111 protein-coding genes and 1 riboswitch (1 of these 112 only partly in view) are annotated in these 115343 nt (G+C 36.2%); of the genes, 97 read left to right on the top strand and 14 right to left on the bottom strand.

Translation table 11 applies throughout. The features are described 5' to 3' along the window. Positions 1-350: 350 nt before the first annotated feature. The 35 genes from dapA (at position 351) to MKX96_RS12855 (ending at position 39512) form a co-directional block, all read left to right on the top strand. Positions 351-1232, top strand: coding sequence for a 4-hydroxy-tetrahydrodipicolinate synthase (gene dapA / locus MKX96_RS13025; RefSeq protein WP_340883963.1), 882 nt, complete (start codon positions 351-353; stop codon positions 1230-1232). A 115-nt stretch (positions 1233-1347) separates the two neighbouring features. Beyond that, positions 1348-3015, top strand: a complete 1668-nt coding sequence (locus MKX96_RS13020; RefSeq protein ID WP_251552879.1) for a ribonuclease J — start codon at positions 1348-1350, stop codon at positions 3013-3015. A 124-nt stretch (positions 3016-3139) separates the two neighbouring features. Next, positions 3140-5446, top strand: coding sequence for a DNA translocase FtsK (locus MKX96_RS13015; protein WP_340883958.1), 2307 nt, complete (start codon positions 3140-3142; stop codon positions 5444-5446). Positions 5447-6153: 707 nt separating this feature from the next. Beyond that, positions 6154-6882, top strand: a complete 729-nt coding sequence (locus MKX96_RS13010) for a GntR family transcriptional regulator (RefSeq protein ID WP_169358645.1) — start codon at positions 6154-6156, stop codon at positions 6880-6882. A 48-nt stretch (positions 6883-6930) separates the two neighbouring features. After that, entirely contained in the window at positions 6931-8010 is a 1080-nt protein-coding gene (locus MKX96_RS13005) for a BMP family lipoprotein (RefSeq protein WP_340883955.1), read from the top strand. A gap of 133 nt (positions 8011-8143) precedes the next feature. Beyond that, a complete protein-coding gene (locus MKX96_RS13000; RefSeq protein ID WP_340883953.1) occupies positions 8144-9691 on the top strand; it encodes an ABC transporter ATP-binding protein in 1548 nt (515 codons plus the stop codon). Beyond that, a complete protein-coding gene (locus MKX96_RS12995; protein WP_169358648.1) occupies positions 9681-10727 on the top strand; it encodes an ABC transporter permease in 1047 nt (348 codons plus the stop codon). The genes MKX96_RS13000 and MKX96_RS12995 overlap by 11 nt, the downstream gene beginning before the upstream one ends. Continuing rightward, positions 10728-11687, top strand: coding sequence for an ABC transporter permease (locus tag MKX96_RS12990; RefSeq protein WP_340883949.1), 960 nt, complete (start codon positions 10728-10730; stop codon positions 11685-11687). 157 nt (positions 11688-11844) lie between these two features. Further along, positions 11845-13122: an EF-P 5-aminopentanol modification-associated protein YfmF gene (yfmF, locus tag MKX96_RS12985; protein ID WP_340883947.1), complete on the top strand. Its 1278-nt coding sequence runs from the start codon at positions 11845-11847 to the stop codon at positions 13120-13122. Then, complete coding sequence (yfmH, locus tag MKX96_RS12980; RefSeq protein ID WP_340883945.1) at positions 13115-14419, top strand: EF-P 5-aminopentanol modification-associated protein YfmH; 1305 nt, start codon at positions 13115-13117, stop codon at positions 14417-14419. Before yfmF ends, yfmH begins: the two co-directional genes overlap by 8 nt. Then, positions 14412-15143, top strand: a complete 732-nt coding sequence (gene ymfI, locus MKX96_RS12975; RefSeq protein WP_340883942.1) for an elongation factor P 5-aminopentanone reductase — start codon at positions 14412-14414, stop codon at positions 15141-15143. Before yfmH ends, ymfI begins: the two co-directional genes overlap by 8 nt. A gap of 119 nt (positions 15144-15262) precedes the next feature. Continuing rightward, positions 15263-16069: a DUF3388 domain-containing protein gene (locus tag MKX96_RS12970; RefSeq protein WP_169358718.1), complete on the top strand. Its 807-nt coding sequence runs from the start codon at positions 15263-15265 to the stop codon at positions 16067-16069. A gap of 17 nt (positions 16070-16086) precedes the next feature. After that, positions 16087-16941: a helix-turn-helix domain-containing protein gene (locus tag MKX96_RS12965; protein ID WP_340883939.1), complete on the top strand. Its 855-nt coding sequence runs from the start codon at positions 16087-16089 to the stop codon at positions 16939-16941. Between the two features lie 56 nt (positions 16942-16997). Next, complete coding sequence (gene pgsA / locus MKX96_RS12960) at positions 16998-17576, top strand: CDP-diacylglycerol--glycerol-3-phosphate 3-phosphatidyltransferase (RefSeq protein WP_169358719.1); 579 nt, start codon at positions 16998-17000, stop codon at positions 17574-17576. A gap of 15 nt (positions 17577-17591) precedes the next feature. After that, a complete protein-coding gene (locus MKX96_RS12955) occupies positions 17592-18848 on the top strand; it encodes a competence/damage-inducible protein A (protein WP_340883937.1) in 1257 nt (418 codons plus the stop codon). Between the two features lie 172 nt (positions 18849-19020). Further along, complete coding sequence (gene recA / locus MKX96_RS12950; RefSeq protein ID WP_340883934.1) at positions 19021-20085, top strand: recombinase RecA; 1065 nt, start codon at positions 19021-19023, stop codon at positions 20083-20085. Positions 20086-20663: 578 nt separating this feature from the next. Next, a complete protein-coding gene (gene rny, locus MKX96_RS12945; RefSeq protein WP_340883931.1) occupies positions 20664-22223 on the top strand; it encodes a ribonuclease Y in 1560 nt (519 codons plus the stop codon). Between the two features lie 78 nt (positions 22224-22301). After that, entirely contained in the window at positions 22302-23099 is a 798-nt protein-coding gene (locus MKX96_RS12940) for a TIGR00282 family metallophosphoesterase (RefSeq protein ID WP_169358656.1), read from the top strand. Positions 23100-23185: 86 nt separating this feature from the next. Then, on the top strand, positions 23186-23452 hold the full coding sequence (locus tag MKX96_RS12935; protein ID WP_169358657.1) for a stage V sporulation protein S: 267 nt from the start codon (positions 23186-23188) through the stop codon (positions 23450-23452). Positions 23453-23703: 251 nt separating this feature from the next. Then, the gene (locus tag MKX96_RS12930; protein WP_169358658.1) at positions 23704-25458 is read left to right on the top strand and encodes a 2-oxoacid:acceptor oxidoreductase subunit alpha; all 1755 of its coding nucleotides are present in this window, start codon (positions 23704-23706) and stop codon (positions 25456-25458) included. Further along, the gene (locus tag MKX96_RS12925) at positions 25445-26311 is read left to right on the top strand and encodes a 2-oxoacid:ferredoxin oxidoreductase subunit beta (protein WP_340883930.1); all 867 of its coding nucleotides are present in this window, start codon (positions 25445-25447) and stop codon (positions 26309-26311) included. The genes MKX96_RS12930 and MKX96_RS12925 overlap by 14 nt, the downstream gene beginning before the upstream one ends. Before the next feature lie 607 nt (positions 26312-26918). After that, complete coding sequence (miaB, locus tag MKX96_RS12920) at positions 26919-28466, top strand: tRNA (N6-isopentenyl adenosine(37)-C2)-methylthiotransferase MiaB (protein WP_251552869.1); 1548 nt, start codon at positions 26919-26921, stop codon at positions 28464-28466. Then, entirely contained in the window at positions 28466-28900 is a 435-nt protein-coding gene (locus tag MKX96_RS12915) for a RicAFT regulatory complex protein RicA family protein (RefSeq protein ID WP_169358661.1), read from the top strand. Before miaB ends, MKX96_RS12915 begins: the two co-directional genes overlap by 1 nt. Positions 28901-29033: 133 nt before the next feature. Continuing rightward, entirely contained in the window at positions 29034-30029 is a 996-nt protein-coding gene (locus MKX96_RS12910; protein ID WP_340883929.1) for a TAXI family TRAP transporter solute-binding subunit, read from the top strand. 72 nt (positions 30030-30101) lie between these two features. Then, positions 30102-30611, top strand: a complete 510-nt coding sequence (locus tag MKX96_RS12905; RefSeq protein ID WP_340883927.1) for a DUF1850 domain-containing protein — start codon at positions 30102-30104, stop codon at positions 30609-30611. After that, positions 30601-32604 carry a TRAP transporter permease gene (locus MKX96_RS12900; RefSeq protein ID WP_340883926.1) on the top strand — a complete coding sequence of 668 codons (2004 nt, stop codon included), beginning with the start codon at positions 30601-30603 and terminating at the stop codon, positions 32602-32604. The genes MKX96_RS12905 and MKX96_RS12900 overlap by 11 nt, the downstream gene beginning before the upstream one ends. Before the next feature lie 109 nt (positions 32605-32713). Beyond that, positions 32714-33748, top strand: coding sequence for a LytTR family transcriptional regulator DNA-binding domain-containing protein (locus MKX96_RS12895; protein ID WP_340883924.1), 1035 nt, complete (start codon positions 32714-32716; stop codon positions 33746-33748). Positions 33749-33888: 140 nt separating this feature from the next. Further along, complete coding sequence (locus MKX96_RS12890; RefSeq protein WP_340883923.1) at positions 33889-34737, top strand: ABC transporter ATP-binding protein; 849 nt, start codon at positions 33889-33891, stop codon at positions 34735-34737. Then, entirely contained in the window at positions 34734-35441 is a 708-nt protein-coding gene (locus MKX96_RS12885) for an ABC transporter permease (protein ID WP_340883922.1), read from the top strand. Before MKX96_RS12890 ends, MKX96_RS12885 begins: the two co-directional genes overlap by 4 nt. Before the next feature lie 187 nt (positions 35442-35628). Next, positions 35629-36822, top strand: a complete 1194-nt coding sequence (locus tag MKX96_RS12880; RefSeq protein ID WP_340883921.1) for an MFS transporter — start codon at positions 35629-35631, stop codon at positions 36820-36822. 97 nt (positions 36823-36919) lie between these two features. Then, complete coding sequence (locus MKX96_RS12875) at positions 36920-37375, top strand: helix-turn-helix transcriptional regulator (protein WP_340883920.1); 456 nt, start codon at positions 36920-36922, stop codon at positions 37373-37375. Between the two features lie 54 nt (positions 37376-37429). Continuing rightward, positions 37430-38218 carry a hypothetical protein gene (locus MKX96_RS12870; RefSeq protein ID WP_340883919.1) on the top strand — a complete coding sequence of 263 codons (789 nt, stop codon included), beginning with the start codon at positions 37430-37432 and terminating at the stop codon, positions 38216-38218. After that, positions 38215-38586, top strand: coding sequence for a hypothetical protein (locus MKX96_RS12865; RefSeq protein WP_340883918.1), 372 nt, complete (start codon positions 38215-38217; stop codon positions 38584-38586). Before MKX96_RS12870 ends, MKX96_RS12865 begins: the two co-directional genes overlap by 4 nt. Before the next feature lie 107 nt (positions 38587-38693). Continuing rightward, positions 38694-39275: a hypothetical protein gene (locus tag MKX96_RS12860; protein ID WP_340883917.1), complete on the top strand. Its 582-nt coding sequence runs from the start codon at positions 38694-38696 to the stop codon at positions 39273-39275. A gap of 54 nt (positions 39276-39329) precedes the next feature. After that, positions 39330-39512, top strand: a complete 183-nt coding sequence (locus MKX96_RS12855) for a hypothetical protein (protein WP_340883916.1) — start codon at positions 39330-39332, stop codon at positions 39510-39512. A gap of 81 nt (positions 39513-39593) precedes the next feature. On the opposite strand, the gene MKX96_RS12850 is transcribed toward MKX96_RS12855, so the two are convergent. Further along, complete coding sequence (locus MKX96_RS12850) at positions 39594-39920, bottom strand: NUDIX hydrolase (RefSeq protein ID WP_340883915.1); 327 nt, start codon at positions 39918-39920, stop codon at positions 39594-39596. 277 nt (positions 39921-40197) lie between these two features. Here MKX96_RS12850 and MKX96_RS12845 point away from each other — a divergent pair, with 277 nt between their 5' ends. The 8 genes from MKX96_RS12845 (at position 40198) to MKX96_RS12810 (ending at position 50193) form a co-directional block, all read left to right on the top strand. Further along, positions 40198-40530 (top strand): hypothetical protein, encoded by a 333-nt coding sequence (locus MKX96_RS12845; RefSeq protein ID WP_340883913.1) that lies wholly within the window; start codon positions 40198-40200, stop codon positions 40528-40530. Positions 40531-40544: 14 nt separating this feature from the next. After that, positions 40545-41249, top strand: a complete 705-nt coding sequence (locus MKX96_RS12840; RefSeq protein WP_340883912.1) for a class I SAM-dependent methyltransferase — start codon at positions 40545-40547, stop codon at positions 41247-41249. A 106-nt stretch (positions 41250-41355) separates the two neighbouring features. Next, positions 41356-42147, top strand: a complete 792-nt coding sequence (locus MKX96_RS12835; protein WP_340883911.1) for a class I SAM-dependent methyltransferase — start codon at positions 41356-41358, stop codon at positions 42145-42147. Between the two features lie 15 nt (positions 42148-42162). Next, a complete protein-coding gene (locus MKX96_RS12830) occupies positions 42163-42834 on the top strand; it encodes an AlkZ-related protein (protein ID WP_340883910.1) in 672 nt (223 codons plus the stop codon). A 14-nt stretch (positions 42835-42848) separates the two neighbouring features. Beyond that, positions 42849-43406 (top strand): group-specific protein, encoded by a 558-nt coding sequence (locus MKX96_RS12825; RefSeq protein WP_340883909.1) that lies wholly within the window; start codon positions 42849-42851, stop codon positions 43404-43406. A gap of 542 nt (positions 43407-43948) precedes the next feature. Next, the gene (locus MKX96_RS12820; protein ID WP_340883907.1) at positions 43949-45418 is read left to right on the top strand and encodes a protein adenylyltransferase SelO; all 1470 of its coding nucleotides are present in this window, start codon (positions 43949-43951) and stop codon (positions 45416-45418) included. A gap of 221 nt (positions 45419-45639) precedes the next feature. Further along, positions 45640-47208 carry an IS1182 family transposase gene (locus MKX96_RS12815; RefSeq protein ID WP_340886030.1) on the top strand — a complete coding sequence of 523 codons (1569 nt, stop codon included), beginning with the start codon at positions 45640-45642 and terminating at the stop codon, positions 47206-47208. 252 nt (positions 47209-47460) lie between these two features. Further along, on the top strand, positions 47461-50193 hold the full coding sequence (locus MKX96_RS12810; RefSeq protein ID WP_340883906.1) for a hypothetical protein: 2733 nt from the start codon (positions 47461-47463) through the stop codon (positions 50191-50193). A 54-nt stretch (positions 50194-50247) separates the two neighbouring features. Here MKX96_RS12810 and MKX96_RS12805 read toward each other — a convergent pair whose 3' ends face one another. Both MKX96_RS12805 and MKX96_RS12800 read right to left on the bottom strand, forming a co-directional pair. Next, a complete protein-coding gene (locus tag MKX96_RS12805; protein WP_169358684.1) occupies positions 50248-50469 on the bottom strand; it encodes a hypothetical protein in 222 nt (73 codons plus the stop codon). Positions 50470-50712: 243 nt separating this feature from the next. Continuing rightward, positions 50713-51534, bottom strand: coding sequence for an EcsC family protein (locus MKX96_RS12800; protein ID WP_340883904.1), 822 nt, complete (start codon positions 51532-51534; stop codon positions 50713-50715). Positions 51535-51834: 300 nt separating this feature from the next. On the opposite strand from MKX96_RS12800, the gene sstT reads away from it, so the two are divergent. The 4 genes from sstT to MKX96_RS12780 all read left to right on the top strand — a co-directional run bounded on the left by sstT (position 51835) and on the right by MKX96_RS12780 (position 55180). Beyond that, complete coding sequence (gene sstT, locus MKX96_RS12795; protein ID WP_340883903.1) at positions 51835-53067, top strand: serine/threonine transporter SstT; 1233 nt, start codon at positions 51835-51837, stop codon at positions 53065-53067. Positions 53068-53169: 102 nt separating this feature from the next. Beyond that, positions 53170-53415, top strand: coding sequence for a hypothetical protein (locus MKX96_RS12790; RefSeq protein WP_340883902.1), 246 nt, complete (start codon positions 53170-53172; stop codon positions 53413-53415). Positions 53416-53669: 254 nt separating this feature from the next. After that, positions 53670-54608 carry a DUF1835 domain-containing protein gene (locus MKX96_RS12785; RefSeq protein WP_340883901.1) on the top strand — a complete coding sequence of 313 codons (939 nt, stop codon included), beginning with the start codon at positions 53670-53672 and terminating at the stop codon, positions 54606-54608. Between the two features lie 71 nt (positions 54609-54679). Next, positions 54680-55180, top strand: a complete 501-nt coding sequence (locus MKX96_RS12780) for an LURP-one-related/scramblase family protein (protein ID WP_340883900.1) — start codon at positions 54680-54682, stop codon at positions 55178-55180. 94 nt (positions 55181-55274) lie between these two features. On the opposite strand, the gene MKX96_RS12775 is transcribed toward MKX96_RS12780, so the two are convergent. Then, on the bottom strand, positions 55275-55826 hold the full coding sequence (locus tag MKX96_RS12775; protein WP_340883899.1) for a glutathione peroxidase: 552 nt from the start codon (positions 55824-55826) through the stop codon (positions 55275-55277). A gap of 310 nt (positions 55827-56136) precedes the next feature. Here MKX96_RS12775 and MKX96_RS12770 point away from each other — a divergent pair, with 310 nt between their 5' ends. From MKX96_RS12770 to MKX96_RS12710, 13 genes are all read left to right on the top strand, one after another. After that, positions 56137-56445, top strand: coding sequence for a hypothetical protein (locus MKX96_RS12770; RefSeq protein ID WP_340883898.1), 309 nt, complete (start codon positions 56137-56139; stop codon positions 56443-56445). 18 nt (positions 56446-56463) lie between these two features. Then, complete coding sequence (locus MKX96_RS12765) at positions 56464-56904, top strand: VOC family protein (protein WP_340883897.1); 441 nt, start codon at positions 56464-56466, stop codon at positions 56902-56904. An 18-nt stretch (positions 56905-56922) separates the two neighbouring features. Continuing rightward, on the top strand, positions 56923-57483 hold the full coding sequence (locus MKX96_RS12760) for an AAA family ATPase (RefSeq protein WP_340883895.1): 561 nt from the start codon (positions 56923-56925) through the stop codon (positions 57481-57483). A gap of 20 nt (positions 57484-57503) precedes the next feature. Beyond that, entirely contained in the window at positions 57504-57935 is a 432-nt protein-coding gene (locus MKX96_RS12755) for a GNAT family N-acetyltransferase (RefSeq protein WP_340883894.1), read from the top strand. Between the two features lie 223 nt (positions 57936-58158). Then, on the top strand, positions 58159-58926 hold the full coding sequence (locus tag MKX96_RS12750; RefSeq protein ID WP_340883893.1) for a serine hydrolase: 768 nt from the start codon (positions 58159-58161) through the stop codon (positions 58924-58926). A gap of 30 nt (positions 58927-58956) precedes the next feature. Further along, positions 58957-59844: an alpha/beta fold hydrolase gene (locus MKX96_RS12745; protein ID WP_340883892.1), complete on the top strand. Its 888-nt coding sequence runs from the start codon at positions 58957-58959 to the stop codon at positions 59842-59844. Positions 59845-59869: 25 nt separating this feature from the next. Continuing rightward, on the top strand, positions 59870-60427 hold the full coding sequence (locus tag MKX96_RS12740; RefSeq protein WP_340883891.1) for a GNAT family N-acetyltransferase: 558 nt from the start codon (positions 59870-59872) through the stop codon (positions 60425-60427). Positions 60428-60429: 2 nt separating this feature from the next. Beyond that, positions 60430-61317: a hypothetical protein gene (locus MKX96_RS12735; protein ID WP_340883890.1), complete on the top strand. Its 888-nt coding sequence runs from the start codon at positions 60430-60432 to the stop codon at positions 61315-61317. 19 nt (positions 61318-61336) lie between these two features. Next, positions 61337-62161: a sugar nucleotide-binding protein gene (locus tag MKX96_RS12730; protein WP_340883889.1), complete on the top strand. Its 825-nt coding sequence runs from the start codon at positions 61337-61339 to the stop codon at positions 62159-62161. A 222-nt stretch (positions 62162-62383) separates the two neighbouring features. Further along, a complete protein-coding gene (gene dacB, locus MKX96_RS12725; protein ID WP_340883888.1) occupies positions 62384-63841 on the top strand; it encodes a D-alanyl-D-alanine carboxypeptidase/D-alanyl-D-alanine endopeptidase in 1458 nt (485 codons plus the stop codon). A gap of 263 nt (positions 63842-64104) precedes the next feature. Beyond that, a complete protein-coding gene (locus tag MKX96_RS12720) occupies positions 64105-65808 on the top strand; it encodes a peptide ABC transporter substrate-binding protein (RefSeq protein WP_445678194.1) in 1704 nt (567 codons plus the stop codon). A 123-nt stretch (positions 65809-65931) separates the two neighbouring features. Next, entirely contained in the window at positions 65932-66396 is a 465-nt protein-coding gene (locus MKX96_RS12715; protein WP_169358698.1) for a hypothetical protein, read from the top strand. An 83-nt stretch (positions 66397-66479) separates the two neighbouring features. After that, positions 66480-67235: an SDR family NAD(P)-dependent oxidoreductase gene (locus MKX96_RS12710; protein WP_169358699.1), complete on the top strand. Its 756-nt coding sequence runs from the start codon at positions 66480-66482 to the stop codon at positions 67233-67235. 397 nt (positions 67236-67632) lie between these two features. Here MKX96_RS12710 and MKX96_RS12705 read toward each other — a convergent pair whose 3' ends face one another. Further along, positions 67633-68526, bottom strand: coding sequence for a 3-hydroxyacyl-CoA dehydrogenase (locus MKX96_RS12705; protein ID WP_251552839.1), 894 nt, complete (start codon positions 68524-68526; stop codon positions 67633-67635). 225 nt (positions 68527-68751) lie between these two features. Between MKX96_RS12705 and MKX96_RS12700 the strand changes: the two genes are divergently transcribed. Next, on the top strand, positions 68752-69180 hold the full coding sequence (locus tag MKX96_RS12700; RefSeq protein ID WP_445678193.1) for a GNAT family N-acetyltransferase: 429 nt from the start codon (positions 68752-68754) through the stop codon (positions 69178-69180). A 19-nt stretch (positions 69181-69199) separates the two neighbouring features. Then, positions 69200-69982 (top strand): GNAT family N-acetyltransferase, encoded by a 783-nt coding sequence (locus MKX96_RS12695; protein ID WP_251552837.1) that lies wholly within the window; start codon positions 69200-69202, stop codon positions 69980-69982. Positions 69983-70294: 312 nt separating this feature from the next. Here the strand turns inward: MKX96_RS12695 and MKX96_RS12690 are convergent, their stop codons facing one another. Then, a complete protein-coding gene (locus MKX96_RS12690; protein WP_251552836.1) occupies positions 70295-70678 on the bottom strand; it encodes a hypothetical protein in 384 nt (127 codons plus the stop codon). A gap of 454 nt (positions 70679-71132) precedes the next feature. Between MKX96_RS12690 and MKX96_RS12685 the strand changes: the two genes are divergently transcribed. The 21 genes from MKX96_RS12685 (at position 71133) to MKX96_RS12585 (ending at position 90887) form a co-directional block, all read left to right on the top strand. Next, positions 71133-71909, top strand: coding sequence for an NUDIX domain-containing protein (locus MKX96_RS12685; protein WP_340883886.1), 777 nt, complete (start codon positions 71133-71135; stop codon positions 71907-71909). Positions 71910-71964: 55 nt separating this feature from the next. Then, entirely contained in the window at positions 71965-72516 is a 552-nt protein-coding gene (locus MKX96_RS12680; protein ID WP_340883885.1) for a cysteine hydrolase family protein, read from the top strand. A gap of 28 nt (positions 72517-72544) precedes the next feature. Then, entirely contained in the window at positions 72545-74017 is a 1473-nt protein-coding gene (locus MKX96_RS12675) for a nicotinate phosphoribosyltransferase (protein WP_340883883.1), read from the top strand. A gap of 18 nt (positions 74018-74035) precedes the next feature. Then, positions 74036-74650, top strand: coding sequence for a nicotinate (nicotinamide) nucleotide adenylyltransferase (nadD, locus tag MKX96_RS12670; RefSeq protein WP_340883882.1), 615 nt, complete (start codon positions 74036-74038; stop codon positions 74648-74650). Positions 74651-74735: 85 nt separating this feature from the next. Continuing rightward, positions 74736-75374, top strand: coding sequence for a hypothetical protein (locus tag MKX96_RS12665; RefSeq protein ID WP_340883880.1), 639 nt, complete (start codon positions 74736-74738; stop codon positions 75372-75374). 120 nt (positions 75375-75494) lie between these two features. Continuing rightward, on the top strand, positions 75495-76313 hold the full coding sequence (locus tag MKX96_RS12660) for a hypothetical protein (RefSeq protein WP_340883879.1): 819 nt from the start codon (positions 75495-75497) through the stop codon (positions 76311-76313). Positions 76314-76553: 240 nt separating this feature from the next. After that, positions 76554-78107, top strand: coding sequence for a histidine kinase N-terminal 7TM domain-containing diguanylate cyclase (locus MKX96_RS12655; RefSeq protein WP_340883877.1), 1554 nt, complete (start codon positions 76554-76556; stop codon positions 78105-78107). 290 nt (positions 78108-78397) lie between these two features. Continuing rightward, on the top strand, positions 78398-80077 hold the full coding sequence (locus tag MKX96_RS12650) for a ribonuclease YeeF family protein (protein WP_340883876.1): 1680 nt from the start codon (positions 78398-78400) through the stop codon (positions 80075-80077). 19 nt (positions 80078-80096) lie between these two features. Beyond that, entirely contained in the window at positions 80097-80630 is a 534-nt protein-coding gene (locus MKX96_RS12645; protein WP_169361523.1) for a hypothetical protein, read from the top strand. Between the two features lie 194 nt (positions 80631-80824). Beyond that, positions 80825-82117, top strand: coding sequence for a polymorphic toxin type 50 domain-containing protein (locus MKX96_RS12640; RefSeq protein WP_340883875.1), 1293 nt, complete (start codon positions 80825-80827; stop codon positions 82115-82117). Between the two features lie 19 nt (positions 82118-82136). Further along, on the top strand, positions 82137-82475 hold the full coding sequence (locus tag MKX96_RS12635) for a hypothetical protein (protein WP_169361525.1): 339 nt from the start codon (positions 82137-82139) through the stop codon (positions 82473-82475). Between the two features lie 152 nt (positions 82476-82627). Then, complete coding sequence (locus MKX96_RS12630; protein ID WP_340883873.1) at positions 82628-83905, top strand: T7SS effector LXG polymorphic toxin; 1278 nt, start codon at positions 82628-82630, stop codon at positions 83903-83905. Beyond that, entirely contained in the window at positions 83905-84348 is a 444-nt protein-coding gene (locus MKX96_RS12625) for a hypothetical protein (protein WP_169361521.1), read from the top strand. The genes MKX96_RS12630 and MKX96_RS12625 overlap by 1 nt, the downstream gene beginning before the upstream one ends. Positions 84349-84385: 37 nt before the next feature. After that, the gene (locus MKX96_RS12620) at positions 84386-84850 is read left to right on the top strand and encodes a hypothetical protein (protein ID WP_169361526.1); all 465 of its coding nucleotides are present in this window, start codon (positions 84386-84388) and stop codon (positions 84848-84850) included. 384 nt (positions 84851-85234) lie between these two features. Then, the gene (locus MKX96_RS12615; RefSeq protein WP_340886027.1) at positions 85235-86380 is read left to right on the top strand and encodes a T7SS effector LXG polymorphic toxin; all 1146 of its coding nucleotides are present in this window, start codon (positions 85235-85237) and stop codon (positions 86378-86380) included. A 68-nt stretch (positions 86381-86448) separates the two neighbouring features. Next, on the top strand, positions 86449-86655 hold the full coding sequence (locus tag MKX96_RS12610; RefSeq protein WP_340883872.1) for a hypothetical protein: 207 nt from the start codon (positions 86449-86451) through the stop codon (positions 86653-86655). Positions 86656-86683: 28 nt separating this feature from the next. After that, positions 86684-87904 (top strand): PoNe immunity protein domain-containing protein, encoded by a 1221-nt coding sequence (locus MKX96_RS12605; protein ID WP_340883871.1) that lies wholly within the window; start codon positions 86684-86686, stop codon positions 87902-87904. A gap of 489 nt (positions 87905-88393) precedes the next feature. Next, a complete protein-coding gene (locus MKX96_RS12600; protein ID WP_340883869.1) occupies positions 88394-89167 on the top strand; it encodes a GH-E family nuclease in 774 nt (257 codons plus the stop codon). 16 nt (positions 89168-89183) lie between these two features. Beyond that, positions 89184-89600 (top strand): tetratricopeptide repeat protein, encoded by a 417-nt coding sequence (locus MKX96_RS12595; protein WP_340883868.1) that lies wholly within the window; start codon positions 89184-89186, stop codon positions 89598-89600. 13 nt (positions 89601-89613) lie between these two features. Further along, the gene (locus tag MKX96_RS12590) at positions 89614-90033 is read left to right on the top strand and encodes a hypothetical protein (RefSeq protein WP_340883866.1); all 420 of its coding nucleotides are present in this window, start codon (positions 89614-89616) and stop codon (positions 90031-90033) included. Positions 90034-90380: 347 nt separating this feature from the next. After that, entirely contained in the window at positions 90381-90887 is a 507-nt protein-coding gene (locus tag MKX96_RS12585; RefSeq protein WP_340883865.1) for a hypothetical protein, read from the top strand. 563 nt (positions 90888-91450) lie between these two features. Here MKX96_RS12585 and MKX96_RS12580 read toward each other — a convergent pair. Next, entirely contained in the window at positions 91451-92902 is a 1452-nt protein-coding gene (locus tag MKX96_RS12580; protein ID WP_340883864.1) for a hypothetical protein, read from the bottom strand. A 1350-nt stretch (positions 92903-94252) separates the two neighbouring features. Between MKX96_RS12580 and MKX96_RS12575 the strand changes: the two genes are divergently transcribed. Beyond that, on the top strand, positions 94253-94600 hold the full coding sequence (locus MKX96_RS12575; protein WP_445678215.1) for a thioredoxin family protein: 348 nt from the start codon (positions 94253-94255) through the stop codon (positions 94598-94600). A gap of 76 nt (positions 94601-94676) precedes the next feature. On the opposite strand, the gene cyoE is transcribed toward MKX96_RS12575, so the two are convergent. Next, positions 94677-95573, bottom strand: a complete 897-nt coding sequence (gene cyoE / locus MKX96_RS12570; RefSeq protein ID WP_340883861.1) for a heme o synthase — start codon at positions 95571-95573, stop codon at positions 94677-94679. Between the two features lie 209 nt (positions 95574-95782). Beyond that, complete coding sequence (locus MKX96_RS12565) at positions 95783-96298, bottom strand: VanZ family protein (protein WP_340883858.1); 516 nt, start codon at positions 96296-96298, stop codon at positions 95783-95785. Between the two features lie 759 nt (positions 96299-97057). Here MKX96_RS12565 and MKX96_RS12560 point away from each other — a divergent pair. Together MKX96_RS12560 and MKX96_RS12555 are read left to right on the top strand one after the other, a co-directional pair. Then, positions 97058-98959 (top strand): serine hydrolase domain-containing protein, encoded by a 1902-nt coding sequence (locus tag MKX96_RS12560; RefSeq protein WP_340883856.1) that lies wholly within the window; start codon positions 97058-97060, stop codon positions 98957-98959. 35 nt (positions 98960-98994) lie between these two features. After that, positions 98995-99264, top strand: a complete 270-nt coding sequence (locus MKX96_RS12555; RefSeq protein ID WP_340883855.1) for a CPBP family glutamic-type intramembrane protease — start codon at positions 98995-98997, stop codon at positions 99262-99264. 167 nt (positions 99265-99431) lie between these two features. On the opposite strand, the gene MKX96_RS12550 is transcribed toward MKX96_RS12555, so the two are convergent. Both MKX96_RS12550 and MKX96_RS12545 read right to left on the bottom strand, forming a co-directional pair. Beyond that, positions 99432-99971 carry a GNAT family N-acetyltransferase gene (locus MKX96_RS12550; protein ID WP_340883854.1) on the bottom strand — a complete coding sequence of 180 codons (540 nt, stop codon included), beginning with the start codon at positions 99969-99971 and terminating at the stop codon, positions 99432-99434. Positions 99972-100152: 181 nt separating this feature from the next. Next, a complete protein-coding gene (locus tag MKX96_RS12545; RefSeq protein WP_169361078.1) occupies positions 100153-100536 on the bottom strand; it encodes a RidA family protein in 384 nt (127 codons plus the stop codon). Positions 100537-100640: 104 nt separating this feature from the next. Here MKX96_RS12545 and MKX96_RS12540 point away from each other — a divergent pair, with 104 nt between their 5' ends. The 8 genes from MKX96_RS12540 (at position 100641) to MKX96_RS12505 (ending at position 109080) form a co-directional block, all read left to right on the top strand. Then, the gene (locus tag MKX96_RS12540) at positions 100641-100979 is read left to right on the top strand and encodes a winged helix-turn-helix transcriptional regulator (protein ID WP_340883852.1); all 339 of its coding nucleotides are present in this window, start codon (positions 100641-100643) and stop codon (positions 100977-100979) included. Between the two features lie 60 nt (positions 100980-101039). Beyond that, on the top strand, positions 101040-101930 hold the full coding sequence (locus tag MKX96_RS12535) for a hypothetical protein (RefSeq protein ID WP_340883851.1): 891 nt from the start codon (positions 101040-101042) through the stop codon (positions 101928-101930). Positions 101931-102487: 557 nt separating this feature from the next. Continuing rightward, positions 102488-103786, top strand: coding sequence for an ABC transporter substrate-binding protein (locus MKX96_RS12530; protein WP_340883849.1), 1299 nt, complete (start codon positions 102488-102490; stop codon positions 103784-103786). An 81-nt stretch (positions 103787-103867) separates the two neighbouring features. Continuing rightward, the gene (locus MKX96_RS12525; protein WP_251556770.1) at positions 103868-104812 is read left to right on the top strand and encodes a carbohydrate ABC transporter permease; all 945 of its coding nucleotides are present in this window, start codon (positions 103868-103870) and stop codon (positions 104810-104812) included. Then, positions 104812-105654, top strand: a complete 843-nt coding sequence (locus MKX96_RS12520; protein ID WP_251556771.1) for a carbohydrate ABC transporter permease — start codon at positions 104812-104814, stop codon at positions 105652-105654. The genes MKX96_RS12525 and MKX96_RS12520 overlap by 1 nt, the downstream gene beginning before the upstream one ends. Positions 105655-105681: 27 nt before the next feature. After that, positions 105682-106710 (top strand): LacI family DNA-binding transcriptional regulator, encoded by a 1029-nt coding sequence (locus tag MKX96_RS12515; protein WP_340883846.1) that lies wholly within the window; start codon positions 105682-105684, stop codon positions 106708-106710. A gap of 4 nt (positions 106711-106714) precedes the next feature. After that, on the top strand, positions 106715-107623 hold the full coding sequence (locus tag MKX96_RS12510; RefSeq protein WP_340883844.1) for an ROK family protein: 909 nt from the start codon (positions 106715-106717) through the stop codon (positions 107621-107623). 17 nt (positions 107624-107640) lie between these two features. Further along, positions 107641-109080 carry a glycoside hydrolase family 1 protein gene (locus MKX96_RS12505; RefSeq protein WP_340883842.1) on the top strand — a complete coding sequence of 480 codons (1440 nt, stop codon included), beginning with the start codon at positions 107641-107643 and terminating at the stop codon, positions 109078-109080. 241 nt (positions 109081-109321) lie between these two features. On the opposite strand, the gene MKX96_RS12500 is transcribed toward MKX96_RS12505, so the two are convergent. Both MKX96_RS12500 and MKX96_RS12495 read right to left on the bottom strand, forming a co-directional pair. Continuing rightward, positions 109322-109999: an ABC transporter ATP-binding protein gene (locus MKX96_RS12500; protein WP_169361071.1), complete on the bottom strand. Its 678-nt coding sequence runs from the start codon at positions 109997-109999 to the stop codon at positions 109322-109324. Continuing rightward, positions 110000-111121 carry an ABC transporter permease gene (locus MKX96_RS12495; protein ID WP_340883841.1) on the bottom strand — a complete coding sequence of 374 codons (1122 nt, stop codon included), beginning with the start codon at positions 111119-111121 and terminating at the stop codon, positions 110000-110002. 490 nt (positions 111122-111611) lie between these two features. Then, positions 111612-111713: riboswitch (purine riboswitch) on the top strand. A 154-nt stretch (positions 111714-111867) separates the two neighbouring features. Between MKX96_RS12495 and MKX96_RS12490 the strand changes: the two genes are divergently transcribed. Both MKX96_RS12490 and MKX96_RS12485 read left to right on the top strand, forming a co-directional pair. Then, positions 111868-113163, top strand: coding sequence for an NCS2 family permease (locus MKX96_RS12490; protein ID WP_169361069.1), 1296 nt, complete (start codon positions 111868-111870; stop codon positions 113161-113163). 272 nt (positions 113164-113435) lie between these two features. Then, entirely contained in the window at positions 113436-114005 is a 570-nt protein-coding gene (locus tag MKX96_RS12485; protein ID WP_251556778.1) for an SF0329 family protein, read from the top strand. Positions 114006-114163: 158 nt separating this feature from the next. Here MKX96_RS12485 and MKX96_RS12480 read toward each other — a convergent pair whose 3' ends face one another. Next, a complete protein-coding gene (locus MKX96_RS12480) occupies positions 114164-114739 on the bottom strand; it encodes a DUF5067 domain-containing protein (protein ID WP_251556779.1) in 576 nt (191 codons plus the stop codon). A 230-nt stretch (positions 114740-114969) separates the two neighbouring features. Between MKX96_RS12480 and MKX96_RS12475 the strand changes: the two genes are divergently transcribed. Beyond that, positions 114970-115343: the 5' end (the start) of a DNA/RNA non-specific endonuclease gene (locus tag MKX96_RS12475; RefSeq protein ID WP_251556780.1), read on the top strand. Its footprint extends 559 nt past the window's final position; only the first 374 of its 933 coding nucleotides appear in the window; the start codon lies at positions 114970-114972; its stop codon lies off the right edge, out of view.

Here is a 115343-nt window from a genome sequence, read left to right as displayed (position 1 = left end):
AAAGCGCTAGCAGCCTAGCCCCACGGGTCAAATGGATATAAGCTGCTCCTGCGCAAGCTCGTCGCAAATAAAAGCGTTTGTGGTGGCTGAGGAACTGCCTCCTCGCTATCCCCATTTTTCCTGTCGGGGCAAACATAGGCGCCTGCGCTTTTCTTATTGTCTAGCTCCGGCGCCTTGCCCCTCGGGATCAAATGGGAAAATAGTGCTCCTGCGCAAGCTCGTCGCAAACTAAAACGTTTGCGGTGGCTGAGGAACTGCCTCCTCGCATTTCCCCATTTGCCTGTCGGGGCAAACATAGGCGCCTGCGCTTTTCTATTAAATATAGAGAATTAAATAAGAGGTGTGGTTGAATGAATATAGGAAATGTTTCTACAGCAATGGTTACACCGTTTAGTTCAGACGGTTCTATTGACTATCATAATACTGAAATACTTATAGAGCACTTGCTTTCGAATGGAACTGATTCTCTTGTAGTTAGTGGTACGACTGGGGAATCTCCGACATTATCAACAAATGAGAAATTAGAACTTATACAATTTGTAGTGGAAAAGGTTAATAAAAGAGTACCAATCATTGCTGGTACTGGAAGCAATAATACAGCTGCATCCATTGAGCTTTCGCAAAAGGCGGAAGCGCTCGGAGTAGATGCTTTGATGATAGTAACTCCTTATTACAATAAGCCCAATCAACGAGGAATGATTGCCCATTTTGAGGCTATTGCTTCAGCTACTACTCTTCCTATTGTTGTTTATAATATCCCTGGGCGATCAGTAGTCAATTTGGAGCCAGAGTCAATTATTTCCCTTAGTAAGATACCATCTATTCAAATTGTAAAAGAAGCTAGCGGCAGCCTGGATCAGATGACCAAAATCTTAGCCGAAACAAATGAGGATTTCCTTGTGTACAGCGGGGACGACGGCCTAACCTTACCTTTACTTTCAATTGGGGGGAAAGGGATTATTTCAGTCGCTTCTCACGTTATTGGTAACGAAATGCAGGAAATGATACAACTGTTTCATCAAGGAGAACATGCTAAAGCTGCTAAAATCCATCAACAAATCTTGCCAGTCATAAAAGCATTATTTCAACATCCGAATCCTGTAGTTGTAAAATATGCACTTTCTAAAATTGGCTTAGAGGTTGGCTCCTTGAGACTTCCTTTAGTTGAGATGAACGAGGAAGAGAAGCTAGATTATGATCGTGTTTGGGGTAAATTTTTGGAAACGAAATAATGATATGAGAAGCTGGAGTTCTAACTTCAGCTTTTTTTATTTGTGTGAAACGGTGACGTCCGATATAATAAAAAATAGTGGATGTTGGTCGGGTTAACAATTAGGAGGAAAAGAATTGGTAAAAGCTAAAAATGAACTTATACGTATTATACCGCTCGGCGGAGTTGGTGAAATAGGAAAAGCAATGTACGTAGTAGAAATAGACGATGAAATATTTATAGTAGATAGTGGACTTATGTTCCCAGAAAACGAAATGTTAGGAATAGATATAGTTATTCCAGATATTACGTATTTAGAAGAAAACAAGGATCGTGTTAAAGGAATATTTTTGACGCATGGACATGAAGACGCAATTGGTTCTATTGCTTACTTACTGCAAAAGATTCAGGCGCCTGTATATGGATCTAAGCTGACGATTGCTTTAGCAAAAACGCATGTAAAGGCTATGCCAGTTAAACAACAAATAAAGTACTTTGAAGTTACAAACAAAAGTCGTATGAACTTCCAAAACACACACGTAACTTTCTTTCATACCACACACAGTATTCCAGACTCTTTAGGTATCGTATTCCATACATCTGAAGGTGCAATTGTGCATACTGGTGAATTTAAATTTGATCAGTCTGCTAGAGGGAAGTACCGTCCTGATATTGCTAAAATGGCTGGCCTAGGTGAAGAAGGCGTATTTATATTAATGTCTGATTCAACAGAAGCAGAAAGACCCGGACACACAACATCAGAGGCAGTAATCGAAAACCAATTATCTGAAACATTCCACGCTGCTAAAGGTCGTATTCTAGTATCTTTATATGCATCCAACTTTATAAGAATTCAACAAGTGCTAGACAAAGCAACGGAAACAGGAAAAAAAGTTGCTATTGCAGGAAAAAGCTTGGAAAATATCTTTGCAATAGGGTTAGACCTAGGTTACTTTACGGTGGCAGAGGACACAATCATACCTATAAAGGAAATCTCTAAGTATAACGATGAACAAATAGTAATCATTGTATCTGGTAATCAAGGAGAACCTTTAGAAGCTTTAGAGAAAATGGTACGTAAGCATCATAAAGATATTAAGATTAAAGATACAGATACCGTGTTAATAACATTTACACCATCACCAGGTATGGAGGTTGGCGTATTTAATACGATGAACCTGATTGCCAAGGCTGGTGCCAAAGTGTTGACTTCAAGTAAAAATGTCCATGTATCAGGACATGGAAGTCAAGAAGATTTAAAAATGATGTTAAATTTAACAAAGCCTAAATACTTTATCCCAATTCAAGGGGAATATCGTATGCTTATTGCTCACTCTAAGTTGGCCCAAGATATCGGGATGTCTAAGTCAGAAATCTTTATTGCAGATAAAGGCGACATCGTGGAATACAAAAACGGGAAGATAAGAATGAGTGGAAGAGTACAAGCAGGTAACGTCCTAATCGATGGCATTGGTGTAGGAGACGTAGGGAATATTGTTTTAAGAGATCGTAAGCTATTGTCTCAAGATGGAATATTCATTGTAGTAATTACACTTAACCGTGCACAAAAGAAAATAGCGTCAGGGCCTGAGATTCTTTCTAGAGGGTTTGTATATGTAAGAGAATCCGAAGAGTTGATGGACGAGTCAGCTAAACTAGTAAGAACAATTGTTGAAAAATATGTGAATAAAGAAACGTTTGAATGGACAAACATTAAACAAGAAATCCGTGATACGCTAAATTCATATTTATTCCAACAAACGAAGAGACGTCCGATGATTATTCCAATTATCATGGAATATTGATATCTAAAAATCAGGATTTCCTTTCCCCAGTGGAAGGAAATCTTTTTTATCTTTTTAAGCTGTTATATTTTACCTGTTAGGGACATCCTAATAGAGAATACTTAATGCAAAGCAGGTGATATTCTTGGCGAAGAAGAAAAGTAAGAAAAAAGTAAATAAAAGTAAAAGTAAAAAGAAAACCCTTCATCCTTTAATGTTTGAAATTATAGGGCTTCTCATTTTGGGAATCGCAGTTATTTCTTTCTTTGAATATGGCTTGGTTGGAGAGGTATTCGCTTATATTGGGTATTTTTTATTTGGAAATTGGCATATTGCTATTCCATTTATGTTCGTTATTTATGCTCTTATTATTATGATCAAACAATCCTTTCCACCGTGGAATCATCGCTTGTTATTAAGTGGAGCCTTTATTTTAAGCAGCTTACTTATATTCAGTCATTTAGCACTTTTTGAGCAACTGTTTGAGGGCAAGGCACTGATGACGAACTCTGTTCTAAGGGAAAGCTACAGGGTCTTAGTAGAAAGTGGAGGTATTACGAATAGAAGCAGCTCTCTAGGTGGAGGTATGATCGGGGCTATTCTGTTTGCCTCATTCCATGTATTATTTGACTCTGCTGGTGCAAAAGTTATTAGCTGGCTACTATTATTAATTGGTATCGTACTTTTAACAGGAAAAGCACTTGTTCCTTATTTGGTAGAGGTTTCTCCTAAGATGGCAGAAAGCTTTAAGAACCGACCAAAAGCTGATAAGAAAAAGCCTTCAACGGAGCAGAAGAAGGTTTCTCGCAGATCACGTAAAGATGCAGTACAAGAAGAGTCTGAACAAGCTGTTACCATACTTGATGTCAATCATCCGCCAGAGGAAGAAACAGAAATACCATCTTCTCCGATTATCTCTGCTTTTACAGAGAGAATCACAAGAAAAGAAGAGACAAATGAATCGACAGAACCAACAGAACCCATTGAGATTAATATGGATGCGGATGAACTGGAAAACGAAGATTATCAGTTACCGAGTATTAATCTATTAGATTCTCCAGAGCACAATGATCAAAGTGGAGAGTTAAATGCAATTCAAGCTAATGCTAAAAAGTTGGAGCAAACCTTCTTAAGCTTTGGGGTAAAGGCAAAAGTTATGCAAGTCCATTTAGGACCTGCAGTTACTAAGTATGAGGTACTTCCTGATGTAGGAGTGAAGGTTAGTAGAATCGTAAGCCTTCACGACGATTTAGCCCTTGCTTTAGCGGCTAGAGATATCCGGATTGAAGCACCAATCCCAGGGAAGTCTGCGATAGGGATAGAAGTACCAAACAAAGAAGTGGCAATCGTAAGCTTACGAGAAGTACTAGAAGCAAAAGAAAATAATAAGCCAAGCCAAAAACTATTAATAGGTTTTGGTCGAGATGTTACCGGACAGGCAGTATTAGCCGAATTAAACAAAATGCCTCATTTACTTGTTGCTGGTTCGACAGGTAGCGGGAAAAGTGTATGTATAAACGGAATTATAACAAGCATTATGATGCGAGCAAAACCGCATGAAGTTAAAATGATGATGATTGATCCAAAAATGGTTGAGCTTAACGTCTATAATGGGATTCCCCATTTGTTAGCACCCGTAGTTACGGATCCAAGAAAAGCATCCCAGGCATTGAAAAAAATTGTTTCTGAAATGGAAAGAAGATATGACTTATTTTCCCATACAGGGACTCGAAATATCCAAGGCTACAACGACCATATAGAAAAATGGAATGAAGAAAATGAAGAGAAGCATCCCAAACTTCCGTTTATTGTAGTGATAGTCGATGAGTTAGCTGACTTGATGATGGTAGCATCAAGTGATGTAGAGGATTCTATTACACGGCTTGCACAAATGGCCCGTGCAGCTGGGATCCACTTGATAATAGCTACACAAAGACCAAGTGTGGATGTTATCACGGGAATCATTAAAGCTAATATACCTTCAAGAATTGCTTTTGCAGTATCTTCTTCTATAGATTCTAGAACTATTTTGGATATGGGCGGAGCAGAAAAACTCCTTGGGAGAGGCGATATGCTCTTCCTACCAGCTGGGAGCTCTAAGCCCGTTCGTGTACAAGGAGCATATTTGTCAGATGCCGAAGTAGAGAGAATCGTCGATTTTGTGATTGAGCAGCAAAAGGCAAACTACCAAGAGGAAATGATTCCAGATGAAGTGGAAGAATCCCAGGAGCAGTTAGATCGAGATGATCTCTATGATGACGCTGCGCAGCTTGTGATGGAAATGCAAACAGCTTCAGTTTCCTTGATCCAAAGACGCTTCCGTGTTGGATATTCTAGGGCTGCACGTATTATTGATCAGCTTGAAATGGGTGGTATCGTAGGACCATACGAAGGAAGTAAACCAAGACAAGTGTTAATATCAAAACAAGATTACGACCAAGATCCAATGTAAAAAATGTGCTAACCATTATTGAGGAATAACATATGCAAACATACTAAAGATAATCGAGAAGTTCTATACTCGATTATCTTTTTTTAATTACTACAGAATAAATAATTTATTTTTCAAGACATTACAAATACGCGTAAGCAAAACAGAGGGCTTATCGTAACTTTCTAGAATGGGTCCACAAAAAATCCGTATCTGTCTACGGGATGAGGGAGACAGATAAGACAGCACAACCACGCGCGTAAGCGATGGATGGGTGATGGCTTATCGCTCACCCCGAAGAAAGCAAAGCGTCCGGCTGGGGCGAAAAATCCATTCTACTCTCTGATTTAAGATTTCTTTTTATCATAAATCACCCCTACCCTTTCACATAGCCTTTAACTTTAAAATTTAAAACGTAAAGCTAAGCTAATTTATTACTAAATCTTGAATGTAATTTATATATATTATTCCTTTTTTTTACTACAATATTAACCAATTTAAAACACTAGCAAAATTCAGTGTTTTCAAGGGTTTTTATCAATTAGTATCACACATTAAGTGATATATTATGACAAAATGATTACATTTATATATTAACAACGTAAAAACAAATAATAATTTCGTAAATAAAGTATTTATTTAAAAGATTAAAAGTGGTATAGTATGTACTGATTAGTAGGAAAGTTTTACATCAGAGGTCTGATCTCTTCATAATGGTGGTGTTTTAAATGACAATAAAAATGGATCAAAGGCATTTATACCTACAAGTAATCGATCGTCTTAAACAAGACATTGAAAAGGGGATTTTCAAAGAAAAGGAGAAATTACCTTCTGAATTTGAATTGGCCAAGCTTCTTGGGGTAAGTAGAGCAACTTTACGAGAAGCTCTGCGAGTGCTAGAGGAAGAAAATATTATCGTAAGAAGACATGGCGTAGGAACCTTTGTTAACTCAAAGCCTGTTTTTACATCAGGGATTGAACAACTCTCAAGTGTTTCGGCGATGATTAGAAACGCAGGGATGGAGCCTGGTACTATTTACCTTAGTTCTATGGAATCAGAAGCATCTGAAGATGATGCAAAACGATTCCAGTGTGAGGAGGATACGACCGTTGTTACAATGGAGCGAGTCCGAACTGCAGATGGTGAACCAGTGGTATATTGTATCGATAAAGTTCCACAATATTATTTACCGGCAGATTTTCTTATAAGAAAAGAAGGCTCTATTTTTACAGCATTGGAGGAATCAGGTGATATAAGGATTTCGCATGCGGTTACCTTCATTGATCCAGTGGGATATCATGAAGTAGCTTCACCAACCTTAAATTGTGATCCAGAGACTTCGTTGCTGATTTTAAAACAATTGCATTATGATGAGAATGATCGTGTAGTTTTATATTCGAAAAATTATTTTCGAGCAGACAAATTTAGCTTTCATGTAGTTCGGAAAAGGGTGTAAAAAAGTAGTTCCTGCTAAGAAGAAGAAAAAATAATGGGGGTTTTCAAGTTGACGAAACGTAAATTTGGTTTAGGCTTATCACTTGTTTTAGCTGCTGGTACTATTCTTGGAGCATGTGGTTCTAAAGATGAGGAAACAAAAAAAGACGAAGGTTCTAATGCTGGTACTGGAACTGAAGAAACAGCAGACATCTCAATCGCAATGGTTACAGACGTCGGTGGAGTAGATGATAAATCATTCAACCAATTAGCTTGGGAAGGTATTGAAGCATTCGGTAAAGAGCATGGTCTTAAAAAAGGCGATGGCGGTTACGATTATTTACAATCACAATCAGATGCAGATTATATCAACAATATTACTAACTTAGTTCGTCGTGACTTCGACATAGTTTATGGTATTGGTTTCTTGATGGAAAAGCCTATCACTACAATTGCTGAACAGCAAAAAGATGCTCAATTAGCAATTATTGATGCAGTAGTTGATGCTCCAAACGTTGCTTCTGTAATGTTTAAAGAACAAGAAGGTTCTTACCTTGCTGGAGTAGCAGCAGCGTTAATGTCTGAATCAAAACAAATTGGTTTTGTTGGTGGAATGGAAATTCCTGTTATTGAACGCTTTGAAGCAGGTTTCCTTGCAGGAGTTAAAGCAGTTGATGACACTATCAAAGTAGATGTTCAGTATACTGGTAAATTTGACGATGCAGCTCTTGGTAAAACAACAGCAAATCGTATGTACTCTTCAGGCGTAGACATTATTTTCCACGCAGCTGGTGGGACTGGTAATGGTGTTTTTGCAGAAGCTAAAGAACGTAAAACAAAAGATAAAGATGCTAACGTATGGGTTATTGGAGTTGACTCTGACCAATACGAAGAAGGAGCAGTTGGCGATACTAATGTAACGCTTACTTCTATGCAAAAACGTGTTGATGTAGCAGTACAAAACATTGCAAAAGAAACAATGGAAGGGAAATTCCCAGGTGGTAAAACGGTTACTTACGGTTTAGCTGAGGAAGGTGTTCAGCTTGCTGATTCACGTGGAGCTATTCCTGAGGATGTTTTAGCGAAAATTGAAGAATATTCTAAAAAAATCGCTTCTGGTGAAATCGTAGTTCCTGAAACTGTAGAATAATTTGACTTAACATCATAAAGGCCGACTTGCTCGGTCTTTATGATATTTTAAATTAATGGATGAAAGATTTTAAATATTTAAAGTCTTTCCTGTATTAATTTAGTACTAGTATTCAAGTAGGGAGTGAAATTCATTGGATTATGTAATAGAAATGCTAGGCATTCGGAAAGAGTTTGGAACTTTCGTAGCAAATGATAATATAACCCTTCAATTGAAAAAGGGAGAAATACATGCTCTTTTAGGTGAGAATGGAGCAGGGAAGTCCACTCTCATGAACGTATTATTCGGTCTGTATCAACCAGAAGCAGGCGACATAAAAGTGAGAGGTAAGTCTGTGAAAATTACAGACCCAAACGTTGCCAATGACCTTGGAATTGGAATGGTTCATCAGCATTTCATGCTAGTGGAAAACTTTACAGTTACGGAAAATATTATTTTAGGTAACGAACCAACTAATGGCGGTGTCGTAAATATTAAGGATGCTGCACGTAAAATAGAGCAACTGTCAGAAACTTATGGATTAAATGTAGATCCTTATGCAAAAATAGAGGATATTTCTGTAGGAATGCAGCAAAGGGTAGAAATTTTGAAAACGCTTTATCGTGGTGCAGAAATTCTAATTTTTGATGAACCAACAGCCTCTTTAACGCCTCAAGAGATTAATGAGCTAATTCAAATTATGAAGCGTCTTATTAAAGAAGGTAAATCTATAATTTTAATAACGCACAAATTAAAAGAGATTATGGATGTGTCGGATAGAGTCACGGTTATTCGTAAAGGTAAAGGAATTGGGACAGTTATAACAGCAGAAACAAATCCAAACGAATTGGCATCACTTATGGTTGGACGTCAGGTTGAATTTAAAACCGTTAAGGGCGAAGCTAAGCCTAAGGAAGAAGCATTGATCATTAAAGACTTAATAGTGACAGACTATCGAGGTATTGAAAAGGTTAAGGGGTTAAACTTAACTGTTCGCAAAGGTGAAATTCTCGGCTTAGCAGGGATTGACGGAAATGGTCAAAGTGAGCTAATTGAGGCAATTACTGGTCTTCGTAAGTCTAAGAGCGGATCTATAAATCTAAATGGAATAGATATTACAAACAAAAAACCTCGTAAAGTTACAGAGGCGGGAGTTGGACATATTCCACAGGATAGACATAGACATGGTTTAGTTTTAGATTTTCCAATTGGTCATAATATTGCTCTTCAAACCTATTATTTAGAGCCTATTTCTAAAAGAGGAATTATAAATTACAAAAAAGTGTCTAACTTAGCGCAAAAAATTATTAAAGAATATGATGTACGTACACAAGGGGAGCATACATTGGCTCGAGCATTATCAGGAGGTAACCAACAGAAGGCAATTATCGGTCGTGAGGTTATACGTGACCCTGAGTTGTTGATCGCGGCGCTTCCTACTCGTGGTTTAGATGTAGGGGCAATCGAGTTTATTCATCAACGTTTAATAGAACAAAGAGATAAAGGGAAAGCTGTTTTACTTCTTTCATTTGAACTTGATGAAGTTATGAATGTATCGGATCGAATTGCTGTTATATATGATGGACAAATAGTTGATTCTCTTTTACCTAAAGAAACGACAGAGCAAGAGCTTGGTCTATTAATGGCAGGACATACAAGAGAAAAAGATAAGAAGCAGGGGGATGTAGAGCATGTCGAATAGAGTAGTAAATATACTTGTCCCTGTTATTTCCGTAATACTAGGGTTAATCGTGGGTGCGATTGTCATGCTAATAAGCGGATATGATCCTATCTTGGGATACGCTGCACTATGGGAAGGTATATTTGGAGATGCCTATAGAATGGGTGAAACAGTACGTCAAATAACACCGTACCTATTATCAGGGCTTGCGGTGGCGTTTGCTTTCCGCACTGGGCTGTTTAACATTGGAGTGGAGGGGCAATTACTTGTAGGCTGGTTTGCAGCTGCATACGTCGGTATTGCATTTGACCTGCCAATGTACATACATCTACCATTAGCAATACTTGCTGCAGCTGTTGCAGGAGGATTGTGGGCTTTCCTACCAGGATTATTAAAAGCAAAACTTCAGGTGCATGAAGTAATCGTAACTATCATGATGAACTACATTGCTCTTCATACAACGAATGCGCTTATTAAAATTGTTGCTGATGGTGGCGACAGTACGGAATCTATTAAACCAACCGCTTCACTGACGTCTGCTTTCTTCCAAAGCATGACAGACTATTCTCGTTTACATTATGGAATATTTATTGCGTTAGCAATGGTTTTATTAATGTGGTTCATTTTAGAGAAAACAACTACTGGATATGAATTGAAGTCAGTAGGATTTAACAAGCATGCTTCAGAGTATGCTGGTATGAATGTCTCTAAGAATATCATTTTATCTATGGTTATCTCAGGTGCTTTTGCCGGTCTAGCAGGTGCTATGGAGGCATTAGGTACTTTTGGTTACGCAAGTTCTAAAGGTGCCTTCACAGGTATCGGGTTTGATGGAATCGCCGTGGCTTTACTGGGGGCGAATACACCTCTAGGAGTAATTTTTGGTGCTACACTATTTGGATCTCTTAAATATGGAGCAACTAATATGCCTAACGCAGCAGGAGTTCCGATAGAAATTGTATCGATTGTTATTGCGATTATTATTTTCTTCGTTGCCTGTGGATATGTCATTCGCTATTTCCTTGAAAAGATTAGTAAGAAAAAGGAGGCGAATTAAATGAGCTTTTTAGATGTATTATATTTCATCGTTCCATCAGCAATTTTCTATGCAGCCCCTTTAGTTTTCACTGCTATAGGTGGAGTTTTCTCTGAAAGATCTGGTGTAATTAATATTGGTCTAGAAGGTATGATGGTTATGGGTGCCTTTATTTCCATCATTTTTAACCTGACTTTCGTTAGTACGTTTGGCGCTATGACACCTTGGGTTGCAGTTATTGCAGCCATGATTGTTTCAGGTATATTTGCTTTGCTACATGCGGTAGCATCTGTATCGTTTAGAGCAGACCAAACCATTTCTGGGGTAGCGATTAATATGTTAGGTGTCGCTATTGCATTGTTCACAGTAAAAATGATCTATGACAAAGGACAAACAGATTATATTCAAGAACGTTTTATACGTTTTGATATTCCTGGTTTAAGTGAAATACCAATCATCGGACCAATGTTATTTAAGGATGTCTACTCTACTTCTATTTTAGCTGTTGCAGTAGCTATTCTAGCATGGTTTGTTATTTACAAAACTCCATTTGGTCTTCGCCTTCGTGCAGTAGGTGAGCATCCTATGGCAGCAGATACAATGGGAGTTAATGTAAAGAAAATGCGATACATTGCAGTAATTATTTCTGGTATGCTGGCTGGTATTGGTGGAGCTGTATATGCTCAATCGATTTCAGGAGAGTTCAGTCACACTACAATTAATGGACAAGGATTTATGGCTCTTGCAGCCATGATCTTTGGTAAATGGCATCCGCTAGGAGCCCTTGGAGCAGCACTTTTCTTCGGATTTGCGCAAGCTTTAAGTATCGTTGGTGGACAAATACCATACATTAATCAAATTCCAAGCTATTACTTGCACATTTTACCGTATGCATTAACGATTCTTGCAGTAGCAGGATTTATAGGGAAAGCAAATGCTCCTAAAGCGAGCGGTATTCCTTATATTAAAGGAAAAAGATAAATTTTTGCTTAGAATTTACCAATTAATAATAAAAAATATAGCGATTAAAAAGGGACCAATTAAGTTTGGTCCCTTTTGTTTGTATTGATATAATTAGAAGATGTATAGTGAAAAGGTATATGAGTAACACTAGAAAGAAAAAGGGGGAATTCTTTTCATGTTTCAACATTTTGAATTAGCCAAAGGTGTCCAGCTTTATATAAGACCAACAGAACAATTTAAAACCATTAATATTTCCTTTAAATGGAAGCAACCATTAACTGTAGAGTCTGCTGCAGTAAGAGCGGTACTTTCCAATGTACTGCAATATAGCAATGCCAAATATCCAACATATGCATCTTTTAGAAAACGTTTAGATGAATTATTTGGAGCGGTATTATATTTTGACACATCTAAAAAGGGTTTAAATCATATTTTTTCTTTAAATGCCGAAACAGTTAACGATGCTTATTTGTCTAATGAAACTGTGGTAGATGAAGTACTTTCATTATTACAAACAGTGCTTTTCCAACCTAACTTAGAAAATGAGAAATTTGTTGAATCGGTTGTGAAGCGAGAAAAAGAACAAGTGATAGAACGTATTCAGTCTATGTACGATGATAAAACTCGTTTTGCACAGCAACGATTATTAGAAAATATTTTACCCGATCATCCTGCTTCTATTAGCGCTAATGGTACGGTGGAAACAGTGAAGGCAGTAACAAACAAACAATTATTAGAAATGCATCAAAACCTGCTTACAAAAGAACCGTTGTCTATCTATATTGTAGGTGATGTAGATGTAGAGGAAATGAAAGCTAAAATTAGTGAATTTTTCCCGTTTGAAGCTCGTTCTGCAGACATTCCAAAAGAAACAGAAAGTGCTGTTTCAACAAACGACAAAGAGTTTTTACATGAAAAACAGGACATGAAGCAAGGGAAATTACATATCTCTTATAGAACTCCAGTCACGTTTTACTCTAATGAATTCCCAATTATGCAAATTACTAATGGTATTCTTGGTGGCTTTGCTCATTCCAAAATTTTTATGAATGTTCGTGAAAAAGAAAGTATGGCATACTATGCCTCAAGTAGCTTTTCTTCCCTTTATGGTCGCATTTTTGTATTTGCTGGAATTGATGCCAACCTACAGGAAAAAGCTGTTGCATTAATAGACGAACAGCTAAAGGAAATGCAAAAGGGAAATATATCTGATTTAGAGATCAATCAGACAAAATCCATGCTTAAAAACCAGCTTAAGGAATCTCTGGATTCTGCTAGAGGACAAATAGAAATTTACGATCAATATAAAGAACTTGATGAATCCTTTACAGTGAAAAACTGGACCGCTAAATGGGAAGATGTCACGAAGGAGCAAATTCAAGAAATGGCTACAAATATCGAAAAGGAATTTGTCTATTTCTTATCTGGTAAGGACGGTGCAGACAATGAATGAAACTTACTTTGAACAGCTAGAAGAAACACTATATCACGAAGAACTTTCTAATGGATTAAATGTTTATATTTTGCCTAAAAAAGGCTTTTCCAAAACATATGTAACCTTCACTACAAAATACGGTTCTATTGACCGAGAATTTATTCCGCTAGGTAAAAAAGACCCTGTTACAGTACCAGACGGGATTGCCCACTTTTTAGAGCATAAAATGTTTGAAAAAGAAGAAGGAGATGTTTTCCAGAAGTTCAGTGAAAATGGGGCTTCTGCCAATGCATTCACATCATTTACAAGAACTTCTTATTTATTCTCCTCAACAGATAATATATTAGAAAACACTAATACTCTTCTTAACTTTGTACAGGAGCCATATTTCACAGAACAAACTGTTGAAAAGGAAAAGGGTATTATTGGGCAAGAAATTACCATGTATGACGACCAGCCCGACTGGAGGTTATACTTTGGTACGATTGAAAATATGTACAAAGAACATCCAGTGAAAATTGATATTGCTGGCACAATAGAGTCTATTAGTCATATTACAGCTGAGCATCTATACGAATGCTATAACACGTTTTATCACCCTTCGAATATGGTGTTGTTCGTTGTAGGAGCTGTAGATCCTAAAGAAATGATGGAATTTGTGAAAGAAAATCAAGCTAAAAAAGAATTTAAGGCTCCAGAGGAAATTGTCCGTTTCTACCCAGAAGAGCAGCCGCAAGTAGATAAAAAAGAACGCACGTTAAAAATGGACGTACAAAAGTCTAAGCTTTTATATGGCATTAAATCGAACAATGTTAATATTACCGGTGAAGAAATGTTAAATTATGAGTTGGCTATGCAAGTGGCAGTTGAACTGATATTCGGTAGAACATCCTCGTTTTTCCAAGAGGTCTATGAAAAAGGGTTGATCGATGAATCCTATAGTGCAGACTTCTCTATGGAGGAAGGCTACGGTTTTGCAATGATAGGCTCCGATACAGGAAATCCGGAAGAGCTTGGTCAGAAGATTAAAGAAACTATCACTAAATTTGCAACGAATTGGACATTGGAAGAAGAGGACATGAAACGAATCACCAGAAAGAAAATTGGTCATTTCTTACGTTCATTAAATTCAATTGAATATATTGCAAACCAATTTACTCGTTATAAGTTTAACGATATGAATTTATTTGATGTAGTACCAGCCTTAGAGAACTTAGGGGTGGAACAAGTCAAGAAGGCATTTGAAGCATTTAAGGATGAGAATACGCATACTGTATTTAAGATTATTCCTTCGAAGGAAACAGATAATGGCTAAGAAGTTTGCTCTAGTGGTAGGTGCGTCTGGAGAAATAGGGATTGCTACTAGCCTAAGTATGGCGGAGGCTGGATGGTCCCTGTACCTTCATTTTGCGAGTAATAAAGAGAAGGTGGATGAACTTATAGTTGCCCTCAATCTTGCCTATCCAGAACAGGAATTCTTACCTATTCAAGCAGACCTATTAGATACAAGTGCAATTGAAGTCATTGTGAATTCTATTTACTCTCTTCAATCGATTGTCTTTGCCCAAGGCCAAAGTCTTTATAAAGGTATAGAAGAGACCTCTCTGGAAGAAATAAGACATCTCTTTCAAGTACATGTAGAGCATCCGATGTTTTTAGCGGGAAGATTAGCGCCTAAGCTACGAAAGCATGAGCATAGCTCTATTATCTTCATTGGCTCTATATGGGGAGAAACAGGTGCTTCCTATGAGGCAGCCTATTCTGCTGCTAAAGGGGCTCAGCATGCTTTTGTGAAAGCCTATGCTAAAGAGGTTGCCATGCAAAAGACAAACGTTAATGTCGTCGCACCAGGTTTTATCGATACAAAAATGAACGCTCATTTAGATGATGAATCACGAGAGTTTATATTAGAAGAGATTCCTGCAGGTATATTTGGCAAACCACAGGACGTAGCCAATGTGGTTGTTTTTTTAGCAAGTGAGCATGCATATTATATTACTGGTCAGGTCATTCGAGTTAATGGTGGTTGGTATATTTAGGAAAAGAAAAGGGGGAAGTTAACTCTCTTTTCTTTTTTCCTTTTATTCGGTTATAAAATCATATATGATAGAACTATTAATGCATTGAGAACGTCATTCTATAAAGGGAGGAATACATGATGGCAAGTGAATGGTTTTTTGAATACGAAATTCAAGTAAATCGTCCTGGACTTTTAGGAGACATTTCTTCTCTATTGGGTATGCTACGAGTAAATATAGTAACTATTAATGGTGTGGATGAGGGTAGACGTGGTATGCTCATTAAAGCTGAAAAAAAAGAAAATATTGAACGCTTTGAACATATCATTTCCACAATGGAAACAATTCATTTAACTAAGTTTCGTGAGCCGAAGCTAAGAGATCGTTTAGCTGTGCGTCACGGAAGATACATACAAAGAGATGCTGATGACAGAAAGACTTTTCGATTCGTAAGAGATGAGCTTGGTCTACTAGTAGATTTCATGGCTGAGATCTTTAAACAGGAAGGACATAAGCTAATCGGTATCAGAGGTATGCCTAGAGTAGGGAAAACAGAATCTGTAGTTGCCGCAAGTGTTTGTGCGAACAAAAAATGGATTTTCCTGTCTTCCACAATGATTAAGCAAACTATTAGAAATCAACTCGCTGGGGATGAATTTAGCGATCGCAATATCTTTATTCTGGATGGAATTGTTACAAGAAAGTCAAATGATGAAAAGCATCTACAACTTGTTAGGGAAATGATGAGAATGCCTACTATTAAAGTAGTGGAGCACCCAGATATGTTCATCAAGCATTCCGAATATTCTATAGAGGATTTTGACTATATAATTGAGCTTCGTCATAGTCCAGAGGAAGAAATAACGTACGAAATGATGGAAAAAAATCATGCGATGACCGACAAAGGCATGGGTGGATTTGGCGGATTCGGTGAATTTAATTTTTAACGAAGTAGGTGTTTTAATTGACTGAACTTGGTACTCGTTTAAAAGAAGCGAGAACAGCAAAAGGATATAGTATCGAGGATTTGCAAGAAATAACAAAAATTCAAAAAAGGTATTTAGCTAACATTGAGGAAGGGAATTATTCCACAATTCCTGGTGCTTTTTATGTGCGAGCTTTTATCAAGCAATACGCAGAAGCAGTTGGCTTAAATGGGGATGAGCTTTTAGAGACATACAAATCAGAGCTTCCAAGTCCTACAAATGAGGATGTTGCAAAAACTATCCCTGCAACACCGTCTAGAAGAACTTTGGGTGGCCGAGCATCGAACAGATTCATGGAAATTATGCCGATGATTATAGTGGCATTGTTTGTTGTGGCGATAATTGTGATTGTATGGACACTTAGACAGAACTCTCCAGAGACGGAAGAGTCACCAGCAGTAGAAACAGAGGAACCAGTGACAATGGATATCACACCTCCACCTTCAGATCAAACAGCTACAGATAATGAAGAAGAGGAAGAGGCTGTGGAAGAAGAAATTGAGGAAGAACCAGTGCCTAAACTAGCTTTCACATTAGAGGGGACTCAAGGGGAAACTTCAACATATACTGTATCTGGTGCAGAAACTTATCAGCTAAAGTTAATGGCTAGTAGCGACAAGACTTGGTTAAACTTAAAAGACCAGGCTAACAAAACTTTATATGATAGCTGGGTTAACACTGGAACGCCATATGAGCTAGATGTAAGCACAACGGAACAAATTCGCGTGAGAGTAGGGAACGTTCCAGTTACAAAGGTTTTCATTAATGATGAGCTAGTGGAATTCCCAACAGATAAGACTCCACAAAACTTAGTTATAAAGTTCAGCAAATAGTCATCGATTAGATGGCTATTTTGTTTGAAATATGAAAGGAGTAGTTTTAGATGAAAATGAATATACCAAACCAAATTTCCATGTTCCGCATATTTTTAATTCCAGTATTTATGATTTTTATGCTAATTGATTTTAACTGGGGGGAAGCTAGTTTTTTAGGCGCAACTATTCCAGTAAATCACCTAATTGGGGCTATTATTTTTATTATCGCTTCTATCACTGATTTTATCGATGGTTATTATGCTAGAAAATACAATTTAGTAACCAATATGGGTAAGTTTTTAGATCCTCTAGCAGACAAATTACTTGTTTCAGCAGCATTAATTATATTAGTGCAGTTTGGAGTTGCACCAGCATGGGTAGTTATATTAATTATCAGCCGTGAATTTGCAGTAACTGGTTTACGTTTAATACTAGCCAATACAGGAGAGGTAGTTGCAGCAAACCAACTTGGTAAGATAAAAATGTGGACACAAATTATCGCGATTTCATCATTACTTTTAGGAAATGTATTTTTTGAAATGTTCAATTTCCCATTTGATATGATCATGCTATACGTTTGTCTATTCTTTACTTTATGGTCGGGATTTGATTATTTCTATTTGAATCGCAAAGTGTTACTTGACTCAAAATAGGAAGGAAGTTTTGGGATGAAAGCAGAGATTATTGCGGTAGGATCAGAATTATTGTTAGGACAAATTTCCAATACGAACGCAAGATATATATCCTCCCAGCTGGCAGAGTTAGGGATCGATGTGTATTACCACACAGTAGTTGGAGACAATCCTAATCGTTTGTTAGAAGCTATAAAAATCGCAGAAAATCGAGCTGACCTCATTATTTTTTCAGGAGGTTTAGGACCTACTAAAGATGATCTTACAAAAGAAACAATTTCTAAACACCTTAACAAAAATCTTGTATTAGATGATCATGCAATCATATATATAGAGGATTTCTTTAAAAGAGCTGGAAAAGTAATGACAGAGAACAATAAAAAACAAGCATTAGTTTTAGAAGGCTGTACTGTCCTTGAAAACAAGCATGGAATGGCTCCGGGGATGCTTCTTTCCACAGAGAAACATACATATATGTTATTGCCTGGCCCTCCAAAAGAATTAGAGCCGATGTTCCAATTTGAGGCTAAGCCGCTGTTGCCTAAACTGCTTTATAAAGAAAATGTAATTATGTCCCATGTCATTCGCTTTTATGGTATTGGCGAAGCAGAGCTGGAGAATGAAGTACAGGATTTATTGGACAATCAAACAAATCCTACCCTTGCGCCGCTAGCTTCTGACGGAGAGGTAACATTACGACTTACTGCGAAAGCAGATACGGAAGAAGAAGCTTGGAAAAGGATTGAAAAGCTACAAGCTGAAATCTTAAACCGTGTGGGCAAACATGTGTATGGATATAATAACGAATCTTTAGCCTCCAAGCTAAGAGATATACTAATTGACAACAAGCTAACAATTTCTGCTGCCGAAAGTATGACAGCTGGACTTTTTCAATCAGAGTTGGCTGCAGTCCCAGGAATGGGCGTAGCACTTGTAGGTGGCATTATCACCTACACTGAAGAAGTGAAAATCAATCAGCTTGGTGTTAAAAGAGAAACGATTGATGAACATAGTGTGGTTTCTAGTCATGTTGCAGAAGAAATGGCTAGTCGAGTCAAAGAAAAGTTTGAAACAACGATAGGTGTAGGTATTACTGGAGCAGCTGGACCAGATGGACATGGAGATCAACCGGCAGGAACGGTGTGGATTGGAATAGCGTATGGAGACGTTGCTCCAATTTCTTATAAATTGAATCTATCCGGTATGAGAAACACAAATCGTTTAAGAACAGTTAAGTTTACTATTCATTATTTGATTCGACTTTTAAGAGAAGAAGGATTATCGAAAATTTAATTTTGACAAAGGAAAACGGCTCAAATTATCATTTTGTGCTGTTTTTTTCTATCAAAATCTAATAGTGTTAAAAAATAAACGAATAGATGTTCGCTTTTTTCTTGTAAATTTCTCAAAGACCGAGTATACTAAAGATAGTAAAAAAAATGATAGTTTCTAGGAGGAAATACATTTGGCTAATGATCGTAAAGCAGCGTTAGAAATGGCTTTAAAACAAATAGAGAAACAATTTGGTAAAGGTTCCGTAATGAAGTTAGGAGAGAAAACAGACCGTGAAATCTCTACCTCTTCAAGTGGTTCCCTAGCTCTTGATGCAGCACTTGGAATAGGCGGATATCCAAGAGGGCGTATTATTGAAATTTATGGCCCAGAGAGCTCAGGTAAAACAACTGTAGCGCTTCATGCTATTGCAGAAATACAAAAAACAGGTGGGCAAGCGGCATTTATTGATGCAGAGCATGCGTTGGATCCTGTATATGCACAAAAACTAGGCGTTAACATAGATGAATTATTATTATCTCAACCCGACACTGGAGAGCAAGCCCTTGAAATCGCAGAAGCTCTAGTCCGCAGTGGTGCGGTTGAAATCATTGTTATCGACTCTGTTGCAGCATTAGTACCAAAAGCGGAGATAGAAGGAGAAATGGGAGACTCTCATATTGGTCTTCAAGCTCGCTTAATGTCTCAGGCATTACGAAAACTTTCTGGAGTTATTAACAAATCTAACACTATAGCAATCTTTATTAACCAGATTCGTGAAAAAGTTGGAGTAATGTTTGGTAACCCGGAGGTAACGCCGGGTGGTCGCGCACTTAAATTCTACAGCTCTGTCCGCTTAGAAGTAAGACGTGCTGAAGCTATTAAACAAGGTACAGACATTATGGGTAACAAAACGAAAATTAAAGTAGTAAAAAACAAAGTTGCTCCACCATTTAAAACTGCAGAAGTAGATATTATGTACGGAGAAGGAATCTCTCAAGAAGGAGAAATCGTTGATATAGGTTCTGAATACGATATTATCCAAAAAAGTGGTTCTTGGTATGCTTACAATGAAGAACGTATTGGCCAAGGGCGAGAAAACGCTAAGCAATTCTTGAAAGAAAACCCTGCTATTAAAGAAGAAGTGGCATTAAAAATCCGTCAATCTCTAGGTATGACTGCTGGTGCACTTGTTATTGCAGCGCATGAGCCAGAGGACGAAGATGGCGAGTTCGAGCTACTTTTAGAAGATGAATAATAGTTAAAATTAAAAAGATATCAAGAGACTTTCTCTTGGTATCTTTTTTTAAAATCTATTTCTAATATTTTTTGTGAATTTAAACTTATCACAAAGTCCAATTTTAATTGAACTTTAGTATTTATGAATGAGCTAATTTCAAAAATAGAAGCTTTACCTATTAAAAGCGTTCGTTGATGCGACAGGCAGTGACTCTAGTCGGTTGAATGAACATGGATCATTCTTCAGAAAAGGGCCACCAGAGTTGAAACTAATTATAATACTCTTTGCTATGCAGATAAGTATCATGAATCTTTTATTGATTTTTCCTAGTGGTTTTACATAATAAAAGAAAATATGAAATTGTTTTAAATAAGAATTATGAAATCATTTTATTTAGGCAATACCTAAAGTAATAGATATCCTCTCTCTAAAACTAATAATATTCTTCCGTTTCCTTGACAGAGTATTTCTACATCTATACAATTAAAATTGTATAATTTCTTTATTAAATGACTAAAAAGCAGTACAAATATGCATTCAATTAGCATATATGTGCCGACTGAAACTTAAAAGTATAGCAAGAGGGGGTGTTCGAAATGACATTGGAAATTATCATCTCCGCTTTGCTTGGTCTTATTATCGGTGGCGCTGTTGGTTACGGTTATCTGAAAAAAGTGAATGATTCAAAAGTGACTGGTGCAAAACAATCTTCTGTACTCATTATAGAGGAAGCAAAGCGAGAGGCAGAAGCATTAAAGAAAGAAGCACTTTTAGAGGCCAAAGATGAAACTCACCAATTACGAAATGAAGCTGAATCTGACATCCGAGAACGCCGCATGGAACTGCAAAAACAGGAAAATCGGTTATTACAAAGAGAAGAGAATCTAGATCGTAAAGATGATGCTCTAAACAAGAGAGAAGTAAGTCTTGAGCGTAAAGAAGATGCTCTAACACAAAGACAACAGCATATCGAACAAAAGGAAAGTAAAGTGGATGAACTAGTTGAAGAGCAACAAACAGAGCTACAGCGTATTTCTACTCTTACTCGTGAAGAAGCAAAAACTATCATTCTTCAAGAGGTAGAAAATGAATTGGCTACTGATATTGCTGTGATGACTAAAGAATCTGAAACAAGAGCCAAAGAAGAGGCTGACAAGAAATCGAGAGAAATACTTTCACTTGCTTTACAAAGATTTGCAGCAGATCACGTGGCGGAAACTACCGTTTCAGTTGTAAACTTACCTAATGACGAGATGAAAGGACGAATTATCGGACGTGAAGGACGAAACATTCGTACACTCGAAACATTGACTGGTATCGATCTTATCATTGACGACACACCAGAGGCTGTAATTCTTTCCGGGTTCGATCCGATTAGAAGAGAGACTGCTCGATTAGCCCTTGAAAAATTAGTGCAAGATGGACGTATCCATCCTGCTCGAATTGAAGAAATGGTAGAGAAGTCTAGAAGAGAAGTAGATGAACAAATTCGCGAAATTGGCGAACAAACTACTTTTGATATAGGTGTTCATAACCTACATCCAGATTTGATGAAGATTTTAGGCCGTTTAAGATACCGTACAAGTTATGGTCAAAACGTATTAAAACATTCTACTGAAGTTGCCTATTTAGCTGGTCTCTTAGCTGCAGAGCTTGGAGAAGACGTAACACTTGCTAGACGTGCAGGCTTATTACACGACATCGGAAAAGCAATTGACCATGAAGTGGAAGGAAGTCACGTTGAAATAGGTGTAGAACTTGCAAGAAAGTATAAAGAACATCCGGTAGTAATTAATAGTATTGCTTCCCATCACGGAGATACAGAAGCTACTTCTGTCATTGCCGTATTAGTAGCAGCAGCAGATGCTTTATCTGCAGCTAGACCTGGTGCAAGAAGTGAAACATTAGAAAATTACATTCGCCGCCTTGAAAAACTAGAGGAAATTTCAGAATCCTATGAAGGTGTTGAAAAATCCTTTGCTATTCAAGCGGGTAGAGAAATCCGCATTATGGTTCGTCCTGATCAAATCGATGACATTACAGCTCATCGCTTGGCAAGAGATATCCGTAAGCGAATTGAAGAAGAGCTCGATTATCCTGGTCACATAAAAGTAACTGTAATCAGAGAAACTAGAGCCGTAGAATACGCAAAATAAAGTAAAAGCAATCATAACATTGAAAACAAAAGGCTTCGAAATGAAGCCTTTTTTTCGTGAAAGGACGTTATTGTAAAAATGAAAATACTATTTATCGGTGATATTGTTGGATCAATTGGTAGAGATACGTTGGAAAGCTACTTACCAAGACTAAAAAGAAAATATATGCCAGATGTTGTAATTGCCAATGGAGAGAATGCAGCTGCTGGTAGAGGCATTACGAAAACTATATTTAACTCTCTTTTACATATGGGAGTAGACGTAGTGACGATGGGAAACCATACATGGGATCAAAAAGAAATTATGGACTTCATCGATGATACAGATTATTTAATTCGTCCTGCTAATTTTTCAGAAGACGCTCCGGGTAAAGGGATGACCTCTGTAACGAAAAACGGCCACACTATTTCTGTCATCAATATGCATGGTAGAACATTCTTGCCGCCACACGATGATCCATTTAAAATGGCAACTGAAATGGTTGAAGAAGCTAAGCAGCTATCCCCAATTGTATTTGTAGACTTTCATGCAGAAGCTACAAGTGAAAAAATTGCCTTTGGATGGCATTTAGACGGCAAGGCCTCTGTTGTAGTGGGAACTCATACGCATGTACAAACAGCGGATTCTCGCATTCTTCCTGGTGGCACTGCTTATATTACAGATGTCGGAATGACAGGTCCCTATGATGAAGTATTAGGGATGAAAAAAGAGGACGTACTATACCGTTTCCAAACAAATATGCCAACTCGCTTTGAAGTACCGAAGAGCGGTCGTTCTGTGCTAAGTGGATTTTTCGTAGAGGTGGATAACCAAACTGGTAAAGCGACACATCAAGAGAGAATATATATTAACGAAGATTATCCATTTGAAGCATAAAAAAGTCTAAAAAATTTCTTCCGAGCATAAGTTAGTTTATGAACGAAAGCAAGTTCATAAATATAGCGATAAAAGGAGAAATGATAGTGGATTCTTTAAAAGTATCTTCTCGTTCAAACCCCAATTCAGTTGCTGGTGCATTAGTTGCAGTTATAAGAGAACAAGGTTACGCAGAAATGCAGGCAGTAGGCGCAGGAGCATTAAACCAAGCTATAAAAGCTATTGCTATTGCAAGAGGATTTGTTGCTCCTAGTGGAACAGACCTAACTTGCTCACCGGCGTTCACAGATATTATTATTTCTGGTGAAGATCGAACCGCTTTGAAATTATTGGTAGAAAAGAAATCAAAATAATATATAGCAGCAAGGCTTTCTTCACAAAAGGCTTGGCACTCTATATAAAGTTTCACAAAAAGCCGCTACTGCCTTTAGTAGCGGCTTATAATTTGCGTTTCCATACTTTTTTGAATAAATCGTGACGGAGGGTTTCCGTCAAAGGTCTGAAATTCCATAAAAGTACAGGTAATACATAGTGTATATCGCTACTTCGTGATAAACTAATGAAGGAAAAAAGCATTTAAAGAGAACAGTAAGGAGATGTTTATATGTTGCAACAGCTTTCTTGGAAAGTAGGAGGGCAGCAAGGAGAGGGTATTGAGAGTACAGGCGAAATATTCTCTATGGCTATGAACCGCCTTGGGTACTACTTATATGGATACCGTCATTTCTCTTCTCGAATTAAAGGTGGACATACTAACAATAAAATTTGTGTGCGTCCTACTCAAGTACGTACCATTCCAGATAACTTAGATATTTTAGTGGCATTCGATCAAGAAACGATTGAAGTCAATTATAAAGAGCTTACAGAAAAAAGTATCATACTAGCAGATGCTAAATTTTCACCAGAGGCACCAGAGGACTGTTTAGCACCAATGTATATCGTGCCTTTTACAGAGATTGCTTCTAGCCTTGGAACCTCTCTAATGAAGAACATGGTGGCAATTGGAGCAACGTCTGCTTTATTAAACCTAGACAAAGCCGTTTTCCAAGGAGTCGTTGATGAAATCTTTGGTAAAAAAGGTGAAGAAGTTGTTGAAAAAAATATGCAGGCTATTCAACAAGGATATGACACGATGGCTGAGCAGCTTGGGGACCGTCTAGGAGAGTGGGAAATAGCTCCAGCTGACGGCAAACAGCGTTTATTCATGATTGGTAATGATGCAATAGCTATGGGCGCATTAACTGCAGGCGTACGCTTTATGGCAGCTTATCCAATTACTCCAGCTTCTGAAATAATGGAGTATATGATTAAAAAGCTACCTCTATTTGGAGGAGCAGTCATTCAAACAGAAGATGAAATTGCTGCAGCAACAATGGCAATTGGTTCTAACTACGGTGGTGTACGTGCATTTACAGCGTCTGCAGGGCCTGGTCTTTCTCTAATGATGGAAGCAATCGGATTGTCCGGTATGACCGAGCAGCCATTAGTAATTGTGGACACGCAGCGTGGGGGTCCATCTACAGGATTACCAACCAAACAAGAGCAGTCTGATTTAATGCAAATGATCTACGGTACGCATGGGGAAATTCCAAAGGTGGTCATTGCACCAAGTACTGGAGAAGAAGCATTCTATGATACAATCCAAGCTTTTAATATTGCTGAAGAATTGCAGCTACCTGTCATTATTCTTTCGGACTTACAGCTATCACTTGGTAAGCAAACAGTGGAGCCATTTGATTATTCGAAAATAGAAATCCGTCGTGGTCGTTTAATGGACAACGAAGAGCTTCCGGAAACAGAAGATAAAAGTTATTTCAAACGATATGAAGTAACCGAAGATGGTATTTCACCACGTGTATTACCAGGTATGAAGCATGCAATTCACCATGTAACAGGTGTAGAGCATGATGAAACTGGCAAACCTTCTGAAGCAGCATTAAACCGTCAAGCTCAAATGGACAAGCGTATGAAAAAATTAAAGTTTGTTAACTTCGATGAGCCAGTGTACGTTAACGCCCCTCATGAAGAAGCAGATATATTGTTTGTAGGATTCAATTCTACTCGCGGAGTACTAGAAGAACTACAACAAACACTAAATGACAATGGAGTGAAAGTGAACCATGCACATATTCGCTTAATTCACCCATTCCCAACCGAACAAATGCAACCGCTAGTAGCTAAAGCTAAAAAGGTAGTAGTGGTAGAAAACAATGCAACAGGACAATTGGCAAACATTATTAAAATGAACGTCGGCGGTCATGACAAAATAGTGAGTGTATTGAAATATGACGGTACTCCATTCTTGCCATTAAGTCTTGCAAAACAAGTGAAGGAGATGCTAACAGATGGTAACATTTAAAGATTTTCGTAACAATGTAAAACCAAACTGGTGCCCAGGATGTGGTGACTTTTCTGTGCAAGCAGCAATACAGCGTGCAGCAGCAAATGTAGGCATCCAGCCGCATGATTTAGCAGTCATCTCTGGTATCGGATGTTCTGGCCGTATTTCTGGCTATATCCATTCTTATGGCTTCCATGGTATCCACGGCAGAGCTTTACCAATTGCACAAGGTTTAAAAATGGCTAATAAGGACTTACACGTAATCGCATCTGGTGGTGACGGAGATGGGTTTGCCATCGGTATGGGACACACGATCCACTCGATTCGCCGTAATATTGATTTGACCTATGTAGTAATGGATAACCAAATTTATGGCTTAACGAAAGGACAAACATCTCCACGTTCAGCAGAAGGCTTTAAAACGAAGTCTACTCCAGGTGGAGCAATTGAACCTTCCGTTAAACCACTGGAGCTGGCACTTACTTCTGGAGCTACATTTGTCGCACAAGGCTTCTCTTCAGACATTAAAGAGTTAACAGCAATCATCGAAGCAGGTATCCAGCATAAAGGCTTCTCGTTTATCAATGTGTTCAGCCCATGTGTCACTTATAACAAAGTAAACACATATGACTGGTTCAAAGAGCATTTAACTAAACTATCCAACATCGAAGGCTACGACTCCACTAACCGTGAGGAAGCAATGCGAGTAGTAATGGAAAATGAAGGCCTAGTAACTGGAATCATCTATCAGGATGAGAATGCACCTTCATACCAGGATCAGGTACCTGGATATGCGCCAACACCGCTTGTGGATCAAAACCTGAAGATGAGTGAAAAAGAGTTTGATGCATTGTTAAAAGACTTTATGTAAATGAATACTAAGCTCATGAACGATTATCGTTCATGAGCTTTTTTTTAAGAGTAGAATCTCTGCTAAGGATGCGTATTTAGTGGGTGGTTGCACGGAAATGTCGGGAGGTGCACGTAAGCGAGTGGAGCCGCCCATAAGTAATAACAAAGTGTCCCATAACAAGTTAAGAACCGCCCGTAAAGCATGTACAAGTGCCCCATAAATCACAGAAAACCGCCCATAAACAAAGAAAGCGCCCATAAATAATAGTAAAGTGTCCCATAACAAGTTGAGAACAGCCCATAAAGCATGTACAAGTGCACCATAAACTCCAACAAACCACCCATGACCATAAACTCACCATAATGCCATACCAGAAGTTTCTCCCAAACCACCATAACAACCTAAAAAGGACCCCCTAAAACAAGGGAATCCCAGCAGCACAAACTCTATTATTCAAATCACAATCTTATCTAATTCCCATTAAGTACACTATATAAACCAAAAAACCGTACATATTTTGTCTAAATAAGAAATTTTAAGCTTAATGCCTTGTAGCAATGGAGCACTATTCAGTATAATAGGATGGATATTCGGATTTTGGCGAATGAAAGAAAGGGGAGTTCTTATGAACGAGGAATCACGTTTACAAAGTACTCAAATAAAAGAAACTACTTCTCCCGAGAAAAACGTGGAGAAAGATTATAGCAAATATTTTCAAGCAGTTTACACTCCCCCGTCCTTAAAAGATGCAAAAAAACGTGGGAAAGAAGAAGTGGCTTATCACAACGACTTTTCAATTGCAGATGAATTCAAAGGGATGGGACAAAATCGTAAATTTTATATACGTACCTATGGATGTCAAATGAATGAACATGACACAGAAGTAATGGCTGGGATTTTCATGCAGTTGGGATATGAGCCAACTAATACAGTGGAAGATGCTAATGTCATCCTTTTAAATACTTGCGCTATTCGTGAAAACGCGGAGAACAAAGTATTTGGTGAACTTGGTCATTTAAAGCATTTAAGAAGAAATAATCCTGATTTGCTGATCGGCGTATGTGGATGTATGTCCCAGGAAGAATCCGTAGTAAAGAAAATTTTGAAAACGTACGATCAAGTAGATATGATTTTTGGTACACACAATATTCACCGTTTACCTAACATTCTTAATGAGGCGTACCTATCAAAAGAGATGGTTATCGAAGTATGGTCTAAAGAAGGGGATGTAATAGAGAACCTTCCGCGAGTACGTAAGGGGTCTATTAAAGCCTGGGTTAACATTATGTATGGCTGTGATAAGTTCTGTACATATTGCATCGTGCCATATACACGAGGTAAAGAGCGTAGCCGTCGACCAGAGGATATTATTCAAGAAATTCGCCACCTTGCAGCTCAAGGCTATAAGGAAATTACACTGCTTGGTCAGAATGTAAACGCTTATGGAAAAGACTTTACAGACTTAGATTATCGTTTTGGCGACTTAATGGATGATTTAAATAAAATTGATGTAGCGAGAATTCGTTTTATGACTAGTCACCCAAGAGACTTTGATGATCATTTAATCGAAGTTTTAGCAAAGGGCGGCAACTTGGTAGAGCATATTCATTTACCAGTTCAGTCAGGCTCATCTGATATTTTAAAAATTATGGCTCGTAAATATACAAGAGAACATTATTTAGAGCTAGTAAGAAAGATTAAAACTGCTATTCCGAATGCCTCATTGTCAACGGATATTATTGTTGGTTTTCCTAATGAAACGGACGAACAATTTGAGGAAACGTTATCTCTTTATAAAGAGGTAGGATTTGAAATTGCATACACTTATATTTATTCTCCACGTGAAGGCACTCCAGCAGCTAAAATGATTGATAACGTGCCAATGGAAGTGAAGAAGGAAAGACTTCAACGTTTAAATGCACTAGTAAATGAAATGTCTGCAGAGGCAATGAAAAAGCTTGAAGGTGATATTGTAGAGGTATTGGTAGAAGGGGAAAGTAAAAATAACCCTGATGTACTTGCTGGATATACCCGAAAAAGCAAACTAGTGAATTTTGTTGGACCTAAAGATATTATCGGGAAACTTGTTCAAGTTAAAATTACAAATGCAAAAACATGGTCACTTACTGGTGAACTAGTAGAAGCAACAATTGAGGAAAAGGTGGGTATATAATGACTACTAAATACACTAGAGATGATATTATTGAAAAGGCTAGAGAAATAGCTACTATGATTGCAAACACGGAAGAAGTTGACTTCTTTAAACGTGCAGAAGCACAAATTAATGAAAATCAATCCGTTCGCGAGAAAATTGCTAGCTTAAAGAGCTTACAGAAACAAGCTGTTAACTTCCAACATCTTGGAAAAGAAAAAGCATTGAAAATGATTGAAGGTAAAATTGCTGCAATCGAAGAAGAAATCGACAGCATTCCAATTGTTCAAGAGTTTAAGCAATCGCAAGGTGATGTAAATAGTCTGTTACAGCTAGTTGCTAATTCAATCTCAAACAATGTTACTAACCAAATTATTGAATCTACTGAAGGCGATCTTCTTAGAGGAGAAACTGGCTCTAAGGTCAAAAACACTACTTACGATAGCTGTTCATAATTATAAACGACAAAACATACACTGTATCTACACGATACAATGTATGTTTTTTTATTTGGACAAAATTCTAAATTAATTATGTAATAACGCTCGCTACCCGTTAAATTGATATTTAAAAAGGGAGGAAATGTAAATGGAGAATAGACAATTGAAATGGTTAGCTGTTTTAAGCATTTTTACGTTATTAATTTTAGCTGCATGCGGTTCAGATGATGATGACAGTGAAACAGGATCTGGAGATTCAGCCAAAACCGAAGCAGAGTATAAATTTTTAAGTATTTTAACTGGTGGAACTCAAGGGACATATTATCCACTAGGTGGTACTTTTGCTGAATTAGTTTCTGAAGAGACAGGTATAAAAACTACTGCTGAAGTATCACAAGCTTCAGCTGCAAATATGACTGCACTACAGGAGGGGAAAGGAAATATTGCCTTCGTACAAACTGACATCGCATATTATGGGACGGAAGGAACAGAAATGTTCGAAGGGAAAAAATTAGATAATATAGTTGCTCTTGGCGCACTTTACCCAGAAACAGTACAACTAGTAACTTTAGCCGACTCAGGGATTAATTCCTTTGAAGATTTAAAAGGTAAAAAAGTTTCGGTTGGTGCTCCTGGTTCAGGAACGTATGCAAACGCTGAACAGCTTTTAGAAATTCATGGATTATCGATCGAAGATGACATCGAAGCTCAAAATTTAGATTTTGGGGAGTCTACAGATGGATTATCGACAGGTCAAATTGAGGCAGCTTTCATCACAGCTGGTTATCCTACGTCAGCAGTTGAGAGCTTAAATGCCACAAACAAAGTTAACATTATTCCGGTTACTGAAGATAAAGCAAAAGAGCTTATTGAAAAATATCCATACTATGCTTTAGATGCAGTACCTAAAGGAACTTATGGCCTTACAAAGGAAGTACCAGCTGTATCCGTATTAGCAATGCTAGCAGTTACGAAGGACCTTCCAGAGGATTTAGTTTATGAAATAACAAAAGGCATCTACGGCAATACAGATAAAATTAGCCATGCTAAAGGTGCGTTTATTAAAGCTGAAACTGCTCTAGATGGTATTGGTATAGAAGTTCATCCTGGTGCTCAAAAATATTTTGATGAAGTAAACAAGTAACTATTACGGAAAAGAGGCTTTGACGCGTACAGCTTCGAGTCTCTTTTCTAATGGAGTGAGGCTTCCCACATTATGAAGAAAAGAATAATTTTGACTCTTTTGTTGATAATGGTAGCTTTTATATTCGTACCTTTCATACCTGTCCTCTCATTTACCGAAACACACACAGATTCACCAATTCCTCATTACCTTTCTATTAAGAAAGAAAAAAACTTCCAAATTATATTTACTCATACTATACATAAAACCGATGTTATTGAAAATTATCGAGTATTTAATAATAAGGAGATTCTCTTACTTTCCATGGAATATAGTGACGTGGCCATTGGAATGCCTAGCTATGCAGAGGAGGGGCAGACGTTACTTTATGAAGATGGCAAATATACTCTTTCGTATGACCGGTCAGTTTTACCTCATTTTACTTTGTTCATCGGAAATGTAGAGGATCAGCTGTTTTTACAATATCAGCAGAAGAAATACGATTTAAAAGAGGGGCTAGAAAAAGGAAAATCCTATCTTTTTGAAGTGAAAAAGCTATCCTTGTTGGAAGTAATGAAAGGAGCTAACCTGAATGAGCAATAATAAAAAGCAGAACACTAAGGTCAATGATTTTCAAGAGCTGTCTGCTGCGGAACAACAAGCACTATTAGAAAAGTATGATCCAGAATCTAATACGCGTAACGTAGATAGTAAACTTAAATATGTCATATATTTTGGCTTGTTGGGATTTTCATTATTTCAGCTTTACACCGCTATATATGGACAGTTTCCAGCTCAAATCCAGCGTACTGTTCATTTAGGCTTCGGTTTATTGTTTGTATTTTTATTATTTCCAGCTCGCAAAAGGTTATCTAAAACCAAGATACCATTTTATGATTTTATACTAGGAGCAGGAGCAATTTTTGTTGGGAGCTTTTGGGTTATAAATTATAAACGGCTTGTCCAAAGCTTAGGTAGTTTAGAAACGGTAGACTTTGTTGTAGGTATAGTCGCTATTTTATTAGTTTTAGAGGCTGCACGCCGAGCTGTAGGCTTACCGATAACAATTATAGCAGCATTGTTTTTAGTATATGCCTACTTTGGGGAACATTTTCCGGCGTTTATGGCTCATCGAGGACAAGACTTTGATAGTATCGTAAACTTAATGTACTTTTCTACAGATGGAATTTTAGGTACACCGTTAGCGGTTTCCTCTACTTATATATTCGCCTTTCTATTATTTGGAGCGTTTTTAGTTAAAACGGGGGTAGGTCAGTATTTTAATGACCTTTCAGTTGCGGTTGCTGGAAAACTAGTAGGAGGCCCTGCAAAAGTCGCTATTTTTTCATCTGCCCTACAAGGGACAATTTCTGGAAGCTCTGTAGCAAATGTAGTTACTTCAGGGGCTTACACGATTCCGATGATGAAATCCCTAGGATATAAGAAGGAGTTTGCTGGTGCAGTTGAAGCCTCCTCCTCGACTGGAGGCCAATTAATGCCGCCAATCATGGGGGCAGCTGCATTCTTGATGGTCGAGTTTATCGGACGGGGAGTGACCTATTGGGATATTGCTAAAGCAGCAGCGATACCGGCACTTTTATACTTTACCGGAATCTGGATTATGACTCACTTTGAAGCTAAACGTTTAGGCTTGCGCGGATTGACAGATGATCAAATGCCAGATCGGAAGGAAATTTTGAAAAAGATTTATTTAATCTTGCCGATTTTTTTAATTATTATTTTAATGATGGTCGGTATACCGGTCATTCATTCAGCACTATATGGTATTCTTGCTTGTATCGTGGTGGGTTGGATTAATAAAGACACTAGACTTGGTCCAAAGGGAATTTTAGATGCTCTAGTCGACGGAGCTCGTACCGCGCTTAGCGTAGTTGCAGCAACAGCTTGCGCTGGAATTATTGTAGGGGTTGTCGTAAAAACAGGTCTTGGTCTCAGTCTGGCTACAAGTCTTGTTAAGCTTGCAGGGGGTAGTATAATTCTTACCTTGTTCTTTGTTATGATTGCTTCTTTGATTCTTGGGATGGGGGCTCCAACCACTGCAAACTATGTGATCACCTCCACAATTGCAGCACCTGCAATCATTACGTTACTAGCACCAGATACAGCACAAAGCGCTATTCCGCTTGTTGTTTTACTATCTGCTCATTTCTTCGTATTTTATTTTGGAATAGTTGCAGATATAACCCCGCCAGTTGCCCTAGCCGCCTTTGCAGCGTCAGGCATATCGGGTGGTGACCCTATTAAAACAGGGATTCAATCTTCGAAGCTGGCGATAGCTGCATTTATCATTCCCTATATGATTGTATTCTCACCAACCTTATTGATGATAGATACAACCATCGGGCAAATAGTGTGGGTGACCTTTACAGCAGTCATTGGAATGCTAGCGATTAGTGCGGGGATGATTGGTTATTGGTATCGCAAAGTTAATCTAATAGAAAGAGTGCTAATAATTCTTGCAGGACTGCTGCTTATTTACCCTGAAGGATACTCTGATATGGCTGGCTTAGCTTTATTTGGAATTCTATTGGTCATTCAGCTTGCTACACGTGAAAAAAATGTAGTCACTCTATAATAGAAACCATGGGCAAAACAGCCCATGGTTATTAAGTATTTAGATAGAAAAATATGAATATATTGGTATAATGTAAATAAACAGAATACATAGAATAGAGGATGTACTAATGACTTTAAAATTCATTCAAGCTGGTAAGCATACAAATGATATGGTTCATTTTCCTGAATTTGATTTGATAATACAACCGGGAGAGGTAACGGCAATCGTTTCTACAGTAAATGTTAAAGAGCAACTTTTAAATACATTTCTAGGAAAAACACGACTTTCCAATGGTAAAGTAGATTATCTCCCAGATAAAAAAATAGGTTTTTTCTTTTTACATGAAGGTTGTTATGAACGACTAACGGTAGTTGAAACTTTAAAATATTATAAAAAGCTCTTTAATTCCTCCGAACAAATAGAAAGCATACTACAAACAATGCAGCTAGATGCTCAAAAGAATAAGAAACTAAAGAATTTGACTTACTCTGAAAGAAAGCGAGCACAGCTTGCATGGTTGCTTATACAAAATCCAGACATATACATAATGGAAGAACCAGATCAGAATCTGGATATCGAGTCCAAACGGATTTTGTTTTCACTGTTAAGAGAGCTACGATTAGCACAAAAGATAATTTTAGTATTAACTGGTCAAGTAGAGAGTGGAGTCGCTTGTTCGGATAACGTTTACCGATTAGATGAAAAAGGACTGCGACCAGTTTTGACTCAGGAAGAAGACAATGAAGAGGATAAAATTGAGCAGCCTACTGATAAAATTTCCAATGCCGATGAAGTAGTGGAAGAAAAAATAGTTCAGCCTATTCGATTCGAAAAAATACCGACGAAAGTAAATGAAAAAATCGTATTATTTGATCCACCGGAGATTGATTACATAGAAAGTACAGAAGGACAAACCTATTTACATATAAAAGGGGAAAGCTTTGCTTGTTCATTTACGTTGAATGATTTAGAAGAAAGATTATTGGCTTTTGGTTTCTTTCGTTGCCATCGTTCCTATATAGTAAATTTACAAAAAGTGCGGGAAGTCATCACATGGACAAGAAACAGTTATAGCTTAGTACTAGATGACTCAGAAAAATCGTCCGTTCCACTCTCAAAGACCAAAATGGCGGATTTAAAGGGAATGTTGGGCCTCAAATAAGCTCCATTCAGCATAAAAAGGAGTTCATTCACCCCAAATTTAACTCCTTTCACGGTAAATATGATGTCTTTCCATTAAATATCTTCTAATCTTAGGTTGTAGATACGAAATGCTAAACCAAACAATTAGGAGGTTTTCAAATGGAAAATGTAATTGAAGTGAAAGGCCTTGCCAAATATTTTTCGAATTTTAAGGCAGTAGAAGATGTAAGTTTTCAAGTAAAAAAAGGTGAGATATTTGGATTTTTAGGACCAAGTGGCTCGGGGAAAACAACCACTATAAAAATACTAACGGGTCAGCTAGATCCAACTGAAGGGGAAGCATTTGTTTTTGGAGAGAAAGTATCCAATTTTAAAAAGGCCAATGAGAGAAAAAGATTTGGCGTTCTAACAGACAACAGTGGTCTATATAGTAGGTTAACCATTTTTGAAAATCTAAAGCTATACTGCGAATTATATGACTTGCCTATTTCTAAGGTAGATGAAGCACTGAGCTTTGTAAATCTAACGGAAGCACGAAAGAAGAAAATTGCTGAATTATCTAAAGGAATGACACAACGTGTAGTACTAGCAAGAGCTATTCTTCATGAACCAGAGCTTTTGTTTTTAGATGAACCAACATCTGCGTTAGATCCTACAAACACGTTACATATTTATAATGGCTTACGTGCATTAAATGCAAAAGGAACCACAATCTTTTTAACAACACATGATATGCAGGAAGCCGAAACGCTTTGCGATCGAGTTGCATTTTTAAACAAAGGAAAAATTCAATTACTGGATAAACCTAGTGAACTAAAGAAACAATTTTCAGATGGAACAATGACTATTGAGCTGACTAACAATGAAACAATCATAATTAAAAGGGATGCAGCTGGAGCAGATGCAATGTTCCAATTAATGAAGGAAAATCGTATTTCCACTGTACATTCCAACGAACCTACATTAGGTGATATTTTTGTCAAAGTGACTGGAGGAGAATTAATATGACATTTTCATGGAAACGTGTAAACGCAATTTTTCAAAAGGATTTTAAGGAATTTAGTAGAAACATGGCAGTCTCAGTTGTTGTCTTATTACCTATCTTAATGGCAGCTATTTTTAGCCGAATGGGCATGGATCCGTTGGTAAATGGTAATTTCACGATAGGCTTTGCGTTAACAATGGTAGGCTCGTACGTTCAATGCTGCTTGATTGCAGAGGAAAAAGAAAGAAATACACTGCGTGGATTAATGCTATCCCCTGCAAATACGTATGAAATTCTTGGTGGGAAAAGTGCATTATCATTCGTTTTAACAATGATAGTAGCTATTGTTAGTGTAATGCTTGCTGAGTATACTCCAGCCAACGTACCTGTATTATTATTAGGATTAGCCTTATGTGCGATATTTTTTATAGGCTTAGGTACTTTACTAGGGTTAATAGCAAAATCAGTAATGGAATCTTCTGTGATCGTGTTGCCAGTTATTTTATTGTTCTCTATGGGAACAGCTATTGAAAGCTTTAGTGATAAATATCCTATTTTTAGTGTGATTGAATATATACCAAACCTTCAGCTATTAGAATTAGCAACTAGAATAGATGCTGGTGCCGGGTTCGGAGAAGTTTGGAGCCATTTAGGTATAATCGCTCTATGGTCTGTAGTAATTTATATCATTACTGCTATTATCTATAGAAAACAAATGATAGATTAATAAAAGGAAATGTAAACAGACTAAATTAAAATGAATTTGATTAATAAAATTAATACCGAATTTAGGAGAAGCTTTGTATCCCCCAGAGCTACTCCTTAAGGTATTTAGAAGATAGGAGAAAAATAATGTATAGTCCAATTTGATTTAACTCCGTATTAAATGAACGAAATAAATATGGGGGATAATGATGAAACAAAATAAAAATTTTATAGTATTACTAACTAGTCAATCGATTACAAACCTTGGAGATGTTTTTTATCTAGTAGGTGTTATTAGTGTTTTATATAACTTAACGGGTTCGGCTGCCATTTCTTCTATAGTGCCATTTACTATTACTACTGCAATGTTTATTTCTAGTTTAGTGACTCCTTTATTTCTTGGGAAATATAGGCTGAAGTTCTTACTGGTATGGTCACAGGCAGGAAAAACTTTGCTGTTAGCATTGTTAGTAGTTTTTCTATTGTTTTTTATGCATTCAACTAATTATTGGTACACTTTCTTTATAATAGGTGGAATTGCTTTGTTAGATGGCTGTGCCAATCCCATAATGCGAGCTTTCCTACCTCATTATGTGGAAGATGCTCAGCTGATAAAGGCTAATAGTATCGTAGAAACTGTCACTCAGTTATTGCAAATTGGTGCTTGGTTGTTCGGCGGATTGTTACTTTTGTTGCTAAGCCCCAACTGGTTAATACTTATAGTATGCGGCTTCTTTTTAGTTTCTACTATACTTACGTTTCTTTTAGAAGATGTAAGCCATGAGGAAAAAGAGAAAGATACCCTCTGGAATCAGTTCTCCGAGGGCTGGATTAGTATAAAGAAAACACCGGTTCTTAAAAAAATTATGCTAATGGATATTTTAGAAACGATAGCAGGGGCTGTTTGGATAGCAGCCATTCTATATATTTATGTGGAGACCGCCCTCCATGAAGGAGAACAATGGTGGGGCTTTATTAATGGAGCATTTTTTATAGGTTTAATAGTAGGAAGTATTATTTGTATGAAATATTCTAATTTTACAGATACGTATAAGCAATATTTTATTGGCTTTGGTGCATTCATTAGCGGTATTCTTACCATCCTATTCGGTTCGATAAGTTTTCCATTACTAGCGATTATATTATCTGTAGGTATTGGACTAACTAGCCAACTGAAAAATATACCGCAACAAACAATTATTCAGAGAAGTATCCCGAAAGAGAAATTAGTAACTGTATATACATCTTTAGGTACAGTAGGTACTGGGCTGTTTGGTATATCTTCCTTAGCCATAGGTATTGCAGTAGATTTAGTCGGAGTAAGAATAGTATTTATTCTTTCAGGAATACTACTACTTATGGTGAGCCTGATAGTTTTGAAGAATAGAAGGCTGTTTAATTAAAGTTTTCATGCAGGAGCTCAGTTATATTACTGAGCTTTTTGTATGTAGTTCAATCTATATCAGTTATAATTAAAGTAAACAACACGAGGTGATTTGGATGGATCGTGATTTCTTAATACATATTACCTCTGAAAGCCTCAAGCTAGTCAGAGTAGAGAACGACTATACACAAGACAAAATGGCAGAGCTGCTAGGAATCTCTAAGAAGACGCTAGTTCAGATAGAAAAAGGTAGGACACTAGCAAATTGGACAACAACTATCGCTATTTGTGCCTTGTTCCGTGATAGCCCAACCTTACAAAATCATATTGGTGGAGATCCCATGGAGGTAATAGAGCTCACTGCTCATGATGTGATTATACGACCAAAGGATAAAACATTAGGTGGCTACGTATGGTGGAAAAATGTTGAAGAGAAAAACGGCTTTCGATTACAGCAAAATTTGTTGAGCAAGCATTTTCGAATAGTAGATGAAGAAAATTATCGAATTCTTAGCACTTTTGATGAAGCGGTAGTAAGAGATAAGTGGAATGTTATTAGTCAGAAAATTTAATGTTGTCTAAAACTCCCCTTTAGTGTAAAATTACACTAAAGGGGAGTTTTTGTTATGAAGCAAATAAATAAGTTTTTGATTATGATTATAGTTATTTACATCATTGCATTATTAGTAAATTTCGTGCCTGCGATTAAATTTCCAGACCATCGGATAAGTATTTTCAACTTAGCAATTTCTATACTGTTTTTAATAGGTATCCTATATTACTCGAGTGTAAAGAATGGCATTGTTTTATATGGAATTGCATTTGTAGCAACCTCAGTTATATTTGTTGTAAATCTTATAGAAAGTTATCTTTTCGATTATGTTGTCTTAGATGTATTAGCAAATATACAGTATCCTTTATATGTTATTTTCGTCATTCCATTTTTTGGACTAAACAAATTATTGAATATGAGCTACGGAAATTTTTCTTTTATAGTTTCTCTTCTATACCTAATCATTTTAGCTGGCAGCCTTTTAAAATATAAGTGGAAGGTACGGAATACAAGTTTACTTATTTTGGTTCTTTTGTTTTATTGTTTGCCTTTTGGCTACTACGGCATGTATTTGGATTATATGAAAGGCTCATTGCTCGGATACCTTTTAATGATTATAGTGACTTCAGCTTTAGCATATATATGCAAAGCATTTCTACTTGTACGTATCCTAATTATAGGGAATATTCTATCCGCTATATGTTCTTTATATTTTATACACATGATGGATATAAAAGAGGATTGGGGATATTTTTTTAAACCATTTAGGCAAACCACTTTATTTTTTATTATCTTCCTTTTAAATTGTATCCCTCAATGGTTTGTTATTAGATTAACTGGTAGGAGGGATAGGAAAAGATGAAAAGATGGTTTGTTTTAATTTTAGTTATAAGTTTATGTGTAAATGTATTGCTGTTTGGCAATATTTTCTGGAAAGGGATGTATACACCTAACGAAAGAGATCAAGTTATTTTAGGAGAAATGGTACAATTAGTAATAAGTAGTCCTAAATTTAAAACAATAGATGAATCAGAGGGAGTCCTAGCAGTCAATCAAATGGTTGATAGAAACAAGGGAGGGGTATTTCCATATCACTATGACGTAATTGTATATACCAGTGAGCAGGCATATATCTTTGGTTGTAAAGATGATAAATGTGACGTAGTGGGATTTGAAGGGACTATGGCTTCTAAATACGAAGATTCGGAGCAACTATTACCGTTCAAATAATAAATAGGAGTTCGTGTTCAGAATGGATATGACCAATTCCGCCGTAAGATCTTTGAAACGAATATATTTTTTCCTCGTCTAATTCATAAAAATAAAGAGGGATTATAATGTATAAAATAGGTTTCCTTGTGTCTTTAATAGTTCTGTCCTTATGTTTAGTGAGCTCTCAACAAAAGGTTGATAGGAAGGTTGATACCGAACCGTCTGATACGAAACCATTAGATACAAAAGCCCAAGCTATAGAAGAAGATATTGTATATCGACTTGTGACAGAAAAAGCAGAGTACGGTAAGAATGAACCTATAAAAATTTATGCTGAATTAGAATATACAGGTGAAAAAGATGAAATTGAAATTTTTCATTCAGCTTCCCCGTTTTCTTTCCCAATGGTTGAAACTACCAGAAACTTTGAAATCGGATACGGTATGGATGCACCATTATTAAGCACTAAACTAAGAAAAGGGGAACCACTCCGTGCAGAATATTGGGGAAGTGGCGGCTACACTTCAGAGGATAAAAAAGAATATGTAGATTTTATAAGTCAAATTATGAATCAGGAATTTCCAGAAGGACGTTATATCGTAAACGGCTCTGCTGATTTTTATGTGAAAGCTAACGGGAAAACTGAACAAAAGAAAAACTATAACATTAAATTGCAAGTTGAATTTAAGGTTAATAATACTAACTAGAAAAAAATGCTAGATGAAAACAACTACTCTAACGTAAGAAAGGTTGTTAGCTAATTGAAGAAAGTAATAACAGCCATCATTTTATTCGGATTAATTGTAATAGTTCAAAGCATTCAAGTTATTTATACGACCCACACATTTATTAGGGTTATGAATTTAATATCTACCATCTTCATTTCTGTTGCAATCGGTACCTTTATTAGAGAAATGTTTATTTTAAAGAAGGTAGATAAGTAGAAGGGTTAAAGCGTATAAATTAAATAATTTCTATCTATAAAATAGCCAGAAGAAGAGAACTTTTGAAATTTATTTAGTAAGTCATTTAACCTCTAAAGCTTTTTTCTTTGCTAGTTGTAGAATTTGAAGTCGAGGTGCTTGCTCGCCCTCTAGCTGTTTGATCATCATTTCAAATGTACTAAAATTACTTATAATATAACCTGTTTTCTCATTGTTAAATTCATAGTTTCCAATTGTTTTTATTTTTGATAGGTACCAAACTGTATATGTATCGGAAGCAGACCAGTACCAGGAAGCAAACGGAACTCTTTCATCTGTTAACGTGATTCCGACTTCCTCCATCACTTCCCGCTCTAAAGCTTCCTCCAAACTCTCACCATTTTCTAAACGCCCTCCAATAGTGGTCATTTGCTGTTCTGCCTTGTCCTACGAAAGCATAATCATGCCTTGTTCGGTTAAGGGTATACAATGAACACCAGCTATTGTTCTGTCCTTTGGTAGTGAATCCCTATAATTTAACATCAAATTCCTCCTTATACCTTAAACTTTTTCGATATAAATTTATAAAAACCTTTTTTGAATAAAAAATTGAAGAGCGAAAAAATGTTTACTTAATTTACAAATTTTAGAGTATAATAGTATTAACAGATAATTACAATAAATGTTTAGATGGGGGGATTATGGGGTGAAAAACTTATATATAATTTTAGCTACTGTCCTAGTAGAAACAGCTATATTATGGGGAGTTTCTATTTTATTAGATTGGAAATTAGTAGATGTCATTTTTCTTGGTAGTTTAGCGGTATTTGGCCTCATCTGGTTTTTTCAACTTAATTCTAATAGAAATAGCAATGAAGAGAACGCTCATTTGAAAGGCTGGAATGGCCAGGATGGTGGCGGGATTACGCCTTTTCAATTTAAATTTAGAGGATCTCCTATTGTATTAGGGCTACTGCTATTCATTGTAGTGAGCTTTTGCATAACTGCATTTACTTATTATCCTTATTTTATTGATTAATGAGAGGTCTAGCTATGGGACGATTGATAACAGAACAAGAGGATTTATTAAGGGTGTTAGACAGTCTTTTAAGGGAACCAAAATTTTTTTGGGACGATTTTTATCGTGATCGGAAAAGAGAGGTTCCTTTTTTTACGGTAAAGCCTGATGAAAATTTAGTAGAATATGTGGAACGAAATATATTTAAACAAGGTAATGTGTTAGAACTAGGATGTGGACCTGGCAGAAATGCCATTTACTTAGCTAATAAAGGCTTCTCAGTTGATGCGGTTGATATTTCAAAAGAAACAATACAATGGGCAAGCGAGAGAGCAAAAAAAGAAAATATTGATGTTAACTTCATCTGTCAAAATATTTTTGAGTTGAATATTCAGGAAGATAGCTATGACATTGTCTATGATTCAGGTTGTTTTCACCATATCGCTCCTCATCGGCGAATGAGTTATATCCAACTAATACAGAGAGCACTTAAATCTGGAGGCTATTTTGCTATTACTTGTTTTTCTCCAAATGGCGAATATGGTGGAGCGACAATTTCGGACGAAGAGGTTTATCGTTCACTAAGCTTAAAAGGTGGACTTGGGTATGATGAAACTAAATTACGAGCTGTCTTTAAGGATTTTAAGGAAGTTGAGATACGCCCAATGAAGGAAATTACAGCATCAGCCGAAACGCTAGGCTTAGCTGGATTTATGACGGCAGTTTTTCAAAAAACATGATTAAAAGAAAAGAAGAAAAGAGTTATTTGTTATTTATGAGCTTATATTGGAATGAACACAAAAAGCTAGTTATTGTTCATATAAGAAAGAGAGGCTATATAAATATATGAATAAGTATGGCAATGAATTGTTTGCAGGAACTGCTTTGTATTATTCACGTTACCGATCTCTTTATCCAGCTACCCTTATTCGACTTTTGATCAAAAAATTTGCTTTAGATGGCACAGGACAAATGTTAGATTTAGGGTGTGGTGATGGAAGACTTGCGTTAAGATTTGTCGATTGGTTTGAAAGAATAGTGGGAATAGACCAGGAAGCAGAAATGATTCAGCAGGCTGTCCATTTACAGCAGGAGTCTAGATTTAGTAATATGGAGTGGTTTCTAGGCGATTTGGATAATTATAAAACTAATCATGAGGAAACATTTAAGTTAGTAACAATTGCCAAAGCTTTTCATTGGATGGATCGTGAAAAAACACTTGAACTGTTGTTTAGTATGGTTTCACCAGGAGGCGGTATCGCAATTATTGATCCTGCTTCCACCAAAGTCACGCCTAGTTTGTGGGAACTCAAAGTGAATGAAATCATGAAGCATTGGTATGGTGGCGAACGAAGAGCTGGAAATACTGTTTATCGACCGCCGAGTGAGACTTATGAACAGCTTATTAATCGTTCTAACTTTGACTTGGAGACCATTGAGCTTCCACCATATCAACATAGCTGGAACATAGATTCTATAATCGGCAATATATATTCATCCTCCTATGGTGCTAAATATTTTTTAGGTGACAATTCTCGTTTGTTTGAAAGGCATTTAAGAGAGGAATTACTGAAAATTGAACCTACTGGACGTTTCGAGGAAAAAATCCAACTTACAGTCCAATTAGCGCTTAAATAAGGAGTGTTATCAATTATGTATAAACAAATTAAAACCTACAATGAAGCTATACATATAATCGAAGAAATTGGGCTACTGCCCCTTGCGCCTCTTATTCCTGATTATCCTTCATTAGGAAGTATAACTGCTAAAGAAGTCTGGCATTCAGATACCGAATTTGATCCTTGGATGTGGAGGACACAATTTTCGATGGACGGAACGGCAGGATACGGAAAGTTTATTAAGAAAAAGTCGGTGCTCATTTCAAGGGAGCTACTCCCATACTTTAAAAAGGTTTTAGGTGAAGAAGATTCAGTCGAACAACGTTTTTCAGATGGCAAACTTTCAAGAGAGGCTTTAGTAGTTTTTCAATTAATTGAAGAAGAACAGGGAATAGATACTAGAGTTTTACGGAAAAAGTCGGGTCTGACACAAAAGGAGCAAAAGAAAATTTTTGAAAATGCATTGTTAGAACTTCAAGGTTATATGGATATCGTAATTGCTGGAATTCAAGAGAAGACAGATGATCATGGAGAGAAAAATGGTTGGAACTCCACAGCCTTTGAAACCTATGATGCATGGACTATCAGAAATGGGATCCAGAAGCTAGGCCTTAGTAGACAGGAATCTAAAGATTATTTAATTACTCATTTTGAAAACAAGTGCAATGAGAATGCGATGAAAAAAATAATTAAAATACTGCAGTAGAATGTGGGGATCCAATGGAGTTTGTATATCATATGGTGCCAAAGAAAATGATTGGCGATGAACTATTACCACTAAATTATATAAAAGGCTTAGACAACGAGCTTTATAAGCAATATAGCGAGAAATATCGTAATAGTCCAGAAAGGGAAAGTCTTTTACAGAGGAAAATACCTAAACTAGATTGTTTGTGGAATGATGTTATATTTTTATTGCCACTTCATCCAAACTACATTTTTAAAGCATTGTACAAGTTAGGGGTAAGCATAAAAAAGGACCTATTATTTTATGAAATCCCAATTGAAAGACTACATGATAACTTAAATGCGATCTATTATTATCGCAAAAGCAATTACAAGGGACCATCTTCAGATATACCCGAAGATGAGGTGGAAATTATTCAAATAGACTCTTTTCAAATGTTAAATGCAATCCCCGAAGATACATTAACATACTTTGGGGAAGAAAGTAGGAAAGGTACAAACTTTGGGATGTTTGCCCATATTCCACATATATTAAGCCTTGGAAAAATTAATATTTCTGGTGTAGATCACGTTAACTGGAGTGAGAAGTAAACTTTAAAAGCTTTGTTAAAGTTATTGGTTGATTTTGACTAACAATTCTTTTTTATAGTGACTGAAAACATTATAAAAGGGACATTCAAGTGAAATTAAGATATTATAAATAGTTTATGAAATTGGGATTGGGTACAGTTTTTCGGCCTTGTTTATGGGAGTAAATTTATTAGCGCGTTATCGATGCTAAAGCTGTTCCCATTTATTGATTGGAGCGCCAGTCGGCGACTCCTACGGGATGAGGGAGACAGATAAGACATTACAACCACGCGCGTAAGGAATGGGTGATGACTTATCGCTCACCCCGAGGAAAGCGTCCGGCTGGTGCGAAAAATCAATTCTACTCTGATCTAAGATTTCTTTGCATCATAAATCAACCCCACTCTTTAACATAGCCATTTAAAAAAAAGTTATAAACCTAGAAAAAGAACAGCTACTGCTGCTCTTTTTTTTGTACAGAAATTCTAAATAAGCGTATCGCGCATTTAAGAAGGGTATAATGAAAACATAAGAAAAAAGTATTGCTAGGAAAGGTAGATACGATGTCAGAAACTAGAAACCAAGCTGGATGGAATTTAGACAACAGTTATACTAGTCTTCCACCAATGTTTTTTACAATAATAGATCCTAATCCTGTTAGCTCCCCTAAGCTTACAGTTTTAAATGAATCACTAGCCTATGAGCTAGGATTGAACAAAGACTATCTTAAAAGTGAACAAGGTCTACAAATACTTGCAGGAAATAGTGCCCCAGCAGGAAGTAAGCCTCTTGCACAAGCCTATGCTGGTCATCAATTTGGACACTTTACTATGCTAGGAGATGGCCGGGCATTATTGTATGGAGAACAATTAACTCCTGATGGGAAGCGTTTTGATATACAACTAAAAGGTTCTGGTAAAACTCCTTATTCTCGCGGAGGAGATGGAAGAGCTGGACTTGGTCCTATGCTTCGAGAATATATTATTAGTGAAGCGATGCATGGATTAGGAATACCGACGACACGTAGTCTTTCAGTTGTAACTACTGGCGAATCAATTATTCGAGAAACACTTCAACAAGGGGCTGTAATGACGAGAATCGCTAACAGTCATATTCGGGTAGGTACGTTCCAATTTGCTGCAACCTATGGCACATATGAGGACTTACAGGCATTAGCTGACTACACGATAAACAGACATTATCCTGCGTTAGAGGATAGAGAGAACAAATATTTACTTTTCCTCGAGGAGGTAACGAAGCGTCAAGCATCACTTATTTCTAAATGGCAGCTAGTAGGGTTTATTCATGGAGTTATGAATACAGATAATATGAGCATCAGCGGGGAGTCTATTGACTATGGTCCATGTGCGTTTATGGATACCTATGATATGAACACTGTATTTAGCTCAATTGATACGCAAGGACGTTACGCATACGGCAACCAACCAGGTATTGGTGGCTGGAATCTGGCTAGACTTGCAGAAAGTTTATTGCCCCTTATTCATGAAGATCAAGAGGAAGCGATAAAACTTGCACAGGAAGTGTTATCTGCCTATCCAGAGCATTTCCAAACAAATTACATAAAAGGCATGAGATCTAAGCTTGGGTTATTCCATGAAGATGAAGCGAATCTTGCGCTCATTCAAGAGCTTCTAGAACTAATGCAGAAGTATAAAGCAGACTATACAAACACCTTCCGAGCTCTTACTATGGAAGAGCTAGATGAAAATGAACTTTTTAAATCCGATGAATTTAATGATTGGCAAGCAAAGTGGCTAGATAGATTAGAAAAGCAACAAGGATCAAAACAAGAAGCAATACAAATGATGAAAGAGCATAATCCTACTGTCATTCCGAGAAATCACCGTGTGGAAGAGGCGATAAAGGCAGCGGTTGATAGAGGAGACTATCGAGTGATGGAAGGCTTAGTGTCAGTACTACAAAACCCTTACGACTATTCAGGCGATAACCAAGAGTACTCGAAGCTTCCACCAGACTCAAGCTGTGGATATCAAACTTTCTGTGGAACGTGAAATATAGATTCTGGTTTTGACTTTTATTTAATGAAATTAACTTTCTTAATCAATAAGTATCAACAAGGAGGCTGGGACAAAACTAACCTCAAAAATAGGATAGCTGCTGGCATTTTACGAAAGTAAAATATCAGCAGCTATTTTTTTGCATGAAAAAAGGACAACTTCTGTTAAAATTTAAGTATCCTACTACTAAATTTCAAACGAAAGAAGTGTCCTTTATGTTTAAAAATTATAACATGAATCAATTAATATTACCTCTAGATTTAGAAATTAAATTACAAGAAAATGATATTGCCTTCCATATCCATCGTCTAGTCGAAAGTATTCCTGCAGAAGCTTTCGCTCCTTTTCAAAAAGAGACAGGTTGTCCAGCCTATCACCCACGGATGATGTTGAAAATTATTTTGTGTGGTTATACTCAATCAGTCTTTTCAGGTCGAAGAATCGAAGATTTAACAAAAGACAGTGTCCGCATGATGTGGCTAGCTCAAGGATATGAACCTAGTTACCGTACCATTAACCGTTTTCGTATTCAGCCACAAATGAAGGAATTACTGCGCCAATGCTTTGTACAATTTCGTTGTAGGCTTGAGGAGAAGCTGATTGACCAACAAGCGATTTTTATTGATGGCACAAAGCTTGAAGCAAACGCAAATAAATTCACATTCGTTTGGAAAAAGTCGATTGAAAAGCATCACGCCAACTTAGTCGAAAAATCGAATCAAGTATATGAACAACTACTCGAAGAACAGGTTATACCAGCAATTGAGCGTGAAAGCATGGAACAGCTTTCTGTAAAAGAACTTGGAGAAGTTGCAGTAACACTTGAGGATGTAGTCGATGACTACACTACAAAAATTACTACCTCTGATGATGTCATTGAACGAAAACGACTTCGAGCTGAACGTAAAACACCAAAGCAATTATTGAAACAAGTAGATGATTGGATGAAACGCAAACAAAAGTATGAACAAGATTTAGAGATACTGGGTACACGAAATAGCTATTCTAAAACTGATCAAGACGCCACATTCATGCGCATGAAAGATGACTATATGCAGAATGGACAATTGAAGGCTGGATATAATATACAAATAGCAACAGAAAACCAGTTTACTTTAGCTTATGATGTATTCCCTAATCCAACTGATACAAAAACACTTTCACCTTTTTTAGCTGTAATTGAAGATCAATATTTTAAATTACCAAAGCATATCGTAGCAGATGCCGGATACGGCAGTGAACCCAATTATGAGGATATTATATCTAAGAGAAAACGTACGCCCTTAATTACATACGGTATGTATCGAAAAGAACAGCAGAAAAAATATAAGGTTGATCCTTTTAAAACGAGTAATTGGTCTTATGATGAAGAAGCCGATACGTATACATGTCCAAACAATCAAACGTTATCATTCCTTCACCATTCAACACGTAAAGATTCTACTGGGTTCGTGCGCCACTTTAAAGTGTATGAATGTGAAGATTGTACAGATTGTCCGTTTCGTAGTTTGTGTACGAAAGCAGGTGAAGGAACGAATCGTAAACTCGCAGTAAATACGAAATGGGAACAACAAAAAGCATATGTACAACAAAAGCTTTCAGAAGAAAAAACAGCAGCTATCTATCGTCAACGTAAAACTGACGTGGAGCCAGTTTTTGGATTTCTGAAAGCTAATTTAGGTTTTACACGATTTTCTGTTCGTGGAAAAACCAAAGTGAAAAATGAAATCGGCCTCGCATTAATGGCCACAAACTTAAGGAAATATTCATTAAGAGGGCTGTAAGCCCTCTACTTTCTATAAGAATTAGAAAAGGGCGAGTCGTTTTTGACGACTCACCCTTTAAAACTAGCTTAGAACCTATTTATGTCCCAGCCTCTTTTTGATTTAAGTAAAGAGCATCTGAATCATTAGACCTAATAGATTAAGGTAGGTATTATATATCAACTATAATTAACACTCTTTTAAGACATATCTATAATTATAAAGGAATAATATACTGAAAATTGTAATTATACTGATAAAGGAGGTTGTTTGATGGGGAGAAAACAATTTATTCGTGCTATTTCTCTTTTTCTAAGCATCATGTTAATCTTTGCTGTTTTGCCTATGACAAGTTTTGCTAATTCTGTAGAAGAAGATGTAATAGCAAAGCTTAAGGATAGGGGGTTTAAGTCACCTGTAAATCTCGGAATAGGTGCCTCAGAAGTTGTTCTATTAAACGCTGCTTTTGGAAAAGAAAATGGTAGAGATGTAGTTTATGCCACAGCAAATGGTGGTGTATTTAATGTAGTAGATGTAAAGGATAATAAGCTAATATTTTCTCAGCAGTTAGCAAAGGTATCTCAAGTGTGGAGTCATTCTATTGCTTCTAATGGGACAGTGTATATTGCTGCACTCGGAGAAGGAAATGTAGGAGAGCTTTGGAGCTATTCCCCAACAACCAAGATTGTCGAAAAGCTAGGAACACCTAATGCTGGACACCAAGCATGGAGTAGTACTACGGACGATAATGGAAACGCATATATTGGTACGTATGCGGAAGGCAACGGGCGTATTTATAAGTATGATGGTGCCACCAAGTCTTTCGTTGACTTTGGAAAGATTGATGCTGGCAATGCTAGTTATATTCGTTCTCTCGAATATCATGATGGATACTTATATGCTGGTTTAGGAGTGGAAGGAAAGGTTTATCGTATTAATGTAGAAACGATGGAAAAAGAAGAAATAACAAAAAATGTACCTGACATTTTAGGGAAACCTGTCAGCCAGATTAAATTCGTTTATGATATGGCTGTCGTTGGTAACTATCTATTTGCTCGTTTTGATGATGGAGGAGAATCGGCAATACTTTTTTATGATTTGATTAACCAAGAATGGGTGTCAGATAAAAAGCTTGGAAAACTACATGATGGATCAGCAGATGATTTTGGAAGCTTTGGTTTTATCCAGTTACCGGTCAATGGAGATAAGGCATATGTAATTCACAATCGTCACATTGTAGAAGTTGATATCAATACATTGGAGACGCGTGAAACAGGGATTAGATATGGAGCTGGCTTACGAGGAGGGGCTTTTGTAGATATGGGAAGAGAAGATCTTCCAGGTCTCTCTCTAGTAACAATGAATAGGACAGGGCAAATATTTGCTGCAAATCTTGAAACAAATAAAACTGTTACCCTACCAACCGCTATGCAAGCACTTCCATTGAGACTTCATAACCTTGGGGAAGGTCCAGATGGTAATCTTTATATGACTACTTATCCGGGGGGACCAAAGGGTTCGAAATATAATATCCAAACAGGGCAATTTGTTACGTATTCCCAGGGACAAGCAGAAGGAATTGTAGCGGGAAATGGAAATGATTTATATTTTGGAATATACGGTGGTGCTGCTATTCAAAGAATGAATACAGAAACCATGGCGATAGAAACACTTTTTGATCTTAAGCCGGAGCAGCAGGATCGGCCGTACATTATGAAATTTGTAGAAAACAAATTATTAATCGGTACTATACCGGATTATCAAAAGCTTGGCGGGGCACTTACGATTTATGATTCAGTTACTGGAGATAGAAAAACTTATCGTAATGTGGTTCAGGATCAAAGTATTGTTGGATTATCCCATAAGGACGGTTTAATTTACGGCTCCACTACAGTAAGAGGAGGGCTTGATATTCCTCCGAGCACCTCAAAGGCAAAAATGTTTATATGGGATATGGAAAGCGAGCAAAAATTGAAGGAATTTGAATTAGATATTCCAGAACTAGATGCTCCTCCAATAATTAGCGGATTAACGTTTGATGATAACGGAACATTATGGGGCGCAGTAGACGGCATTATTTTTGCAATGGATCCCGCGACCCAAGAAGTGATAAAGTATAAAAATATATATCCAGAGATAAAAAATAGGGGCATGTGGAGACCGGTCCATATTGAAATTGGAAAAGATGGTCTGCTATACACAGATGTTGGTGGAAAGCTTACGGTAATAGACCCTTCCTCTGAAAACTTAGACCATGTTTCATTGATAAATTCAGGTCCTGAAATTGACTTTATGGTTCTAGCGAATGACAAAGAAGGAAATGAAAATATCTATTATATAGACGGCGATGCAACTCATCTATTTATGATTCCTGTAGTTGATGGTGGAGAAGTTGTAAATCCTGAGGAACCGATTTATGAGACTGTCAATGTTCCGATTAAAAATGCAGGATTCGAAGACAAGGTCAAGAAAGAAAGCATACCAGGTTGGTCATCCTTATTTGGAGCATTTCCATCCAATGCATCCTTTGAAATAAGCGAATTACGTAAAAGCTATGGTAAGAAAAGCTTAAAAATTAACGATACGGATCAAAAGCAAACCGTTTTCGCACAAACCGATTCAATTTCTATAAAAGAAGGAGTAGAGTATACAGCTTCTACTAATCTCTTTTTAGAAGACGGCAGTGTAAGCTTCTTTATTCGGTATTTTGACGAAACGGGAATACAAGTTGGTAGTGATCGAGACGGTGAAAATATTATCCATATCCGTAACGGTCATAAGGAATGGCAGACGGTAAAAGCGACCGTTACAGCTCCAGAGGGGGCTAAATATGCCCGACTATTTGCTGGAACATCTAATTATTTTACTACAACAGCTGCTTATTTTGATGATTTTAAACTGAGCTATGAAAAGGAAGTAACGAAGCCTGGAAAACCTGGGAAGCCAGATAAACCAGGGAAACCTGAAAAACCAAAACCAGGGAAGCCCGGAAAACCAGGCAAGTAAGGTATTAGAAAAAGAGGAGAAAGTGAATTTTCACTTTCTCCTCTTTTTTCAATTTTATCTCTTTTTCTTCTTGCCTAGCTCTGCTGCAGCTTTACTTTTTTCTACTATTTTCTCAAATTCTATTTGAACATGCACATGATTGTTATCATTATAGGAGACATCTAGTACCTTGCACTTGCGTCCTTTAATTTTTAAGTCTTCGTCTACTGCAGGAATGTTTCTTAACGCTTGAGTTAATACAATTATATTATTTTCATAAAAATGTACTGCGAACATGTGCTTTTCCCCTTTATCAAATAAATTAATTCTGAACTAGAATCTCTATATTTTATGAGATAGGGAGGAATATAGAACAAGAAAAATCAACAAGATAAAGAATGGTATTGTAATTACGAAGCAGACCAACCGATTATATGGAAAAACCGACCGATTATGAGCTAAAACCGTCCGATTACTCTCTAAGCACACAAAAAAAACGAAAAAGTTACACTGTGTGTTTCACTTTTTCGTGGAAGTTTATTATATATCTGTATGATCACTTTCTAATTCATTGAGCTTTTCATAAATTCTTCTCTTCCTGTAAAGCATGATGCCAGCCTCTGCTATATCTTGGATCATTCCTTTATTTGCAAATGCTCCAAATATGATTCCGGCTATTGGTACCATTTGAAAGAGCTTCTTCCAACCAAATTGATCACGATAGGTGAAAAATACTTCCTGCCAGCCTTTTAACTGGGACAGCATATTCTCTGACGTCGGTTTTTTTTCATGAAGAACCGATAATTCATTTAAAATGGATTCTTTTCCAACGATATCAGCAGACGCAAATTGCAGACACTTAATGATAAACACACGCTCCTGTTTGTCATTTGGATCATACCCATGAATAATCGCAATTTCCTGCAAAGTTTTTAGTGCAGTACCAAGAATCACGGGAATATCGATTGCTAGTGTAAATATGCCACCAACCCCAGTAGTCGCACCCTGAAGAGTAGCAAACTTCACACGATCTTTTTGTAACCTTTCACTCAGTATGATCATATCTTCTAATGGAATGTTCCCAATATCCTCTATAGACTCAATAGGGTCGTAAGGAGTAGATGATTTAATCTTATTAATCATCGTTTGTTCATTGATTAAGTATTTTCCACCGGTTTGTATATAGCTACCTATTTCAGAAACAAGTAAGCCAATTTTTTCTTGTATAAAAGCAGGAGTTAACTTATCTAAGACCTTAAAAGGAAGACGGCCTAGCTTCTCCCAAAACCATAAAACCTTCTGATCTTTCTCCCAGGCTTCAATCTCTTCTAAATGTGTATGAAGATATTCTTTCGTTTCCATCTATCACTACTCCTTATAATAATATCTTATCACTACTATAATCTAATCTTGTTCAACTTACTTACATGACGTGCTTAAATCATTATCGGTTTCTATATTGTTAAGTACTGGTGCTATGTTATGTTACAGGTGCCAGGCACTTGTAACAATTGGAAAATGTTATTTTGAAATAATTGTTTACCAATTCATAATCTTCGTGTTAGACTAGCATTTATATATAACTAATCACAATTATTTAACATATTAAGGAGCAGTAACATCGTTGAATATGCTATTATGTTTAATAACGGAGGGAACAACATGAAAAAACTTATACATAAATGGAACCAAGTAAGTCTCGTTAAACAAATTTTACTAGGTATTCTTATAGGTGTTATGCTAGCTCTAACTATACCTGAAGCTGCAAGCTGGGTGACTATTTTTGGTGCTTTGTTTGTTGGTGCTTTGAAGGCTGTTGCACCAATACTTGTATTATTCCTAGTTATTCATGCAATTTCGTCTCATAGAAGTGGTCAGCAAACGAATATGAAGTCAATTATTATTCTTTATGGAATTGGAACTTTTCTCGCTGCGCTAGTTGGTGTTATTGCTAGCTTCCTGTTTCCGGTTACTCTTACGCTTACAACTGGAGTAGAGGACGTAACACCTCCAAGTGATATTGTAGCGGTGTTGAAAACCCTTTTGTTTAATGTCATAGATAATCCTATCAATGCTATTTTAAACGCAAATTATATTGGGATTTTAACGTGGGCTATTCTTTTAGGACTAACTCTGAAGAATGCTGCAGAAACAACAAAGACTGCCATAGCTAATTTTTCAGATGCAATCTCACAACTAGTCAAATGGGTCATTAAACTTGCCCCTATTGGTATTTTAGGACTTGTATTTGAAGCTATCGCAACTAATGGTCTTTCCGCTTTAAAAGAATATGGTCAATTAATCATCATATTATTAGGCTGTATGCTATTTGTAGCTCTAGTTATTAATCCTTTAATTGTTTACTTATATGTACGAAAAAATCCTTACCCATTAGTATTCCGCACGTTAAGAGAAAGTGGAATTACAGCTTTCTTTACGCGTAGCTCGGCAGCTAATATTCCAGTAAACATGGGGCTATGTGAAAAGCTGAAATTGGACAAAGATACATACGCTGTTTCAATTCCTTTGGGTGCCACTATCAATATGGCTGGAGCAGCTGTGACTATTTCTGTATTAACATTAGCTGCTGTAAACACATTAAATATAGAAGTGGACCTAGCTACTGCTTTAATCCTAAGTGTTCTTGCTGCTGTGTCTGCTGCAGGAGCATCTGGAGTTGCTGGTGGATCACTTTTACTTATTCCATTAGCTTGTAGCCTTTTTGGGATACCAAACGAAATTGCTATGCAGGTGGTAGGTGTAGGTTTCATCATTGGAGTCATCCAAGATTCATGTGAAACCGCACTAAATTCATCCTCAGATGTCTTATTCACAGCTACAGCCGAATATGCGAAGGATCGAAAAGAGGGAAAAGACGTTATTATTCACTCTTAATAAAATAAAATCAAGTGCCTCTCTACAATCCGTTGTAGAGGGGTGTTTTTTATACATATTTTAAATGAATAGAAGGATACTAAAGGCAAAAGGAGAATCTTTATGTCCGAGTGTCCGCTGTGCAATGCATTCAATGAATTTGAAGAAAACTGTCCAAAGTGTACTAACCCTTTAGAGGACGCTGGCAAGGAAAGTGATTTTTTAGATCCCTATGCTCATTACAACGACCTAGACACCATTAAAATGGCAGATGGTTATTCTCATACAAGGAAGGAAGAGATTTGTCCGCATCTCATCACATGTAATAGTTGCGGATACGATGAAGTGAAATTTGTACAAGGAATATGAAACAGCTGAATAATCAGCTGTTTTATTTTTGTGTATTGAAGTAAAATATATGTAATATTGAAAAAATATCGCTTGATGAAAAATAAAAGAATAGAAGTCAATCCATATAGAAAAGAGGAACAGATATAGTTATAAAAACAAAAACGCATTACCCATTTATCTATTTCTTCATTGAGCCGAATGTTGTCATTGTATATAAAATAGAAACTCAAAACTATTTAACAGCAACTGAATTTAGGAACTATGACTGCAAGATGTATGAGATTAATACACCAAATGAATTTGAAGAGTTTCACCATGAAAATTATCGACCTCTCCGTTCACGAACCTGGTTTATCAAGCAGGAAATAGTGACTGACATTGTAGAGAAAATAAACTCCTTCATTCAAGATTCTCTACAGTTACATCAAAGATCTAAAGGGCCTATTCATTTAGTTTCTTCGGAATCTGCAGCCGGGTCTCTTAAGGTAGGACTTCCGAAGCCACATACAGTCATCGCTATCCCAGATAACTTAACTTTTGGTCCGTTAGGAAAGTTAGATAAAAAAACAGAGCAAAAAATACGAGAAGAATGGCTATTTAATCATATAAATGACGAGCAACAAGAAGGAGATTATGCCAGTAAATTCAGCAATATGTTACGTCAAATAGATGATATTGTCGATTCAATCCCTATATATTTATGGTGTGGAAACAATGTGGCTGAACAAATAGGGATTCGATTTATGGTTTATTTATTGAGAGAGAAGAAAAATGCTATTTATTTGATAACTGAGGATAAAACAGCTATATCTTATACTGCCCATTTACATTCGGAGCAAATTAAAAAAATATTTGAACAAAACAAAGATGTTTTTCCACTTTCCTCAAATGAGCGTTCCACCTATATCGAAGAATGGTTCAAGTTAGTTGATAGTAAGGAAGTCTTGCGCATATGGAATGGCAGAGAAATAATAGGGGTTTCAAAAAATTATTATGATTTTCTCATTCAAGCAACTGCCGAAACGCTGCATAACAGTCAATCTGAAAAAGAGTTTCTTCCCGTAGGAGAAATCATAGCTGAAATACTTAATAAAGAGATAATAGATCCGTTCTTCTTAGAATACAGAATAAGACACTTAACTTACGATGGTACTTTTCACATAAAAGGTATTCCTAAATCTATGCACAGCTATAAAATAAAGCTCAAATAGTGATGCATTCGGAAGCTATCCAAAAATTCAAGATCTGCAAGTTATTAAATGAAACAAAAGGAGAAAAAATAATGAAAAAACTTTATATAAAGCAAAAGGTATTAAGTCTAAGTGGCAAGTTCACCATAAAGGATCAGCAGGAGAACGATGTATATTACGTAGAGGGCAGCTTTATGAAAATCCCAAAAACGTTCTCCATTTTGAATACCTCCAGAAATGAAATAGCGCTCATTACGAAAAAAATGTTCAGTTTTTTGCCGAAATTTTTTGTGGAGGTAAATGGAAAAGAAGTGCTAACGATTAAGAAGGAATTCTCTTTCTTGAAGGCTCGTTATTCAATTGATGCTGCTGGTATCGAGGTACATGGTAACTGGTGGGATATGAATTTCCAGGTGTTACAGCACGGAGAAGTGGTAGGGCAAGTGAGTAAGGAATGGTTCACATGGGGGGATAGCTATCAGGTGGAAATCTGGAAAGAGGACATGGAAGCCATCATCATTTCTCTAGTTATCGCAATTGATTGTGTAAAGGCTGACCAAGCAGCATCTTCATCTGCTTCTGCGTCGTTTTAAGCTTTAGAATGTCTATAAGCATTCCAAAATATGATTCTTGAATTCGAAAAACAAGAATCATATTTTGATAAAAAACCTTTAAAAACAGTGGTTACTATAATAATGCTTCAATATATTTTTCCATATCAATCGTATCGGTAGTAGGCTCAAAACGATGAAGAACATTACCGTTACGGTCCAAAAGAAATTTAGTGAAATTCCATTTGATAGAGTTCCCATGCATAAAATGTGGAACCTTTTCATTAATAATCGAACTCAATATTCGAGCTGAAGGATGAAAATGATTGAATCCTTTAAAAGGCTTCACTGCCGTAAGATAATTGAACAGAGGCTCTGCTTCACTATCTCTTACCTTTACCTTGGAGAACATTGGGAACTGTACACCAAAATTTATCTTACAAAACTGATTAATGTCTGCATTACTACCAGGCTCCTGGTCATCGAAGTGATTAGATGGGAATCCGAGGACAACAAACCCCTGCTCCTTATATCTGTCATATAATTTTTGCAAATCTTCATACTGATATGTAAAACCGCACTTGCTTGCAGTATTGACAATCAATACTACACTCCCCTTAAATTTTTCTAATAAAACCAAGTTACCACTGATATCTGGTAATTTAAAATCAAAATCATAGATACTCATCTTTTCTCCCCTATCTTCAAATAAAAAATTATAATAAGAGTCCTTAGACCTAATTCGTAAGACTCATATAATTGATTGTATTATAGTTCTTAAATAATTGCCAAACTATTGCTTGATAGGTTAGAAAATAGTGGAATTCATATTGAAACTACTAACCCATAAAAAGTGAGAAGTGGTAGAAGGAAATATAAAAATCTTGGTGTATTTATATTAGAAGAGTTTTTTTCAAGGTTTCGTTAAGGAAGGATTCTTAAAAAGTATGAAGAACACTTTATAGAAAGGTGATAAGCTTACCGGCTAGGAGGAGAATATGGGAAACAAATTGGGAGTTGTTCTGTTATGGGGAATTCCAGTTTTATTGATATGGAGCGTCCTAATGAGCGTTATACATATGATTAAATATAAAAAAAAGAAACGATTTATAGGAAGGCTATTAACCTTTATTAATGCTATTTATACTTATTTTTTAGCATCGTTTGCGGCTTGGTTTGGTCTTATATGGATATTAGTCGGACTATATGGCTTTACAGAAAAAGAGTTTTTCTTGCCATTCTTAGTCCTAGCCTTTGGTGTACTTTTAGTAGTTTGTTTTTTCCCTCGATATAATATGCCTGAATAAAATAATGGAGGAATTACAATGAATCGCATAAATATTATCACACTTGGGACAAAAGATATCGTCCGTGCTCATGAATTTTATAAGAAGCTAGGATTTGTTACTTCTGTAAGAGGACCAGAATCAAATCCACATATCATCTTCTTTAAAAATGAAGGTACTAAAATAGCTTTATATCCATTGGATGATCTTTCAAAAGACATAAATTCAGATAATCCACCGAATGTGTCCAATGGATTTACAGGCTTCACACTTGCTTATAACGCAAAAACGAAAGAAGAAGTAGATGAGTTAATGAAAATGGCCCATTTAGCAGGCGCAACTATCCAAAAAGCAGCTAAAGTAACAGATTGGGGTGGCTACGGTGGCTACTTTACTGACTTAGACGGTTATTATTGGGAGATTGCCTACGCAGATACATGGGAGTTTGATGAAAATAATATGTTAATTATTGAAGATTAGCATGAATAGGAGACTAAAATGGATAAGTTTGTTTTTATATTTGGACCTCAAGCAGTTGGTAAAATGACGGTTGGACAGGAGCTTGCGAGGGAAACAGGTCTTAAGCTGTTTCACAACCATATGACAATAGATTTGCTAGAGCCACTTTTTGGCTTTAGTGAGGAAATGTGGAGACTGACTCACCAGTTTCGAATGGAGATATTTCAATCATTTTTGAAAAGTAATCAATATGGAATAATCTTTACGAAGGTATGGTATTTTGACAAACAAGAGGATTGGGATGATATAGAGAATATCTGTAAAATGATGTCCTCCAAAGGTGTTTCCATTTATTTTATTGAGTTAGAAGCCAATGTGGAGAAGAGACTCGAACGAAATATGACACCACATCGATTAGAATGTAAGCCAACGAAAAGAAACGTGGAGCAATCAGAGCATCATTTACTAACGACAATGGGAAACAATAGATTGAATTCACTGCCTGGGGAAATAGATAGAGAAAATTATATAAGAATCGATAATACTTTTTTGAGTCCAAGTGAAGTGACACAAATTATAAGAGCTAAGTTTAATTTATAATAAGAAAATGAGGGAACATAATGTTAGAAACAGTAGAAGAGCTAAGTACAAGAGATCAGTGGACAGAAGCTTTTCCTTTAATGAATCAGCTGAGAACGGATTTAACCTTGGAAACATACATAGATTTATTGCAAGAAATGCAGAAGGATGGGTACAAGTTGTGTGCCCTCTATGTCCAAGAAAAAATGGTTTCTTTAATCGGATATAGCTGGCGAACGAACTTTTACAATAAACGTCATATATTTGTTTACGATTTAATAACTGATACCACACAACGTTCAGGCGGCTACGGGGAGAAATTATTAAAATACATACATGAATATGCTAAAGAAAATGGAGCAGAGTACGTAGCCTTAGAGTCAGGCTTACAAAGAAAAGAAGCGCACCGTTTCTATGAAAATAAATTTGAATACGATAAGTGGTGTTATTCCTTTAGAAAAACGTTGAAATAAACCAAAAAATGTCCTCCGATATAGTTTGGAGGACATTTTTTAAAGTGAAAAAATATCCGTTCATTTTGATTTATAAACCGTAAAGAAAACTAAGTCTAAAAATAAAAGCCTCCTTTAAATGACGGAAAATTATAAAATTGGTTAAATTCCATATATTGCTATGGTATGATTTGTCGTAAGGATAGCTAGCAAATAACTTTAAAGCACAAAGGGTAGGGGTTCAATGGAAAATATATTAGAAAAATTAAAAGAAATAAAGCAAGGAGAGGTAGGGGCCATACTTTATTCTCCTTTACACGATAAAAATATACTTTCTTTAAATGCAGATTTAAATGTTCCTCTAGCTTCAGCAGCAAAAGTTGCAATTGCTTTTTGTATTGTTAAATTGGTGGAAGAAAAGAAATTTAAATGGACAGACATTATACAAAATATAAAATTAAATCCTAAGGAAGATAGCGATATCCTTTATCCCCACTACCAAAATAGATCCACACTGATGCTTCATGAAGCAGTAGAAGTTATGATTGCCTGCCATGATAGTCATGTAGCGAATAGTATTGTTCAACTTTGTGGTGGTTGGACCTACTTGAATCAAAAGATTCAATCCTATTTTAAGGAAATCAGTGTTAGACAAAATCCAAAAGATTTAAGTAACGAAGGAAAGTTATCCCATATCTTAGAGTTGTTAAAATGTGTTATTAAAGGTTATGAATCAGAGCCTGAAGTATGGGCGCCGCTTGTTAATGGCCTAGTTAGACAAAGAGGAGAAATAAAAGAGATACCAAATCACTTAATCAATCATATGACCGGTGGATTAGATAATGTAGTAATAGATATCGGGGTAATTGGCAAATTCTCTAGTGGCATACTTTTATTTGTTATAGGAGCCAAACATTTACCAAATAGATTTGAGGAACAATGGGCAGATGAGAAATTAGAAGAAACTTTATCTTTAATCTTTAAGGAATATGGTAAGGGTATAACCGTTTAGGATTCTACTAGCTTGAAGAGGAGATTACTCATGATTGTAACCATTAGAGGAAAAGAACTTTACATAGAAGTAAGTGAGTGTACTAGTGACAAAGCAGTCTTATTTTTACATGGTGGACCTGGTGAGAGCTGCTTTGAATTTACTTATCATCAAGCAAATAGATTAGGTCATCAATTTAAGTTAATAGCAATGGACCAAAGGGGTGTTTGTAGATCGGAGGCTATTCATGATGGAGAATCATTTAGTCTTAATGATTTAATAGATGATTGCGAGGAGCTTCGCAAACACTTAGGAATTCAAAGATGGTCTATTATCGGGCATTCCTTTGGTGGTTATCTAGCTACTCTATATGCTCATCGATACCCTAATTTTATTGAAAAAGTAATTTTTGAAGCTCCTACATTTGATTTTGGGCTCACGGGAAAAGCACTCCTCTTAAAGGCGGCAGACTTATTTAAAAAATATCAACAGTCTGACCTACAAGAAAAGTGCCTGAAGCTCGCTAATTGTTCCTCATCACCAAAAGATATTGTTGAAGGGTTTACAGAACTAAGCACCTTTTTAGAGGATAAAAGAATGCATATATATACTTATAATTTTAGTAATCCCACAGATACCACAGTTTATACAGAGGACCAATGGGAAAGTTTTTATGATAAATCAGAGATACATTTTAATCGATTGAAAGAAGAAGGAGAAATTTTTACATCAGTTTTACACTTGCTAAAAGAAATAAAAATCCCATGCTTACTCATATTAGGTGAGCACGATGTGGTTACTTGTCCTGTACAAGTAGAAGCCTTTAACAGAGATGTTTCCCAAGGGGAAGTAGTCTTGATAGAAAATTGTGGACATTCTCCACATTATGAAACGCCGGAGCAATACCATGAACTTGTAACACGTTTTTTGATGAAATAAACTTTATGGAAAGTGGTGAAAATTAATGTTTGATATAGACTGCGGGGAAATATTACTTAGAGAGTTCTCAATTAATGATGTTGATGCTATTTATGAGCTGACATCACAACCAGAGGTTTACGAGTTTTTACCGGATTGGCGTTCGACAAGAGAACAACGAGCAAACTGGGTTCAAAACTATGAAATTCCATCAAATAAATCGTTTTTGTCAGCTGTTCCGAACATCGATGAACAAGATTATTTAAAGTTAGGAATTATTTTAAAGAAAACTGGCAAATTTATTGGTTTTTGTAATACAGGTTTGAAGGAGGGGCTACCCCATCCAAATCGTGAAATAGCTTATGCAATATCCAAGGATTATCAAAAAAGCGGTTATGCGACTCAGGCAGTAAAGGGATTAATTCATTACTTGTTTACAAAGACAAATGTTCAACAGCTAAATACGGTGGTTCTACCTTACAATTATGGATCAATCCGGGTCATTCAAAAATGTGGCTTTAGCTTGAAAGGTAACATCCAAATAGATGGTAAACAGCACGAACATTATGTACTTTCCCAGAGAGATTGGAAGCGTGGTCAATAGAAATGAATATTGTACCATCTATTAAACATTTAAAAAGTTGGATTAATCAATATGTACCGGAAAAAGATTTGTTCTTTATCAAAGAAGAGGACCTATTTGTTTTAGAGAAATATCTTCCTGAAGTACTAATCATACCGAAAAAAGAATTTTACGAGCATCCTTCCTATAATCATATTCAACTTGTGAATAGCTATGAATACTGGAATATAGATGATGATATTCAATTTGTTATCGTAGCGCAGCATGGTTGGTTTAATAAATTACCGAGTGAAAAGAAAAAAATATTGAATGCTAGACAGGTGGAAATAAATAGAGGATTAGTCTTACCTTTGCCTTCTCTAAATGAGAGAAATTCGTTAATAGAGAATCATGTAGTAATTAAAAATGATCAAGTATATATAGTATTACAAAGCCAAATGTGGAACTCATTATCTGATCAGCTGAAAGCAGACTTGCTATTGGAATATGCACAAGAATGGGATAGTTGGGATGGTTATGATGTTCCCCACAATGCTCCAATACACATAAGAAAGTTTGCAAATACTTTTCCTCATAATGCAGGCAGCAATTGCTTATCTGCTACGTTATATGCTGTCACTCAACAGGAGTGGATAATACACGAATGGGTCCATCCAAAGACATTTGAAGAAGGTATTAAAAGAGCAGGTTACTTCATCCACGAAGGTGACTTCCGGGAAACCGATATAGTGGCTTGGGTTAATGGCGAAGGAGTCATTCAACACGCTTCTTACTGCTTAGGTGATTATCTTTTTTTCAATAAAAACGGCCAAACTTTCTTTAACCCCTGGAAAATTGTTGAATGGTCTACACTAAATGAGGAATGGCAAAGGTTTACTACAAGGGTTTATAGAAGAAATAAACAATTATAAATCAAAAAGGGGCATTTAAATGAAAGTACTTATTTTAGGAGCCACTGGTTTTTTAGGATCTACCTTATATCAAAAGGCTATTGAGGACGAATCGCTAACCGTTGTTGGAACCTCTCGATTGTCAAACGCGGCAAAAAATATCATTCCTTTAGATGTAATGGACAAGCATTTAGTTGCACAGACAATAGAAAGTATAAAGCCGGATGTCGTCATATGGTGTCTTATGAGCATGGAAAACGAGGACCAGCTTATTGAAATTGGACTGAAAAATGTCGTAACACATTTGAGTGAAGACACCAAATTCATATTCTTATCTACCGATGCGGTGTTCGTGGATGGCAGGGGTGATTACGATGAGCTTGATCCAATTGGTTTGCTACCTTCCGAAGCTCGTCTAGCTATTTACGTAAATGCAAAACATGCCGGAGAACAATATTTGATGGAGAATCACCCAAACTATGTGATTGTACGCACAGGACCATTATATGGGGACAATCATTACATAGAAAGACGTACTCTCCAATTAATTGAGAATATAAAAGAAAGTAAACTATATAGCGCGTGGGAAAATGTATATAGATCTTTTGTGAATGTTTATGATTTATCAGATGCCTTGATAGAGCTAACTAAAAATAACGTGATAGGCATTCTTCATGCAGGTCCACCACAAAAAGAAAGCTATTATACATTTAATAAAAAGAGAGTGGAGCAGCTTGGATTCGACAGTACCTTAATTTGCCCAGTGATTGTTACAAAAGAAGAGAATCCCTACATTTCTCTAGATACCACTTTAAGGACAGATAAGATTTCTGAATTGCTACCAACCGTATTTAGGAATATATAAATTACGGAAAATCGATACATGCAGAGACGATGAATGTTCGACTAAAACAGCAAATACTCTCTAATACTAATTCAATAGACATATTTATCATAGGAATATTGATAGATGCTTTCCTTAACATACCACTCCGAAAATCCTCTTTTTTACTTGTTGGAAGGAAATTTCTTCTTTAAGTGGAATATGTCCCTAATCTATTAATGCAAATTAGAATGGGGGAAGATTATGAGGAAAAGGTGGGCAAGCCTTTTGATGGCTTGGGTCTTATTTGTGAGCATGTTTGGAATGGGGCAATTAGCTCAAGCAGAGGTAACAACAGAGGATGCTTTAAGTGAATCCATTTCGACAATCGTTCAAGAAAAACTGTCAGGTGCAAAAGTAAGTATTGCGATTATGGACCGGATGACTGGTGAAGTGGTGTATGACTATAATGGTGATACACCTATTAAACCTGCTTCCAATATGAAGCTGCTTACTACTGCCGCAGCGCTAGATGTTCTAGGAGAAAATTATCGTTTTAAAACAAGTCTGTATACGAGCGGTAAGCTATCTAATGGAGTATTAAAAGGAGATGTCTATTTACAGGGACAAGGCGATCCAACCTTAATGGAGGCAGACTTACGACAATTTGCTCAAGCATTGAAGGCTAAAGGAATTCAAACGATTGATGGAAGAATTGTCGGAGATGACAAGTGGTTTGATGATGAGTTGTTAACACCAGGCATATGGGCAAACGATGAATCGTATTACTACGCAGCTCCAATTTCTGCATTGACTACATCACCAAATGCTGACTATGATTCTGGAACCATTATTATAGATGTCAATGGTTCTGCAATCGGGAATGCTCCTACCGTAAAAGCAACACCCCATCTTGGAGATCTAGAAATTGTCAATCAAGCACAAACTGTAGCGGCTGGCCAAAGTAATACAATTACGATTGAAAGATCTTATCGAACAAATCAAATTGTCATAAGTGGCAATCTACCGATCGATAAGACTAAAAGAGAGTGGGTAACGATGCAGCACCCAACTACTCATACATTGACAATGTTCCAAGCCATATTAGAACAAGTAGGGATAGAGTATAAGAAACATAAATTGTTTAGAGCTGCCACTCCTAAAAGCGCTGAACTAATATCAGTAAAAGAATCTATGCCATTAAGAGAACTACTCATTCCTTATATGAAGCTAAGTAATAATGGTATTGCGGATATATTGGTTAAAACAATGGGCAAGGTCAACGGCAATCATGGAAGCACGAAGGCCGGCTTAAAGGTGATGGAGCAGTACGGTAATTCCATTAACTTAGATATGTCTAATTGGAAATTTGAAGATGGCTCTGGCATGTCTCACGCAAACTCAGTGTCCGGCTTGGCTATTAATGATTTACTTCTAAAGATACAACAGGAAGATTGGTTTGCCACTTATTTTAAAAGTTTACCAGTAGCTGCTCATCCTGACAGAATGGTAGGAGGCACACTAAGAAACCGTCTAAAAGATCCACTTACTTCAGGTAACGTTTTTGCCAAAACAGGTTCATTAACTGGCGTTAGTACGCTAAGTGGTTATATAGAAGGAAGTAGTGGGGAACAATATATTTTTAGTGTATTGGTACAAGATAAGTCAGGTACAGCTACAGTAATTGATGAAATTGTAAAGGAAATGGCTAGAGGACTATAAAATATTTAAAAACTAATAGAAAGGCCGGTAAACGAAAGTTTACTGGCTATTTCTATTGTCAAAATGAAAGTAAAAGTATCAAGTTAGAGAAGTGGCGCTTAATAGAATATATGATTTTGATTGACAGTCAAATCAAAAAGTGTGCTAACATACATATTTATGACGAATAATAATGAGATAATTCTAAAAAATCTAATTTTTATTTGATTTATTGCGATTAGTGAAATATATTAATAGAGTGCTTAATATGTTAAAAAAAGGGGATGAATGAAGTGAAAAAGAAATTATTATGGGTGTTTCTACTTACCTTAAGTATTTTGCTAGTTGCTTGCAATGAGGATAAAAATACTAAAGAGAGTTCAACGAAAGAGCCAGAAACTACTGAGGGGAAGGATTCTGCTGAACTTGATGAAGTACAAGAATTAAATCTTGTGGCAGGTGCAGAGATTCCATCAATGGACTCCGTTTTGGCCGACGATGCTGTGTCTTTTAACTACCTTAATAACGTAATGGAAGGGCTCTATCGATTAAATCAAGAAAATATTCCTGTGCCTGCAATGGCAGAAGGTGAACCAGAAGTTTCAGGAGATGGATTAACCTATACATTCAAATTGCGAGATGCAAACTGGTCCAACGGTACCCCAGTAACAGCAAAAGATTTTGTATTTTCTTGGAGAAGAGCAATTGACCCTGAAACAGGTAGCTCCTATGGTCCTTATATGATGCAAGGGTTAATAAAAAATGCAACTCAAATATCAATGGGAGAAATGGCAAAAGAAGAATTGGGCGTTGAAGCCGTGGATGATAAAACATTAAAGGTGACGCTTGAAAGACCAGTTCCTTATTTTATGTCCCTCATGTCATTTGGTACTTTCTATCCTCAAAATGAGGAATATGTAACTGAAAAAAGTAATTCCTATGCATCTAACTCAGATAACCTTATTTACAATGGACCATTTGTGCTTACTGAATGGGACGGGACAGGCTTATCCTGGTCATTAGAAAAAAATGCAACCTATTGGGATGCTGAAGTTGTCCAGTTGGATAAAGTTAATGTGGACGTAGTCAAGGAAACATCTACATCTGTTAACCTCTATGAGAATGGGGAAAAAGATCGTGTAGGATTATCAGGAGAATTTGCACTTCAATATGCAAATCATGAAGAGGTAATAAAAGAATTGAAACCTACTATCTACTATTTAAAGCTTAACCAAGAACGTGATGGTCAAAAAACAGCCCTTTCAAATGTGAAAATTCGTAAAGCAATTGCTATGTCTTTCAACAAAGAGGATTTGGCATCAGCTATACTGGCAAACGGTTCAATACCAGGTGATTTCCTAGTGCCTAAAGGACTGACATTCGATGAAAATAAAAAAGATTTTCGTGATATAAATGGAGATTTGACAAAGTATAACGCCGAAGAAGCAGCAAAACTATTTCAAGAAGGAATGGAAGAAGAAGGACTGACTGAATTAGAGCTAGAATTAGTTGGTAATGACAGTGAGCTTGCTAAAAATATGGATGAATATTTAAAAGCTCAGATGGAAGGAAATCTTAAAGGGCTTACTATTAAGCTGATACCAGTTACATTCAATGTGAAATTGGACAAGGATGCAGCGCAGGATTACGATATTCAAAGCACTGGCTGGGCACCTGACTTCCAAGATCCAATTACCTTCCTAGAATTATTTGTTACAGGTTCACCGCAAAATAATATGTCTTATTCAAACCCGGAGTTGGATAAACTGATTGACCTAGCAAAAAATGAACTTGCTTTGGAGCCTGAGGCACGCTGGGAAGCTCTAGCAAAAGCTGAAAAAATCATTATGGAGGAAGATGCTTCCGTCGCATCGATGTATCAGTCGGGACTCATGTCGCTACAAAAACCATACGTTCACGGAATTATATCTCATCCGTTTACAGGTGATTACAGCTACAAATGGGCTTATATTTCAGGAAAAGAATAATCCGTAAATGATGAGTGTATATCCATTAATGGGTATACACTTTTTTTCACCTCTTCTAGATTGCATATTTATTACAAGGGTGGAAAGGATAATAGTATTCGATTAAAGGAGGCCATACATACTTTGAAGCAAGAAAATAATGAAATTGCTAAATTAGGAAAAAAAGACTTTGCCACGAATACAGCTTATGGAGATCCCATTAAATTTACCAAACCCTCAATAAATCAAGAATTTAAGCAAGCATCCTCTCAAATAGCAGATAGTACACAAAAGCCAATGATGAATGACTCTGGAAAACAGAATACTTCCAAGGAATATACAACGGATCGGTCATACGGAGACCCTTTAAAATCAGATGTACCACCTATGAATTATACAGATAAAGCAGCAAACTCCATTATTGCAGAGAGTACGGAGAGGGCTAGTACAAAAAAAGCGAATGAGAAGGAAGACCCCACTAGTTTCACTGCATACGGAAACCCAGTGGGTTCTTCTAGCGAATCTATAAATGAAAACTATAAAAATGCTTCTGCAATAATTGCAAAAAGTACAGAGGATACTGGGCATGATGGGGCTAGAATCAAATAGTATAAATATATAACAGCATTTAAATTGAGATATAAAGGATTAAGGGGTAGGATGATATAGAAAAGAGTTAAGGAGGTAATATTATGGACAGGCTTAAGGATAAGGTTGTTATTGTTACAGGAGGAGCAGGAGGCATTGGGCTAGGTATGTCCAAGGCGATGGCTAAAGAAGGAGCAATAATAGCAATTGTTGATGTGAACGAAGAAGCTGGTCAAGCAAGTCTAAAAGTACTTCAGGAAATATCACCTAAATCAATGTTTTTAAAGGCAAACTTAATGGATAGAGACAAGCTTCCTACAATTATCACTACAGTAGCAGAAGCGTACGGAAAAATAGATGTTTTAGTCAATAATGCACATGCATCTAAACAGGTGACGATTGAAGAAACAACACAAGCAGATTTAGATTTGTCATTCGGCACAGGATTTTACCCAACCTTCTATTTGATGCAGGCAGCACTTCCATATTTAAAAGAAACAAAAGGAAATGTGATTAACTTTGCATCAGGCGCTGGATTAGCTGGACACGAAACACAAGGGGCGTACGCTGCAGCAAAAGAAGCAATTCGAGGAATCTCCCGAGTGGCAGCCAATGAATGGGGTCGCTTCGGTATTAACGTAAACATTATTTCTCCTATTGCTAACTCAGAAGGTGTACAAGCATGGGCAAAAGCCCAGCCTGAATATTACGAAAATGTTCGCAGCAAAATCCCACTGGGACGCTTCGGTGATGTGGAAGAAGATATCGGTCGTGTAGCAGTTTTCTTAGCAAGCGAGGATTCTAAGTATATAACTGGTCAAACAATCATGGCAGACGGCGGATCAATAATGCTTCGCTAAATATATGAAAAAGTCAGGGTGAGTTCTTTCTCATTCTGACTTTTTAAATGCGTATTTTTATTACTCTCCGCAAGGTACCACTCCTATATGCTTGTTTCGTAAAAAAAACTAAATACTCTAGACTTACTAGGTGCACTAGACTATAGTAAATCTTCTTCTGAACTAACAGTTCCATTTGAATTGTTGTAATTCATCGTGTGATTGTCGTAAAGTAAAGCAGCATTGTAGTAAATGAACGTTAGATTGTAGTAAATTTCATTTCAAATTCACAGTCAGATTTGGATTGTAGTAATTTACTGGGTGATTGTCGTAAAGTAGAGCGGCATTGTAGTAAACGAGCGCTATACCAAATAGATCCATGAAAAAAGAAGACTAATAAATAGCCTTCTTCAAAAAATTATTTTAAGAATTTAGGATCTTCATATTTTGGATTTGGATAATCATAAAATCCTTTACCGTTTTGAATACCCAATCGTCCTTTGTCGATTAGCTCTGTTTTAAAGTATTCTGCTATTTTTGCCTTTTGCTCATTTCCTGCTTTTGCTTTTTCAAGTGCAATGTTATATGGGGTGTTTAATCCTATAATGTCTAGCACTCCGAAGGGACCTCTGTTCACACCCATACCTGCCATCCATGTTTTATCCACTGTCTCGGGATCCGCAATTCCATTTGCGACTAAATTTTGAGCGGCATCTAAAAATGGAACCAATAAGGAATTTAAAATATATCCTGGCTGTTCCTTATGGATAGGTAAAGCAATCATATTAATTGCTTTAGCAAATTCAATCACCTCTTCGAATACCTTGGTATCTGTGCCTTCATGTTTCATAATTTCAGCCGTGTTGTTTACCCAAATTCTATTTGCGAAGTGCAAATGTAAGAATTTCTTAGGACGACCTGTAAATTCAACGAGCTGACTTGGGATCATAGTGGAGGAATTTGATGCAAAGATTGTTTTCTGTGGAGCAACCTTCGATAAATTTTCATAAAATACTTTCTTAATATCCAAAATTTCCGGAACTGCTTCGATTACTAAATCCACATCCTGAACAGCCTCAGCTAAGTCTGTATGCAACGTTAAACGATCATAAGCTGTATCTACTGCTTCTTGAGTTGCTCCTAAGTCTTCTTGATAATTTGCTTTCAATCCAGTAAGTCTTTCCTTAGCCTTCTCTAATGCCTCTTCATTAATATCATATACGGATACTTTAATTCCATAAAAAGCGGTTTGAAAAGCTATTTGACTTCCCAAAACTCCACTACCAGCGACCAGAACCTTTTTAATATCCAAAACAGTTCACTCCTCTATACTCTAATAACTATTAGTTATTTTCTATTTTGTCATTATTATGTATTCGGAAATAAGAAATTTAATTGTCTATTTAGCGAAGGTTGAGCTGACGGAAAATTTTAATTACTAATTGAAAAATAAAGGAAAAAATTTTAATACATGTTAAAATTGAGTAAGAATCACAAATTGCAAAAAAGGATTATGCCCATAGAAAGGAAGAAATTAGTGGAATTGAGAATAATACGAGAAGATACTGATGAATCTAAAAAAAATATTAATGAACGATTGTATTATTTTAATCTAGCACACTTTCCTGAGGATTTGAGAGGGAGATATGAGGAAGTTAACTTATTTATAAAGGATGAAAAGGATCAAGTACTAGGAGGAATAATGGGAGAAATATGCTGGAATTGGCTAGAAATTCATGTTTTGATAATGGACGAATCGCTACGTAAGAACGGGTATGGTTCAAAGTTGTTGATGAAAGCAGAGGAAATAGCTAAGGAAAGAAAATGTGACTTCATTAAACTGGATACTTTAAGCTTTCAGGCGTTAGAGTTTTATAAAAAACATGGGTATGAAGTGTATGGAACTCTGCCTAACGTTGGTCGGGACTTTGACCATTATTACATGAAAAAAGATTTAATGTATTAAAATAGATAGGGGTAATTTAATGAACATGGAAACTATACATATGCTCGATATAGCATACTGTGATACATTTTCAAGAAGAATAGATACATCATGGGGGGTTCTATTTTGTAACGAGAATCAGCCTGACTATTATGATGCTAATCATGCAAGGATAATGACTGCTTGCGACAATTCACATGAAGTAGCAGAAGAAGTCATTCACTTTTTTCAGTCCAAAGATATTGTACCAAGGTTCTACATTTATGACCTAGAAAATCAGCAAAATCTATTGTCCGAATTAGAATCTAGAAATTTTAAATATGAAGAATTGATTAGCCCTGTACAATTATGGAATAACAAAGTTATTGATATCCCCACTGACCCCAAGGTGACGATTGAAAAAGTGACAAAAGAAAACTACCAAGAAGCGATCGAGATAGAGGGTAGTATTAAAGAGTTCGGTGGCCTAGAAGTAATGGAAAAGGTTTTTGAGGAGCAATTTAATCACCCAGCATTTACTCATTATCTCCTTCGTTATGATGGGGTAGCCTGCTCTACGGCTTGTATTTTTGAAGACGGCAATCAAGCTAGAATGGAAAGTGTAGCAACATTGGAAGCATATAGGGGAAAAGGATTAATTGGACAAATCATTCATTATATTCAGCTAGAAGTTACAAAAAAGGGAATTGAAAAGCTATGGGTTTTCCCTATAAATGAAGCCATCGAAAAGGTCTATCAAAAATATGGTTTTGAGACAGTACATAAAGCAGTAGCAGGGCATGCATTTTTAAGCGGAAAAAGTATTAAAGAAATTCAAAGTTAATCTTCATGATAGCTTGGTTCGTATTAATCGAACTAAGATTTTATTTTTAAATCTATTTCATATAAGTAGATTTGAACTATAGCTATCCTAAATGCAAAAAATATTTAATAAGTAAATGAGGTTGTTAAAAATGAAATATGCCCGATTTTTATATTTTAGTATAGTATTTATATTTATATTGTTATTTATAAATTTATATATTCTTGCTGAACCATTCCACCATATCGTTTTTATGATAGTAGGTATAACTTTTATTATATCTTCCTTTGTATATTATAAATATCTAGAAAAGAGTTAAAACGGCTTAATTAGCTATTCTTCATTTAATTCCTTAAAATAATTCTCAATTACTTCGGGGAGTACTTCTGCCCGAAGGATCGTTAATTTATTTGTCCCAGGACTGGTTTCTATAAGAACTGATTCTGTACCATCATCATACTGAACTACAGTGAATTGCCGAATCATTGACGGGCTTCCTTTCTCGCTTTTTAATACGTCATATGCCTCTTCAGAAAAGTATTTTTCATAGCCCTGCTCCAACAAATGGTGAACACTCGTGAATTCTTCGGAGAATCTTAACTCTTGATAAAGCTCCAAGGAATTTTCAGGCTTCATGTAGAAGTCATATAACAAGGGGCCAAAAGAAATCACAACTATTAGCAATATCACGATTACTTGAATGATTGGTTTCCTCATATCACTTTCCTCCCTTTAGAAATGCTAAAAGAAACACTGTTCGTAGATGTGAATTTATATGATTATACCATGTGAATTATAAATGGGGTATATTTCCAAAAATGAAGCAATCGGATTGTCTCGAGTTTAAAGAGTAGTTTATTTACAAAAAATATATGAAGGATTAGATGAGGATGTATAAGCCAGGAATGGTTTCCATTTAGGTTGACAATATCAAAATGAGAACTTGTTAGATGGCTACGTGGATGTAACTTATAATGAGGATACCACGCAGCTAGCGACTTTGTATTCGTAATTACTACTAGGTACGAATAAAAGGAGTAAACTATTTGTATTTAATTTTGACTTTTCGTTTGACTTTTTTAATTCCAAATATTACAATCAAATTAAGGTTAACGAATTGTTAATCAAAAACCTTTGGAAAAGATTTTTTTCTTCAGAAGGAGTGATAAACATGTCTAACGAAGAAGCACTAAAGCAGTATGATATCAAAAAATATAAAACACCGGACGGCTATACATCAGATATCGCAGTTTTTACAATAGTTGCAGAGAACAAGGAAGAGCATAAGCCACCTATCATGTCTCTGAAGCTAATGCTGATCCAGCGGGCCTTACAAAACGCTGAAGGCGATACAAATATAGAGGCAGGAAAATGGGCGCTACCAGGGGGTTTTGTTCAAGAGGATGAAACGGCTTTGGAAGCAGCTAAGAGAGAGCTTGAGGAAGAAACAGGCGTTGAAAATGTGCTGATCAAACATTTCGGGGTGTACGACACACCTGGTAGAGATCCCCGTGGATGGATTATTACGAATGCTCATTACGCTATTGTTCCGATGGATTACCTTTCTAAAAGAAAGGCTGCAGATGATGCAGCAGAAGTGGAGTTATTCTCTATTGAGGAAGTATTAAATCTTCCATTAGCATTCGACCATCGGGAAATTATTACAGATGCTATTCACATGATTACAAATGATTTGCTCCAAACGACTGTTGCTAAAAACTTCTTGCCAAAACATTTCACTTATTCAGAGCTGCAAGCAGTGTTAGCAACTGTAACTGATGAACCAGGTATCCTTAGCGAGCAATCCTTTGCTAGGAAAATAAAAACGCTGCCGTTTATTCAAAAAGTGGAAGGAAAGAAAACGCAAAGAACATCTAAGTCTCCTGCTGCATTATACGAATTTTTGGAAATGGATATTGTAAAGTCTATTTACACGGCTAGATATTAATTTTTTTATTTTTATTGATTAACAATTTGTTTATTAAAATAACATTTAGGAGGAAATGAAAATGAAAGCACTTATTAACATTGATTACACGAATGACTTCGTTGCGACGGATGGTGCATTGACATGCGGAAAGCCCGGGCAAGACATTGAGCAAGAGATCACTCGACTAACAGAATCTTTTATCAAGGAAAATCAGTACGTAGTGTTTGCAATAGACGTACATCATTTAAATGATCCGTATCATCCGGAAACCAAATTGTTCCCTGCTCACAATTTAGAAGGAACAGAAGGTCGTAAATTATACGGTAGCCTGCAGGAGATATACGAATCGTCTAAAGAGAGCAAGCAAGTATATTGGATGGACAAAACAAGATATTCAGCTTTCGCAGGAACGGATTTAGAGATAAAGCTACGCGAAAGAGGAATTACCGAGGTTCATTTAGTTGGAGTATGTACGGATATTTGTGTGCTTCATACTGCAGTGGATGCATACAACAAAGGATTTAAAGTCATTGTGCACAAGGATGCAGTCGCTAGTTTCAATCAAGTAGGACATGACTGGGCTCTAGGTCATTTCCAAGGGTCTATAGGGGCAGAGGTTATTTAATCGAAATTTAGACTGGGAGGTTTGTACAATGGAACGATTATATAAAGACGATAGCTTAGCTCTTCATACGGACCTGTATCAAATTAATATGGCCCAAACGTATTGGAGAGATGGATTTCATAATCAAAAATCGGTGTTCGAGGTTTATTTTCGTAAGTTACCATTTGGGAATGGCTATGCTATTTTTGCTGGTCTGGAGAGAGTGATCGAATTTATCAACAACTTCCATTTCTCTGAGACAGATATCGATTATTTAAGAGACCAAGGCTATGAAGAGGAATACTTAGATTACTTAAAGAGTATTCGATTTACTGGTACATTACGAAGCCTTAAAGAAGGCGAGCTAGTTTTCCCGAATGAGCCAATTATGCGTATAGAGGCACCACTGGCCGAGGCACAGCTGGTTGAAACACCTATCTTAAATATTATTAACTTCCAAACGCTTATTGCAACCAAGGCAGCACGTATTAAACAAGTGGTTGGAGAAGATATAACATTGGAGTTTGGGACGCGTAGGGCACAGGAAATGGATGCGGCTATTTGGGGTACAAGAGCTGCTTATATTGCAGGGTTCGATGGAACTTCGAATGTGAGAGCTGGAAAACTGTTTGGTATTCCAATTGCAGGCACCCACGCACATTCATTGGTTCAGGCTTATATCGACGAATATACAGCGTTCACCAAGTATGCAGAGAGTCATAAGGATTGTGTGTTTTTAGTAGATACGTACGATACATTGAGATCTGGTGTGCCCAATGCAATCCGAGTAGCGAAGGAACAAGGAGATAAGATTAATTTTAAGGGTATCCGATTAGACAGCGGAGATTTGGCCTACTTATCTAAAGAAGCTAGAAAAATGCTAGATGAAGCAGGATTTAAAGATACCAAAATATCTGCCTCGAATGATTTAGACGAGGCGACGATTCTTAACCTGAAGGCGCAAGGGGCCAAAATTGATATGTGGGGAATCGGGACGAAGCTGATTACCGCCTATGACCAACCTGCCCTAGGAGCAGTTTACAAAATCGTGTCTATAGAGGGAACGGACGGGGAGATGGTAGATACCATCAAAATAAGTGCAAATCCTGAAAAGGTTTCGACACCTGGTCTGAAAAAGGTTTACCGAATCATTAATCGGAACAATGGGAAATCGGAAGGGGACTACATTGCTTTAGAAACCGAAGAGCCACAAAAAGAAGAGCGATTAAAGATGTTCCACCCGGTTCATACATTTATAAGCAAGTTTGTTACTAATTTTGAAGCAAGAGAACTACACCATACGATTTTTGAAAACGGCAAGCTTACGTATCAAACTCCTTCTATATTAGAGATTCGAGAAAATGTTCAAGAAAATCTAGAGCTACTTTGGGATGAATATAAGCGCCCGTTAAATCCAGAAGAGTATCCGGTAGATCTGAGCCAAAAATGCTGGGATAACAAGATGAATCGTATCGCAGAAATAAAAGAAAAGACACAGCAAATGATGAAACAGAAAAAATAGCTTATAGGAGGAGTTAATATGGCTAGGATCGGAATCTATGGATCTTCCTTTGATCCCATCACGAATGTCCATTTATGGACAGCAAGCACGATTGGGCGCAGATGTCGTTTAGATAAAGTAATCTTTTTACCTTGTTCGCACAAAAGAAGAGATAAAGAGATGAATATTGCAGACAACCATCGTTGGAATATGATCTTACTCGCTATCGAAAACAATGAAAAATTCGAGGCAGATGATTATGAGATGAATCAGGAAGCCTGGAATGCAAATACGTATCAAACGATGAAGCATTTCAAAGAAAAATACCCGAATGATGAAGTATTCTTCATAATGGGAGCAGATTTACTAGTTGATATAGGTGCAGGTAAATGGAAAAACGGTGAAGATTTAGTGAAGGAAAATAAATTTATTGTCATGGCAAGGGACGGAATTGATATGCTAAAGGTAATCAGCAAGTCCCCTATCTTAAGAAACAACGATGAAGGATTTCACCTCATAGACAAGGGCCTAGCAATGGAAATCAGTTCCTCCTATATTAGAGATGAATTTGCAATGGGTGGAGAGCCAAGATATCTTCTTCCAGATAAATGTTATGAGTACATCCTAGCAAATGCACTTTATCAAAGAAAATAAACGAAGGCGCCTAGTTTAGTACTTAAACATAGGCGCTTCTTTAAACTACTGCTAAGCATTTTGTTGAATGTAAGTGTAGATTGAAATGGTAAAAATGGTATTTATTCATTTAAGTAGTTTAAGTAATTTATCCGAACAGTTGAAAGGAGAACAAGGAATGCGCTCTCATGAGGAATTAGAGGAGCAACTAATAGCATTTATCAAGCAAATGCCAACTATGAAGAATAAAGCAGAATTAATAGAAGCAATAGAAAGTATTTATAATATAGATATAAACACTTTTCAAAATCTACTAGAAAAGAGCTATAAGGAGTTTGAGAATTGGTTAAATACACTGTTAAGTAAAGAAAAAATACCAAAAGAAATAGTAGCTATTAATTTCGGGATATTTGATAAAAAAGAAAGCTTTCAGCTTTATATTTCGGGCTCCACGGAATGGGATGGGCATGATGATGACTGGGCAAGTAATAATGATTATTTTCCACAAGGCAGATATGCTGAAATAACAGCTTATAAAACGTTGTACCATTTATACGAAGAGCAGTTCTACTTAGGTTTATTTTTAACTCTTGCTTCTACAATCATTTTTACAAATACATATTTACAATCTAGTATTTCAAATTTCCCAAGAAACATAGTGTTTGCGACTGGATTTGATGATGGCGATCTATACAATTTTTGTGAAAAACATGATAGTACCATGGTTCCTCTCATTTTTCGGTAAATAAAGATGGAGACATATTTCTCCATCTTTTCTTAGAGAGTTCAAAATACTATGTAAAAGATATTAGGGACCTTATAGTGTTACAAATTATAAACTTATAAAATTAGGAGAAATGAACTCATGATAAGAATGCACAATTTACCTGAAAACATCAAAGAAGCCTTAAAACCTTACTATAATAAAGATGAAAAACCAGATGTTTTTCCTGCGAAGTTCTCATTTAAAGGAGAGCTTTATTACTATTTTACATTTGCTCCTGCAGCTGAACAGGTGATTTTACGCAACGATGGAAGCGCTCCTTACTTCGAGGAGATAAAGGAAGAGGCGCTACTAGCAAACAATTTTAATGTTTGTATTGAGAAATTTGTACATATTGGAGCTGGATGGGCAACTGCAAACAGGCTAGGTAACTATGAAAACTATAAAAACATACTTACCCAAATTAAAAGGAAATTAGGTCCATTCCCGGAGGATGTACAAAAAGCATATGATGTAGTCAAGCATGTCCCCGATATAATTATAGAAAATCAACATCAAATAGTAGATGCCGTGAAAAAGGCGGATGAGTTGTGGAAAGTAGCAAGTGATATAGAGCTGGTTACCGATCAGGATGAAGAAAAAATGGAGTCCTATTTAGTTGAAATGATTCAGGCACAGGTTAGACAAAATGATATTCAAATGAAAACAGATGAGGAAAGAAGGATAATTAGTGAATTTGTTTCCTTAAAAAAATGGGTTAACTTACACGCATTTATATTATCCATCAGGCTAAGACCCTTTGATAAATACATGTTTAGTCGTAATCATGAGGATGCGGACGAATGGGCTGAGCTTAGAGACATGGCGCTATATAGTAATCGTAAAGCAGAGGAAGTAAAGGATCATCATTTGGTTTTCGATAGCCTAAGAAATCCTAGATTAAAGAGTGAAGGTATTTAGATGAGAGGAAAAATAAAATATTGTTATGTTTACCCTATCGTTCTAAGTGTTTTAAACATGTTAAGAACGATAGGGATTTTTTAAAGTTTACAGAGCAACATTGAGGAAGATAAAGTGATTATTCTCGTGCCAGAAAAGTGTATTCATGACACAAAATAGCAAAACAGTCTCTAGTACAGAATAATCTACTACTATATAATATATGATGCATGAAAGATCAATTGGAACGGAGAAAAATTATTGACACACATTCTAGTAGTAACATTAGCGGGCATAATAAGCTTGTTTCTTAGTTTATATATACGAGTTAAAGCGAAAGATGCTCCGGGAGTAAAGCCGTATATTTTAGTTACCATATTGTCATCGATTTTCACATTTGCTTATGCCTTTGAATTAGCAAGCTCGACCTTAAAAGAAATGAAGTTTTGGCTTGAAGTTGAGTACCTTGCCATGCCATTCATTCCTGTATTTGTTCTATTTATGTGTATGGAGTATGTAGGACGCAAGATTAAAACATGGAACTATGCTATTTTCATCATTCCCATCACTACGATATTTATGATGCAAACGAATGATCTTCATCATCTTTATTATAAATCGATGAAAATAAATAGAGATGGTCCATTCCCGTTATTAGAGCTAGAATGGGGCCCATGGTTTAACGTCCATGCTATTTTTCTGTTTATATGCTTAATTTTGTCAGTCTTTATATTGCTTAGGGAATACCGTAAATCTTTACTTTTGTTTCGTATGCAAACTTTATTGATGGTGGCAGGTTTTATTACGCCTATAATAGCTAATTACTTTTATTTAAATGATTGGAGTGAAGGAATAGATCTTGGTCCGATTTCTTTAAGTATTGCCTTTACGTTCCACGGGGTAGCTCTTATATCCTTACAAATGTTCAATGTCGCTCCCATTGCTAGGGATAGTGTATTTGAAAGCCTGAAGGAGGGAGTGCTTGTTTTAAATCAAAACAAGGTGATCGTGGATTATAATAAAGCAGCACTCATTGTAATTCCAACTTTAAGTGGTCATCATATTGGTAAACCAATTGCAGAGATTCTCGCTGAAAATCCCGAACTTATAGAGAAACTAGATGAAGAAATAGAGTCTGACTATACTAGCTTACTAGATGAGCAAGTTACACACTTTCGAATAAATTTTACAGAAGTGATGAATAAAAGTGGGTTACGTGTCGGTAAAATTATTACCTTTATTAATGTTACGGAAAAAGTACAGATGGAAGAAAAATTAAAACAATTGGCAAGCATAGATGGGCTTACCCAGGTATTAAACCGTACATTCTTTATGAAAAAAACGGAAGTAATATTTGATGATATATCGATAGATGGAGGTAATATTTCTATTGTCATGTTTGATATAGACCATTTTAAAAGAGTAAATGACACTTATGGACACGAGGCAGGAGATGTAATCTTAACTAGTGTCACAAGCATAGTAAAGAAAAAATTACGCTCCACAGACTATATGGGTCGCTACGGAGGAGAAGAGTTCATTATTTGTATGCCTGATACTTCTTTGATAGAGGCTGCTAATAGAGCAAATATAATTCGACAAGAAGTGGAAGATAGCTTAGTCGCATTTTATAATGAAGAAATACAAGTAACATCAAGTTTCGGGATCTCTCATGCTCTTCTGGAAGTAGGAGAGGATAGATATTCCATTCAACAGCTAATTAGAGAAGCTGACCAAGCGTTATATACTGCAAAAAATAAAGGTAGGAACTGTGTGGCATTATATAATGCTGACGAACTGTTACTTCAAATCTAATAAAGACAAGTGAGTAAACAGGTGATCTGTTTACTCTTTTTTTAAATGAGAATAAAGACTTAGGAGTACTTAATGCAATAGACTTATTTTTTCTAGATAATAGTAATCCTTATGAATTGTTTTAATGATTTAATTCATTTCATTCTTTACCTTTCTTTATAATAAATGGAATATTATAGATAAAAAGAGATTACTGCAGGAGGAGAAAGTATGCCTAGTTCTAGGGGAATATTGTATAATAATGAAAACCGGCAATCCTTCCTATCATCGAGCATTTGGAGTGGTTGCCTATGAAAATATTAGACGTAGATTTACTTCAAGATGGATTGAAACGAAATAAAGCTATGCTTGAGCGCCTGAGAAATGAGACAGAGAATATCGAAAGAACGGTAAGTGGCTTAGTTGAAATGGACGAGCTGTTGAAGGGAGCGGGAGGCAATGCCATCCGTGACTTCTATGCAGAGTGTCACCTGCCCTTTCTCCAATTCTTCCAGCTGTTCTCCGTCACTTATCTTCAGACGCTAGAGCAAATGGAATCTGCCCTCCAATCTCTGGAGCCAGATCCAGCCGGATACATAAGGCAAGAGTTTTTAGAAGGGGAGCTGGAGCAGGGCCTAACACTGATTGGCAATCTGACAGAAGCCCTCACGAATGAGGCGAACAGTATCATGGACAGTGTCAGTGATATCGTGGCCCTGCCTCATCTCGATGACAGTGCAGTCCAGGAAGGCGTCATTACTTCCAAAAAGAAACGGGATGACACTGTACAAAAGTTGAACGAGTTCGATTACTCTCAGACCGTGTCATTGAATCCTGTGGAACAGGATATCCAGACAATGGACACATGGCTAACGGATATAGACGGAATGTTTCAAAGTGGTCTAACCGATGTCCATTTTCAGCCGAGTCGCTGGGGGATCTTGGCTTCGAGAAATACTTTGAAAATGGAGCTGGAGACACGTACCTCACGGATTCCAGGAGACACCGCTGTCCAACCAAATAATTATGACTTGACGACCATGTTTTCCACTTTTTTATCAGGGGCAAGCCCCATCCAATTTGGGTACGGAGGATTTATACGAAAACCAACCGTTTTATATGGTCCTAGTATTTTAGGTTTTGCTAGTCTTCCTACTCATTCCACCACAAAAAATATAAATGAAAATGTGAAAGATGAATCGAATGAACTGGACGAAATTTATGCAGCGATTTTAAAAAGTAATCCAGAATTGGCAGTAGACAATCCTTCTACTCCTCAAACGTATTCCGCGAATGAACCTATTACCTATGAGGGAATGAGGAAAGTGCTAGGTGGAAATGGATCCGGAACTCCGGATGGATTATTTGCCATGGGAGTAGGTTTGAGTATAGCTGCTAAAAAGGGTGGAGAAATCGCGGCAGATGAGTTTCTCTTAAATGATATTGAAACCCTAAGGGACCCTAATGCTTCTAAAACAGACAAGGGAATCGCTCTTTTTTCTTTAACGCCTATGGGGAAATTAAAAAAAGCCGCTGAAGTGATAGAGGAAGGGAAGGACTTATTAGAGCATGTCATTGAGGTCCAAAAGAAAGCGGAGAAAGCAAAGGATACGGCAAAGGATGCTAAAAAATCCGTGGAGGATGTTACAGGAATAGGCAAAAATCCAAATGGTAAAATTACTTACCCAAGCAAACCGCATACCAATAAAACACCTGGACATTGGGAAGCAATGGTTGATAAAGCAGAGGAATTAGCTATGCAAGACAATATAAGTAAAGTTTATCTAAATAAAGGACTGTCGAATGAAATACCTGGCATAAGACCAAACCGTAGACCAGATATAATGGTGGTTAGAAAAGACGGAAAAATTGATCAGTATGAAGTTCCAAGTAAAACTGACAATATTTATGATTTAAGAAAAAGAATGATAGATAATCAAAAGTTACTTGGAGAAAAAGCGGGAGATATTTATATTCTTCCACCTAAATAACTGAATAGGAGTGATTAAATTGCAAAACCATATTACAACCTCAATAGTTTTATATGGAAAAATAGATCAAAATTATTCAAATAACTGGAGTGCGTTTTATAATAATGCAAAAGAGTTTACAACCAAATTAGGATTTAGTCCTACTCATATTGGTATATTTGGTCAATCATTTAAAACAGGGAAAATTAAGGATATAAATAAAATTGAGAAGAAACTAGGTAAATCTTTAGAAAAGAAGGAAGAAACTCTTGCCATTTCCATTTATTCTTTACCAGAGAATTTTAGTTCAGCTGCGTTTGATTATGAAGTATATATAAGTTTAGAAAACTTAGATGACAACGACTATATGTTAATTGCCACATTTAAAGATGAAATATATAATTTGGTAGATGAAAGGGAGTTTATTGAACAATTTAGTAAGTATATAAAGTTTGAGGCAGGGCAAATTTTTAAATTGTCTAATCTCGAAAGTCCTCAGATTTATGCTTCTAAAGCAAATTCATTCCAGGCTTTTAAAACATTAGAAATACTAAAAGATTTTTCTTTAAAATGAAATTCATTGAAAACCTCGGGTCGTTAGAAAAGGAATATTCAAAAATAAATAGTTCAACAAATACCTTGATTGGTTAACCCTTTCAAGGTTTTATTGATATATCAAAATTGAAGTCAAGAATTCATTTGATAAACAAATAAATTGTTTGCAGTTAATATAGTGAAATTACTAATTAATTATTCAATCGTGTTATCATGGCCCTGCCTCATCTCGATGACAGTGCAGTTCAGGAAGGGGTCATTACTTCCAAAAAGAAACGGGATGACACCGTTCAACAGTTAAATGAGTTCGATTACTCTCAGACCGTGTCATTGAATCCTGTGGAACAGGATCTACGGGTCCTGCAAGACTGCCTTATAGAAATGGAGGGACTCTTCCAAAACGGGTTGTCCGATATCCACTTTCAGACGTCACAGTGGAGTGTGAACCCTGCAAGAAAGAGGCTGGTATGGGATCTTGCAACCCGTGAATCGACTCTTCCATTGTTAAAAAAGTACCCTTTAACCGAGGAACTATCCAGCATGCTCCAAACTTATCTCCAAAGGGTGTCACCCATCTCGTTTGGACTTAGTGGGCAGGTTTCAAGACCAAATGTGTTTATGGGTCCTGCAGTCAACCATAGTAACGGTAATCCTCTCCATTTGAATTTCTGGAAGAACAACCTGATTTCATCCATGGAACAGCTTATTAGCGCCAAAGAGGTGCAAATACTCATCAATCAAGCAGTGAATGTAAAAAAAGTTACCGATGAATATGGTAGCTTTTCAGAAGAAAGTGTGATTGAGGGAACTTATTATACATTACCGGATGGGAAGATTATACGTCAATATTATGGTCGGACAGGTGCCCAACAGTATAAATATGTTCAGAATATTCCGGAAGAACGAATCGGCAGTGGAAAAACGTTAGAAGACATATTCCCTCCCATAACAAAGATAGAAGAATTTTTAATAGGGGACATCATCGCCATGTCAGAGGACCCTTCATCGGAATCCGTTGCGGAAGCCGCATTATTCACCGTTTTCAAGCCATTTAAAATGGTGGATAAGGTTAGTGATGTTATTAAAGATGGGAAAAAGAAGATAGAAAAGATTGAGGATAAGGGGAAAGGTAATGGTGTCCCTTCATATGGAAAAAACTCAGTACCTATTGGTCCTTATAGAGAAGTAAATGGATTTCCAGCTAAAGTAAAGCCAGGTTCTCAAGAGAAACATATTCCTAATACTCCAAATTACAAACAAGAACTAGCAAATGGAAAAATTAAGAGTATCTTCTATGGGGATAATAAAAAAGCACAAGTATTGCTTGATAAGTACGCTGGAAAAGGTCAGCTACTACCAAATGGTAAAAAAGAAAGAGTAGACTTTAGTGAAACAATTGGGAAATATTATGATGTCGATACTGGCGAATACCTTGAGACTACTAGAGGAATAATTCATTATGGAAAAGATGGTGCACATATAGTGCCTTCTGAACCACTTAAATAATAAAACAAGGAGAAATTATATGGAATATGATTCTTTGGTAAAAACCATAAAAGAACACAAGGATAGTAATCTGATAATAGAGTGGGATAGCGGGTTAAAGATTATTGGTGAACCAGACACACTCTTTGAAACAGACAATGGATTGGATGATGATGATATAAATTATACCGAATATTATGCAATTACATTTCAAGTTGGTGACATTTTAGCTCATCCTTCTAGTAAAGAAGGTAGTTTATATAGTTGGTTAATACAAGGGAAAGGTTCATTAATAGAAATATCACTTTACGATAATCCACCAAGTCAGATCTTTTTGAGTGATGGACAAAGTGTATGGAAACGGGATATTCCAAAATAAATTACTGTTTAATCAATTACCTTGATTGGCTAAAGCCTGTCAAGGTTTTATTGATATATCAAAATTGAAGTCAAGAATTCAATTGATAAACAAATAAATTATTTGCAGTTAATATAGTGAAATTTACTAATTAATTATTCAATCGTGATATTGTGTCCCTACCCCATTTCGATGACAGTTCAGTCCAGGAAGGAGTCATTACTTCCAAAAAGAAACGGGATGACACTGTACAAAAGTTGAACGAGTTCGATTACTCTCAGACCGTATCATTGAATCCTGTGGAACAGGACATTCAGACGATGGACACATGGCTAACGGATTTAGAAGGAATGTTTCAAAGTGGCCTGACAGATGTCCATTTTCAGTCGAGTCACTGGGGGATCTTGGCTTCGAGAAATACTTTGAAAATGGAGCTGGAGGCACGTACTTCACGGATTCAAGGAGACACCACCCTCCAACCCAAAAATCATGACTTGACGACCATGTTTTACACTTTTTTAACAGGGGCAAGCCCCCTCCAATTTGGCTACAGGGGATTCATCCAAAAACCAAATGTTTTATATGGTCCTAGTATTCTAGGTTTTGCTAGTCTTCCTACTCATTCGACCACAAAAAATATAAATGAAAATGTGAAAGATGAATCGAATGAACTGGACGAAATTTATGCAGCGATTTTAAAAAGTAATCCAGAATTGGCAACAGATAGCCCTTCAACTCCTCAAACATATTACGCTAATGAACCTATTACCTATGAGGGAATGAGGAAAGTGCTAGGTGGAAATGGATCCGGAACTCCGGATGGGTTATTTGCCATGGGAGTAGGTTTGAGTATAGCTTCTAAAAAGGGTGGAGAAATCGCGGCAGATGAGTTTCTCTTAAATGATATTGAAACCCTAAGGGACCCTAATGCTTCTAAAACAGACAAGGGAATCGCTCTTTTTTCTTTAACGCCTATGGGGAAATTAAAAAAAGCCGCTGAAGGGATAGAGGAAGGGAAGGACTTTTTAGAGCATGTCATTGATGCTCAAAAGAAGGCCGAGAAAGCAAAGGATACGGCAAAGGATGCTAAAAAATCCGTGGAGGATGTTGAGATTGAGACTAAGGGTACGGGTAAATTTATCAGTAGCGCCGATGATGTTGTATTTAAACAAAGCTCAATAGATAAGGCTTTCAGTAAACACAGAAAAGATTTTGGAAGTTATCCTGATGGTAGTAAATCTAGTGTGGAATTATTCAAAAATGATGTTTCAGAGCTGATTAATACTGGAGTTCGAAAACAAGGAAAATATAGAAACGTTGAAGGAACGCATATTTATAACGAAGATAATAAACAATGGACTTTTATTAACTCAGATGGAACTATGAATACAGCATTTAAATTAAGTGACTCACAATACAAATATTTAATTGACAAAGGAGTTGTAAAATAGTGAGATTAGTTAACACCTACCTCTCAGAACATGAATTAAAGAAAGAAGAAATTGAAGTGATTTGCAATATATTTAAGAAACAATATGATGAAAATATAGAAGTAAATAGCTATAAATATGATGATCGTAAATATTATGAAACTGATATTGATATAATTGACATAGAATTTCTAAAGGAGAGTATTTATAAAGAAATTGATAAGTTGATTAAGGTTCATGAAATGGTTATTCAATTAGTTAACCAAAATGTAGAAATAATTGTAGCTAATGATGATACAGATACGGAAATCCAAGTATTTGAAAAAAATTGGAATGATATATCAGGATTTGGATTATTTATTACTTCAAGAAAAATTCAAGATGTTGAACCCTATTATACTTCTGATATTTGTAACGCATATTTGAATTTTGAAAATGTTAGCTTTGGAGTAATGTTCGAATAATGTTTATTATGTAGAAGGGGAAGTTGTATAATTGACTATGAAAATTTATTATTGTGACGAATGGTCGGACATTAAAAAGAAGCCTTGGAACATAATTGATGACCGTACTGCATACACATACCATCAAAAACAAGAACCATATACGGCGGTATTAGTAGAGGATGAGAAACCTAAGTATATTGTAAATGTTACAAATGATTGGGTATCGGTTGGGTTTTATGATGACCTGATTCGTAAGTATTTAAATTATGATTTTGAAGTTATGAGTGATGGTAAGATTTTTTTAAGAACAGCTATGTATTGGGAATATGATGATGAAACTGACACGGAAGTAAGTACCTTGATTTTAGGCTTCCGAGAAGATGGTTATATAGCAATGGAAAAGAGAGATTTAAATACCGGTTCAGTCGAGGAGCGCGAAACTAGCGATACCCTTGAAAGAAACTGGGATGTATTTCCTGGATTTGGTCATTACAATCATTTGTGCAAAGAGGAAAGGTAACGTGTTTAGAGCACTCTAGTGCCTAAACTAGTTATACGAAAGGGTTTTACGTATAGGCACATAAAGCAAGTGAACTAAAATACAATTAAAATATTTAAGATGGACAAAAAGAGCAATGATCCGTTTAAAAATAGAGACTCCATGAAGGTACTGCCATCATGGAGTTTTATTTTGTATAGGAATAATAAGAAAAGTACGTGAATTGGGTGATTTGACATTTTACATGGTGTGGGGACTTATGACACTGCAAAACCTATAAACTAAAGACAATGGGTAAGCTCGTAATTTAAAGTGAAGATTTATGAGTGGGACAATAAGAATGTGATATGGTTTGTAATTTTACTAGAGAAGGTCGTAGACGAGTAAGAATGAGTTTAGAAAGTTATTTTCACTTCCAAAAAGAAGCGGGATGACACCGTTCAAAAGTTGAACGAGTTCGATTACTCTCAGACCGTGTCATTGAATCCTGTGGAACAGGACATCCAGACGATGGACACATGGCTAACGGATTTAGAAGGAATGTTTCAAAGTGGCCTGACAGATGTCCATTTTCAGTCGAGTCACTGGGGGATCTTGGCTTCGAGAAATACTTTGAAAATGGAGCTGGAGGCACGTACTTCACGGATTCCAGGAGACACCACCGTCCAACCAAAAAATCATGACTTGACGACCATGTTTTACACTTTTTTAACAGGGGCAAGCCCCCTCCAATTTGGCTACAGGGGATTCATCCAAAAACCAAACGTTTTATATGGTCCTAGTATTCTAGGTTTTGCTAGTCTCCCTACTCATTCACCCACAAAAAATATAAATGAAAATATGGAACATGAGACGAGTGAATTGGACGAAATTTACGCAGCAATTTTAAAAAGTAATCCAGAATTGGCGGTAGATAGTCCTTCTACTCCTCAAACATATTCCGCGAATGAACCTATTACCTATGAGGGAATGAGGAAAGTGCTAGGTGGAAACGGATCCGGAACTCCGGATGGATTGTTTGCCATGGGAGTAGGTTTGAGTATAGCTGCTAAAAAGGGTGGAGAAATCGCAGCAGATGAGCTATTTTTAAATGATTTTCAAACGTTGAAGGACCCAAATGCTTCGAGAATAGATAAAAGTATAGCACTTTTTTCTCTTACACCAATGGGGAAATTAAAAAAAGCCGCTGAAGGGGTAGAGGAAGGGAAGGATTTTGTAGAACAGGTCATTGATGCACAAAAGAAGGCGGAAAAAGCAAAGGATGCTAAAAAATCTGTGGGGGATGTTGAATCTAGTAATACAATCAATGACATCAAAACTGATATAAACTCAAAATTTGATGGTTTTGATTTGAATCAAGCTTCAAATAAACAAAAGGGCAATTATGGGGAATACAAAGCATATGATAATCTTGTAAATAATGAAAGTCTGAAACAAGCTGGTTACGATTTGGAGCGTATCGGAAATGTAGTACCAACTTCTCCGAATGATAAAATAATTAAAGGAATTGATGGATTATATAAAAAAATAATAATACTAATAGTGCTATAAAGTATGTTATTGACGAAGCAAAATTTGGTACTTCACAATTAGGAACAACCAAACTAGATGGTCCGCAAATGTCGAATGATTGGTTGTTAGGTATGGGTTCGGGAAAAAGCAGAATAATAAAAGCGGTGAATGGAAATGAGAAATTAGCAACAGAAATTTCGGATGCATTAGAAAATGGTCAAATCGAAAGAGTTTTATCCAAAGTTAATTCAAAAGGAGAGACACTTACATTTCGTTTGGATACAGAGGGGGAAATTGTAGGAACTTGGCCATAATTGAAAACATAACAAGAGGTGGGATTTAATGAGGGATTTTTTATGTGATTTAGAATATTTAAAAGAAACCATTGACTTTAAAGAGAAATTAATTAAAGAAAAAAATAACAAAATAGAAAGAATAAAACAAGATGTAAAAGAAAATATTCAAAGATACCCATTGGATAACGAACAAATTATATTTAATACGAGATCTTCTTTGTTTCAGTTATATACTGAATTGATACGGGCCAAGTACTCAATAGGGAGAGCATGTGCAGATTTAGAAGAAGATTATCTAGAAGCATTAATGATGCTAGAGTATATTGGATATAAAAAAGTACGTTATGTTAATTTTATTTGGATGGTTGCTTTAGGTATACTACTTGAAACTGACAAAGAAAACATACGTAGATTAGCAAAGATTGCAGATGGTGAACATGTAGATGATGTTCTACTGGATTACTTATTATATTCATATAAAATTGAACGAAAGATAAAATCATCACAATTTGAATTGAAGAAACCTTATTCTAAGTCATTAGAAATTATTGAGCTAAGTTTCAGAAACAAAGTGGAAGCTTCTACGAGAATAGAAAAATATATCGAAAAAGAATGGTTTCAAGGACACTATAGTTATGGATGGAAAAACTCACATAAAGAGCCAGGTTATCTTGGCTTTTGGAGTTTTGAAACTGCAGCCCTAGCAAAAATCCTTAAATTAGATGACAGTACACTAAAAGCAAATAATCATTATCCGTACGACTTAGCCCACTATAAAAAAGATATGATATTTAATATTGAACCATTAAAACAGTTAGAAAAAGATGAACCTTCATCAATGGAAGAGGATTATCATTTCGGAATCGAATGTAATCGAAATTTGGAACAAATTATACCTAGAAAATATCATCAAATGGTAAATCAAATAATTGAAGACTATGAAAATATATCCTCCTCTGAATTTTGGAACAAATATAATTTGAAAGATATCTGGTTTGAGGAAGAAGAGTTTGTTCGCGAAAAAAATACTAAAGATTTACTTGGAACATTAATCGTTTTTGCCCTCGTGGATCAAGAATATATTTTACAACTTGATTATAAAGAAAAAGTAGAAGATTATATGGATGATATACCAAATGACTGGCTAGAGCAAGAAGTGAAACTAGTAAGATTAGAAATGGATAACGATCAAGATTACTATATGTATATCCCTGTATCGGTTCAAATGAAGAATCTTTATGAGGTTAGAATAATAAATGGCTTATAAAAATCTTATTTTAGGAGTGTTAGAAAACGATTTTCTTAAACGTTTTCTAACACTCCTTCTTCTCCTTAGTTTCAAGTTCCTTCTAATCTAATAGACTGACAGATATTTAAAATACATAATAGCAGTAGTGGTTTTGTCTTAGCTTTAGAAGATAGTTCTATCCACTTTCAGACATCACAGTGGAGTGTGAACCCTGCAAAAAAGAGGCTGGTATGGGATCTTGCAACCCGTGAATCGACTCTTCCGATATTAAAAAAGTACTCTTTAACCGAGGAACTATCCAGTATGCTCCAAACTTATCTGCAAGGGGTGTCAACCATCTCGTTTGGACTTGGTGGGCAGGTTTCAAGACCAAATGTGTTTATGGGTCCTGCAGTGAATAAGAGTAACGGGAATCCTCTCCATTTGAATTTCTGGAAGAACAACCTGATTCCATCCGTGTAACAGCTGATTAGCGCCACAGAGGCGGAAACACTCATCAATGAAGCAGTGAATGTAAAAAAAGTTGCCGATGAATATGGTAGCGTTTCAGAAGAGAGCGTGATCGAAGGAACTTATTATACATTACCGGATGGGAAGATTATACGACAATATTATGGTCGGACAGGGGCCCAACAGTATAAATACGTTCAGAGTATTCCAAAAGAACGAATCGGCAGTGGCAAAACATTAGAAGATATATTCCCTCCTATAACAAAGACAGAAGAATTTTTAATAGGGGACATCATCGCCTTGTCAGAGGATCCCTCATCGGAATCCGTTGCGGAGGCTGCATTATTCACCGTTTTCAAGCCACTTAAAATGGTAGATAAGATTATTGATAGTATTAAAGATGGGGAAAAGAAGATAGAAAAGATTGAGGACAAGAGTCCAGGGAAAGCTGAGAAGAAGGAGAAAACTAAAAGTGCTAAGAGATTAAGGGAGCATTATTTAGGTAGGACACCAAGCAAAAAGTCCCGGACTGGAAGTGAAGTAATAGAAAGAATGAAGAATGAAAATCCACCAAAAATCAGAACAACACGTGGTGGTAAAACAGAGTTTAAGGATAATGAAGGAGAATGGCATGATATCAGTGAGGCAGATATGGCTCATATAACCGATGCTGTTTCGTGGTGGAATGAAGTTGGAAGACATTATGGTCCGAAGTCAAAGGAAGTAAGGGAATGGATGTTAAACTCAGATAATTATGTATTAGACCATTATAGTCTCAATCGTTCAGCAGGTGCAAAATTAGGTGAGACCTATTTGCCACCCAAAAAATAATTGGAGGTAGAATTGTTTGGAACTAGATGATAAAATTTATGCCCACATTGTACGGTTATGCGAAGAAGGAGATTCTTTAATTGATGAGGAAGAGTTTGATAAAGCAATAGAAAAGTATTCCCATGCCTTAGAACTAGTGCCATTACCGAAAACTGACTGGGAAGCAAGTACTTGGATTTTTACCGCATTGGGTGACACGTATTTTATCAATGAGGATTATGATATGGCTAAGAATAATTTTTATAATGCCCTAAATTGCCCGGATGGCTTTTCAAATCCATTGATTCTCATGAGACTTGGAGAGAGCTTATTCGAATGCAGGGAGTTGGAAAAAGCAAAGGAATACTTGTTAAAGGCATACCTGTTAGAAGGTTATAAGATATTTAACGAGGAAGATGATAAGTATTTTGAATTAATTAGAGATATTATTTGAGGAGGAAATTAATATGGCTAAACTACAATCCCCTATAAAGGAGAAATTTGAAACCCTTGTAAACAAGAGTAATGGACAATTTGAAAATGGTAAACATAATGACTCTATTATAACCTTAGAGGAAGCATGGGATTTATTGCCTGAACCGAAAGGGGTTTATAGTGAAGAAAGCTTTTATCTAGTAAAAGATATTATTGATACATGTTTCATTTTAAAAGATTATAAAAAAGCAAAAGAATGGTCTAATAAAATTTATATAACAGGATTAGCCCGGAAAGATACGGGTAAAAAAGAATTTATTTCAGGGAAAGTTGCATTTGAATTGGGAGAAGTAGAGGTAGCAAAAGAATTTTTTGATATTGCAAACAAGAAATCAGAAGGCAGATGTTTTGAGGGAGAGGATCCCAAATATTTAAGATACTTTAAAAGTTAGATAAGTTCTCTAGTTTAAAGTAAGTCTCGCTATCAATGGGAATACGAGGTTTATCACATAAATAACGGTACCCAAGATAAAAACAATGAGTTTCAAGCCTGCTAGACTATTAAAATATTTAAGATACCCATATCGAAGAAAAAGAGAGGACATAGACTATAATAATGTCGGAAAGAATAAGACTGTTAGAATCAAGTCGCACCGAACTTATTTTATCTAACATATGAAATAGGCGGGGAAAGAATAGATGTTTTTATTCATCCAGACGGTCAATTTGGTAGTGTATATGGAAGACATAAGTTTACGGTTGAGGATATTAGAAAAATGACCAAATAAGGAGGAAAATGATGTTCGAAATATGTTTTAAAATATTTGAAAATGAAAATGTTGAAGAAATGGAGCTAAACGGGGCAGATGGGTATTTTCAATTTATAATTGATAACGAAACCTACGGTATTATTATCCCAGAAGAGATTGATGAATTTTCAGTATCTATTTATTGGTGGGTTTATTATTTTTTAAAAGCGGTTTTAATTTTGAAAACCGAAAACTATGTTTTAATAAGTGATATTGAAAAACCTAAAGTTTGGATTGAACTAAAAAAAGTAAAAAATATTGTAAGGATAAGTAAAGTAACTGCTGATAAACCTGAAGGAAGTGGTGCAATAGAAACGAAAGAAATGCCTAATTTAATTCATCAAGATTGGGAAGACAAACAAGTTACTTATGAGAACTTCAAAAGTGAAGTAGTAAATAAAGCTAAGTTTTATGTCAATGAATTAAGAGTTTTAAACAACGAGAATAGAAAAGATATTTTGAATTTAGAGAGTTTGATAATGGAAATAGAAAAATAATTTGATATTGTATCGACTTTAATTGATGGTGCATTAAAAAAATAAGTTAGTCAATTAAACCAACGAGCTCGTACAAAATTATAAGTTTCTACGTATTAGTATTATTAATGAAATACAAATTTTATAATACCTAAAAAACAATTTCCTCGATGACTGGTGAAACGATGAAAAACGTGAATATCATAGCATGCGGAAACGTTGCGATTGCCTCCCACTCGGATTCCCGGAGCACAACACGTCTAAGTTTTGTGGCGATTGTTCTTCTTGTTCTCTAATTTGATGTGTCTGATATTTAGGTTAAGCATTATTGTATTCACCTCTTTCATCTTTTAATTTTTGGTTTATTTATATTCTTGTCTTTGATCGGGGCATCACGGCACAGGTTAGCGCGATATGTCAGAAATAAGATGCAAGGGGAAATCTATGGGACTCTACGCTTTAGGTTTTTTATTAATCAACACTTAATCGGATGATATAGAGGCAATGGAGTTTAAATATGACGGGTCACTTATCTATCGTATATAAAAAACCAAGGCGTTATGCCAAGGTTTTTTTGTTTTTTATTATTTTATATACGTAACATGACTACCAGTTCCACCAGCAATAGGTAGTTTAAAGGTATTTGTATTCGTGCCCATTTTCAGCTTTACATTAGTTTTGGTGGATATGTTAATTCCACGGACATTTACATATTTGTTTGATAACTTACCATCACTAGTTATGACGTTTTGTAAGATGGTTCCTTCGTTATCAGTAGAGCGTATTGCAATAGCTGCAGGCACTACGTACGACTTGTCCTGTACATTCAAAATTTTATTTTTAGTAATTAAAAACTGATGATTTTGGGTGTTCATACTAATACCATTAGCGAAGCTATTCGTCAAGGTGTTTTCTTTTATTACTATACCTTTCGTAAGCTTGGCACAGATTGCACCTGAGATACTACTTCCTTCTTTTCCGGCATTTGTTAATTGGTTACCGCTTATCATAAGACCAGTGGAATAATCTACCGTTGATCCTGCAACAATAATGCCGCAACCTTTACCGATCCCTTCGATTTGGTTACCTTTTGCCGTTGAGTGATGTGTACCAAACATTCCTACTTTGCCGTCTTTGCCATCACCTGTAGCATTGACTAACGCTATACCGACATTCGCGTTTCTTATTTTATTGTAGTTAAACGTAATATTTACTCCACCGTGCGTGTCTAACGCCTCCCATAATGGAACATCCTCTATGGTGCTATTTGTTACCGAGCTGTCTTTGCTTAGTGGATGTTTTTCGAGGTCACTTTGGCGAGCTTTCCTAGAAAAGTACACACCGTATGCATTACCGTTGTGTCCCGGAGTAATATTTTTAATATGGCTCTTATCTACGTGGAATTTACTAACAGACATTGCGCCAATGCCCGCATAGCCGATGTTCTCAACTTTTGTGTTTATAACAGTCACATTGTCTGCAAAATCGGCTTTGATGCCAAAAAATCCGATGTCATGAATAAAGCTATCTTGAATGACGATATTTTTAATATAATTCGCTGAATCTGCACCAGCAATGTTTATTCCGATACCTTTTACATTAGCATCTTTGTTGCCTGCCCCCTGTATTTCTAAACCGTATATCTTTACTCCGCTACCTATCGTTAGTAGTGTCGTGTGCTGTTTATCATTATAAATTTTAGAGCCATAACCAATAATAGTTGTATTTTCAGGAACTTTTAATCCGCTCACTTCATACGAACTACCATATGGTAATACAACAATTTTTCCGGATCCGAGGTTCAATGCATTTTGTAGTTTTTCAGTCTTATCGGCATTTTCTACAAGTACAACTTTGTCTTTATTACTATCTGAAATGCCAAGTTCAAGTCCAAGTTTGGCCTTTTCTAATATTTCTTTTTCTAACGTATTGCTATCAAGGGATTCTGCGTTTACTTTCACATCTACACTGACACCAATCGTCAGCACTATAATAATTGCTAAAATACTGGTAAATAATACTCTCGATAACCTCATCATCATCGTCCTCTTTCGTCTTTTAATTTTTGGTGTATTTGTTTATTTATGCTCACACCTTTTATCGGACGTGCAGATACAAAGTATCATGCAAAGTCAACTTTATATGAGATAAAAAAACTATGTATATTTTGAAAAGTAGGTCTTAATTACTTGTACACAGACTATATATCGGATTTTTAAACCACTTATTTACATAAAAAACAAAAAAAGCCCCATCAAAAAATAGGGGGGTGTATTCTTTTGCCGCGAAATTGCGCTTGGTGTACTAATCGTTTGGTAATCTCTCCATCGACAGAGCCTTTTGGCGAGCTGTGGCATCCGCACCGAGTGACACACCGAAGTTTCGAAGACAGTAAGCGGATTCAAAGGAATTCACTGTCCAGTTAGCGAAGAAACTAGATGATGTAATTGGTGGTAAGTGTATGGGTGAAGTTGGTAAGGGAGCAAGTATGGCTGATGATATTTTTAAACAAAGCAAAAAGGTAGTTGATCATATGTCAAACCAAAGCATTTATCAATAAGGTAATGGAGCAAAGTTTTTAGGAGATTCTGAAGGTGCTGCCGAGCAAATATCGAAGGACTCAATGAAAAATAGAATAGTCCAATCAATAACAGATAACGGATTAACTAAAATGGGAAAACAGAGTTATTCAGTAATAATTGAGGCTGGAAACCATAGGACCACAGGGTGAAAATTTAATTAAAGTTGAATTATCAGAAGAGGGAGGCATGTTATAAGCTTATCCAACAAAATTAGAAAGGGATCTATTATGAACGTTTTAAAAGGGTTTTTGCAGGCAGAGATTAATACACAGGAATTATATGAAGATATAATGTCTTTTATAACTTCATATCATATCAGATGTGGAGAATTTGAAGGAAATGAATATGTAATAAAAAATGGATCAAACGAATTTTATTTTATTTCCGGAATATATAGATGAAGATGATGAAAGAGAAATACACGGAGCAATATCAGTTTATAGAAACAACTTAATCAAAGAAATTAATGACTGCGCTCACCTTAAAGGAATACAAGTAATTCATGTAAATTAGTAGTAACTAAGATGGTTTGAGTTCGAAAACGTATTCTCATTGGAAAGAGTAACCCCCCTCTTTAGTAAACTTTCAAGAGTGGATTTCCGAATCCTCCAATTAAATTAATTAAATGTAAGAAAAAATAATAGGGTGTTAGAAAATATATACTCCCCTAGGGTTGTATCATCATAGAGTATTGTTTGCAATGATAGACGTTAACAGTAAAGTTTCATATACTGGAAACCTACGTGTAGATTTTATATAGTTGCTATCAATCAAAGCTTATTACTAAAGAAAAGAGTGATTAACATTAGAGTTTTTGAAGAGTTGCACACAATCGAAGAAGTTGATCGTTTTATTTCCAGCAATCCATTAAGCTTTATTTACGTGTCACGTAGAGAATGCACGGTTTGTCATGCTCTTTTGCCACAAGTGAAGGTGCTTATGGAAAAGTTTCCAGATATACAGCTCGCACACGTTGATTCGGCTGAAGTAGAAGAGGTTGCAGAAAGGTTTATTGTTTTTTCAGTCCCTGCTATGCTTTTGTTCATTGAGGGAAAAGAATATTTGCGGGAAGCACGCATGGTCCATATGAGTCTTTTCGAAGAGAAATTACAAAAAATTTATGAAGGATATAAAAATGAAAGGCTATTCTAGCATGAGCTAGGAATAGCCTTTCATTTTTAATTAATAGGGAAATAAGATTCTTAGTCGCAGGATAAACAACTCATCATTATAAAGCGTCTAAGAGCAACCCCATACTTGCATATATAATAACCGTAAAGTAAATCACAATCATATGGATTAATGAGAATTTAAACATTTTGTTTGCCCAGTCTTTCATATCCATTTTGCGTGTTCCGAATAAGCTTAATCCCAACCAAAATAGACCTAAAACGAGTGAAACTAATGTGAGACCTAAGCTAAGCGGTAAAAACAAAAAGCTAGATAGCACTAATAGAATTAAATAGAAATTTGTTTGGATATATGTGCGTCTACCTGCTTTAACAACGGGAAGCATTGGAATTTTTGCAGCAGCATAATCATCCTTTTTTCGAATGGCGATCGCGTAAAAGTGAGGCATTTGCCATATTACCATGATTAAAAATAATGCCCAACAAGCTGGGTGCCAAATATCAGGAGCGACAGCTGCCCAACCGATCAATGGGGGCATTGCACCTGAAATACTTCCTACTTCCGTGTTCCAAATCGTATGGCGTTTCGTCCACATTGTATAAGGAACTACGTAAAAAAATACTCCCAAAAATCCAAGTAAACTTGCTAATGGCGATGCTAAATATAATAAAATTAATCCAATTACTAATAATAGAATCGCGACTATTAAAACTTTCTTAATCGATATAGCGCCTGTTACGGTTGGACGTACCTTCGTACGAGCCATAATCGCATCGATATCGCGATCATAAATGTTATTAAACGAACCAGCGGCAGCAATTACGGCTGCTGTTCCTAAAAATGCAAAAACTACATTCCAAATATTATCTACAAAGCTGTACTCATAAGTATATAAAGCAAGCATTAAACCAGCAATCATTGGAATAAGATTAGACTTAATGATTCCTGTTTTAACTACTTGAGCCCATAACGTTTTTTGTGATTGTTTAGTCATCGTATTTCATAGCTCCTTATTTATCCACTTGAACTAATATAACCTATATGATTAGCTAAAATCTATATATTAACTCTTTTTTATAATCATATTTGAACAATTTAGGTCTATTTCTACATATATAATTGCCGCATAGTAAAAACAGTCCTGCTGAATGCTAAAAGGACTGTTTAAGAGAATTGATTTTAATGTAAAAATGGAAAATTTGATTAATCGATATTTACAATCACTATGATAATTAGTAAGACGAATATAGGCAGACCAACAATTACAGATAATATAGAAATAAAGTTTTTAATTTTACTATCCTCTTTTAAAAATTTCTCTGCAATTTTATAAATTATGACTCCAAGGAATCCACCAATAAAATTTAAAATAATATCATCAATGTCCGTTGCTCCTAATTCAAAAATATATTGAACAACTTCAATAAATAGGCTCAATAAAAAGATAGAACATAAAACCCTAGCTATGGATTTAATACTGCTATGAAGACTCAGATAGATTCCTGCTGGGATGAACATTAAAACATTTCCCCAAATATTCATATCTACAATTCTTGTTCCACCAATTCCATTATCCACCATAATATACTCTCTTATAGAATTCAACGGAACGAAATTAACACTTCTGAAGCTACCTCTGCCTAAAAATACGGTATCAATTAATAAAAATAGATAGAAAAATAATATGCCCCAGTAAAATATATTTAAAGACTTTTTCATTACGATTTATCCCTTCACTCAATCACTTCTTACCCACTATACATTAAATTCTTTAAGAAAAGGTAAGACAAAATCTTAAGGAAATATTAAATAATGTAATTTATTTTCTTCCACCAAATAAATTATTTCCTCAATATTCTAGATTGAATTTTGTCCTCAATAGTAGTTTTATCGAGTAACTTAACTCTTAAGGTTTTTGTAAGAAATAAGTAAGACAAAAGATATTTCTGAAGTTTAGTATAAATCATACAGTAGGGAGGAGGAAGGGGGTGTAATCATCCCAAAATCGTCCAAGTCAGTTCTAGATAATTGGAACAATGCTATGTACGTAATAAATGGGGGTTAAAGAGGGTCATCAACAATTTGGTAATTATTTTAGCATGGGTTTGTGTAGAGGGCTGCAGATAAATGGTAGTTATTCAGAAAAGCGAGAGAACCTTGCGGAGATGGAGCAGAACCTTGCGGAAACGAGCTAGAATCTTGCACAGACGTGAGAACCTTGCGAAGAAGGAGCAGAACCGTGCAGAAACGAGTTAGAACCTTGCGGAGACGGGAATAAACCTTGCGGAAACGAGCTAGAATCTTGCACAAACGAGCTAACCTTGCGGAGATGGGATTAAACCTGGCGGAAACGAGCTAGAACCTTGCACAGACGGAGCAAAGCCTTGCCGTACTGAACTAGCCTGTGGTAAAAGCATGCTATTTAATAACCAATATTCACTTATACTGAAAATCATTTCATAAAAAGGAGTTAAAAAGATGATTAAACGAATTCTTGTAGTACTCATTTTAGTTAGTACTTGTCTTTCTTTCAGTCCTGTTTACGGCGCGGAAAATGGAAGTTCACCATCAGGTATTCCATTAAATAAGTTAGAGGAGGAAATCGATGGGTTTGTATTAAATCACATTGGTCAATCAACACCGGGTGCTTCAATTGTAGTCGTAAAAGATGGAGAAATTGTGTTTTCTAAAGGATATGGATATGCAAATATTGAAAAAGAGATATTAGTAAATCCACAAAAAACGGTTTTTGAATATGGTTCTATTAGTAAATTGTTTGTATGGACAGCTGCAATGCAACTAGTCGAACAAGGAAAATTAGATTTAAATGAAGATATTACAACATACCTTCCTAAAGATTTTGTCTCCAAGTTAACGTATGAAAAGCCTATTACAATGAATCAAATTATGAGTCATACAGCGGGTTTTGAGGATTATTACTTTGATTTAATCATGTCTACCCCAGAGAGTGTAGATTCTTTAGAAGAAGTTTTAATCAGTAGGCAACCGAAGCAGATATATGAACCAGGTAGTACAATGGCATATTCAAATTATGCGACTGCTCTAGCGGGTTACGTCATTGAACGAATTGTAGAGCAAACTTTTTTAGATTATGAGATGGAACATATTTTTCTACCACTTTCCATGCACACCACATCAGGTGATCCAACTCTAGCGAAGTACACAGAACTTGAAAATAAAGCGAAAGGTTATATACCAAAAGAAAATAAGGAATTTACAGAAGGAAGTTGGTCATATGTTCCACTCTACCCTGCTGGTTCTGTTAATGGAACAGCTGAAGACTTAGCGAGATTTGCTATTGCGCTAATGCCAACGAATTCTACTAGCAATCCACTTTTTTCAACTGAAGGCACTCTCGACAAAATGCTAACACAAAGCTATTCTCCACATAGTAATCTGCTCTCTAACGCACATGGCTTTTGGGAATATGATGGTAAAGTGAGAGGGGTAGGCCATGGAGGAAATACAGCTGCCTTTAGTTCAAATATGGTAATTGCACCGGATGAACATTTTGGAGTAGTTGTTTTAACAAATGCCTCAGCTGAAATGAATGTGACATCAGGAGTCATAGATTTACTTTTTGGTAAACCCGATGACATGACTCAAACACCAACAATTGAGATGCCAAGCTCTGATGAAATTGCTGGATTGTATGTTGCAGCTCGCCAATCACGTAGCACATACACGGAGTTTCTTGGTTTTCTACCACCCTTAAAAGTCGAAGCGGTATCAAAAGATAAAATAAATATAAGCCTTTATGGAATGGAAGGTACCTACACTCAAATCGATCCTTATTTATATACCCTTACATCTAGTGAGAATCCGATTGTGGGATATATTCTTTCAAAAGCTTATTTTGAGGTGGACGAATTCGGAGTAAAACGGCTCACCAATGGTCAGGTTGCTGATTATTTACCTTTAGAAGGGGATCGAAAGCTGCCATGGCTAATAATTAGTTTAGGCATAGTACTAATTAGTGTATTATATTTTATTTTCTCACCTATCATTTGGCTAATAAAATCATTAAAAAATCACAAGCAAAATATGCAGCCCTCAAAAGAAACAAAACTATTTTGGTTGATAAATTTAACAGGAAGCTTGTTAGTCATAAATAATATTGTTCTTGTTATTCGTACTATTGTTAGCTCCTCGATGCTTTATTTAGATGCGCTTCAGTTACACATTTACTTAAACTGGTTCCTTCTTTTTGTAGCAGTAATTCTTGTCATTTTAGATTTAGTTAATTGGAAATTAGTAAATTTGAAAAAAAGCCATAAATTTATACGAGTTTTCACAATATGGCTCATTGTATTATTAGTAGCCGTATTAATGAATTGGAATTTCTTTAATTTTATATAAAAATATTTTTGGTGCTGTACAGGATGGTCTAGAAGATGATATTAGGACAGACTGGACTTCAATTGATTTATTCTTTATTAATAGGAATAGTGCTTGCACAATTATTTATAAAAACAGAAAACATTTACCCTCTAATTTTGTTTCATGGCCTTCATAATCTGCTTCAATTTTTAGGAAACGGAGAATCCAGTGTCATTCTGGATACGACAGTGATTGGTATTTTAGTTATAGCTATTACTGTCTTAGCATTTTCTCTGCGGAAAAATAATACAGTAAAGAATGCTTTTATTCATGAAAGAATTTAAATGATTAAAGGCTATACATTTTGAACTAAACCCCGAATAGTGGCTGCTTTTAAAAGTAGACCAATTCGGGGGTTAATGTTTTTCATGGTGAATGTCGAGCTTCCGGATGGTTCATTGCTTCAAGAAGAGAAATAGCCTTTAGGAAAATAATCTTCACATAAGGTAAGTTAGTGCTTAGGATTTAATATGGCAAACATTTCATGGTCTTCCCACCGTCCGTTAATTTCAACACTTTTTTTTGCCAATCCCTCATTGTGAAAACCTACTTTTTCTAAAACTCGAATGGAGCCTGTATTATTTGGCATGACTCCGGCTTCTATTCTGTGTAAGTTGAGTGTCTCAAAAGCATATTGAATAACTAGACCAGTAGCTTCAGTGGTATATCCTTTGCCATTATGCGCTTGATCCAAGGAATAGCCTAAAAGGGCGCTTTGACGAGGTCCGCGGACTACTTGAAATAGTGAGATAGAACCTATTAATACGTCGCCATCTACTTTAAAAATTCCAAACTGATATGCGGAATCCTTTGTCGAATTTTGTGCCCATTTTTCAATTAATTCTTTTTGAGTTTCTATAGTCCAGTAGTTTTCTGGAAGAGCTACGGAATAGTTTTGTAAAAATGCACGATTCCTGATTTCTAAATCTAGCAGTTCTTCCGCATCTGAAACAATAAACGGACGAATGTATATATTTAATGTTTTTAACATCTCATATCTCCTTCTCTAAGAAATAAATACAGTATATCATAGTGAATTATGGAGATAAATGGTTGAGGTTCTTTCGTTAAAATTGATATTCGCATTATTTCATTTTCTTTAATTAGCATGAAAATTATACATATCTAGTTTTCCAGAAAAGAGATGATTGCGATTGTCTAGAAAATCTTTCTTAATCGGTGTGTGCGATAGCACTGATCTCAATTAGTTGCTCAGGGAAAGCCAAGTAAGTCACGCCGATACAACTGCCGGCTGGACGATGTTCTCCGATATATTCCTTAAACATTTCTATGACTGGGGAGAAATGGGCTTGAGGATTCGTTAGATAGAGCTCCACATAAGCGAGATTAGATTTTGTTACACCAAACTCCTGAAGGACGAGGTCCAGATTTTCAAGTGTCTGACGGGCCTGCGCCTCAATATCTTCCTCTCCAACGAATACGCCGTCTTGATTGTGTGAAAATTGCCCTGAAATGTAAATGGTATTGTTGACGCCATAACCTTGTGTAATCCCATGATCCCAGAGATTGTGGTTGTAAGTTTTAACACTATTCATTATTTTCTCTCCTTTATTACAAAGTAAAGTAAGTATATAATGAATAAAAAGAAAAAAATAGTACGCACATTTTTGATAGTTACTATCAGAAAGGATAGTGTCAAATGAGTATGGAGGAATATAAAGACAAGGAGAATATTCAAGAGACATCATTTGGGTATACTTTGTCGGTAGTAGGTGGAAAATGGAAAATGCTAATTCTCTATCTGCTAGCTGAAAATCAACCCGTTCGCTTTAATGATATGAAAAGACAAATAGGAGCCATTACCTTTAAAACATTGAGTTCACATCTTAAAGAGCTGGAAGCAGATGGGTTGGTTTTACGGAAAGAGTACCCACAAATACCTCCTAAAGTAGAGTATAGTCTAACACCTAAAGCAGATACTTTATTACCTGTTTTGGAACAACTATGTGAGTGGGGAGAAAAAAATCGCAATAATTAATAGCTCATGATATTGCGTGGATTTACTAATACTAAAAGCTACTAATAGGGGGAGCATTTTATGGAATGGATCGTGTTGCTACTTATAGTTTTTATTGGTTTTAGTCTTTTTGTGCGCAAGAACACCTCATATAAGTTTGGTTTATCTCCAAAAACATTAGAATTAAAGCAAATTAAAGGGTTAAAAAAGCTAAATGATACACTGGAGCAATCCCTTCCTAAAAGTTTTATGGAAAATGTAGAAGTGAGGGTAAGAAATAATAATAGATTAAAAGAAAATGAGTATGAGTGGCGCCTCCTAGATTTAAAACGCTATTTTATTATGGCGTCACTATTAAAAGAGTCTCCAATGTTTAGTGAGAAAGTTGATGAATTGTGGCATGAGATGCTTATGTTTACCCGTGAGTATGAAAATTTTTCGATAAATTATTTAGGTGCAAAGCTACATCATAGTCCAAATGTAAAGATAGAACCCGATCCTGATTTACGTGGTTTTTTTGACTGGGTGTATGCAGAGCTATTTTTTATAAGACGCGAGAATATACTTCTGTATAAAGGTTTTTTTAAGAACCCTGTTCATCCAACTGTAATGGATGATTTTAAAAATTTACAAGAAAATGAATTAATCGATATTTACTTTAAACGTGATTCGAAATATATGAAAACTGTACTTGCGCTTATTACTTCGATGAAAAATACAGTCCATGGAGTAAGAGATTACGAGAAAAAGATTGTACATGAAAAGTTGAAACAAGGAAAAACTTATCAAAATTATAACGCAATGCTCGTTCCTTTCTTGTCGGTTTCATATTTCCATTATGATGATTTTTCAAGTTACATGAAAATAAGCAGCAGCGACAATTTATCGAATTGCACAAGTTGCGGATCGGCCAGCTCTTGTAAGTCTTGCTCTACAGATAGTTCTTGCTCAAGCTGTGGGGGAGGAGATTAATAAAGAGAGGCTGGGATATAGCGAGTCAATCAATGAAAAGAGGTGAAATAAGAAATATGATTTCACCTCTTTACTGTTTTTATAAGGTAACTGATCTCTAATAAAAATTCACTATCATTGTTTGAAGCGGAGGCGACGTTTCCTGGTAGTACAGCGAACTGAAAACCTAAAAAGAAACATAGCAAGGAAGTCTAATCATATTGAGGGAAGGATATAGCATACTAATTAAATGTGAAGCAAGAGAGTTTTCTAAAATATATTATCGGCCATTATTATAGTAATTTACTTTTGGAAAGCGTTTTCGTTAATTTGTAAGAAAATTCTTGATTTTCTATTAATCTAGGATTATAATTCTATTTGAAAGCGGTTTCACCTTCTAATTATTGCTTTTTTTTATATTATTTAGAAACCGGTTTCCTTAATGTATCAAGTAGCTTAGTTTTTATGATGAGGACAATATGGGAGGTGCATGATACAAAAATAATAACTTTCATTATTTTTGTTGAAGAATTACAACCTGTAAGACACATTGACTAAAAAAATTAGGGGGAATCAATTTGAGAAGTTTAAAAAAAATAGGTGCTTTGGGCTTGTCGGCTGTTCTTGCACTATCATTGGCAGCTTGTTCTGAAAAGGAATCGTCTGAAGGTGCAAAAAGCGGAGGCTCACAAGACCAAGTTACATTAAACTTTTGGACTTTTGGTGCTACTAACTATGAAGACTTAGCGAAGGCATATGAAGAGGAAAATCCTAATGTGAAAGTTAAAGTAAGAGCTGCTGAAACTGCAGAGCACCATGATGCATTATTTACTGCATTATCGGCAGGAAGCGGAGCTCCAGATATTACGATGCTAGAGATTGATCAATTAGATCGTTTTAAAGCAGCACAAGACCAGTTTGAAAACCTTTATGATCTGGGTGCAAAAGATATTCAAGACCAATACTTAGATTGGAAATGGAGTACGGGAGAAAATAATGCTGGGGATTTCTTAATCGGGTTACCAACGGATATTGGTCCAAAAGCTTTATATTATCGTACAGATGTCTTTGAAGAGGCTGGTTTACCAACAGATCCTAATGAAGTAGCTAAACTTATCAGTTCTCCCAAAGCATTTGAAGAAGCTGGTATACAGGTGAAGGAGAAAACTGGAAAACCATTCATCGATAGTATTGAAATGGCATTCAGATCTTATTTAGATGCAGCACAAGAAACGTTCCTAAACCCTGAGGGTGAATTATTAATAGAGCAAGAAGGAAATACGGTTAAAGAGGCATACGACTATGCTGTAAAGCTTAATGAGCTTGGTATTGTTGGAAAATTCGAAATGTGGTCACCAGAGTGGGCAAATGCGGTAAACAAAGGTGAATTTGCAGCTGAATTAGGAGCTGGCTGGTTAAAAGGTTGGATGGAAGGGAATGCACCAGAAGCAGTAGGTAAATGGAGAGTAGCAACATTGCCAACTGAATTTGCTGCAAACTGGGGCGGTTCGTTTATCTCCATCCCAAAAGAAACTAAACATGCAGCTGAAGCTTATGAATTTGCAGAGTGGTTAATCTCTCCTGACAATCAAATAAAATCATTCCAAACAAAAGGATTATTCCCATCTGCTCCGTCTGTTTACGAAATGGATTCCTTCAAAAACAATGAAGATGAGTTCTTTGGTGGCCAATCAACAGCACCAGTATTTGCTCAAGCAGCACAAGACATCAATGGAGCGGTGTATAAAGGAGAAAAATACTTCCCGGTTTATCAGGAAGTACTGAATGCCTTAAAGGATGTTCAAGCTAAAGGGGCAGATCCAGAAAAAGAGTGGGCTGCAGCAGTTAAGCGTGCAAAGGATTTAATGAATCGCTAGTAAAGAGAATAATAGATTTGAAGGTGGATGAGGAGTTGAATGAGCTTCCATTCCACCTTTCATAGGACATGAGGTGAGTATATGAGTGCTGTAAGTAATAAGGAAAAGGTAAGAAAAAAAAGGTACATGTCCGAAGCAAAAAAAGATATGGCTTCAGGTTATTTATATATTGCACCTTTCTTTATTATTTTTGCTATTATTGGGTTATATCCAGCATTATTTAGTATTTATCTAGGTTTTCAAAAGTGGAATGGATTAAGTCCTATGACTTTTGTTGGTTTAGCAAATTTTAAAATAGTATTAACAGATCCTCTTTTTTGGAAATCAGTCTACAACACAATTGTCATGGGAATCATGGGAACCGCCCCTCAACTAGTGTTTGGAATCATTTTTGCCTATTTATTAAATCTGGCATTTTTAAAGTTTAGAAATTTCTTTCGCGTAACAATTTTTATGCCGTATATTACTTCCATGGTGGCTGTAGCTCTTATTTTTAGTGTATTGTTTAGCGATCATGAATCTTCTTTAGCCAATTATGTATTAAGTTTGGCGGGGCTGGATCCTGTGAGCTGGAGCAGCTCTGAGTGGGGAACGAAGATTGCCATTTCGATTATGGTATTTTGGCGGTGGGTAGGGTATAACACCATTATCTATCTTGCTGGTATTCAAAGTATCCCAAGCTATTTGTACGAAGCAGCAACGATCGATGGAGCAAATAAATTTCAACAGCTTATATACATTACCATACCGATGCTGAAGCCATTTATCATTTTAACGGTCTTCACTTCAACTGTAGGAGCTTTGCAGTTATTTTCTGAACCAACCATCTTTTTAGGAACTAGTGCTTTTACAAGAGACGAAGCGATGACAATTGTTATGTATTTGTACCGGGACGCTTTTAAACTCCAATCTTTTGGGACGGCATCGGCTACAGCTATCATATTATTAGTATTGATAACCGTTTTTGCTACGATCAATACATTATTAACCTCAGGCATTGGTAGGAAGAAAAGAGGTAGAAACTAGTGAATAAATCGGAAAAAGGAAGAAAACCGTCCTTTAGTAAAATCCTTTCTTATGTACTTTTGTCCATTGCATCCCTACTTTCGTTGTTTCCGTTTTACTGGATGTTTGTAATGGCAACAAGTCCTAGCTCTGCTTACAATTCCATTCCACCAACGATTACACCTGGGAGCTTATTAATAGAGAATTTTAAAAAGGTCCTGGATAAAATTGATTTCTTTCAAGCCATGTGGAACTCACTGATTGTTTGTTCAATTGTCACCGTTGTCGTTTTGTTTATTAGTTCATTAGCTGGCTTTGCCTTTGCGAAGTTTAAGTTTCGAGGTAAAAATATACTTTTTACTGCTATCCTCTTAACGATGATTATACCGCCTCAATTAGGGTTAATTCCACAATATTTCCTAATTTCTAAGGCAGGATTACTTGATACGTTACCAGGTGTGATGGTATTGTTCTTCCTTAATCCTCTGGGTATCTTCCTGATGAGACAATATATTAGTCAATCTGTCCCAGATGAGCTAATTGAAGCGGCAAAATTAGACGGATGCTCCAACTTTAAAATTTATCGTAGTATTGTACTTCCCATTATACTTCCGGCATTTGCCACATTAGGAATTATTGTATTTTCGGCTGCATGGGGCGAATTTTTATGGCAATTTACCGTTTTAAGAGATCCGGAGATGTATACGATTCAAGTTGCTTTAGCCCAATTAAGTAATACACAAAATGCAGACTTTGGCATGATCTTATCGGGTGTCTTTTGGGCAACTATCCCACTTTTGATTGTTTTCCTATTGTTTAACCGCTTATTTATATCAAGTATTACAGAAGGCTCTGTGAAATAAAGTAACGTGTAATAGAAGGGATAAGAGATGAATTTAACTATAAAAGATATCGCACAAATGGCAGGTGTCTCCCCAGGCACTGTTTCAAAGGTCATCAATAACTATGAAGGCATTAGTGACAAAACCAAGAAACAAGTGATGGATGTCATTAACCAAAAGGGGTATGAACCTAATTTTTCGGCAAGAACTCTGGCAACAAAAAGGTCAAATCTTATTGGGCTGATCTATGCTGGGAAGATTAATGTGGAAATGACACATCCTTATTTTAATGAGGTTATTTCAGCATTTAAAAAGAATATAGGTCTACTAGGCTATGATATTATCATGTTTTCCAATGAACGCTTTCAAATGGGGCAAGGCAGCTATTTAGCACGATGTCGACATTTTCAAGTGGATGGTTGTATCGTAATTGCCGGTGAGGAAGTGGAAGAGGCTATCTATGATGTGGCGAAGGAAGGAATTCCATGTATCGGTATAGATATTGAGTTAAAAGGTCCGAAATCTAGCTACATCATGACAGATAATGTGGATTTATCAAGAAAAGTAGTAGAATTTTTTTATCTACATTCCGTTAGAAAGATTGGTTATATAGGTGGGAAATGGGATTCTGCGATTTCTCGTTATCGGAAACAGGGTTTCTATGAAGCTATGCATCAATTTGGTCTAGAATTACGCGAAGAGTGGATTGAGTATGGTGACTTTCATGAAGAAAGCGGATATGAGGCGATGAAAAAAATACTGCAATGTAAAGATCATCCTGAAGCTGTCTTTGCTACATCTGACCTGATGGCTTTAGGTGCTCTAAGAGCGATAAAGGAAGAGGGGCTAAGTGTACCGCAAGATATTCAAATTGTCGGGTGTGATGACATTGTGGCTTGTCGTTATAGTGAGCCAAAACTTACGACAGTAAAGCAGGATAAAGAAAAGTTCGGGAAATTATCCGCTTATATGTTAAATGATTTGATAAATGGAGAGACACAATTAAAGCCAGTGTTGATCGACTCCGAGTTGATGATAAGGGAGTCGTGCGGAACGAACAGGGTTGATAGGAGGTAATTTTGTGAATTACTATGCTGTTTTTGATGTTGGAGGTTCTTCTATCAAATATGCCCTTATGAATGATTTAGGAGAGTTTATTGAAAAGTCATTTGCTCCCACTCCTGAAGCTAGTCTTAAGCTGTTTGTGGATACGGTGGAATCTATCGTAAAGGATTTCCGAAAAAAATACGAACTAAAGGGAATAGCTATAAGTGTACCTGGTGCTGTCAATGTAGAGACCGGATATATAGGGGGAGTCACAGCACTTCCATATATCCACGGACCGAGTATTAAGGAGCTTCTACAGGACCGGACACATATACGGGTTGAAATTGAAAATGACGCTAATTGCGCGGGGTTAGCAGAAGGATGGATCGGTGCTGCAAAGGATATTAAGGATTACCTATGTATCGTGATTGGGACCGGTATCGGAGGAGCTATAGTTCTTGATAAAAAAATTAGACATGGCAAGAACCGTTTTGCTGGAGAATTTGGTTATATGATCATGGAGGACTATTTAGAGGAACCAATAGGGAAAACGTGGAGTACTTTAGCTGCAACTGGTGGATTGATAACCCAAGTGGCAATGCGCGAAGGAATGGAACCGAATGCCCTTACAGGTGAAAAAGTGTATGAATTGGCTGAAGGCGGTAACAAAGAGATACAAAAAGAAATAGAAAAATTTGTGAAACGATTAGCAGTAGGAATTTATAATTTACAGTATGTAATTGATCCAGAGAAGATCTTGATAGGTGGAGCCATCAGCACTCGAGAGGGTTTCATTGAACAGATCAATGAAACCTTAAATCAAATGAAACATGATGAGGATAGTTTAACTATTCAAGTAGAAAGATGTCAGTTTGGAAATGATTCTAATTTAATCGGAGCTTTGTATCATTTCATACAGAGACAGTCGATGCATGGAGAATAGCTAGGAGGGTGAAATCGATGATACATCAAACGCTTAAACCGTTTCCGAAGAATTTCTTATGGGGAGCAGCATCTGCAGCCTATCAAGTGGAGGGTGCTTGGAATGAGGATGGAAAAGGTGTTTCAAACTGGGATATGTTTGTTCGTATACCTGGTAAGACATTTAAAGGAACAAACGGTGATGTGGCAGTAGATCACTACCATCGTTATAAGGAAGATGTTCGCTTGATGGCAGAAATGGGAATGAAAACCTATCGATTTTCTGTTGCTTGGACACGTATTTTTCCAAAAGGCAGAGGAGAAGTTAATCAAAAGGGCTTGGAGTTTTATAATCAATTAATTAATGAATTAAAGGTAAATAACATAGAGCCGATTTTGACATTGTATCATTGGGATTTGCCACAGGCCCTTCAGGATGAGTACGGAGGCTGGGAGTCTAGGAGGATTATTGAGGACTTTACGAATTACAGTATAGAATTATTTAAACACTTTGGTGACCGAGTGAAATATTGGGTTAGCTTGAATGAGCAGAATATATTTACAAGCCACGGATACCAAATGGGGACACATCCTCCAGGTATGAATGATGAAAAACTATTTTATCAAGTCAATCACCATGCAAACTTAGCAAATGCTAGTGTGATCAAAGAATTTCATAAATATGTTCCCGAGGGGAAAATCGGTCCAAGCTTTGCCTACTCACCAGCTTATGCCGCGTCTTCTAGCCCAAAGGATATTTTAGCTGCTGAAAATGCCGAGGAGCTAAATAGTCATTGGTGGATGGATACATATATATGGGGTAGGTATCCAGAGGTAGCATGGAATTACTTAGAGAAAAAAGGGCTCTCTCCCACTATTGAAGAAGGGGATCTTGAGTTATTAAAAGAAGGTAAGCCAGACTTTATTGGTTTAAATTACTATCAAACAACAACTTTTGAAGAAAACCCTTTAGTAGGCGGTGTTGGATCATCGGAAATGAATACCACTGGTGAAAAAGGAACGTCGAAAGATACTGGCATACCGGGATTATATAAAACAATTGCCAATCCAAACTTAGAACGCACTAACTGGGATTGGAATATTGATCCGGAAGGGCTGAGAATTGCCCTACGTAGAATGACTAATCGTTATGGTCTTCCTATTCTGATAAGTGAAAATGGGTTAGGAGAATACGATAAGGTAGAAGCGGAAGAAGTGATTCAAGATGATTATCGGATTGAATATTTGCGTTCTCATATTATTGCCATTCAGGAGGCAGTTTCCGATGGCTCCGATGTTCTAGGTTATTGCATTTGGTCCTTCACAGATTTGTTAAGTTGGCTAAACGGCTTCCAAAAACGTTACGGGTTAGTTTATGTAAATCAGCATGAAGAGGGAGAACATGATTTAAAGCGCATTAAGAAGAATAGCTATTATTGGTACAAGAAAGTCATCGAATCGAATGGAACCAACTTGTAGTATGAAGAGTTCTTAAGATTAAGCAAAGTCCGTTTATTTTGAAACACCCCGTAAATGTTAGACTTGAAACTAACATTTTCGGGGTGTTTTATATGGCGTACAGCAGAAGCATATAGTTTACTTGAAACAAAAAACTGGCTTAAGCTCCATAATGCAGAACTTAAGCCAGCCAATTAGCTGTATAGAGAATCTCTTTATAGTCAATGAATCTACTACATAGAGATTAGTTATAAACTAAAATTTAACCTTCTAGTGTTAACACGCCATCTTCCATACGGTACACTTTGTCACAAAACTCTAGCATACGCTCATCATGCGTTACCATTACAGCAGCCTTATTACGTTCTTTGACCTCTTTGCGAATTTGTTTTACTACTTCAAATGCGCGGTTAGAGTCTAAGCTCGCTGTCGGTTCATCTGCCAGGATGATGTTTGAGTTGTTAACAAACGAGCGGGCAATTGCTACACGTTGGCGTTCCCCACCAGATAATTCGTTTGGAAACTTGGATAATTTTGAACCTAATCCTAGGTCGTTTAGCAACTCTTTAGCAAATGCTTTTTCTGCTGGAGTTACCTTTCCTTTCATTTTACAAACAAGTAGCAACTGATCGAGCACGTTTAAATACGGAATTAAGTTCGATGTTTGTAAGATGAAACCTATATCCGTTAGGCGGAATGCTGAAAGATCTTTTTCTTTCATGTTACCAACGTTTGTACCACCTACTAATACTTCCCCTTTAGTAGGCTGAAGTAGAGCACCGGCAATAGATAATAATGTACTTTTCCCTGAACCAGAAGGGCCGATAATGGCGATGAAGTCACCAGGTGCAACTGTTAACGAAACATTTTTTAAAGCGTCAACAGTTGAATCGCCTTCTTTAAATGATTTTGTTACATTGTTTAATACTAAACCTGTCATTTATTCCACTCTCCCAATCGCTGTTAATGGATCGATTTTCGTTACTTGACGTGCGGAAATAACGGAACCTAAAACAGAAACAATTAAAAGAACTGCTCCATAGATCAATACCATATTAAAATCTAAGTTGAATGGCATGTCTTCTGGGAAGACTAATGCTGTCAAATAAGTCAATCCGATACCCGCGATAATGCTAACTAACGATAAAACAAATACTTGTGTGACGATTGAATTTTTAATAAATCGGTTTGAAGCACCAATTGCTTTCATAACACCGAACTGCTGCGTTTTTTGTAAAATGAATACATAGAAGAATACAGCAATAATAACTGCAGAGATGGCAAATAAGAAGGCAAGCATCATGTAAATAGTGGCACTTTCTTCTTTATAACCAGGCATTCCCATTACCGCTTCTGATTTCGTGAACGTTTCAATTAAGTCATAGTCATTAGCGATCTGGTCAGCTTCCATTGAAGTTCCTTGTAAAGCAATCATCGTTACAGGATCTTCTAAACCATTATTGGAACCAGGTGCTGCAAAGGCATAAGATTGCCAAGTTGCAACATCAACAAAGACTGTAGGTAAATGGTTAAATGTTTCGCCAGTTGTAAATCCTACTATGTTTAATTTGATGTCTGAACTAGTTACTACAATCGTATCGCCAATTTCATATCCTTTTTTCTGTAGAGATTCATCAATTAGTACACCGAATGGATCATTTGGATCTAATTGCTTACCTTCTACAACTTTTGGTTCGATAAATTTGCCAGGATCAACCCCGATAAAGGCAACATCATGTTTTTCTTTAGTGTTGGAGGTAGCTTCATTTTGAATAATAATTGTAGATTGTCCAAATTTTGCAGCTTCCTTAACACCGTATTTACCCTCAATGTCTTCTGCGATTGCTCCAGACACCTTCGTTTTCATCATCGTTCCCTCAGAGCCCTCTTCATATATGAAAAGATCTCCATCGATATTTTTCATCGTTGCAGCAGCTAATGTGGATAATCCATTACCTAAGCCCGATAAAATAAAAACAAGCCATGCAATTAGCATAATGATTGTGCCAATCATTGCAAAACGTGTTTTGGAATGTTTCATTTCTTTTAGTGCTAAAAACATTCTATGTTCCTCCTCTTATATATGTTATTTGACGATAGATTTCTCTATGGTTCTGACTACTTGAAGAACAGATCATAAGAAAACACATTAACTCAATCCAATAAAACTATATTAAAATAACAAAAGTTTGCAAAAAAAATAAATATAGCTTTTTTGAGGTTGAATAATATGTCCCTCCTATACGCCTCGATTTACAGTATAAATCACTAATATGAACTTTAGCTAAACTTTTTAAAAATTTTTTTCGGTTGTTTTTTGTGTAAAAGATATATTTTAATAGTATTAATTCGTTATATTAATATTATTTTGATGTGAAAGTGTAATTTACTTATATCCTGGAGACCAGACTAGCGGTTTGTTGTTCACTAAGTATTGCACCCCATTAATCTTTTTACTATTTTAAATCTTTTTACATTTTTTGCGGTGAAAATAATTCCCAATATATTCTATTGACCATTTAAATTAATCTTGTTATTATTCTCCTATTGTTTTTAAAAGAATAGATATACCTTGTATAATTTCAAGAATACGGCTTGAAAGTTTCTACTAGCTACCAGTAAATAGCTTGTCTACAAGGAATGGGAAATTAATGATGTTTTTTATTCCATTTTTTGTAGAAAAGCTTTGACCTAATAGTGGTCAAAGCTTTTTTTATATCAAATGGATAATAAAATGAATTGGTTGGAAAACTAACTTCTAAGTCATTCCCTTTCACTTTTTAATTATAGGAAATAGGAGATTACAACATGAGAAACTTTTTTAAATTCACAGAACGGAACACTTCCTATAAGCAGGAATCACTCGCAGGGATAACGACCTTCCTATCGATCGCTTACATATTAGTCGTGAATCCAATTATTCTAAGTCAATCTGGGATGGATAGTGGGGCTGTATTCACGGCTACGGCTCTTACTGCAATCATTGGATCACTACTTATTGGTCTACTTGCTAACTATCCAATCGCAATTGCACCGAGTATGGGTTTGAATTCATTTTTTACTTTTTCTGTCTGTATTGGAATGGGAGTAGAATGGCAAGTCGCTTTGACAGGTGTCTTTGTTGCAGGAATCATTTTTATGCTATTAAGTTTAATGAAAATCCGAGAAAAAATTATTAATATCATTCCTTTGGATTTAAAATATGCGATTGCTTCTGGAATTGGATTCTTCATCACATTTATTGGATTAAAAAATGGAGGAATTATTACTGGCAATCCAGATACATTTGTTTCCATCGGTGATTTAACTTCACCGATGACCGTATTAGCCATCATTGGCCTAATTCTAACGATCGTTATGTTAGTTCGTGGAATAAAGGGCGGCATTTTTTACGGAATGGTCATTACAACGATTATTGGTATGATTTTTGGATTAATTAAAGTTCCCTCATCGATCATTGGAAGTATACCAAGTATTGAGCCAACATTTGGTGTTGTGTTTTATCATTTAGATGAGATTTTTACACCAGAGATACTGACAGTTATTTTCACATTTTTAATCGTTGCCTTTTTTGATACAGCTGGTGCACTTATTGCACTTACTAGTCAGGCAGGAATGATGAAGGGTAATACAATTCCAGATATCGGAAAAGGTTTACTTGCGGATTCTTCTGCTGGTGCAATTGGCGCTATTTTAGGTACATCGACGCCTGCTACGAGTGTGGAATCTTCCGCTGGTATAGCTGTCGGGGGAAGAACAGGCTTTACGTCTGTCGTTATAGCAGCTTGTTTTGTCATTGCGTTATTCTTTTCACCACTGGTTGCCGTTATTTCAGTCGAAGTAACAGCAGCTGCATTAATCATTGTAGGTGCCCTAATGGCCATGGAGATCAGTAAAATAAACTGGTCTAAATTAGAAATTGTCATTCCATCGTTTTTAACAATTATTATGATGCCTCTTACATCAAGTGTGGCAATCGGGATTGGATTAGGTTTTATTCTATATCCAATATGTCTAGTCGCACAAAAGCGCTATAAAGAAGTTCATCCAATTATGTATGTACTTTGCTTGTTATTCATTTTATACTTTGCTTTTATCGTATAGGAAGAGAACCAAAGCTCTGTGAAGAATACAGCATTAGGGTAATTAAATTAATGAGAGTAAACTATAAGAGACGTAGGTTAGTTCAGCTAATCTATGTCTTTTTTATCTCATAAATAACTTAGAAACCTTGCTAGCCCACACACTACTATCCGTACCTTACGAATGCTAATCACACTTAAATCTTGTATTAGTTAGGAATGTGTTATTGTATTATAAATAATAAAACTAATGCCTCGATAAAAATTTATACTTTAAAGATGAAGGAGAATTATATGAGCTGGAGCAAATTGAAGAAAAACTTGGAGAGCTATCTCTGCCCTGCATTATATGGAAGGATTGAATACAGTGCTAGTAGCTATCGTTATTTATCTGACAAATCAGGAACTTGTTATATTACGGTAGATAGAAAGAATGTACTGAATATGAGTGATAAAACAAGTTTAATTAAATGGTATCTAACTGAGCAGGAAATTAAGAATGATGCCACTATCCAAATTCCTATCAGCAATGAGGAAATAGAAGCGGTAAGAAAAGAAAGTAATGGTATGATTCCGGATGAACGTCTACAAGTAATTGCAAGGAGTAGAAAATTATCCGAATACGCAAAGGAGCTTATGTCAGCACAGTCCTCATTGAGTAAATCAAATTTTGTAGTTGTAGCCAATCAGTTTTTATCCACTTCTATAGAAGAAAGCATAGAGAGTAATAATATATTATTGAATGTTCTTGCTTTGGTAGACAGACGACTTGGTAAAAAACGAATTTTAAACATGTCGGAGAAGATGAAGTTAAAACACCCAATAGTGCAGTATTTTTATCAATTACGGCTTAGTACGTTGTGATAATAAATAATGTGATAGCATGCAACAAGCAATCTTGGGGTACTGAATAATAGTTGAGTTTATTAATTTACATTTTCATTTCTACTAACTTATGTTCTTTTATCGTATTTAGAGTTGAAAAAACCACCAACCAGTAATGGAAGGTGGTTATTTTAATATTATTTTAGATTAAAGTCCTGTCTTCCAAGCTCATCGCCCAGTATACCTTGGTTAGCTATTAAAGTAACAGGAGTTTCTAAGTCATCTAACTCATATGCAACTGCATTTTTTACCGTGCCGTCTTGCTTAATTGTTTCCGATTGTGAATCTAAAAAGCTATCATCTGGTGACATGCCAACATCTAATTCATTAATAGCATTAGGGTTGTTATCTTGTACAGCAGTAAAGACAACCATCCATGCCGTCATTGGGTCTATATCTTTGTCACTCAAATTTGTCGTATCATACCAGATAGCAAATAATGGTTTTTCTCCATATTCATTTCCTGTTTCACCTGGTTGGATTACTTTAGTATCGGTAATATTTATTTTTAAGTCGACTAATTTAACTTCATTATCTTTAAAATAAACATTCTCTTCTTTTACCGCTGTTTCCTTTTCAACTTCATTTTCTTTAGGAGCAGCAATATCCTGAGTTTCTTGCGTTTCTTTATCTTCAGTTTTTTTGTCTGCACCACAAGCACCTAGTAGTAGCGCACAAATAATAGTTGCGCTGAAAATTAGTTTTTTATTCATTTATTCTGGTCATCTCCATTCAACTACTCATTTTAGAAGATTCTTGAAAGGAAGTATATAGCAATAATAACCAGTTTATTAAAGGAGTTCTTACATTCTCTAGTCCTTTGCCTTCTGAAACGTTAAAAGAGTAAGCCACATTATTTAGAGAATGTAGTGACAATTATATGTATTACTATATAATTATAACTTGTTCTAATAATGAACAGAATAAGAAGGAGAATACTAAAATGAAGAAGAATTATTTAATCTTACTACTAATAAGCATTTTAATGGTTGGTTGTACCGACGTAGAAGACGCAGCCATTTCAGATGTAGAAACAATTCCAGAAGACGTACCTACAGCTGAATCAAATATAAATAGTGAAAAAGAAGAAGCTATTCCTACTATTGTTGAGGAACCAGTAATTGAAGAAATTACTGACCAAACAAATGATGACTTGTTTTCAGGGTACAAACTAATCGAAGTAGATGGAGGTGATTTGTCTGGATATCGGGAATCTAACGTAGTCGTTGATATTGGGTACGGAGATCGCGAATATTGGGCGTTTACGAACGAACACGGGCAGCTAGTACGTGTTTTTGCGGAAGAAATCACTCTCCA

This window comes from Psychrobacillus sp. FSL W7-1493 (assembly GCF_038004905.1).
Lineage (GTDB): Bacteria > Bacillota > Bacilli > Bacillales_A > Planococcaceae > Psychrobacillus.
This window is presented reverse-complemented; position numbering and strand designations above follow the sequence as displayed.

Excerpts from the sequence above, each read along its gene's own strand:
- MKX96_RS12500 (WP_169361071.1), bottom strand. The coding sequence starts at position 109,999 with ATGACAGGTTTAGTATTAAACAATGTAACAAAATCATTTAAAGAAGGC.
- MKX96_RS12740 (WP_340883891.1), top strand. The coding sequence starts at position 59,870 with ATGTTTGATATAGACTGCGGGGAAATATTACTTAGAGAGTTCTCAATT.
- MKX96_RS12830 (WP_340883910.1), top strand. The coding sequence starts at position 42,163 with ATGTATAAACAAATTAAAACCTACAATGAAGCTATACATATAATCGAA.
- MKX96_RS12810 (WP_340883906.1), top strand. The coding sequence starts at position 47,461 with ATGGGGAGAAAACAATTTATTCGTGCTATTTCTCTTTTTCTAAGCATC.
- MKX96_RS12635 (WP_169361525.1), top strand. The coding sequence starts at position 82,137 with ATGGAATATGATTCTTTGGTAAAAACCATAAAAGAACACAAGGATAGT.
- MKX96_RS12735 (WP_340883890.1), top strand. The coding sequence starts at position 60,430 with ATGAATATTGTACCATCTATTAAACATTTAAAAAGTTGGATTAATCAA.
- MKX96_RS12685 (WP_340883886.1), top strand. The coding sequence starts at position 71,133 with ATGTCTAACGAAGAAGCACTAAAGCAGTATGATATCAAAAAATATAAA.
- MKX96_RS12840 (WP_340883912.1), top strand. The coding sequence starts at position 40,545 with ATGGGACGATTGATAACAGAACAAGAGGATTTATTAAGGGTGTTAGAC.
- MKX96_RS12545 (WP_169361078.1), bottom strand. The coding sequence starts at position 100,536 with ATGAATAGTGTTAAAACTTACAACCACAATCTCTGGGATCATGGGATT.
- MKX96_RS12640 (WP_340883875.1), top strand. The coding sequence starts at position 80,825 with ATGGCCCTGCCTCATCTCGATGACAGTGCAGTTCAGGAAGGGGTCATT.
- MKX96_RS12690 (WP_251552836.1), bottom strand. The coding sequence starts at position 70,678 with ATGAGGAAACCAATCATTCAAGTAATCGTGATATTGCTAATAGTTGTG.
- MKX96_RS12480 (WP_251556779.1), bottom strand. The coding sequence starts at position 114,739 with ATGAATAAAAAACTAATTTTCAGCGCAACTATTATTTGTGCGCTACTA.
- cyoE (WP_340883861.1), bottom strand. The coding sequence starts at position 95,573 with ATGACTAAACAATCACAAAAAACGTTATGGGCTCAAGTAGTTAAAACA.
- MKX96_RS12675 (WP_340883883.1), top strand. The coding sequence starts at position 72,545 with ATGGAACGATTATATAAAGACGATAGCTTAGCTCTTCATACGGACCTG.
- MKX96_RS12800 (WP_340883904.1), bottom strand. The coding sequence starts at position 51,534 with ATGGAAACGAAAGAATATCTTCATACACATTTAGAAGAGATTGAAGCC.
- MKX96_RS12805 (WP_169358684.1), bottom strand. The coding sequence starts at position 50,469 with ATGTTCGCAGTACATTTTTATGAAAATAATATAATTGTATTAACTCAA.
- dacB (WP_340883888.1), top strand. The coding sequence starts at position 62,384 with ATGAGGAAAAGGTGGGCAAGCCTTTTGATGGCTTGGGTCTTATTTGTG.
- yfmF (WP_340883947.1), top strand. The coding sequence starts at position 11,845 with ATGTTTCAACATTTTGAATTAGCCAAAGGTGTCCAGCTTTATATAAGA.
- MKX96_RS12565 (WP_340883858.1), bottom strand. The coding sequence starts at position 96,298 with ATGAAAAAGTCTTTAAATATATTTTACTGGGGCATATTATTTTTCTAT.
- MKX96_RS12865 (WP_340883918.1), top strand. The coding sequence starts at position 38,215 with ATGAAAAGATGGTTTGTTTTAATTTTAGTTATAAGTTTATGTGTAAAT.
- MKX96_RS12495 (WP_340883841.1), bottom strand. The coding sequence starts at position 111,121 with ATGTTTTTAGCACTAAAAGAAATGAAACATTCCAAAACACGTTTTGCA.
- MKX96_RS12515 (WP_340883846.1), top strand. The coding sequence starts at position 105,682 with ATGAATTTAACTATAAAAGATATCGCACAAATGGCAGGTGTCTCCCCA.
- MKX96_RS12915 (WP_169358661.1), top strand. The coding sequence starts at position 28,466 with ATGACTACTAAATACACTAGAGATGATATTATTGAAAAGGCTAGAGAA.
- MKX96_RS12720 (WP_445678194.1), top strand. The coding sequence starts at position 64,105 with ATGAATGAAGTGAAAAAGAAATTATTATGGGTGTTTCTACTTACCTTA.
- pgsA (WP_169358719.1), top strand. The coding sequence starts at position 16,998 with ATGAATATACCAAACCAAATTTCCATGTTCCGCATATTTTTAATTCCA.
- MKX96_RS12550 (WP_340883854.1), bottom strand. The coding sequence starts at position 99,971 with ATGTTAAAAACATTAAATATATACATTCGTCCGTTTATTGTTTCAGAT.
- MKX96_RS12590 (WP_340883866.1), top strand. The coding sequence starts at position 89,614 with ATGGCTAAACTACAATCCCCTATAAAGGAGAAATTTGAAACCCTTGTA.
- MKX96_RS12585 (WP_340883865.1), top strand. The coding sequence starts at position 90,381 with ATGTTCGAAATATGTTTTAAAATATTTGAAAATGAAAATGTTGAAGAA.
- MKX96_RS12940 (WP_169358656.1), top strand. The coding sequence starts at position 22,302 with ATGAAAATACTATTTATCGGTGATATTGTTGGATCAATTGGTAGAGAT.
- yfmH (WP_340883945.1), top strand. The coding sequence starts at position 13,115 with ATGAATGAAACTTACTTTGAACAGCTAGAAGAAACACTATATCACGAA.
- MKX96_RS12505 (WP_340883842.1), top strand. The coding sequence starts at position 107,641 with ATGATACATCAAACGCTTAAACCGTTTCCGAAGAATTTCTTATGGGGA.
- MKX96_RS12880 (WP_340883921.1), top strand. The coding sequence starts at position 35,629 with ATGAAACAAAATAAAAATTTTATAGTATTACTAACTAGTCAATCGATT.
- MKX96_RS12560 (WP_340883856.1), top strand. The coding sequence starts at position 97,058 with ATGATTAAACGAATTCTTGTAGTACTCATTTTAGTTAGTACTTGTCTT.
- MKX96_RS12910 (WP_340883929.1), top strand. The coding sequence starts at position 29,034 with ATGGAGAATAGACAATTGAAATGGTTAGCTGTTTTAAGCATTTTTACG.
- MKX96_RS13010 (WP_169358645.1), top strand. The coding sequence starts at position 6,154 with ATGACAATAAAAATGGATCAAAGGCATTTATACCTACAAGTAATCGAT.
- MKX96_RS12780 (WP_340883900.1), top strand. The coding sequence starts at position 54,680 with ATGAAAAAACTTTATATAAAGCAAAAGGTATTAAGTCTAAGTGGCAAG.
- ymfI (WP_340883942.1), top strand. The coding sequence starts at position 14,412 with ATGGCTAAGAAGTTTGCTCTAGTGGTAGGTGCGTCTGGAGAAATAGGG.
- MKX96_RS12490 (WP_169361069.1), top strand. The coding sequence starts at position 111,868 with ATGAGAAACTTTTTTAAATTCACAGAACGGAACACTTCCTATAAGCAG.
- nadD (WP_340883882.1), top strand. The coding sequence starts at position 74,036 with ATGGCTAGGATCGGAATCTATGGATCTTCCTTTGATCCCATCACGAAT.
- MKX96_RS12970 (WP_169358718.1), top strand. The coding sequence starts at position 15,263 with ATGGCAAGTGAATGGTTTTTTGAATACGAAATTCAAGTAAATCGTCCT.
- MKX96_RS12825 (WP_340883909.1), top strand. The coding sequence starts at position 42,849 with ATGGAGTTTGTATATCATATGGTGCCAAAGAAAATGATTGGCGATGAA.
- MKX96_RS12820 (WP_340883907.1), top strand. The coding sequence starts at position 43,949 with ATGTCAGAAACTAGAAACCAAGCTGGATGGAATTTAGACAACAGTTAT.
- MKX96_RS12860 (WP_340883917.1), top strand. The coding sequence starts at position 38,694 with ATGTATAAAATAGGTTTCCTTGTGTCTTTAATAGTTCTGTCCTTATGT.
- MKX96_RS12885 (WP_340883922.1), top strand. The coding sequence starts at position 34,734 with ATGACATTTTCATGGAAACGTGTAAACGCAATTTTTCAAAAGGATTTT.
- MKX96_RS12815 (WP_340886030.1), top strand. The coding sequence starts at position 45,640 with ATGTTTAAAAATTATAACATGAATCAATTAATATTACCTCTAGATTTA.
- MKX96_RS12870 (WP_340883919.1), top strand. The coding sequence starts at position 37,430 with ATGAAGCAAATAAATAAGTTTTTGATTATGATTATAGTTATTTACATC.
- MKX96_RS12770 (WP_340883898.1), top strand. The coding sequence starts at position 56,137 with ATGGGAAACAAATTGGGAGTTGTTCTGTTATGGGGAATTCCAGTTTTA.
- MKX96_RS12680 (WP_340883885.1), top strand. The coding sequence starts at position 71,965 with ATGAAAATGAAAGCACTTATTAACATTGATTACACGAATGACTTCGTT.
- MKX96_RS12875 (WP_340883920.1), top strand. The coding sequence starts at position 36,920 with ATGGATCGTGATTTCTTAATACATATTACCTCTGAAAGCCTCAAGCTA.
- MKX96_RS12485 (WP_251556778.1), top strand. The coding sequence starts at position 113,436 with ATGAGCTGGAGCAAATTGAAGAAAAACTTGGAGAGCTATCTCTGCCCT.
- MKX96_RS12710 (WP_169358699.1), top strand. The coding sequence starts at position 66,480 with ATGGACAGGCTTAAGGATAAGGTTGTTATTGTTACAGGAGGAGCAGGA.
- MKX96_RS12650 (WP_340883876.1), top strand. The coding sequence starts at position 78,398 with ATGAAAATATTAGACGTAGATTTACTTCAAGATGGATTGAAACGAAAT.
- MKX96_RS12745 (WP_340883892.1), top strand. The coding sequence starts at position 58,957 with ATGATTGTAACCATTAGAGGAAAAGAACTTTACATAGAAGTAAGTGAG.
- MKX96_RS12605 (WP_340883871.1), top strand. The coding sequence starts at position 86,684 with ATGAGGGATTTTTTATGTGATTTAGAATATTTAAAAGAAACCATTGAC.
- MKX96_RS12665 (WP_340883880.1), top strand. The coding sequence starts at position 74,736 with ATGGTAAAAATGGTATTTATTCATTTAAGTAGTTTAAGTAATTTATCC.
- MKX96_RS12925 (WP_340883930.1), top strand. The coding sequence starts at position 25,445 with ATGGTAACATTTAAAGATTTTCGTAACAATGTAAAACCAAACTGGTGC.
- MKX96_RS12850 (WP_340883915.1), bottom strand. The coding sequence starts at position 39,920 with ATGACCACTATTGGAGGGCGTTTAGAAAATGGTGAGAGTTTGGAGGAA.
- miaB (WP_251552869.1), top strand. The coding sequence starts at position 26,919 with ATGAACGAGGAATCACGTTTACAAAGTACTCAAATAAAAGAAACTACT.
- MKX96_RS12750 (WP_340883893.1), top strand. The coding sequence starts at position 58,159 with ATGGAAAATATATTAGAAAAATTAAAAGAAATAAAGCAAGGAGAGGTA.
- MKX96_RS12760 (WP_340883895.1), top strand. The coding sequence starts at position 56,923 with ATGGATAAGTTTGTTTTTATATTTGGACCTCAAGCAGTTGGTAAAATG.
- MKX96_RS12955 (WP_340883937.1), top strand. The coding sequence starts at position 17,592 with ATGAAAGCAGAGATTATTGCGGTAGGATCAGAATTATTGTTAGGACAA.
- MKX96_RS12775 (WP_340883899.1), bottom strand. The coding sequence starts at position 55,826 with ATGAGTATCTATGATTTTGATTTTAAATTACCAGATATCAGTGGTAAC.
- MKX96_RS12555 (WP_340883855.1), top strand. The coding sequence starts at position 98,995 with ATGATATTAGGACAGACTGGACTTCAATTGATTTATTCTTTATTAATA.
- MKX96_RS12895 (WP_340883924.1), top strand. The coding sequence starts at position 32,714 with ATGACTTTAAAATTCATTCAAGCTGGTAAGCATACAAATGATATGGTT.
- MKX96_RS12785 (WP_340883901.1), top strand. The coding sequence starts at position 53,670 with ATGTATGAGATTAATACACCAAATGAATTTGAAGAGTTTCACCATGAA.
- MKX96_RS12620 (WP_169361526.1), top strand. The coding sequence starts at position 84,386 with ATGAAAATTTATTATTGTGACGAATGGTCGGACATTAAAAAGAAGCCT.
- MKX96_RS12990 (WP_340883949.1), top strand. The coding sequence starts at position 10,728 with ATGAGCTTTTTAGATGTATTATATTTCATCGTTCCATCAGCAATTTTC.
- dapA (WP_340883963.1), top strand. The coding sequence starts at position 351 with ATGAATATAGGAAATGTTTCTACAGCAATGGTTACACCGTTTAGTTCA.
- MKX96_RS12995 (WP_169358648.1), top strand. The coding sequence starts at position 9,681 with ATGTCGAATAGAGTAGTAAATATACTTGTCCCTGTTATTTCCGTAATA.
- MKX96_RS12905 (WP_340883927.1), top strand. The coding sequence starts at position 30,102 with ATGAAGAAAAGAATAATTTTGACTCTTTTGTTGATAATGGTAGCTTTT.
- MKX96_RS12890 (WP_340883923.1), top strand. The coding sequence starts at position 33,889 with ATGGAAAATGTAATTGAAGTGAAAGGCCTTGCCAAATATTTTTCGAAT.
- MKX96_RS12580 (WP_340883864.1), bottom strand. The coding sequence starts at position 92,902 with ATGAGGTTATCGAGAGTATTATTTACCAGTATTTTAGCAATTATTATA.
- MKX96_RS12535 (WP_340883851.1), top strand. The coding sequence starts at position 101,040 with ATGGAATGGATCGTGTTGCTACTTATAGTTTTTATTGGTTTTAGTCTT.
- MKX96_RS12900 (WP_340883926.1), top strand. The coding sequence starts at position 30,601 with ATGAGCAATAATAAAAAGCAGAACACTAAGGTCAATGATTTTCAAGAG.
- MKX96_RS12835 (WP_340883911.1), top strand. The coding sequence starts at position 41,356 with ATGAATAAGTATGGCAATGAATTGTTTGCAGGAACTGCTTTGTATTAT.
- MKX96_RS12660 (WP_340883879.1), top strand. The coding sequence starts at position 75,495 with ATGATAAGAATGCACAATTTACCTGAAAACATCAAAGAAGCCTTAAAA.
- MKX96_RS12695 (WP_251552837.1), top strand. The coding sequence starts at position 69,200 with ATGAACATGGAAACTATACATATGCTCGATATAGCATACTGTGATACA.
- MKX96_RS12755 (WP_340883894.1), top strand. The coding sequence starts at position 57,504 with ATGTTAGAAACAGTAGAAGAGCTAAGTACAAGAGATCAGTGGACAGAA.
- rny (WP_340883931.1), top strand. The coding sequence starts at position 20,664 with ATGACATTGGAAATTATCATCTCCGCTTTGCTTGGTCTTATTATCGGT.
- MKX96_RS12790 (WP_340883902.1), top strand. The coding sequence starts at position 53,170 with ATGTCCGAGTGTCCGCTGTGCAATGCATTCAATGAATTTGAAGAAAAC.
- sstT (WP_340883903.1), top strand. The coding sequence starts at position 51,835 with ATGAAAAAACTTATACATAAATGGAACCAAGTAAGTCTCGTTAAACAA.
- MKX96_RS12765 (WP_340883897.1), top strand. The coding sequence starts at position 56,464 with ATGAATCGCATAAATATTATCACACTTGGGACAAAAGATATCGTCCGT.
- MKX96_RS12525 (WP_251556770.1), top strand. The coding sequence starts at position 103,868 with ATGAGTGCTGTAAGTAATAAGGAAAAGGTAAGAAAAAAAAGGTACATG.
- MKX96_RS12930 (WP_169358658.1), top strand. The coding sequence starts at position 23,704 with ATGTTGCAACAGCTTTCTTGGAAAGTAGGAGGGCAGCAAGGAGAGGGT.
- MKX96_RS12730 (WP_340883889.1), top strand. The coding sequence starts at position 61,337 with ATGAAAGTACTTATTTTAGGAGCCACTGGTTTTTTAGGATCTACCTTA.
- MKX96_RS12540 (WP_340883852.1), top strand. The coding sequence starts at position 100,641 with ATGAGTATGGAGGAATATAAAGACAAGGAGAATATTCAAGAGACATCA.
- MKX96_RS12610 (WP_340883872.1), top strand. The coding sequence starts at position 86,449 with ATGTCGAATGATTGGTTGTTAGGTATGGGTTCGGGAAAAAGCAGAATA.